We start from the raw sequence: 113,512 nt of genomic DNA, 5'->3' as shown, positions 1-113,512 counted from the left end.
GCCGCGACGAGACCGAGGGCGACCCACAGGCCCACGCCGACGAGCGCCATGGGAATTCCGAGTCCGATCGCGGCGCGCAGCAGGGTGCGGGCGGCGAAGACCCAGATGACGGCACCGGCCAGGATGGCGAAGCTGAGCAGTGTGGCGGTGGCCACCGCCTCCGAGCGCACCATCGGCAGGGTCAGCGACAGGAACGCGGTGGCGAGCGCCGCCAGGGCGTAGCCGCCGAAGGCTGCGAGCACCACGCGCCCGGCCACGGCTGCGCGGTAGCGCCAGCCTTGTCGCGCGCGGACCCTGTCCAGGGAAGCGGAACCATCAACCACGGGCAGCACCTTCGAGACGCGCGCGGGGCACACCCGCAAGATCAGGCAAGAGCGGCAGTCCCGGCCGTGCCAAACCTGCCGGCCGACCCCCGGATGTCGCGAGGATTTGCTCCGCTATAGCGATCCTCGTCTTGAGCCTGCAAACGCTATGTTATGGAATCATTCCAATTCGACATTCAAACGCTGCAAGAGGCGCGACATCCTCAAAGGCCCGGGATGGAACGGCGTCGGAAATCGTGTTGACGGACCGCAGGTCGCGCCCTGTGCCCCCGGAACGCGGGTTAGGATAAGGTGGCGATCAGCGCCCGCTTTCCGCGAACACCGCCCGAGAACAAGACACCCGATCGTGACCGCAAGCTCAACACGTCCCCCGATCCGCTTTCGCGGCCGTTCCTTCATGGCCCTGGTGCTCGCCCCGGTGCTGCCCGTCTCCGAGTGGCTTGCCGAACTCGACGCGCTGGCCCGGCGCTCGCCCGCCTTCTTCGTCGGGCGCCCGGTCATCCTCGACGTGGCCGGACTCGGGCTCGAACGGGAAACCCTCGTCGCCCTGGTGGCCGATCTCGCCGCCCGCGACGTCGCCGTGATGGGCATCGAGGGAGCCGATCCGGGCCAGCTCGGCGCCGGCCTGCCGCCGCCCCCGGCCGGGGGGCGTCCGGTCGACGCGGTTCCCACCCCGGAGGCGACGCCGGACGCCGAGGCGGACGCGCCGGTGATGCCGTCGGCGCCGGCGCCGTTCCGCTCGCTCATCCTCGATGCCCCGGTGCGCTCCGGCCAGACCATCCTGCACCTGGAGGGCGACATCACCGTGATGGGCTCGGTGGCCTCGGGCGCCGAGGTGATCGCCGGCGGCTCGCTCCACGTCTACGGCGCCCTGCGCGGTCGGGCGATCGCCGGGGCGGCGGGCAACCCGGACGCCCGCATCACCTGCCGCAAGTTCGAACCGGAACTCATCGCCATCGACGGCTTGTATCGCACGGCCGATGATCTCGGCCCGGTCCAGCGCGGCCTGCCGGCCCAGGTCCGGCTCGAGGGCGACGCGATCAAGGTGGCGGGCCTGGAATAGCCGCGGCGAGGCGGCGCAGCGGGGCGGGCCGTGCGGGCTTGTTCCACACGGATAACGGGCGGCGATCGCACGCGCGCCTCTTCTGGATTGCGGAGCAAGGAACGGGAAGCGTGCCGGCGCGGCGCGTCGTAGGCGAGAGCAGGATCAAGTCGGAAGGACCTCCGCCGTGCCCCGCTCCGTCCCTCACACCCTGTCCGCGCCCGAGTGGGCGATGCTGCTCGCCCTGTCGGTGCTCTGGGGTGGATCGTTCTTCTTCACCGGTGTCGCGCTCCAGGCGCTGCCGCCCTTCACCCTCGTCGTCCTTCGGGTCGGCGTGGCGGCCCTCGTCCTCAACCTCGCCCTGCCGCTCACGGGATCGCGCCTGCCCCGCACGCGCGCGGTCTGGACAGCGTTCGCCGGCATGGGGCTCTTGAACAACGTCCTGCCGTTCTGCCTGATCGTCTGGGGACAGACACACATCGCCTCCGGGCTTGCCGCCATCCTGAATGCGACGACGCCGCTCTTCGCCGTTGCGGTGGCCCACCTGTCGACCTCGGACGAACGGATGACGGGCAATCGGCTCGCGGGCGTTCTCGTCGGCCTGGGCGGGGTTGCGGTCATGATTGGGCCTGCCCTGCTGACCGCTCTCGGGACGAACGTCCTGGCGCAGATCGCGGTTCTGGCCGCAGCCCTCTCCTACGCGGTGGCGGGCGTCTTCGGGCGCCGATTCAAGCGGATGGGCGTCCCGCCGGTCGCAACGGCGGCGGGGCAGGTCACGGCATCGACGCTCCTGCTGCTCCCCATCGCCCTCGTGGTGGATCGGCCGTGGACGCTGGCGATGCCGGGTCTGCCGGTCTGGGGCGCCGTGCTGGGCATCGCCACCCTGTCCACCGCCCTGGCCTACGTGCTCTATTTCCGCATCCTTGCGACGGCGGGGGCGACGAACCTGCTGCTCGTCACGTTCCTGATTCCGGTCTCGGCCATCCTGCTCGGCACCCTGGTGCTGGGCGAGCGCCTGGATTTCCGGCACTACCTCGGCATGGCCCTCATCGGCTGCGGCCTTGCGGCCATCGATGGTCGCCTGTTGCGACGTGATCGCCTGTCGCGATTTGGTCGACCGCAGCCAAGCAAGCCTTCCGATCCTCCCGGGGTCGATCTGGGGCGAGACATCTGAACGGTCCGTTGGGCACGGGCGCGGATCGGCTGCGATCGCCGTTCCTACCGGCCGGTCCAGTTCGGCGGCCGCTTGGCCAGGAAGGCCTCCATGCCCTCGCGAAAATCGGCGCTGGTGTAGCAGAGGCGGATGAGGTCGTCGCCGGGACGCTCGGCCCCCGTCGCATCCTCGCCCTGGAGGCGCCGCAGGCCCTCCTTGGTCGCCCGCAGGGTGAGCGGCGCGTGGCCGGCCATCAGGGTCGCGAGGTCCGTGGACCGCGCCGCCAGCGCGTCGGCATCGGCCACCACTTCACCGACGAGCCCGATGGCCAGCGCCTCCTCGGCGCCGACGAGGCGGGCGGTGAAGATCATGTCCTTGACCCGGGCCGGGCCGATCAGGGCCGAGAGCCGGCGCAGGTTGCCGAGCGAGAGGCAATTGCCGAGGGTGCGGGCGATGGGAAAGCCGAGCTTGGCGTCGCGGGTGGCGATGCGCAGGTCGCAGGCGGCGGCGATGGCTGCGCCGCCGCCGGTGCAGGCGCCGGCGATCGCCGCGATGGTCGGCACCGCCAGCCGCTCCAGCGCGCCCATCACCCGGTCCATGAAGCGCTCGTAGTCGATCGCGTCCTGGGCGGTCTCGAAGCTCCGGAACTGGGCGATGTCGGTGCCCGCCGCGAAGGCCTTGGCCCCCGCGCCCGTGATGATCAGCGCCTTGATGCCGGTATCGGCCTCGATCCGGGCGCAGTGATCGATCAGCCCCTGGTACATGCCGAAGGTGAGGGCATTGCGCGCCTGCGGCCGGTTCAGCGTCAGGCGGGCGATGCCGCCCTCGGCCGTGAAGAGGAGTTCGTCGGTGCTGGTCATGCCGGATACCTGGACGGGGGCTGGACGGAGGACTGGCGGGCGAGAGGCGTGGAAGCGTCCCACACCCTCTCGCCCGGAGCGCTCGGTCCGGGCAAGCGGCCGGCTTCGAATCAGCGTCCTCAGAACACGGGCGGCACGAACATCGCGGCCGGAACCGGGTGGCGGATGTAGTCCTCGCGGCGCTCGCGATCCGGCAGGTGCACGGGCGGATGCTCGACGTCGCCGTAGGGAATCTGCGCCAGGAGGTGGCTGATGCAGTTGAGACGGGCGCGCTTCTTGTCGACGGCCTCGACCACCCACCACGGCGCTTCCGGGATGTGGGTCCGGGCCAGCATGTCCTCCTTGGCCTTGGTGTAATCCTCCCACCGGCGGCGGGACTGCACGTCCATCGGGGACAGCTTCCACTGCTTCAGCGGATCGTGGATGCGCATGTTGAAGCGGAATTCCTGCTCCTCGTCGGTGATCGAGAACCAGTATTTCAGCACCACGATCCCCGAGCGGGTCAGCATGCGCTCGAATTCGGGCACCGAGCGGAAGAACTCCTCCACCTCGTCGGGGGAGCAGAAGCCCATCACGCGCTCGACGCCAGCGCGGTTGTACCAGGAGCGGTCGAACAGCACGATCTCGCCGGCGGCCGGCAGGTGCGAGACGTAGCGCTGGAAGTACCATTGCGTGCGCTCGCGCTCGCTCGGGGCGGGCAGCGCCGCGACCCGGCAGACGCGCGGGTTCAACCGCTGGGTGATGCGCTTGATGACGCCGCCCTTGCCGGCGGAATCGCGGCCCTCGAAGATCACGACGACGCGCAGCTTGTGGGCCTGGACCCAGTCCTGCAGCCGCACCAGCTCGTGCTGCAGCCGGAACAGCTCGCGGAAGTAGACCTTGCGGTCGAGGCCGGGCGGACGGGCTGGCTGCCCGAGTTCGTCGGCCAGTCGCTCCAGGCGCTCGTCCTCCATCTCGAGTTCGAGTTCCTCGTCGAAATCGTCCGCCACCTCGCGGCGGATCGCCTCGACCTCCGCTGCCCGCTGCGCGCTGTCCATGCCCGACCCCAGACCCTGCCGTGGAAACCGAGGGGCTTAGATCACGGTTGTATGACAGGCCGGATACGGGCTGGCGACCCGGAGGGAACGTCCGCCGGCCCCTGCGTGTTGATGGTCAAGCTGCGCCGTTCCTGCCCGGCGCCCCACATCGCAAGAGGGTCACACCATGAGCCTGATCGGACGCATCGTCACCAAGCTCCTCGGCAACGAGGACCGTCCCGTGGTCCGCGACGACCGCAACTACGATTCCGGCACGCCCCTCGGCCGCCTCGTGACCAAGATCCTCCGGAAGTGAAGCCGGCAAGCCGGGCGGCTCAGGCCGCCCGGCGCTTGGACTTCTTGTCGCGACCCGGCTTTTCGCGGCCCTGCCCGGGCGCGCGCTGACCGGCGCGGGTCCGGTCGAGCACGAATTTCGCGTAATCGTCCATGTCCCCGGCAAACGGCTTGACCGTGTTGTCGGCCGCCAGCCACAGGCGATCCGCCACCAGCTCCATCAGCGAGCGATCGTGGGTGATGAGGATGACCGCCCCGCCGTAATCGTTCAGCGCGTCGAGGAGCGCCCTCCGGCTGTCGATATCGAGGTGGTTGGTCGGCTCGTCCAGAATGAGCAGGTGCGGCGCCTGCATGGCCACGAGGTTGAGGAGCAGGCGCGCCCGTTCTCCTCCCGAGAGCGCGTCCACCGTCGTCTCCTGCTTGTCGAAGCCGAGCCCGAAGCTCGCGAGCTTGGCGCGCCTCCCCGATTCGCTGTCGTCGGGACGCTCGCGCCGGATGATGGCGAGCGGGGTGTCCTTCGGGTCGAGGGCCTCGATCTGGTGCTGGTGGAACCAGCCGACCTGCACCCGCCCTTCCCGCACCATCCGCCCGTCCCGCACCTGGAGCGCGCCCGCCGCCATCTTGGCGAAGGTCGACTTGCCGGCGCCGTTGACCCCGAGCAGCCCGATGCGGTCGTCGACGTCGAGGGTCAGGTTGAGGTCGCGCAGGACCGGCGCATCGTCGCCATACCCGATGGTGGCGTCGGTCAGGTGCATCAGCGGCGGCGCCAGGGGGCGCTTCGGCGAAGGCAGGTGGAACGGCGCCACGTGCTCCTCGATGGTGGTGGCGATCGGCTCCAGCTTGGCGAGGCGCTTGACGCGGGACTGCGCCTGCGCGGCCTTCGAGGCCTTGGCCTTGAAGCGGTCGATGAAGCTCTGCAGATGGGCGCGCTCGGCTTCCTGCTTCTGCTTGGTCGAGGCCTGGAGACGGGCCTTCTCGGCCCGGCGCTTCTCGAAATCGTCGTAGCCGCCGGTGTAGAGTTCGAGCTTGCCTCCGGCCACGTGCAGGATCGCATCGACCGAATTGTTGAGCAGCTCGCGGTCGTGGCTGATGATCAGGGCCGAGTGCGGATAGCGCTTGAGCCGGGCTTCCAGCCAGAGGGCGCCCTCGAGATCGAGGTAGTTGGTCGGTTCGTCGAGGAGCAGCATGTCCGGCTCGGCGAACAGCGCCGCAGCGAGGGCCACGCGCATGCGCCAGCCGCCGGAGAACTCCGCCATCGGACGGGTCAGGTCCTCCACCGAGAAGCCGAGGCCGGCCAGGATCTCGCCGGCCCGGGCCGGGGCCCGGTCGGCATCGATCTCGATGAGGCGGGCATAGATCTCGCCCAGGCGTTCCGGCTCGGCGGTCTCGAGTTCGGTGTTCAGCGCATCGCGCTCCACGTCGGCCGCCAGGATCGTGTCGATCAGGCTGACCGGGGTCGCGGGGTGTTCCTGGTCGACGGAGGCGACGCGGGCGGTCTTCGGCAGCAGGATGGCGCCGCCGTCGGGCTGCAGCTCGCCCAGGATGATCTTGAACAGGGTCGATTTGCCGACGCCGTTGCGACCGACGAGCCCGACCTTCGAGCCGGGCGGCACCGCCACGCTGGCACGGTCGAAGAAGCGTCGGCCCCAGGCGCTGAAGGTGAGGTCTTCGATCTGGATCATTGCGGGGGGGCTCGCCGGGGGCGCGGGCACCGAATGAACCCTGACGCGATGCCTTCGCTCTATCGCAGCGCACCATGGAGCGCGAGGGGGGCGGCACGCATCCGACCCCCTCGTGCGACGCGCATTACTGGGCCGCGACCACCGACGCCTTCACCAGGGGCGCGACCGGCACGGTCTTGCGCCAGAAGGTCCCGGTGCGGCCGGTCTGGTACCCGGTCTCGTACAGGCTGCGCATGTAGCCGGTGTCGAAGCCGCGCGCCGTCGAGGTGTTGGGCGCCGATTCATCGATATAGGCGAGGTTGAAGCCGATGCCGTTGCCGCGGGTGAAGGCGTAGGTCGAGGCCAGGGTGGCGCGGCTGCGGGCGCGGCTGGCGGTGGTGAACGAACGCTCGACGATGGAGAGCGTGTTGTTCTGGGCGAGATCGAATTCCGGCTCCAGGCGCCCGTTGATGATGACGTAGATGTCCGACTTGGCGCCCGCCTTGAAGCGGGCGTCGCGCAGCAGGAACGATTGCGGCAGGGTGAACACCGGCGTCACCACCGAGCCGTCGACATGCATCTCCTGGAAGGTGCGCTGCGCCGCCTGGACGTCGATGAGCTGGGGCGGGAACACGGCCGGGATGCTGGCCGAGGCGGTGAGCACGTCCGTGAACAGGTCGAGGGCGGCCGGGCCGCCGCTGGCCGCGATGGCGCCCATGTTCCAGATCACGGCGCGCTGGGCGTCGAGATTCGTCGTCACCACGAGGAGGCGCCGGCCCTTGGCGTGCTGCGCGGCGATGGCCGTGAGCAGGTCCGGCGTGACGTAGCGGCGCACGAGGTCGCGCAGGCGCCCGTCCCCGAACAGGCCGGAGCCGAACAGCACGTTGGCGAAGCTCGGCGACTGCACCAGGGTCGAGGCGATGCCGCTGGTGTAGATGTCCTTCAGAATGGCGTCGTATTCCGGCCCGACGAACGCGAAGGGCGCGATCAGCGCGCCCGTGGAGACGCCGGAGACCAGGGAGAACTCGGGACGCTTGCCGGATTCGGTCCAGCCGTTCAGCAGGCCGGCCCCGTAGGCCCCGTCGCCGCCGCCGCCCGAGAGCGCCAGGTACGCGAACGGAACCCGGCTGTTCTCGGGCCGCGCCGACATCTCGGTGAAGGTCTTTTCCGAGGCATCCGCGTAGGCGCGGACATTCGGATCGAGCCCCGGCAGCACGGCGGCGGCGGCCTCATCGGCCGTATAGGGAATGCGCGGCGTGGAGCCACAGGCTGCGAGCTGTCCGGCCAGGAGCAGGGCAAAGCCCGCCCGAGCCCATCGGAGACGACGCATGTTCGAGATGTCCACTGCCAGAATTCCGGAGGCCCAACCCCGGGGTAATCCTAGCACGGGAAAAGCAGCTTGGCAGTTGTCGTCTTGCGGCCAAGCCTCGCGACAGATGCGGGGTGTGGCATTCGCGCAGCAATCCGAGCGCGTCCGCCGACATTCGCCACGCGCGGGTGCGGAAAACCGCGATCCCGGCGCGCGGCGATGTCAAATGAACTTCCAAGGGGCGAAGCCGTTGGAGCACCGTACGGCAGCGGTTGTCCGCCGCCGGGGTGATCCGACGTCCCTATTACCATCGTGAAGCCTGCCCACGCCGACTGATCGCCCCGCGCGGGTCAGCCGTGTCGCCCGCATGCCGTCGACGGTCGTGACGAGGTCGGCGCGGGCGGGAAGGCCCCACGTGTCAGCGGGACGAGGACGAGGCGAGAGACGATGGAACGAGACGACGCGTGGCACCTCACGAGCGACCTTAGGGTCGAGGGCGGCAAGGGCGATCCCTTCGCCGCCGCGATCCGTGCCACCCGTATGGCGATGATCGTCACCAACCCGCGCCTCGACGACAACCCGATCGTCTTCGTCAACGACGCCTTCCTGCGTCTCTCGGGCTATGAGCGCTCCGAGATCATGGGGCAGAACTGCCGTTTCCTGCAGGGACAGGACACCGACCCGAACGCCATCGGGCAGATCCGGGCCGCGGTCGATGCCCGGCGCGACATCGCCATCGACATCCTGAACTACCGCAAGGACGGCAGCCCGTTCTGGAACGCGCTGTACATGAGCCCGGTGATCACCGAAGGCGGGGACCTGCATTTCTTCTTCGCCTCGCAGCTCGACGTCACCGACCGGGTCGACGCGCAGATGCGGACGCAGAACGAGAAGGAGCATTTCGAGCGCGAGGTCGCGCGGCGGACGCGGGAACTGTCCGATGCCCTGGCGGCCAAGACCATGCTGGTCCACGAGGTCGACCACCGGGTGAAGAACAACCTGCAGATGGTGGCCTCACTCCTCACCATGCAGACCCGCAGTATCACCGATCCGACGGCCCGCGACGCGATGAAGTCGATGCTCACGCGCGTCGAGGCGTTGGGCACGGTGCACAAGCGCCTGTACCAGTCGCGCGACGTGGAGCGCTTCGACGTCGCGGAATTCACCCGGGAACTCGCCACGGACCTCGTGCGCGGCTCGGGCCATGCCGGCATCACCCTGCACCTGGACCTGGAGCCCGTGGAGGTTCCGGTCGAGAAGGCGCCGCCCGTCGCCCTGATGATGAACGAACTCATCACCAATGCGCTCAAGCATGCCTTCCCGGGCGACCGGCCGGGTCGCCTCTCGATCCGAGTCCATCCCGACGGTCGCTTCTTCGGCATCCGGATCGTCGATGACGGCATCGGCATGCCCCCGGACGTCGTGGGGGCGCGCTCCTTCGGGAAGCGCCTGGTGGAGAGCCTGGCGCGCCAGTTGAATGCCAGCCTGACCTGGCAGCCGGGCCATCCCGGGACCCTGATCGAGATCCGCCTGCCCCGCGAAACGCCGGGCGCAAAGGACAGCACGTGAGCGAGCCCCTGCGGGTCCTGATCGCGGAAGACGAAGCGCTCATCCTGATGCAGCTGGAGTTTCTCGTGGAAGATGCCGGCCACATCGTGGTCGGCACCGCCGCGACCTCCGACGAGGCGATCCGGGTCGCCCGGGAGACGCGGCCGGACCTCGTCTTCGTCGATCTCCAGTTGCGGGGCGGTTCGTCCGGCATCGACATCGTCCGGGCCCTGCGCAACGAAGACGCGATGGTCCTGATCTTCGTCACGGCCAACGCCCAGCACATCCCGGATCATTTCGAGGGTGCGGCCGGCGCCATCCCGAAGCCCTTCACCGAAGCCGCGATCTTCGACACGATCGCGTATTTCAGCGAATGCGTGCGCAGCCCGCCGCCCCGCGCCCCGCAACCCCTCGGCCTCTCCCTCGCACCGGCCTATCTGGCGAGCCTCGGCGGCGCGTGAGCGACATCTGACGTTCCGACCCCGCACCGAAGGTGCGGGAGGAGTGCCTTGGGGACTCCAGCCCTTCACCGCGAACCTTATTACCCTCAATGGCGCCGGATTTTTCCCCTCGTTCGGTCATACGGCGCCGTTTCATCAAGTCTGAAAGCAGACCGTCCGACCGTCTGCACGGGGCCGGCAGCAGACGGTCCCAGGCGTTCAGAGTTTGCCCACCCGTTCGCCCCCGCGGCCGGCGGGCGGGTGGCCGAATGTCCGCACGCCGGTCACATCGCTTCAGCGGTAGCCGGCCGCCTGGAGCTCGAACAATTCGGCGTAGCGGCCGCCGAGGGCCTGTAGCTCGGCGTGGCTTCCCGATTCGATGACCGTTCCGCCATTGAGGACGAGGATGCGGTCGGCCATGCGGACGGTGGAGAAGCGGTGCGAGATCAGCACCGCCGTGCGCCCATGGCTCAGTTCGCGAAAGCGCTGGAACACCTCGAACTCGGCCCGGGCATCGAGGGCGGCCGTGGGCTCGTCGAGGATCAGGATCTCGGCCTCACGCATATAGGCGCGGGCGATGGCGATCTTCTGCCACTCGCCTCCCGAGAGGTCGACGCCCTCGGCGAAGCGCTTGCCCAGGGGCTGGTCGTACTGGAGCGGCAGCCGCCCGATGACCCCGTCGGCCAGGCTGCGGCCGGCGGCCCGGGTGACCCGCTCGTCATCATCGCGCGCATCGATGCGGCCCACCGCGACGTTCTCGCGGGCGGTGAAGCTGAAGCGCACGAAGTCCTGGAAGATGACCCCGATCCGGCTGCGCAGGTCGTCGAGATCGTAGGCGGAGAGGGGCAGGCCGTCGAGGAGCACGCGGCCTTCCGTCGGGTCGTAGAGCCGGGTGAGCAGCTTCACGATGGTGGTCTTGCCGGCGCCGTTCTCGCCCACCAGGGCCAGCACCTCGCCGGCCGCGAGATGGAAGCTCAGGTTGCGCACCGCCCAGGTTTCGGTGCCGGGATAGCGGAAGCCGACCGCCTCGAAGACGATTCCGCTCCGGATCGGGCGCGGCAGGGGCGCGGGGATCGCGGGCGAGCGGATCGCCGGCACCACCCCGAAGAACGAGAAGAGGTCGTCGAGGTACTGCGCCTGCGCGGCGATCTGCGAGAAGCCCAGCAGCAGGCCCTCGATCAGGCTGCGCAGGCGCTGAAACGAGCCGGCCAGGAAGGCGAGATCGCCGATCGAGAACTGTCCCGCGGCCGTGCGCCACACGATGGTGGCGTAGGCGAGATAGTAGGCCAGCGTCCCCAGGGCGGCGAAGGCCCCGCCCCAGCCGGCCCGGCGCAGGGCCAGGGCGCGGTTGTCGGCCACGAGCTTGGTGGCGAGTCCCCGGTAGCGCTCGGCGATGTAGCCGTTCAGGCCGAACAGCTTCACCTCCTTGGCGGATTCGACGCTGGCCCCGAGGAAGCGCAGGTAGTCGATCTCGCGCCGCTCCGGCGTGCGCGTCCAGGCCAGGCGGTAGCCCTCGCGGTTGAAGTAGGTCTCGTTGAGGAAGGCCGGCACCAGGGCAACCACGAGCAGCAGGATCAGCCAGGGCGCGAAGGCCACGAGGCCGAGGGCGAAGGCCACCAGGGTGATGAGATCCTGGCCCTGGCCGAAGAGCTGGAACAGAAGGTTCGAGCGGCTCGTGACCTGACGGCGCGCCCGCTCCAGCTGGTCCTGCTGCGTGCTGTCCTCGAACTGCTCGAGGTCGAGATCGGCGGCGTGGCGCATCAGCTTCAGGGTCGCGGCATTGCCGTAGAGGTCGGCCACCAGCCCGTCGACGAGGGTGCTGGCCCGCCCCAGGAGGTCGGCCAGGATGGCGAGCCCGAACTCCGCCGCTACCAGAAGGGCGAGGTGCCGGAGGGCCGGATCGGCCAGCCAGGCTTCCGGGCCGAGGCCGCCCGGGTGGGGCCGGGCATGCTCGGCCACGATCGCGTCGAGGATGAGCTTGGCAAGGTAGAGCATGGCGACGGGCAGGCTCGCCCGCGCGAGGCGAAGGCCGAGGCTCGCCATGAGCAGGCGGGGACTGGCGGCGTAGACCAGGCGGAACAGGGCTGGCACGTGGCGCAGGGCGCCGAGGCGCGCGGTCCACGCGGAGGGAAGAGCAAGACGTTCGAGCATCGAGCGGGACCATGACCGGGACCGGTGCCCCCGTCGATCCCGTTCGCGTCGCGTCCAGGCCGCGTCCGTGTCGCAGCCGGAGGCCCTAAGCTCTTGAGGACAGAGGGTTCGACGGCGAGACGTGGCTTTGCGCCCTATGGTAGTCGTCACCGAATGTTCACCAAGGCGAGGCCGCCCACGATGCTCAGCGGTTCAGCGATCCTGCGGGTCGGCATCCTGATCGTGGTGGCGGCTGTCCTTGCCGGGATCATCCAGTTTCTCCGGCCGCATGGGGACGGCGCGACCGAAACGGCGACCGAGCCTTCGGCCGAGACGCGGACCGTGACTCCTCCGCCCTCCGTCGGGAAGGCCGGAACCCAGGCGGTGGTCCCGCCGGCGGTGACGCGGCCGGTAAGCCCTGTCGTGCCGGCACCCGCGCCGCAGGCATCGCCCTTGCCCGCCGCGCCATTACCACCAGCCCCGACCACGGCGCCGATGGCCGCCCCGGCTCCCACTCCAACCGCCGACGCGCGGATGCCTGCCTCGCCGCCTGCCTTTCCACCTTCCTCGCCGCCCGCCTCACCCGCGCCCGGCCGCAGCAACGGGGACCCTGCCCGCCCGGCGTCGCCGATCACCGGCGAGCAGGCCATCGACAACGCCGCCGAAACGGCGGGACCGCGCGGTGTGGCGGTGATCGACCTCAATACGGGCAGCGTCTCGGAGCTGAACGCCCTCAGGGGCGGTGGCATGATCGGACGCGCGATCGCGCAGAAGCGCCCCTATGCCTCCGTTGGCGAGCTGCTGTCGAAGCGCGTCCTCAGCCGCGCGGTGTACGAGCGGATCAAGGATCAGGTCACGGTGCGCTGAAACCCGTTTCGGGTAGCGCACCGCGCGGCGCCTGCCTACAATGCCAGCCCAGGAAGCCGGAAAGCCGCTTCGATCACCAGGGACGAGCCATGTTTGCGCAAGCCGGGGGCGTTACCTTTCGCGAGGATCTCGGCGTCGAGGAGACCACCGAGACCGACAACATCGTCCGCTGGGACGGCGAAAAGCTCTATGTCGAGCACGACATCTATCACAACGGTCAGCTCGTCCACCGCAAGTACCGCAAGAACGTCAGCGAGGCGGTCGCCCGGGCGCTTCAGGCGCTGATCAACCGGACGCAGCAATAGGCCGGGCGGCGAACCTGCGACGCGCCTCGGTGCGTCCGCATCCGCCCCCCTACTTGCCGATCCAGTCGTGCTCGGCGACGACGGCTTCCACCGGGCGCGTCCAGGTGCCGGGCTGGTCGGAAGACCCCGTGCCGAGCGCGCACTGGACCATGACGCTGTCGCTCCAGCGCCCGTACTTGTAGCCCACCGCCGGCAGCAGCCCGACGCGGACGAAGCCGCAGGCCTCGTGGAGGCGCAGGGACGCCTCGTTCTGCGCGTCGATGTAGCCGATCATCTGGCGGTATCCGCCCGCCGCGCAGGCCTCGATCAGCGCCGGCAGCAGGCGCCGGCCGATCCCGGCGTTCAAGTGCTCGTGGTGGACATAGATCGAGTGCTTCAGGGTGTAGCGGTAGGCCGGGCGCTTGCGGAACGGAACCGCGTAGGCGTAGCCGGCCACGATCCCGTCGCGGTCGGCCACGAGGTGCGGCAGGCGCTTCTTGCGCATGGCCTTCCGGCGCTTCTTCAGGTCGTCCGGGTGGAGCGGGTCCGCCTCGAAATCCCCGACATCGCCGACGCCGCGCCGGATGTGATGGGCGTAGATGTCCACCATGTCGGGCACGTCGGCATCCGACGAGGGCCGGATGACGAGGTCGGGATCGCTCTCGGCCGCGCCCGCCATCAGCGGCTCTCGCGCATGACGCGGGGCTCTCGCATGACGTAGGTGTGGAACCGGATCGTCCCATCCGGATCGACGTCGCGGAACACGCCCTGGATCTCGGCCTCGAAGCCCGGGAACAGGTTCGCGGAGCGCTCGAACATCTTGAAGTAGTCCAGCATGGGTTTGGCCCGCTCGTCCAATCGCTCGCCCGGCAGCACCGTGCCGATGCCCGGCGGGTAGACCAGAAGCAAGGTCGTCGCCACACGACCCTCCGCCTCCGCGATCGGAACGTAATCGACGTTGTTGCGGGTGAGCTGCTGGACCGCCTCCTTCGGCGTCATCACCATCTCGGGCAGGTGGCCCGGCTCGAACTGCTTGCGCTGAAGCGTGCTGGTGCCGTGCTCGCGGTGGAAGGCGTGGAAGTCGGCGCAGAGGTCGCGCAGGCGCACGCCCTTGTAGCGGTTGGGCCGCCGCCGCACGAACTCGGGCATCGCCTCCTCGAGGGGCACGTTGTCGTCGTGCAGGCGCTTGAAGGCGACCAGCCCCGAGATCAGCGTGCCGGCCTTGGAGGATTCGACACCCGGCGTCAGCAGGAAGAGCAGCGAGTTGAGGTCGTTCTTCTCCGGCACGATGCGGTTTTCCCGCAGGTACTGGGCAACGATCGGCGCCGGCACCCCATGCTCGGCATATTCCCCGGTGTGCCGGTTGAAGCCCGGCGTCAGCACGGTGAGCTTGTTGGGGTCGGTCATCGCGTAGTCGGGCGCCACGTGGGTGAAGCCGTGCCAGTCGGCGCCCGGCGTCAGCTCCCAATATTTCACGTTGCTGGCGAGCTCGTCCGTCGAGAGACTTTCCCAAGGCACCCGGCCGTCCGGTCCCTTGACCGTGTCCGGCACGAAGGGGTCGAAGAACCAGCGCTTGAGCGGATCGCCCTCCTTCTCCTCGAACTCGCGGCGGATGGCGCGCACCTTCTTGCGCCACTCGATGCCGAGCCGGATGGTATCGTCCCACAGGACGACGCCGGAGCGGCCCTTCATCATCTGCGCGCCGACATCGAGGGAGGCGAACAGGGGATAGAACGGCGAGGTCGAGGCGTGGACCAGGAAGGTCTCGTTGAAGCGCCGGTGTTCGATCCGCCGGGTCTGGCCGCGGATGTGGCTGTCCTTGGTGTGGATCTGCGAGGCCTGGGAGAAGCTCGCCAGCTGCTTGTGGGTCGACTGGGTGGCGATGATGCCGGGCGAGGTCTCGTCGAGGCCCTTCAGGCCCATGGCGAAGCGTCCGGCGAAGAGCGGGTGGAACTTCATGAAGCCCGCCCAGGCCTCGTCGAAGAGGATGTAGTCGCAGAGATGCCCGATCTTATCGAGGATCATCTGCGCGTTGTAGATCGTGCCGTCGTAGGTGCATTGCTCGACCACGGCCACGCGGAACGGCCGCTCGCGTCGCCAGGCCTCCGGGTCGGTGATCAGCGGGTTGTCGCGGATCTTTTCGCGGATGCGCGTCTCGTCCAGGGCTTCGTGGTACATCGGGCCGATCAGCCCGTAGGCGTTGCGGTCGGTCTCCAGGAAGACCGGGATCGCGCCGCCGAGGAACAGGGCGCCGTGATGCGCGGCCTTGTGGTTGTTGCGGTCGAACAGCACGAGGTCGCCCTCCGCCACCAGGGCCGAGAGCACGATCTTGTTGGAGGCCGAGGTGCCGTTGAGGACGAAGTAGGTCTTCTCGGCCCCGAAGATGACGGCCGCCTCCTTCTGCGCCTTCAGGGCCGGCCCCTCGTGGACGAGGAGGTCGCCGAGATCGAGCACCGAGTTGTCGAGGTCGTCGCGAAACACCGCCTCGCCGAGATGCTCGACGAAGATGCGCCCGATCGGCGAGCGGTTGTAGAAGATGCCGCCGTTGTGGCCGGGGCAGGTCCAGAGCTGGTTGCCCTGCTCGGCGTAGTCGACCAGCGCGCCGAAGAACGGCGTCTTCAGGGTCTCGGCATATTGCTTGACCCGGCTCACCAGGCCGCGGGCGATGTAGTCCGGGGTTTCCTCGGCGAGGAAGATGTAGCCGTCGATGAAGTCCAGCACCTCGACCGGAATGTCCTCCAGGCGCTTGCGGCGGACCATGATCACGATGGGCATTTCCAGCCCGCGCTTGCGCATGAGGTTGATGAGGGCGGCCGCCTTGCCGTCGAGGCCGCGCTTGCCCCAATCCACCACCATGCAGCCGATGGCCGAATCGGTCTGGACCGCGATGGCCGCGTCCTCGACGCGGCGCGCCCGTACCACCTCGAAGCCGAGCTTTTCGACCGAACCGATGATCTGCTGGACGCGCACACCCTCGAGGTCGTCCGGATCGAAGTTCGGCGCGCACATCAGGACGGTGAAGCGGCGAAAGAAGTCCATGCGGGGAAAGGCTCCAGAAGGCTGTTGGCGCACCGTTCGCGACGGGACGTGACGCTTCGATGACGATCCTGCGGCGGCGGCGGTGTTTTCAGGCTCCGGGCCGTGCGACAGAAAGCCGGCTTACGATCCGGCACGCCGTTTGACGAGCCCGAGGCGGCGGATCATGCCGTAGACGGCCAGCGCCGCGAGGCCGCAGAGGACCAGGGCGACGAGCGAGCCGTTCTCGAAATCGCCGAGGAACAGCCCCTTGGTGTTCATGCCGAACACGCCCGTCACCAGGGTCGGCGGCAGGAACAAGGCGGTGAGGATCGACAGGGTGAAGAGCTGGCGGTTGGTCTCGGCGGCCGTGCGGCCGGCGATCTCGTCCTGCAGCAGGCGGCTGCGTTCGGACAGGACCAGCATGTCGCGGTGGAGCGAATCGAGCCGCTGGACCACGCGGGCGGCCATGCTCACCACCGCCACCGGCAGGGCGTCGTCGGCCTCCTCGGTCTCGGATTCGAGGCGGTGGAACACCGCGCTGAGGCCCGCGAGCTGGCGATGCTGGCGCACGGCCTGCCGGCGGATCGGCGCCAGCGGTTTCGGGTCGTCGGGCTGGTCCTCGTCGAGCATCCGGTCCTCGGTGGCGTCGAGGTCGTCGGAGAAGCGCCGGGCGCAGGCATCGAGGGCGGCGGCGACGCTGGTGACGAACAGCTCCAGCAGCCCCGCCGGAGCCGGAACGCGGCGCCCGGCCAGCACCGCATCGCGGGCGGCCTCGGCGGCGGCGGTGGCATGCCGGCGCCCGCTGACCAGCAGGCGTTCGCCCAGCACACAATGCAGACGCCCGGCCGGCTCGTCCGCGGTGCGGCTACCGAATTCGCGCTCCCGGTCCGCGATCACGAGGCCGAGATCGCTGCCCTCGATGACCACGCGCTGGTGACCGTCGCGGGCGAAGGTGGCGGCGGCGAGCGCCGGCGGCCCGAAGCGCCCGCCGGCGATAAGCCCGTCGAGGCGCGCATCGACGAGGTCGAGATGCAGCCAGAGGAAGCCGTCGGCGACGGGCTCGGGCAGGCCGCCGCCGGTCTCCAGAAGCCGCCCGCAGCCCTCGGCGTCGAACACCATGGCGAAGAGCAGGCACGGCAGGTCGGTGACGTCGGTGAGAAGGCGCGGCATCGCGGGCAGCCCCGTTGCCGGCAAACCGCCGCCGGTCGCAGCTGGATCGCAGGCGCGGGCGACACTGTCATGACAGCCCGTTCTTCAGGGATGCCTTGAGATCTGGGGCGTTCCACCCCCCGCCGATCGTCCAGGATCATCGGACACCGTCACGCCTCACGGGCGAGTTTGGAGGCTCGGCGCCCGATCGCACAGCGCGATCCTGAACCGTCAGCGAACCTCGCGTCTTGCCAATTACCCATCCGCGAAGTAAGGAATTTTCCTTACAACCGGTGGAGGCTATGATGGCGATCCTGGTTCGCGAGCGGAGCAAGATCACCACGAAGGGTCAGACGACGGTACCCAAGGCCGTGCGTCGGGCACTTGGCGTGAGCTATGGCGGCGAGATCGCCTACGTCGTCGACGAGTTCGGTCGCGTGAGCCTGCTCAAGGCGGAGGAGGAGACGGACCCGGTGATCGAGGGATTCCTGGCGTTCCTCGCGCAGGACATGGTCCGCAACCCGGCGAACATCGCGGCTTTCCCCGCTGGCCTCGCGGAACGCATGACGGCGCTCACGGACGGGATGAACGTCGATCTCAATGAAGATATCGACGGAGCCGTGACGCTCTGAGCCATGATGACCGATGGCTGGACGATCTTCGCCCATCCACTGTTCCTCGATCAGCTCGAGAGGGCGACGGCGGCTGTCGAAGCAGCCAAGGCGGCCGATCCGAAAGGCTATCAGGCCACGGCGCAGGCGAAGCTCCTCGCCATGATCGCGAAATTGATCTTCGAGACGATTCCATCCGATCCGACACGGCAGGAATATCGCCAGGGCGACACACTCGGGCGGTCCCGAAAGCATTGGTTTCGGGCCAAGTTCGGCAACGGCCGATTCCGCCTGTTCTTCCGTTATGACAGCAAGGCAAAGGTCGTCATTTATGCCTGGGTGAACGATGAGAACACGTTGCGGACCTACGGCTCGAAGACCGACGCGTATCTTGTGTTCAAGGGAATGCTCGCCAAAGGCAACCCTCCCGACGACTGGCAAACGTTGCTGGCGTCGGCATCGACAAAGGCAGTTATCGAGCGCCTCGAAAAGGCCAAGCCGAAGAAGCGTGCGCGGCCTCGTCCGGATTGAACGACGACCACCGTTATTTTCCGCAGCGGAATCCATCGCCGGGACCGGACTGCGAGCCTCGCTCCACGAGGACGAGCGCAACACGCTCTGCGTCCAGAGACGAAGGGGCGACGGCATCCGATCGCCCCGCGATCAGCTCTCGGTGGATGCCCCGACTTCGCCCGCGACAAACGCCGCGGCATCGGGCTTGCTCTGCGCCGTCAAAACAGCGGGGCGGCATGGTCGAGAAGCTTTTTCACGCGGGCGCGAGCCTGGCTCTGCTGCTCGCCGTCGCGGTGCTGTTCTCCACCAACCGCCGGGCGATCTCGCCCCGGGTGGTGCTCTCGGCCCTGGCGCTGCAGGTGGCGCTGGGCGCGCTGGTGCTGTTCGTGCCGGCCGGCCGGGCCGGCCTCGCGGCGGCGGCGGGCTTCGTCCAGACCGTTCTGAATTACGGCGACCGGGGCACCGCCTTCCTGTTCGGCGGCCTCGTCGAACCGCGGATGTTCGAGCTGTTCGGTGGCAGCGGCTTCATCCTCGCCCTGCGCATCCTGCCGCAGATCCTCTACGTCTCGGCGCTGATCGCGGTGCTCTATCATTTCGGGGTGATGCAGGCGGCCGCGCGCGGGATCGGCGCCGTGCTGCGGCGGCTGATCGGAACCTCGCCGATCGAGACCTTCTCGGCGGTGATCACCATCGCCATCGGCCAGAGCGAGATCGCCATCGCGCTGCGGCCGTTCCTGATGGCGCTGACCTCGGCCGAGCTGTTCGCCGTGATGTCGAGCGGGGCCGCCTCCACGGCGGGCACGATCCTGGCCGGCTACGCGGCCCTCGGCGTTCCGATGGACTATCTGCTGGCGGCGAGCGTCATGGCGATCCCGGGGGGCCTGCTCTACGCCAAGATCCTGGTTCCGACGACGGAGCCCACGCGGGTGACGACCACGCGGGTCACCTTCGGCGAGACGCGGGCGGTCAACGTGATCGAGGCGGCGGCCGACGGCACCCAGAAGGGGCTGGCCGTGGCGGTCTCGGTGGGGGCGATGCTGATCGCGTTCACGGGGCTGATCGCCCTGCTGAACGGCTTCATGGGCTGGACGGGGGGCCTGCTCGGCTATCCCGCCTTGAGCCTGGAGGGCCTTCTCGGCGCGGTGTTCGCGCCGCTGGCCTGGTTGATGGGCGTGCCGTGGGATCAGGCCGGCCTCGTCGGCGGGGCGCTGGGCCAGAAGATCGCCTTCAACGAGTTCCTGGCCTACGCGCAGCTCTCGCCGGTGCTCAAGGGCGGTACCCTCGATCCGCGCACGGCCGCGATCCTGTGCTTCGCGCTGTGCGGCTTCGCCAACCTGACCTCGGTGGCGATCCAGCTCGCGAGCCTGGCCAGCCTCGCGCCGGAGCGCAGAGCGGAAATCGCTCGCTTCGGCCTGCGCGCGATCCTGGCCGGCACCCTGTCCAACCTGACGAGCGCGACGCTCGCCGGGTTGTTCATCGGGGCCTGACGGCTGTGCCGGCCGGGATGCTTGCGCGGAGGTTCATGCGGCGACGAGTTTCGCCGCCTTGACCTTTGCGGGACCGGCCTTGGCGACGGCCGTGAGCGGCAGCTCGATATCGATGTCGAGGGTCGACATGTCCTGGCCGCGGTCGAGGCGGATCTGGACCTTGTCGCTGTTGACCTCGACGTGCTTGGCGATGACCGCGAGGATTTCCTCGCGCAGCACCATCACGAGATCGGAGCCGCCGACCCCCGCCCGTTCATGGGCGAGGATGAGTTGCAGGCGGTCGCGGGCGACCGGCGCCGAGCCGCGCCGGTTGAACATGTTGAGGAGGCTCATGCTGCCCTCCGGGTGAAGAGTTTGTCGAGGAAGGACTTCTTGTCGGTGGGGACCGACATCGGGACCGCATCGCCGTTGAGGCGGCGCACGGCGTCGGTGTAGGCGCGGGCCGGGGCGCAGAGCGGGTTGTTCAGGGTCACCGGGCAGCCGACATTGGAGGCGCGCAGCACTTCCATGCTCTCCGGGATGATGGCCAGCAGCGGGATCGAGAGAATCTCGAGCACGTCCTCGATCTTGAGCATGTCGCCGCGATCGGCCCGGGCAGGGTCGTAGCGGGTGAGGATCAGGTGCTTCTCCATGGTCTCGCCGCGCTCGGCCTTGAGGGTCTTGGAGTCGAGCAGGCCGATGATCCGGTCGGAATCGCGCACCGAGGAAACCTCGGGGTTGGTCACCACCACGGCGACGTCGGCGTGGCGCATGGCCAGCGTGGCGCCGCGCTCGATGCCGGCCGGGGAGTCGCAGATCACCCAGTCGAACTTTTCGCGCAGCTCGTCCATGACGCGGGCGACGCCCTCGTCGGTGAGCGCATCCTTGTCGCGGGTCTGCGAGGCGGGGAGGAGGTGGAGCTTCTCCAGCCGCTTGTCGCGGATGAGCGCCTGGTTGAGCTTGGCGTCGCCGTTGACCACGTTGATGAGGTCGTAGACGACCCGGCGCTCGGCGCCCATCACGAGATCGAGGTTGCGCAGGCCGACGTCGAAATCGACCACCGCCACGCTCTTGCCGGCCTGCGCGAGCGCCGCGCCGAGGGCCGCCGTCGTCGTCGTCTTGCCGACGCCGCCCTTGCCTGATGTCACGACCAGAACTTTGGCCATATGAGCTGTCTCCCTCAATCCAAGGATGCGAATTTGATGGCGCCGCCATCGAGCCAGATTTGCACGGGCTTGCCGCGCAGGTGGTTGCCCATCACCTCGGCCGTGCGGACGAGGCGGTCGATGCCGAGAAGCTCGGGCTCGAACTTGCGGCAGCAGATGCGGGCGCGGGGGTTGCGGGCGGCACCGGCGATGGCCCGGCCGCGCAGCGCGCCGTAGACATGGATGGAGCCGCCGGCGAGGATCTCCGCGCCGGAAGAAACCGACCCCATCACGGTGACGTCGCCGGTGGGGTGGACGATGGATTGCCCGGACCGGACCGAACCCTCGATGGTGAGGGAGGTCGTGGCCGGCTCCGGGGGTGCCTCGGGCACCTCCGGCTCGGCCTGGACCGGAACCTCGATCGAGCTCAGGGGCCGCCCCTGGACCAGAAGCGGCGGGCGCCCCGGTCCGAGGAGGGAGACCTGCGTTCCCTCGATGCCGAGGATGCGGATCTGCCGGCTGCCGAGTTCGGCCAGCAGGGTGTCGAGGTCCGACGCGGCGGGCTCCAGAGCCGCCACGTCGAGGATCAGGGCGCGCCCGTCGAACAGCGTCGGCGAGCGTTTCAGCGCCTCGTCCAGATCGGCGAACCAATCCGGAAGCGGAGTTTCCGGAGCCAGCACCAAGGACTTGAAGGCACGGCCACGAAGCTGAACGGGTCTGCGGGGAGGGCTTGTGTCAGTCACGGGCTCTCGCGATTCCTTACCAGACCATTGATGCCCGGTATGGTTACCGCTTCGTTAACAACCCGTGCTCAAAGGATTAAAGGCGCGCATTTTCCTCTGATCCGATGATCCAGGGATGGGAGGATGGGCCGGGCGCCCCCGAGTCCGGCGCAGAGTTCGGCCCCGCCTCGCCCCGATCCCCTCCCCGCACCCCGGAAACGGATCGGCCCCGGGCGGGGCGCGCGACGGGCTGCCCCTGTCGCACGCCCCATCCGGGGCCGGGTCGATTCGACGATGGCGCGGCTTGCGCAGCGCCGGCCCTTTGCGCGGCGCCGGCCCTCACCGCGTGGTGGGCAGGAGCCAGTTCGGCAGCCACATGGCGATGCCGGGCACGAGGCAGAGGATCAGGATCGCCACCGCCATCAGGATCACGAAGGGCAGCGTGCCCCAGATGATGTCCTTGAGCGGGATGTCGGGGGCGATGTTCTTGATGACGAAGATGTTGAGGCCCACCGGCGGGTGGATCAGGCCCATCTCCATGGTGATGGTCATCACGACGCCGAACCAGACGAGGTCGAATCCGGCCGCCTTGAGCGGCGGCAGGATGATCGGTGCCGTCATCAGGATGATCGAGACCGGCGGCAGGAAGAAGCCGAGCAGGATCACGAGGCCGAGGATCGTCACCAGCAGCACCCAGGGCGAGAGCTGCATCGCCACGATCGCGCTCGCGGCCGATTGCGAGATGTGCAGGTAGCTCATCACGTAGGCGTAGAGGAGCGACATGCCGATGATGAGCATCAGCATGGTGGATTCCCGCAGGGTCGCGGCGAGGATCGGGTTGACGTCCCGGGGGCGCCAGACACCGTAGATGATGGCGATCAGGCCGAGCGCCAGCAGGCCGCCGAGGCCGGCGGTCTCGGAGGGCGTGGCGTAGCCGCCGTAGAGCGCCACCATCACGCCGGTGAGCAGGATCACGAAGGGCAGCACCCGCGGCAGCGTCGAGAACCGCTGGCGCATGCTGTATGTGTCCTCCGCCAGAATGGCCGAGGGGGTTCCGTGGCGCTCGTAGGCGTCCTTGGCGGCGGCATATTCCGCGCGGAAGCGATAAACCGACCAGGTGGCGAACAGGGCGACCAGCAGCAGGCCCGGACCGATGCCGGCGAGGAACAGGCGCCCGAGCGACTGCTCGGCGGCCACCGCGTAGAGGATCATGGTGATGGAGGGCGGCAGCAGGATGCCGAGCGTGCCGCCCGCCGCGATGATGCCGGCGGCGAAGCCCGGCGAGTAGCCGCGCTTGCGCATCTCGGGGATGCCCGCCGAACCGATGGCCGAGCAGGTGGCGGGCGAGGACCCCGCCATCGCGGCGAAGAGCGCGCAGGCGAAGACGTTGGCGATGCCGAGCCCCCCGGGGATGCGGTGCATCCAGGCATGCATGGCGGAATAGAGATCCTGGCCCGCCCGGCTCCGTCCGATGGCGGCGCCCTTCAGGATGAAGAGCGGGATCGACAGCAGGGTGATGGAGGCCATCTCCTCGTAGACGTTCTGCGCCACCGTATCGAGGGAGGCGCCGGGCATGAAGACATACATGAAGGCCAGGGCGACGAAGCCCAGGGCGAAGGCGATGGGGATGCCGGCGAGCATCGCGCTCAGCGTCGCGCCCGCATACAGGAAGCCGATGGCGGCGACGCTCATGGGTGGGAGCCCGTCTTGAGGGAGGAGTTGTTCAGGGAAGAGTTGTTCAGGGAAGGTTTGTTGAGATCGGCGCCGAGGCCGACTTTCGGGTTGGCCCAGCCGGCCGCGCGCGGCCCGTAGGTCAGCGCCTCGATGATCTGCAGCAGGAATTGCAGGCCGAGGAAGCTCATGCCCAAAGCCATCAGCGCGTAGGGAATCCACAGGGGCGGCCCCCAGGAGGATTGCGAGACCTGACCGTCGACCCAGGCCTCGTGCAGCAGGCTCCAGCTCTTCCAGGCGAAGAAGGTGACGAACACGATGCTGATGAGGTCGGCCACCAGCAGGCGGACCCGGTTCACGCGCGGCGAGAGCAGCCCGCTCAAGGCCTCGATCGCCACGTGGCCGCGCTTGGCCTGGACGGCCGCGGCCGAGAAGAAGGTGGCCCCCACGATGAGGAACACCGCCATCTCGTCCTGCCAGTCGGTGGGCTCCTGCAGGGCGTAACGCACCACCACGCTGTAGCTGAGCACGAGGCAGGCGCAGACCAGGGCGATGCCGCCGAGCAGCATGATCACCCGGTTGATCGCCTTCATGCCCCGGTCGAGATGCCCGAGCAGGCCGGGAATCCGGGGCTCGGGGGCGACCGCCGCGGTTTCGGAAGCGGCCGAGGCCGCGTCGAAGGCGTGGCTCACGACACCTGCTCCGCCAGCTTGAGGAGCTCGGCGCAGTTCGCCGACTTGCCCGCGAAGTCCTTCCAGGCCGTCTCGCGGGCGATGTCGCGCCACTGGCCGAGCGTCTTCTCGTCGAGGTTCTGCACCTTGGCTCCGGCCTTGCCGAAGATCTCCTCGACCTTGGTGTCGTCCGCCTTGGCACCGGCCTGCCCGAAGGGCTCGAGTTCCTCGCCGATCGCCATGACGAGGTCCTGCTGGTCCTTGGGCAGGCGCTCGAACGCGATTTTCGACATCATGAGCGGCTCGAGCATGAACCAGTAGGAGCGCTCGCGGCCCGAGGTCAGGGCCTTCGACAGTTCCTCGAGGCGGAACGAGATCAGGCTGGTGGACGAGGTGATGACCGCATCGCAGGCGCCGGTCTGCATGGCGGCGTAGGATTCGCTGGAGGGGATCGACAGGGTCGCGGCGCCGGCCTGCTTCATCATCAGGTCCATCTCGCGCGATCCGCCGCGGACCTTGAGGCCCTTGGCGTCCGCCGGGGTGTAGAGCGGGCGTTCGCGGCTGGCGACGCCGCCCGATTGCCAGACCCAGGAGACGAGGAGGATGCCCTTGGAATCGAGGATCTCGGTGATCTTCCGGCCGACCGGCGCCTTCTTCCAGGCGATGGCCTGCTCGTAGGAGCTCACCAGCGCCGGCATCAGGCCGATATTCATCTCCGCCACTTCGCCGCCGGCATAGGGCGACGGGTAGAGCGACAGGTCGAGCGCGCCCTTCCGCATGGCGCCGAACTGGGCGTTGGTCTTCATCAGGGACGAGCCCGGATAGACCTGCACCTCGATGGCGCCCTTGGAGCGCTCGGCCAGCAGGGCGGCGAACTTCCGCGACAGACGATCGCGGAAATCGCCCTCATCGATGGTGCCGCCGGGAAACTGGTGCGAGAGCTTCAGGGTGGTGGTGGCAGCCCGGGCGCGGGAGCCGAGCGAGAGGATGGCGGGGGCGGCGAGGCCGCCGGCGACGAGGGCACGGCGCGTCAACATCATGGCGAGTCTCTCCCTGGGCAGGCCTCCGGCCGCCTCCTTTTTGCAGCGCAGCATTTATACTGCGCCGCCACTTCTTTATACATGAAACGACGTCTTGTATATTTTGTCAACGCAGATGAATAATGGAGCGCGCCTGATTGTTGTGAGTGGGCAGGATGAAAACCGGGCTGGGATCTCCGCGCATGAACCAATCGCGTCGCCTCAGGCACACCATCGAAACCGAGATCGTGGATGGGCGCCTGTCCATCGGGGCACGCCTCGACGAGACGGAGCTGGCGGAGCGCTTCGGGGTGTCGCGCACGCCGATCCGCGAGGCCTTGCTGCAACTGGCGATGACCGGCCTCGTGGAGATCAAGCCTCGGCGGGGCGCCATCGTCAGCGCCCCGGATCCGCAGCTCCTCATCGCCATGTTCGAAACCATGGCGGAGATCGAGGCCTCGTGCGGCCGCCTCGCCGCGCGGCGTCTGGTGCCGGACGACGAGGCGGCCCTGAAGGCCGCCCTGGCGGCCTGCGGCGTCTCGGCGGCGGCCGGCGATCCCGAGACGTATTATGCCGAGAACTACGTCTTCCACACGGTGGTCTACCGGGCCTGCCGGAACGGCTTTCTCGAGGAGCAGGCGCGCCAGCTGCACCGGCGGCTCGCACCCTTCCGACGCCTCCAGCTCCGCGCCCGCAACCGCCTCGGGCAATCGCTCGCCGAGCACGAAGCCATCGTCGCCGCGATCGTATCGGGTGACGAGGCCGCGGCGTCCGACCGGTTGCGCGCCCACGTCATCGTGCAGGGGGACCGCTTCTCCGACCTCGTGGCCGGCCTGCGCTCGATCAACGCCGCGGCCTGACCGGCGCCGGGCTTTACGCAAGTCCTTGTCGCGGCACGCAACTCTGATCCCACAGGTTGAATCCGAAAAGATTCCGGAAAGCCATTCTTAAGGGCGTCATTCTAACCGTGTGGTGACACTGACAGACCTGCCGCTATTCGGACCCTTGCCATGCGCCCCTCCCTCAAGAAGACGCTGATCGGACTCTTCGGTCTGCTGACGGTCATCACGACGGGCCAAGGGCTCGTCTCGCTGGCAAAGCTCGACACCATCGGCGACCGCATCACAGTGCTGTCCGACAACGTTCTACCCTCGGTTGATTCCGCGCACACGATGAATGCTTTGGTGATGCGCATCCGCCTTTGGCAGTTCCGCTACGTCCTGGCCGAGACCGCCGAGGAGCGCGGCAACAGCGTCACCCAGGCCGCCGGTCTGGCCAAGGAGTTGGAGGCGAAGCGGGCCGCCTACCAGGCCCTGGTGAGTTCCCCCGAGGAGGGGGCGCTGTACGCGGACGTCACCGGCAAGCTCGCGTTGATGAGCCAGGATTGGAGCCGGCTCCAGGGTATGGACCCGGCCCGGCGCGACGAGATCCTGACGCTGTTTCGCGGTGCCATGAACGCCGACTATCTCGCGACCTCGGGCGCCTTGCGCAAGCTGGTCACCTTCAACGACCAGGTCGGTGGAGCCGCCAAGGCGGCCGCGCGTGCCGAGCAGACCAGCGCGATGCGGGTCACCCAGATCATGCTCGGGCTGTCGGCCCTGATGGCGCTGGCCGCCATGGGCTACACCCTCCTGGGGGTGACCCGCCCGCTCGGCGCGATGACGGCGGCCATGCGGCGCGTCGCGGATGGCGACGCCGAAACCGAGATTCCCAGCGTCGGCCGCCGCGACGAGATCGGCGCCATGGCCGACACCCTTGACACCTTCCGGGCGAATCTCGTCCGCAGCCGGGTTCTGGAGGAGGAAACCCGCCTCGCCCGGGCGGGCGCCGAAGCCCAGCGCAAGGCGGCGATGCGTGAGATGGCCGACGGGTTCGAGGGCGCCGTCGGCGGGATCCTCGGCCGGGTGACGGCGGCGGCGAGCCAGCTGCGCGGGACGGCCCAGAGCATGGCCGGCACCGCCTCCGCGACGGCGCAGCAATCCACCACGGTGGCGGCGGCGGCCGAACAGGCGGCGGCCAATGTCGGCATGGTGGCGGCGGCGGCCGAGGAGCTCGGGGCCTCCGTGCAGGAGATCGGGCGTCAGGTCGACGGCTCGACCCAGCTCGCCCAGCGGGCGGTGGACGAGGCCGCCGAGACCGCGACGCAGGTTCAGGAACTGAGCGCCGCGGCCGCGCGGATCGGCGACGTGGTGGCGATGATCGCGAGCATCGCGGGCCAGACCAACCTGCTGGCGCTGAATGCCACCATCGAGGCGGCCCGCGCCGGTGAGGCGGGTCGCGGCTTCGCCGTGGTCGCCGCGGAGGTGAAGGAACTCGCCAACCAGACCGCGCGGGCCACCGAGGAGATCAGCGGGCAGATCGGCCGGATCCAGGGTTCGACCGGTCAGGCCGTCTCCGCGATCGAGGGCATCAGCAGCCGCATCCGCGAGATCAGCACCGTGGCGACCTCGATCGCGGCGGCGGTCGAGGAGCAGGGCGCGGCGACGCAGGAGATCGTGCGCAACGTGGGCGAGGCAGCCACCGGCACCGGCGAGGTCACCACGAACATCACCGGGGTCGCCGGAGCGGCCGAGGAAACCGGCGCAGCCGCGTCCCAGGTCCTGGCGTCGGCCTCCGAACTCTCACACGAATCCGAGCATCTGGCGCAGGAACTGGCCCGCTTCCTCGGGACGGTCCGGGCGGCCTGACCGGCGCCCGGCTCAGGCCGTTGTGCCGGAGGCGTCCTGGCCAGAGGTTCCGAAATTCTCGGCGATCACCGGCGTCCGGGCCCGGATATGGGCGCGCATCAGCGGAGCCAGCGCCTCGCCGTCCCGGGCGCGGAGCAGCGCGATCATCTGCTCGTGCTCGCGGACGGATTGCGCCCATTGCTCCGGCGTCTGGTGCACGGCGTAGCGCGAGCGCTGGATGCGGCCCGACAGGCTGTCGTAGATGCCCCCCAGGGTGGCATTGCGGCTCGCCCGCATGATGCCCTCGTGGATCGCCCGGTTCAGGGCGAAGTAGACGCCCTCCTCGCCGGCCTTCCAGGCCGTCACCATGGCGTCGTGGTCGCGGGAGATGCCGTCGATCTCCACATCGGTGATGATGCGGCAGGCAAGATCGGCGGCGGTTGCCTCGAGGCCGGCGATGACCTCGATCATTTCCTCGATCTCGGATTGCGACAAGCTGGCGACCCGGGCGCCGCGATTCGGCAGCAGTTCCAGCAGGCCCTCGGTGGCGAGGATCTTGATGGCTTCGCGCAGGGGCGTGCGGGAGATGCCGAAGCGCTCGGTCAACTCGCTCTCGTTGATCCGGGCGCGCGGTTCGAGCTCGCCCGAACAGATCAGGTCGCGCATGCGGTCGACCACCTCATCGTGAAGGTAGCGCCGGTTGATGCCGAGGCCCGTCTCGATCTTGTTCATGGGTCCACGACGTCTGGAAGAGAAATGAAGAATACGTCTTCGTGGTAATCCCTCGTCTGAGACCTGTCGAGAGAGTGCGGAATTATACCCCCGGTCCCCGCCCCGGCGTCAGCGGATTTCTTCGTGCCAGGTCCGGCCGTCGCGCTCGATCAGCGCGATGGCGGCGGTCGGCCCCCAGCTGCCGGCCGGATAGGGCCGCGGCGGCTCGGGCCGGTCGGCCCAGGCCTTGAGCAGCGAATCGGCCCAGGCCCAGGCCACCTCGACCTCGTCCCGGCGCATGAACAGGGTGGCGTTGCCGCGCACCACATCCATGAGCAGGCGCTCGTAGGCATCGGGGTAACGCTGCTTGAAGGTCTCCTCGAAGGAGATGTCGAGGTTGGTCGGGCGCAGACGCATGCCGCCCGGCCCCGGGTCCTTGGTCATGACTTCGAGCTTGATCCCCTCCTCCGGTTGGAGCCGGATGACGAGGCGGTTGGGCTCGCGCCCGAAGGCTTCCTCCGGGAAGATCGAGAACGGCGAGGCGCGGAACTGCACCACGATTTCGGAGAGCTTCTGCGGCAGACGCTTGCCGGTGCGCAGGTAGAACGGCACCCCGGCCCAGCGCCAGGACTGCACCTCGAGCTTGAGAGCCACGAAGGTCTCGGTGCGACTGTCGGTGTCGCCGCCGAGGTCGGTGCGGTATCCGTCCACCGGCTTACCCGCGACGGCACCGGCGGCATACTGGCCCCGCACCGTCACGGTCTGCACGTCGTGCGGGGTGATCGGCTTCAGGGCCCGCAGCACCTTCAGCTTCTCGTCGCGGACGGAATTGGCGTCGAGGGAGAGCGGGCTCTCCATCGCCATCAGGCAGAGGAGTTGCAGCATATGGTTCTGCACCATATCCCGCAGCGCGCCCGAAGTGTCGTAATATCCGGCCCGGCCCTCGACGCCGACGGTCTCGCCCACCGTGATCTGGACGTGGTCGATGACGTCCGCCGTCCACAGGCGCTCGAAGATGGTGTTGGCGAAGCGCAGGGCGAGTAGGTTCTGCACCGTCTCCTTGCCGAGGTAGTGGTCGATGCGGAAGATCTGCTCCTCAGGAAACACCTTTCCGACCGCGTCGTTGATGGCGCGCGCCGATTTCAGGTCCTTGCCGATCGGCTTCTCCAGCACGACGCGGGACTTCTCCCCGATCAGGCCGTGCTGGGCGAGGTTCTGGCAGATCGAGCCGTAGAGGTCGGGCGAGGTGGCGAGATAGTAGGGCCGCACCTGATCCGGACGCTCGGCGAGCTTGGCGGCGAGATCTTCCCAGCCCTCGTCCCCGGCCCCGTCCACCGCCACGTAGTCGAGATGGTCGAGGAAGGCCGCGATCGTGTCCTCGGCGAGATCGGCGGCGGGGACGAAGCGCTTGATCGCATCGCGCGCCCGCTCGCGGAACGCCTCGGTGCTCATCTCCGAGCGCGACGCCCCGATGATCCGGCTCGTGCCCGGGATCTGCCCATCCTTGAAGCGGTAGTACAGGGCCGGCAGCAGCTTACGCGTCGTCAGGTCGCCGGTGGCGCCGAAGACGACACAGTCGAAGGAGGCGACGGGGATGATGGTGGCCAAGGGCGGCTCCCGTTCGGTTTACAAGTCGGCCCGCAGCACGTCGGCTCGCAGGAGGATCGTCACGCGGTTGCCCTGCACGGACAAGGCGCGAAGAATCGCACCCGCTGTGTCGGCTTCCCGGCGCCGCTATGCAAGGCGTCCGCCACCTGCGTGGCGTGCAGAACGGAGATGGTTCGGGCGAGCGTCGGTCGCGGCGATCAGGACCCGGCGAAGCGCTGGAACGCGGCGGCGTGGTCGGGGTGCCAGCGCGAGAGCGCCGGACGGTTCTCGATGATGTCCCCGGCGGCCCAGGCGATGCGCTTGGCGTCCTGCGCCCGGGTCGTCTCGTTGTCGGGGCAGAGAATGTAGAAATCGCCCTGCGCCAGGCCGGCCATCAGGACATCCATCGTCTCCTCCGGCGTCCAGGCCCCCTCGGGCTTCTCGGTGACGCCCCGCGCCCGGGTCAGGCCGGTATAGACGAACCCCGGGATCAGCAGATGGGCGCTGACCCGGGCGCCCTCCCGTCCACGCAGGTCGTGGGCCAGCGCCTCCGTGACGACCTTCACCCCCGCCTTCGACACGTTGTAGGGCGTGTTGCCCGGCGGTGTGGTGATGCCCTGCTTCGAGCCGGTGACCACGATGGCCCCGGGCGCGCCACCGGCGATCATCCCGGGCGCGAAGGCCTGGATACCGTTGAGGACGCCCCACAGATTGGTGTCGAGGATGCGCCGCCAGGTCTCCGCGTCCGAGAACAGCGTCCCGCCGGCCTCGATTCCCGCATTCAGCATGACGACGGCCGGTGCGCCGCCGGTGGTGGCGGCGTCGCGAAGGGCAGCGACGTCTTCGGGACGGGCGACATCGGTCGGCATGGCGTGGACCGGGGCTTGGACCGCGGTGTCCCGCGCCACGGCGGCGACCGCCACCTGCGCGGCGTCCAGGGCGGAACCGGGCAGGTCGGCCAGCCAGACCGCCAGGCCCTCGGCGGCGAATCGCTTGGCCGCCGCCAGCCCGATCCCGCTGGCTGCGCCGGTGACGATGGCGGTTCGCCCCGCCTGAAATGCCGGATGCCTGCTCATGCTGTCTCCTGTCGGACGGAAGTCTGCGGGGCACGCCCTGTGTGGAGGTGCCGTTGCACGCGTCAGGTAGGGCACCCTGTGGAGGCCGGCAGCCGGGCACAGGAGATTGGTAACCCTCTATGCGCATGGTTGGGGAGACTTCACACGCGAGAGACCCGCGATGCGTTCGCGCTACAGTGCCGTTCTCCTCCGCCTACCGGCGCGGTCCGTCCGCCCACCCGCTCGATCAATCCGCCTGCGCGCGGGCCTGTCGCAGATGGCGCTCGTCCTGGCCCTCGGCGGCACGGCCTGGGCGCAGGACGCCCGCATGCCGGCCAAGGCCCCGTCGGAGCCTCCCGCCAGGGTGACGACGGAGCTTCCGAAGGTCGAGACCCTGTCGGCCACCGCGCCGGTGACGCCCGCCGTCCAGGCCATCGTGCCGAATGCGGCCGACGCGGCGCCGGCCCCGGTTAAGAAGTCGCGGGAATTGCCGCCCCTGGTGGTGGCGCGGGTCTCCACCGACCCGGTCCCGACCCTCAGCCCCGCCACCTTCCTCGATACCCTGCGCATGGCCGACCGCTACCAGGCCATGGTCGATGCCGGCGGATGGACGGCGCTGCCCGCCGATCTCGTGGTGAAGCCCGGTGCCAGCAATCCGGCGATCCCCGCCCTGCGCAAGCATCTGGTCCTGGTCGGCGATCTCCCCGCCGAGACAGCGATGAGCGATCAGCTCGACGCGCCCCTGGTGGCGGCGGTCAAGTCCTTCCAGGCCCGCCACGGATTGCCCGAGACCGGCCTGATCGGGCGCCAGACGGTGGCGGCGCTCAACGTGCCGGCGGCCACGCGCCAGCGCCAGCTCGCCGCCTCCGCGGCCCGGCAGATCGGCTCGAACTTCCCCTACGGCGACCGCTACGTCGTGGTGAACATTCCCTCGGCGACCGTGGAGGCGGTCGATCACGGCATGGTGGTGCGCCGCTACGTGGCGGTGGTCGGCAAGCCCGACAAGGCGACGCCCCGCATCGAGGCGCGCATCACCGACGTGAACCTCAATCCGACCTGGACGCTGCCGGTCTCCATCATCAAGAAGGAGATCATTCCGAAGATGCGGAAAGACCCGGGCTATCTCGCCCGCGAGCGCATCCGCATCCTCGGCCCCGGCGGCGTCGAGGTCGATCCGACCGCCATCGACTGGTCGACTGAAAAGGCGGCCAACTACACCCTGCGTCAGGATTCCGGCCTGGAGAACTCCCTGGGACAGGTCCGCATCGACATGCCGAACAAGCAGGCGGTCTATATGCATGACACGCCGTCGAAATCGCTGTTCGCCCGCGAGGTCCGGTTTCACTCGCATGGCTGCGTGCGCGTCGCCCAGGTGAAGGAGCTGGCCGGCTGGCTCCTCGAAGGCACGCCCGGCCCCAACGGCCAGGGCTCGACCTGGGGTCCGATCGAGATCGAAACCAGCATCGCCACCAATGAGCGCCTGGACATCAAGCTGCCGAAGCAGATCCCGGTGACCTTCGTGTATCTCACCGGCTACGCGACGCCGGACGGCCGTGCCCATTTTCGCGATGACATCTACGGCATCGACAGCCCGGCGGTGCCGATGCCGGATGTGGCGGCGACGGGCACGATCGCTCCGCCGGCCAAGGCCAAATCGACGGATATCAAGTCAACGGATATTAAGTCGACCGTTGCCAAACCGACCATCGCCCAGCCGACAGTCGCCAAATCGAGCGCGGCCAAATCGAGCGCGGCCAAATCGAGCGCTGCCAAGCCGGCCCGGTCCGCTCCGGTCACCGAGACGGCCGCGACGAACGATCCGGTTCCGCCGCGTTCGATCCCGAGTCGCGCCGCGCTTCCGCCTGTGGATTGATCGGCTGTCGGCCCACGCGGCGATCCGGGGCTCCGAAACCCGGAAATGAGCGGAGGGTCCGTCCGATCCACTCGGGCGGACGGGCGACGGACGGGGAGCCACAACCTTGACAACGCCGAGCAACTCCTACGAATGTTACGTTATAACATTCCTAAAGGAGCTGTGTTCATGCTGCACCCCGATCTACGCCTGCCCGTGACCGTGCTGTCGGGCTTTCTTGGCGCGGGCAAGACCACCCTGCTCAACCACGTCCTGAACAATCGGGAGCAGCGGCGCGTCGCCGTGATCGTCAACGACATGAGCGAGGTGAACATCGATGCCGACCTGGTGCGGGGTGGCGAGGCCAACCTGTCGCGGACGGACGAACGCCTGGTGGAAATGACCAATGGCTGCATCTGCTGCACCCTGCGGGATGATCTGCTGGCGGAGGTCCGGCGCCTCGCCGAGGCCGGGCGCTTCGACTATCTCCTGATCGAGGGCACCGGCATCGCCGAACCGCTGCCTGTCGCCTCGACCTTCTCATTCCGGGATGAGGAGGGGCGGGCGCTCTCCGACGTGGCCCGCCTCGACACCATGGTGACGGTGGTGGACGCGGTGAACCTGCTCAAGGATTACGGCTCGGCGGACTTCCTGAGCCATCGCGGCGAGACCGCGGGCGAAGGGGACACACGAACCCTGGTCGACCTCCTGGTGGAGCAGATCGAGTTCGCCGACGTCGTGGTCATCAACAAGGCAACGGATGTCTCACCCGAAGCGCTCGCCCTGGTGCGCTCCGTGGTGCGGGGCCTCAACGGCGACGCGCGGATCGTCGAGGCCTCCCACGGCCGCATCCCCCTATCGACGGTCCTGGACACGGGCCTCTTCGACGAGGACAAGGCCCAGGAACACCCGCTCTGGTTCAAGGAGCTCTACGGCGCCGCGGAGCATGTGCCGGAGACGGAAGAATACGGGATCGGCACGTTCGTGTACCGGGCGCGGCGCCCGTTCGACCCGACGCGATTCAACGCCTTCGTCGACGCGACCTGGCCGGGCCTGATCCGCGCCAAGGGGCATTTCTGGCTCGCCTCCCGGCCGGACTGGGTCGGCGAGTTCTCCCTGGCGGGAGCCGTGGCCCGGGTCAGCGCCATGGGCTTCTGGTGGCACGCGATTCCGCGGAGCCGGTGGCCGGAGGAATCGGAGTTCCGCAGCCGTCTCGACGCGGTCTGGAGCGAGACCTGGGGAGATCGGCGACAGGAGCTGGTCTTCATCGGCACGGGCATGGACGAGGCGGCCATCCGGGCCGCCCTTGATGCCTGCCTGATCGACACCGGGCCGGACCGGGGCACCTTCGATGCCGCCCCCTATCGCGCGCTGCCCGATCCGTTCCCGCCCTGGCAGCGCGCGGCCTGACCTCCGTCCCGCCGATCATCGCGACCGGCGGGGCCTGGCGCGGGGCCAACGAAGGCGACGTTCAGTCCGGTCACCCGCGATCGGGTCACCGGACCCGTCGACGGTCAGGAATCGAGGCCGCCATCCTCGTCGATATCGACCAGGAACACGATGTCGGCGTCGTCTTCCTCATCGCCGTCCTCGTCCTCGTCGTCGTTCGACGCCTGGGCGTGGTGGGCATCCGGCTCGAAGGGCTCGTCCTCCTCGGAATCGTCCTCCGCGAGGGCGTCCTCGAAGATTTCGGTCTCCTCCTCGGTGGCGGGGCGGATCTTGAGCGGAGAGGTGCCGTTCCACAGCACCTTGCCGTCGCTCTTCATGGTCTGGATGTCGTCCTTGAAGCCATCGCAGGTGAAGAGGTCGTTGGCGACCTCCTCGGAGCCATTGATGACCGCGATGGCCACGCCATCGATCTCGAGAGTGAACATCGCGAATCCTTCCTGTCTGCGGCCGGGGCCGCCGTCCGTGTAGGGGCGAACGCGGCGCAGGCCAAGGGCTGGTTTCCCGACGGCAGCCGCGACTCAGGCTCCGCCGCTGGCCCGGGCGATGGCGCGCTTGACCACGCCCTGGACGTCGGGGTTCGACAGGAACAGGTCGTGGTTGATCAGCCCGCCGCCATAGTCGGAGGCATCGGCCACGCGCACGCCCAGCGCCTCCAGGCGCTCGCGATCCGCCGCCCCGGCCCGGACCACGCCGCCCGCGATGGCACCCGAGAGTTCCAGGGCGCGATCGTTGGTCGAGGAGATCACCGTGATCTTGTGCACGTCCGGCCCCATCCGCTCGACCGCGCTGGTGAACAGGTCGATGTCGATGTCGGGCGCAGCGAGCACCACCGCGCCGATGCGGGCCATGGCGGCCTCGCCGGCCTCGGCCCGCAGCATGCGCAGGGTCTCGAGGGTCAGCAACGTGCCCATGGAATGGGCGACGATGTTGATGCGCCCGCCGGATGACGAGTTCGCGAGCGCCTTCAGGAGGTCTTCGAACCCGTCGCGCGACCACAGGGCGCTTTCGCGGTCGTAGCCGTAATCGAAGGTGGCCGCGGCCGAGGGCCAGGTGAACAGCGCCGAGGCGCCGCGGAAGCGGATGCCGTCCGAGAGCTTGGCGGCGCTGACCGCTGCCGACTGGAAGCTCTCGCGGTAGCCGTGGACGTAGATCAGGACGTCGCGTCCGAGGGCGGCCTGGGCGAAGGCCGCGGCCGCGCCCGGACCCGTCTCCACCTGCGGCACGGCGGTCACGGCCCAGTCACCGGTGACCACCGAGGAGACCTTGCCGATCAGCGAGCGGTCGGGCGCCGAGAGTCGCACTTCGGCGAAGCTGAGGCCGCGCCCGCGCTCGGAGCTGAAATAGGGGCTCTTCGGGGGCGAGCCGACCGGCTTGCGCGTGGTGGCCACGAGGAGGATGGGGCTGACGTCGAGGGCCGACTGGCGCTCGGGCACCCCGCCGCCCACCGCGTCGCTGACGAGACCGTCGGCCACGCAGCCCGCCAGCCCCGGCGTGAGGCCGGCCACCCCCGAGAGGGCGGCGAACCGCAGGAGCGCGCGACGGGTGGGAGCGTGGGGGCGGATCTCGGATCGAATCATGTCGTGCAAGGCAGCCCTGAACGTGGCGGCCCCGGGGCGGGCCTGACGTGGAGCTATCCTGTCGACGAGGATCGTGACCATGGCGGGGCGTGAGCGTGGCCGTGGCGATGTGGATTGCGGGCACAGGCAGTCCTGTGTCCACGATCCCACAGGGCTCGGACCTGTCTCGGACCCGGCTGGGATCACGACGGTTTGCGGGGGAAGCGCTCCCGCGCAGGCTCGCCCCCCTCGACGAAACCCGGCGGGACCGGCAAAGAAGCAGCCATGGCCGTCTCATCCGCACCCGCCCTCGACATCGATGCCCTGCGCGAGCGGCTGCTCGGGGGAGACCGCGCCGCCCTGGCGCGGGCCATCACCTTGGCGGAGTCGAAGCGGGCCGATCACCGGGCGGCGGCACGGGCGCTCATCGATGCGGTGCTGCCGCACACCGGAACCGCGATCCGCGTCGGCATCACGGGCGTGCCCGGGGTGGGCAAGTCGACCACCATCGACGCGCTGGGCGCCAATCTGACGGCGGCGGGGCACAGGGTGGCGGTGCTGGCGGTCGACCCCTCCTCCACCCGCACCGGCGGCTCGATCCTCGGGGACAAGACCCGGATGGCGCGCCTCGCCCTCGATCCGAACGCCTTCATCCGGCCCTCCCCCTCCTCCGGCACGCTCGGCGGCGTCGCGGCCAAGACCCGCGAGACCATGCTGCTGTGCGAGGCGGCGGGCTTCGATGTGATCCTGGTCGAGACGGTGGGCGTCGGCCAGTCCGAGACGGCGGTGGCCGACCTGACGGACTTCTTCCTCGTGCTGATGCTGCCCGGAGCCGGCGACGAACTGCAGGGCATCAAGAAGGGCATTCTCGAGCTGGCCGACATGATCGCGGTCAACAAGGCGGATGACGGCGAGGGCGAGCGCCGGGCCAGCGCCGCCGCCTCCGAGTACCGCGCGGCCCTGCACATCCTCTCGGCCCCGAGTTCGACCTGGACGCCCCCCGTGGTCACGATCTCGGGTCTGAACAACAAGGGCCTCGACGGCCTGTGGGAGCGGATCGTCGACCACCGCAACAAGCTCACGGCCACCGGCGAGATCGTCCAGAAGCGCCGTGCCCAGGACGTGAAGTGGATGTGGGCCCTCGTCCATGAGCGCCTGCACCAGCGCCTCGTCGGCTCGGCCGAGGTGCGGCGCCAGACGGCGGAGGCCGAAGGCGCGGTGGGACGCGGGGAATCCTCGCCCGCCGCCGGGGCCGAGGCCATCGCCACCCTGATCGGCCTGTAGGGGCCAGTGCCCGGCGGCCTGCTGATCACCGGCTTCGGCCCGTTTCCTGGCGTGCCTCGCAACCCGAGCGCGGCGCTCGCCCGCCGCGTCGGCGCCCTCGCGCGTGCCAAGGTCGGTGGCGAACCCGTGCGGGTCCTGATCCTGCCCACAACCTACGCGGCGCTCCCCGCGATGCTGGAGCCGGCCCTGGCCGAGGCTCCGGCCGCGATTCTGCTGTTCGGGGTCGCGTCCCGCGCCAAGCGGGTCCGGGTCGAGGTGCAGGGCCGCAACCGCACCAGCCGGCTGTTCCCCGATGCCTCGGGGCGGATCGCGGCGCGACCGACGCTGGAACCCGGCGGCCCGGCCGCCCGGCGCTCGCCGGCGGCGGCGCCCGCCCTGGCGATTTTGCGCCGGAGCGGGATCGCCGCGATCCCGTCGCGGGATGCCGGGCGCTATCTCTGCAACGCCACCTATTTCCGCGCCCTCCGGGAGGGGCCTCCGGCGCTGTTCCTGCACATCCCGCTGCCGCCCAGGATCAGGCGGCCGGCCAAGGCCGTTCGCAGGCTACGCCAAGCCCCCGGGGAGACCCTCGCCCAAGCCTGCGCGGAGGTGGCGCGCCGTCTCGTCCTGCGCGCCCGCGCCCGCCGCTGACTTGCGGCTGGCTTGCGGCTGCCTTGCGGCTGGCTTGCCGCTGACTTGCCCCCGCGCAGATCGCGGGGCCTTGGTTTGTCGGTGGTGGTTTGCCGGCGCCGGAAGATTTTCATCTCACCGCATGGGTCCCGTTGGCGCCGTCGGGCGTTCTGTGAAGGTCGGATGCGGGTACCCCGGCCTCGGATACGACTGCCTCGGACGGGCCGCCCGCATCATCCGCGTTGAGGAGAGAGAGAATGGTCGATACGGATCGCATCGTCGGCGCCGCCAAGGAAGTCGGCGGCAAGGTTCAGGGCGCTGCGGGAGACCTCGCCGGCTCCTCGCGCCACTCGGCCGAGGGCCGCTACCGCGAGGCGGAGGGCCGCGCCCAGGACATCTACGGTCAGGCCAAGGACACCCTGCGGGATGTCGCCGACAACGTCTCGGATTATGCCGGCGACGCCTATGAGCGTGGCGGCTCCTACCTGCGCGATGGCGGCCGCGTCGTCAGTCACCGCGTCGAGGAGAACCCCTTCGTCGCCCTCGTGATCGCGGGCGCCGTGGGTTACGGCCTCGCCCTGCTCCTGCACAGCCGCCGCTGATCGCAGGATCGTCACGGCCTCCGTTCCGCCCTCCATCGAGGCAGGGTGGAACGGAGGGTCATGGAACGGAGAGGTGCCGCGCTACTGCGCGGTCCAGCCACCGTCCATCGCCATGTTGGCGCCCGTGATCTGGCTCGCCGCGTCCGAGGCCAGGAACACCGCCAGGGCGGCGACTTGATCGATGGTGACGAAGGCTTTCGTGGGCTGCGCCTTGAGCAGCACCTCGTTGATGACCTCGTCCTCCGTCATCCCGCGCGCCTTCATGGTGTCGGGAATCTGGCTCTCCACCAGGGGTGTCCAGACGTAGCCCGGCGAGATGCAGTTCACCGTGATGCCGTGGGTGGCGAGTTCGAGCGCCGCCGTCTTCGTCAGGCCGACGAGGCCGTGCTTGGCCGCCACGTAGGCCGACTTGTACGGCGAGGCCACCATGGAATGTGCCGAGGCGGTGTTGATGATCCGGCCCCAGCCACGCTGCTTCATGCCCGGAATGGCCGCCCGCATGGTGTAGAAGGCCGAGGACAGGTTGAGGCTGATGATCTGCTCCCACTTCTCCGGCGGAAACTCCTCGATCGGCGCGACGTGCTGGACGCCGGCATTGTTCACGAGCACGTCCACCGAGCCGAAGCTGTCCGCGCCCAGCCGGATCAGCCCCTCGATCTCGCCGGGCTTGGTCAGGTCCGCCGGCGAATAGACCGCCTTCACGCCGAACTCGGCCTCGATCCCGGCCCGCTCCTTCTCGATGTCCTCCGGCTTGCCGAAGCCGTTGATGACGACGTTGGCGCCCTCCTTGGCGAAGGCACGGGCATAGGCGAGGCCGATGCCGCTGGTGGAGCCTGTGACGACGGCGGTCTTGGATGTCAGGATCATGAAAACCTCCTTGAACGCTCTACCGAGGCGGATGCCGGTTCGGCGAGCGCGGGCGAACGAAGCCCGGGACCCATGGTCCGGCGAGCCGGAGCACGGGTCGAGACGTCCGGGCGATCAGGCGAGATAATCGTGCAGCACCTGCCCATAGGGCAATGTGAAGTCGACCACCATGTGTCGGCCTCCGACGATGCGGCGCACGGGCAGGTCGGCCACCCGGCAATTGACGTGCGGGATGAGGTGGAGCCGCGCCTCGCCCTCCCAGGCGCCATGGACGGTGATGTCCTCCAGGCGGTAGCCGACGAGCTGCGCGACCTTGGTCCCGCCGTCGACGTCGGGCAGGAGCTTGAGGTTGACGTTGAGCTTGCCGAGGCCCGCCTTCACCGCGCCGAGATCGTTCCCGAGGCTCCGGTGCTTGTAGGTCATGGTGCCCATCGCCACCCGTTCGTCGTCGTAATGAAGCGTGCCCGTGAGCGTATCCTTGGTGAGCTTGAGGCGCGGCACGCCCCACTTCTTCGGGAAGCCCCAGATCTCACGCCCCGCCGTGATCGGCGGTTCGTCGTCGAGATACATCTGGATCGAGAAGTTGCAGGCCTCGCCCTTGTAGGTGGCCAGCGCGCCCGAGCCGCTCTCCTCGTAATCGCCGAACCCCGAGGAATCCGGCATCTTCATCCACTCGTAGTACACGAGGTTGTCCGGATGCGGCTCCAGCGGCTCGGGCAGGGCCCGGCGCAGGGCGTCCGCATCGGTCTCGTAGGTCACGATCAGGTATTCGCGCCGGAGAAAGCGATACGGCCCGCGCGGATAGCTCGGGCTGAAAGCCGGCATCGAGGGGACCTGAAGAATGTCGTCGCGGGTCACGGGGTCATCTCCCTATGTAGGATGGGATCCCCTGGGCACGCGGGGATCCCTCGGGACGGTGCGGTGGGCTCAATCCCGCGCGTCGCGGGTGAGGTCGAACACGGAGACGCCGCTGGCGTCGTGGGGCCGGTCGCGCCAGGTCGGACTGCGCAGGGAGCGCCGCATGTCGCCGACACCGGCGGCCCAATGCTCCAGCATGGTGGTGCGCGAGAACTCGTAATCCTTCGAGTTTCCCTCGTAGGCCTTGCGACGGTAGATCAGCTGCATGATCGTGACGGCGTTGTCGCGACTGATCCGCCGCAGGAACTCGACGTCGGGATCGCCCTGCCATTCGGGCGGCAGCTTGGCCAGCAGATTGCGGGTCGCGGCCTTGGCCTTGCGGATCTCGATGGTCACGTCGGTGTTGAGCCGGGTCCGGCTGGAGAAGCGGATGTCCTTCTCGCGCTCGGCCGCCTCGATCAGCGTGCGGGGCATGGCTCCGCGCGCGGAGAACAGATCGACCTGGAACACCAGCAGGTCGCGCTGGCTCTCCTCGTCGAGGACGTATTGCAGCGGTGTGTTCGAGACGATGCCGCCGTCCCAGTAGGGCTCGCCGTCGATGGTGACCGGCGGGAATCCCGGGGGCAAGGCCCCGGAGGCCATGATGTGCTCGGGGGTGATGCGGTCGCACCGGTTGTCGAAATAGGCGAAGTTGCCGGTGCGCACGTTGACGGCGCCGACGCTGAGCCGGGTTCGGCCTTCGTTGATCAGATCGAAATCCACGAACCGCTCCAGCGTCGCCCTGAGCGGCCCCGTCTCGTAGTAGCTCAGGGCCTCCGGCGCGCCGGCGGGATAGAGGGTGGCGGGAGGGACGCGGGGGCTGAAGAAACCGGGCACGCCGAAGGTGGCGATCCAGCCCGCGCTCGCCTCGTTGAACGCCGCCCGGGCCTTCTCGCCCGGGAACCAGGGAACCCCGGTCACCGCCGAGGAAACGAGTTCCCAGAAGGCCCTCATCCGCTCGACGCGGCGCTCGGGCGGGTTGCCCGCGATGAGAGCCGCGTTGATGGCGCCGATGGAGATACCCGCGATCCAATCCAGGGTGCGGCCGTCGGCGGCCAGCGCCTCGTAGATCCCGGCCTGATAGGAACCGAGCGCTCCGCCGCCCTGAAGTACGAGGACGTTGGATTCTCCGCTGGGAAATGCCGTCACGACCAGGGCCCTCTCAATCCTCCGAAGCGGGTGTCGCCTCGGCGGGTCTCCCGAGCCGACCCGCCGCCCGCGACCCAACCGATGGTTGCGCGATCCGGGTGATGCCACCATGACGCAGGGCCACCGTGATCGCCATCCAGGGGCGGGACGAACCGCGCTCATTGTCAGCCGAGGTGGGACCGAGGCCCCTCGCAGGACGCACCGATGGTTGACAGGCGGGGCTGCTTCGCCAACACCCCCCGCCCAGTCGCGGCTTTTGCCGCACGCCCTCCGCCGCGATCGTCCCTGACCCGGCCGCCCCGCGCGCGAGGGCGACGAACAAGGATCCCTGACCCATGTCGGTGACGCGCTCCTATCTCGATTTCGAGAAGCCGGTGGCCGAACTCGAATCCAAGTTGGAGGAGCTGAAGACCATGGCGGCGCGCGACGGCGCGGTCTCGATCAGCGAGGAGGTCGGACGCCTGGAGGCCAAGGCCGCCGCCGCCCTGTCCGACATCTATGCCGGGCTGACGCCCTGGCAGAAGACGCAGGTCGCCCGGCATCCGCAGCGGCCGCACTTCATCGATTACTGCGCCGGCCTGATCACGGATTTCACGCCCCTGGCGGGCGACCGGGCCTTCGGTGAGGACCAGGCCATCGTCGGCGGATTCGGGCGCTTTCGCGGGCGTCCGGTCTGCGTCCTGGGCCAGGAGAAGGGCTCCACCACCGAGACCCGCCTGCGGCACAATTTCGGCATGGCCAAACCGGAGGGCTACCGCAAGGCCGTGCGCCTGATGCAGCTCGCCGACCGTTTCGGCCTGCCCGTCCTCGCCTTCGTCGACACGGCCGGCGCCTTTCCGGGCATCGAGGCCGAGGAGCGCGGACAGGCCGAGGCCATCGCCCGCTCGACGGAAGCCTGCCTCGCGCTCGGCGTGCCGAACATCGCCGTCATCATCGGAGAGGGGGGATCGGGCGGGGCCATCGCGCTGGCCACCGCCAATCGGGTCCTCATGCTCGAGCATGCCATCTACGGCGTGATCTCGCCGGAGGGCGCCGCCTCGATCCTGTGGCGCGATCAGGGCCGCGCCGCCGACGCCGCGACCGCCATGAAGATCACTGCGCAGGACCTGCTGCGCCTTGGAATCATCGACGGCATCATCCCCGAGGCCACCGGCGGGGCGCATCGCGGGCGGGAGGCCGCCATCGAGGCCGCCGGTTCCGCCATCGTGGCGGCCCTGACCGAGTTCCAGGGCCTGAGCCCCGACGAAATCCGCGACCGCCGAGCCGCCAAGTTCCTCGACATCGGGCGAAAGCTCTGAGGCACAGCAGACAGATGCGACACCCTGCCGCATCCGAGCCTTGGAACCAATCGGACTTCCTCCTCCAAGCGCCGGCCTGATTTTCGCCACACCTGTGCCGACCGGCGAGGCCGGGAAAGCCCTGCGGAATCAAGCCGGCTGGTGGCCCTGAACCCATCTGCGGGGAAGCCCGGCTCCAATTGCGGCAAGATCGGGGAGATCAAGCGATCGTGACCGCAATCCACATGCGGCCGGGCCGGCCCGCCGCGTCGCCTTGCGGTAACAACCGGGTAAGTTTAACGACGCTAAGGGGTTGGGGAGTGGCATTCCAGGGGTGAGCCCCCGGAACGCGTGACTGAGGATAGGTTCCCCATGGCTATGCGCCCGCTCGTGGCCGCCGGTTTCGCTTTGCTCGCCCTGTCGCTCGGCGCCTGCCAGGACGGTTCGACGGGCGGCGGCGTTCCGCTTCGGGCCCTCGCCCCGGTGTCTCCCAAGACCGTTGCGCTCATGACCCAGAAGGGCATGTCGCAGAACGATCCGATCCTGATCCGCGCCTTCAAGAAGGAAGCGGAGATGGAGGTGTGGAAGCGGGCCTCCAACGGCCAGTACGCGCTGCTCAAGACCTTTCCGATCTGCCGCTGGTCGGGCCAGCTCGGTCCGAAGACCAAGCAAGGCGACCGACAGGCCCCCGAGGGGTTCTACACCGTGACGCCGGGTCAGATGAACCCGAACTCGTCCTATTACCTCTCGTTCGATACCGGCTATCCGAACGCCTACGACCGGGCCAATGGGCGCACCGGCAACTACATCATGGTCCACGGCACCTGCTCGTCGGCCGGCTGTTTTGCCATGACCGACGAGTCGATGGGTGAACTCTACGCCCTCGCGCGCGACTCCTTCGCGGGTGGACAGCGCGCGTTCCAATTTCAGTCCTATCCCTTCCGGATGACGGCGGCGAACATCGCCAAATTCCGCAATGACCCGAACGCGCCGTTCTGGAAGAACCTCAAGGAGGGCTCGGATTATTTCGAGGCTCTGCGCGAGGAGCCGCGCGTGGGCCTCTGCGGCACCAAGTATGTCTTCGGCGGGGCCGATGCGGCGGCCGGCTCCTGCGCACCCAAGGTCGATCCGATGGTCGCCGAGAAGCGCGAGCGCGACAACCGCGAGGTCGCCGACCTCATCGCGAAGGGCACGCCGGCCACCCGCCTCGTCTATGACGACGGCAGCCAGAACCCGGTGTTCCGCAGCCAGCAGACCCCCGCCAACACCCTGACCTTCGCGAGCCTCGGCAAGCCCGAGCCGGAATTGCCGATCGACCCGAAGGAATATGCCCAGCATCGGCTCGGCGACGTCAGCCGCCCCGAGAGCCTGGCGGCCGGCGAGCGCGAGATCGAGGTCGACGCCAAGGGCCGCCCGGTGATGATGGCGACCGCCGCCGCGATTCCGAGCCAGGCCGCCGCCACGATTCCAACCAAAGCCGCCGCGGCGAACCTGTCCAGGAAGGGCGCCGGTCCGGCGGCAAAGCCCGAGCCCGTGGTGGCCGAGCCCGCCAAGCCCGCCCGCGTGATGGTGGCGGATGCGGACGGCGACCCGGCGGCCTACAAGAAGGTGCTCGGGAACCTGTTCAGCAACGGCACACCGGCGACCCCGGCGACCGATGCCGCCACCGTGCCGGCCGTCGCCCCGACGCCTGAGGTCGGCGCGGCCAAGTCCGCACCGAAGCACGCGCCGGCGAAGGCCGCCCATGCCGCGCTGACCCCGACCAAGATGGGCAAACCCACGGACGACAAGGCGGCGAAACCGGCCTCGAAGGTGATCTCGTCCATCGGTGCCTCGCCGAAGACCACGGGGTCCACCACGCCCAAGAACTGACGCGGCCGAGCCCGGATCCTTCCGGCTCAGCGCGTGCCGAGGAGCATCGCTCCGAAGCCGAGGAAGATCCCACCGGTGATGCGGTCGAAGGCACGCCGCAGCGCCGGACGGATCAGCGACGCGGCGAGCCGCCGGCCGCCCAGGGCATAGACCCCGTACCAGAACAGTTCCGCCCCCGCGAAGGTGACGACGAGGATCGCGAATTGCGGCGCTTGCGGTCGCGACGGATCGACGAATTGCGGCAGGAAGCGCTGGCGAAGAGCAGGAGCTTGGGATTGCTCAGACCGATGAGCAGTCCGTCACGATAGAGCCGCCTCAAGTTCACCGATGCCGGCGCACCCGCGGCGCCGGGCATTTCCAACGCCCCGTCGTGGCCGCGCCAAGCCCGGATGCCGAGGATGACCAGATAGGCGACGCCGGCGTAGCGCAAGCCATCGAACAGCACGGGCGAGGCGAGGAGAACCGCACTCAATCCGGCGGCGGAGGCGACGAGCACCAGGATGACGGCGCTGAGGCAGCCCGCCATGGCGGCGACGCTGCGACGGAGACCGACGCGGACGCTGCGAGCCAGAATATGGAGCATGTTCGGGCCGGGCGTGCCGGACAGGAGAAAGACGGCGCTAAGGAACAGCCACCAGGTCTGAAAGGTCACGGCCGGGCACTCCTGATCGCGTACGCTCCGACACCGACGATCGCTCCCGTCCTATCAGGCCTTCGCACGGCATGACGCCCCCACCGACACGCGGGGCAGCCCAGCGTGCAACGAAAAAAGGGCCCCGCGAGGGACCCTTCTCTCCATCGATCAGAGCGATCGATTACATGCGGCGCATCATCCGGCGATCCATACGACGGTGCATCATGCGACGCTCCATATCGCGGCGCATCATCCGACGCTCCATGCGACGGTGCATCATGCGACGCTCCATCCGGCGCTCCATGCGCATCTGCACCGTGGACACGGTCTCGGGGGCGGTCACGCCGATCGGGGCGCCGGGAGCGGCAGAGGCGGAGGTGGCGAGGCTGGCACCGCCGAGCGAGGCGAGCACGGCGAAAGCAAGGGTCAGTTTCCTCACGTGAAGACTCCCATTCTTTTGTGTCCGAGCGCGGCACCCGGTTTGTTCCCGAGGCCACAGGGCCTGGGAAAATCTGTCGCGCACCGGAGTACGCGGCGGACCCCGTTCCGGTCCGCCGCTATCCCAACCCGCAAGTCAGAGATTCGTTTCCTCGAAAGCCCGGACCCATTCAGCACAAATTCCCGAGCGCACGATGTCGTCGAGGGTAAATTCCACCACAGGCACCGGCATCATCCGGCTCTTGATGAGGTGGATGACGGTCCGGAGGCCGGACGTCTCGCGCAGGTCCGTCTGGGACACGTCGCCGTTGATGATCACCTGGCAATCGTCGCCGATGCGGGTGAGGAACATCTTGATCTCGGCCGTAGTGGTGTTCTGTGCCTCGTCGAGGATCACGAGGCAGTTCTTGAAAGTGCGTCCGCGCATCACCTCGAAGGGCACCACTTCGATGTCGCCGGTCTTGACCGCGATCTCGAAGGCGGCCTCGCCCATGCGCTCCTTCATGGTCTCGGTGAGGGGCGCGACCCAGGGGGCGATCTTCTCTTCCAGGGTCCCGGGAAAGAAGCCCAGCGAGCGGCCGGAGGGTACGTTCGGGCGGGTGATGATGACCTTGGCGATGCGGCGCTGGCGGAGCTGGTCCGCGGCGCGGGTGCCGGCGATGTAGGTCTTGCCGGTGCCGGCGGGCCCGAGGACGATGACTTGCTTGTGGAGGGCGAGGGCGTCGAGATACTGCGCCTGCCGGTCGGTGAGTGGTTGGATCGGACTGAGATTACGTTCTTCGTCGAAACGGGTCTTGTGTAGACGGACCGGACGGTCCTCAACGAGTTCAAGTCGTGTACGGCGTCTTTTCATCGATCAACACTCCAACCGGACTTGCCAACCTGGATTCAATCTGAGCCTGACTTGCTGAACTTGCTTCGCGTCATCTTACAACCGATCCCGTTCCGGCGATCCTTTCTGCTTCGCCCGCTTCACAGCCAATCCGGATCTTGCCCGTGAGTTCCGGCAAGGACCATCGTGCCTGTGGATGCCCGTCGCGACCCGGCGGGCCGCGGACCGTTGCGTTGCACGCACCATGCCGCGACGGGCGCGACAGGGGCGTGACAACCACTATTCTTGGCAATGATGTAAAAAGTCTGCGCTGATCCTGGCGCGCCGGGTGCAATGCAGCAACGACGTCGATTGCGTCGGCCCTGTGTCGGCAAAGACGCAGTTTCGGCCCTCATCGGTCGCGCCCCCCGGCGCTTCGCCGGGGCCTCGGGGATCAGGCCGCCTGGATGAAGCTGTCCAGCACCATCTTGCGGCCGGCCTTGTCGAAATCCACCGTGAGCTTGTTGCCGTCCACACCCGCGACAGTGCCGGGACCGAACTTGGTGTGGAACACCCGCATGTCGACCGAGAAGGCCGACGGCGCTCCGGTCGACGTTGCGATCAGTTCGCCCTCGATCTGGCGTGGTCCGCCACGCGCAGCGGTAGCGCGGTTGCCGACGCCGAAGCCGTTGGGGTTCGCCTTGGCGTTCTGCGCCGTGTTGGCCTGCGCCCGCTGCCAGCCCGGCGTGCCATAGGACGAGCCGAACGGAGTCGGGTTGCGATCGAAGCGCGACGCGCCGGCCGAGAAGTGTGCGGGTGCGTCGAGCACATCGACGCTGTCCTCGGGAAGCTCGTCGATGAAGCGGCTCGGGACGGTGGAGGACCACAGGCCGTGGATGCGCCGGTTGACCGCGAAGGACAGCTTGGCGCGCTTGCGGGCCCGGGTGAGGCCCACATGGGCGAGGCGGCGCTCCTCTTCCAGTCCGGCGCGGCCGCTCTCGTCCAGCGCGCGCTGGTTCGGGAACAGGCCGTCTTCCCAGCCGGGCAGGAACACGGTGTCGAATTCCAGGCCCTTGGCGGCGTGGAGCGTCATCAGCGAGACGCGGTCGGCCCCCTCCTGCTCGCTCGCCTCCATCACCAGGGAGACGTGCTCGAGGAAGGCCGCGAGATCGGGGAACTCCTCCATGGAGCGCACGAACTCCTTGAGGTTTTCCAGGCGTCCGGCCGCGTCGGCGGACTTATCCTTCTGCCACATCTCGGTGTAGCCGGATTCCTCCAGGATGGTCTGCGCCACCTCGGAATGCGGCTGCGTACCCACCAGGCGCGACCACCGTGAGAAGCTCTCGACCAGGGCCCGCACGCCGGAGCGGGCGCGGGGCTTCAGCTCGTCGGTCTCGACCACGAGACGGGCCGCCTGAAGCAGCGGCACCCGCTCGGCGCGGGCATAGGCGTGGAGCGCCTGCAGGGTGGCGTCGCCAAGTCCCCGCTTCGGAGTGTTGAAGATGCGCTCGAAGGCGAGGTCGTCGGCCGGGTTGGCGGTGACGCGCAGATAGGCCAGCGCATCGCGGATCTCGGCCCGCTCGTAGAAGCGGGGCCCGCCGATGACCCGGTAGGGCAGCCCGAGCTGGACGAAGCGGTCCTCGATCTCGCGCATCTGCGCCGAGACGCGCACCAGCACGGCGATCTCCGACAGCGGATGCTGCTTGGCCTGAAGGCTCTCGATCGCTTCCGCGAGTTGGCGCGCCTCCTCCTCCGAATCCCAGGCGCCGGAGACCGTCACCTTCTCGCCGGCGACATCCTCGGTGCGCAGGGTCTTGCCCAGGCGCCCCTCGTTCTTGGCGATGAGGCCGGAGGCGGCGCTGAGGATGTGGCCGGTGGAGCGGTAGTTGCGCTCCAGGCGCACCACCACGGCACCGGGGAAGTCGTGTTCGAAGCGCAGGATGTTGTCGACCTCGGCCCCGCGCCAGCCATAGATCGACTGGTCGTCGTCGCCCACGCAGGCGACGTTGCGGTGGCCCTGGGCCAGCAGGCGCAGCCACAGGTACTGAGCGACGTTGGTGTCCTGGTACTCGTCCACCAGGATGTAGCGGAAACGGCTCTGGTAGTTTTCCAGGACGTCGGGGTTCTCGCGCCAGAGCTTGAGGCAGAGCAGCAGCAGGTCGCCGAAATCGGCGGCGTTCAGGGTCAGAAGCCGGGCCTGGTAGGCCGAATAGAGCGTGCCGCCCTTGCCGAAGGCGAAGGCCTGGGCCTCGCCCGGGGGCACCTGCTCGGGCAGGAGGCCGCGATTCTTCCAGCCGTCGATGGCCGAGGACAGGGCGCGTGCAGGCCAGCGCTTCTCGTCGATGTTCTGGTCGACGATGACCTGCTTCATCAGGCGGAGCTGGTCGTCCATGCCCAGGATCGTGAAGTCCGAGCGCAGGCCGACCAGCTCGGCGTGTCGGCGCAGGATCTTGGTGCCGATGGAATGGAAGGTGCCGAGCCAGGGCATGCCCTCGCCGGCCGGGCCGATGAGCCCGCCGATGCGGTGCTTCATCTCGCGGGCGGCCTTGTTGGTGAAGGTCACCGAGAGGATGTCGAAGGGCCGCGCCTTGCCCGTGGCGATGAGGTGGGCGATGCGCGTCGTCAGCACCCGGGTCTTGCCGGTACCGGCGCCGGCGAGCACCAGGACCGGGCCATCCGTGGCCTCGACGGCGCGGCGCTGCTCGGTGTTCAGCCCTTCGAGATAAGGGCTCGCCTGCGGCCGCAGGGAGGCCATGGCACGGGCGGCGATGGAGGTCGGGGCGGCGTCGGAGGCGGAAGCGCCGGCCGCGTCGAGAGGCTTCGTCATCGCGCATCCCTGGACCAAAACGCGAACGGCGTCGAGAGTGATGCCAGTCCCCTCCCGGTCTTCGGGGGTCGGCCGACCGGTCGGTCCCGGTGCCGTTCGGAACGTGCGGCAGGATGCCGAGATTCGGGAAGCCGCCTTTCCATCGACGCGTGGTCTCACCAGATCAGGACGAAACCCCACCGAACAAGGACGTTCCGATGCTCAGCCCCCGCCTGTTTTTCGTCACCGGCCTCGCGCTCCTGACGGCCGGCCCGGCCCTGGCGCAATCCTCGCGCGCCATCGACAGCCTCAACGCCACCAACGACCGGCTCTCCGACCGCAGCCAGCTGCGCGGCATCGAGCAGCGCCAACAATTCGACACCAACCAGACGCGGATGCAGATCCAGCGCAGCGACCTGTTCCGGCCGAGCGCACCCGCGGCACCGATCGTGGTTCCGGGCCGGCGCTGAGCTGCGGCCGGGCCGGGATCGGCGGGACTGACGTAGGCCTCGTGTCGGGCGGAGCGACTTTGACCGCGCCAGGGCTCTGGCGCGCGTCGGCCTCGCCTGTGCTATGTCCGCGAACGGAGCAGGGGCGAGCCCCCGGGTGACGAGGCGGAACAAACACGGTGCGTGACATCCTGACCGCGCTGGCGGGCGCCGTCATCCTGCTCCTCGTTGCGGCCCTCGCCGTCCCACCCTTCGTGGCCTGGGAAAGCTATCGCGCCACCCTCGACCGCACGATCAGCCGTTCGCTGGGCGTGACGGCGCAGACGGAGGGCCGGATCGGCGTCCGCCTCCTTCCCTCGCCTAGGCTGAAGCTCGATCGCCTCCGGCTCGGCGCCGCCGCCGGATCGGCGCCGAAGCTCGATCACCCGCTCCTCGATCTCCAGGGCGTCAGGGCCGAACTTGCACTGGCACCTCTGCTGAAGGGCGAGATCCGCTTCACCGAGACCCGGATCGGCCGGGCCGAGGTCAAGCTGCCGGTCACCGACGGTGAGGCCATAGTACTGCCGGCCCGCGGCTTGGCGGAGGCTCTTCGGCGCGACCTCGCCATCGAGGATCTGACGATCCGGCAATTCGTCCTGACAACCCAGGTGCCGGCGACGGGGCGGACCGAGCAGTTCTATGCCGAAGCCCTGCAGATCTCGGCCCCGGCGCTGGTCGGCCCCTGGCGCGCAGAGGGAACCAGCCGCGGCGTGCCCTTCCGGCTCTCGACGGGCGAGATCGGGTCCGACGGCGTCAGCGTGAAGATCGCCGGCGGTGGCGATACGCGGCCGCGCTTCGAAGCCGATGCCCGTCTCAGCCTTGCGCCCGCCGGAACGGGCGCGTCCGGTCGGCGCTTGGCGACCGTGGTCGCGGAAGGCAGCGCCCGTATCGTCGTCGGGCCACCGGTCCAGGCGGCAGGCGCCTATCTGCCGTTCTCTCTCGGGGGCAAGTTCACCGGGCGCGGCCTCACAGCCCGGTTCACCGATGTCGCCCTGGAGATCGATCCCGGCGGACAGGCCCTGCGCCTCGGCGGCACGGGGCAGCTCGACCTGAAGCAATGGCGCGCCGGCCTCGCCCTCTCGACCCGGCGCCTCGACCTGGATGCCTTCCTGACCTCGGCGGCCGGACAGGCGCTGATCGCGCGCGGCGTTCCGGCGATCGGCGGCCGGAACGGCCTCGGCCTGCCCGTGATGGTCGATCTGGACCTCGCGGTGGAGAGCTTGGCCCTCGGCCTCGACGAATGGTCGCGGCTCGCCGCCAGCGGCACCCTCGACCGGACCGGCGGGGTCGTCCTGCGTCGGCTCGACGTGACCGCGCCGGGTGCGGCGGTGCTCGGGGCCAGCGGCGAGATCGACACCGAAGCGGGCCTGCGCTTCACTGGACGGTTGTCCGTCGACGCCCCGGCCTCCGACGGCTTCGGCCGCTACCTGCGCCGTCTCGGGTTCGAGGGTCCGGCCGTGGCCGTGATGGATGGCCGACCGGTGCAGTTGGCTACCGATCTGTCGGTGGACGCCTTGACGGTGTCGCTGCGCAACCTGCGGCTCGGCCTCGGCGAGGCGCGCGTCACCGGGAATGCCCGCTACGCGGCAGCCGACGGCGCTCATCGGGGGCGGTTCGATGCGCAACTGGTCGCGCAGGGCCTCGACATCGCTACCCTGCCGGTTCTCGGAGGCACGCTGGCCGACCTGCGGGGCCACGATGTCGGGCTCACCCTCCTGGCCCGCGACGTCCGCTACGGCCCGTCCGGCGCGCATTCGGGTGGCGGCACCATCGCGGCCAGCCTCCAGTCGGACGGCCCGAGCCTCGTGGTCGACAGCCTCGACATCAGCGATCTGGCAGGCGCCAACGCCAAGCTGTCGGGACGCATCGATCCGGACGGCACGGGCCGGATCGCCGGGCGGGTCTCGGCAGCGGTGGCCGCCCCCCTGTTCGCGCTCCTCGACCGGGTCTGGCTGGCGGAAGCCCAGCGAATCCCGGCCTTCCTGCGCGCCGGAGCCCTCGACCTTGCCGTCAGCCTCGAACGGGATGCCGGCACGGCCGATACCCTCCGGGTCGCCGCCAAGGGCGAGGCCGCCGGCGGCCCCCTCGACCTCGACCTCCGGAGCCGTTCCGGCCGCATCGACAGCCTGGACCTCACCCTCGCGACGGCGGATGCGGGAACCTGGCTCGGACGCCGCGACATCCCGGCCCTGCGGCGCCCCGGCCGCCTTCGCCTCGTCGGTACGCCCGGCCCCGCCGAAGCCGATGGCAGACCGTCCGGGCTCGCCCTGCGGGTCAGCGCGTCCGTCGCCGACGTCACGATCGCGACGGTGCAGCCCGTCCTGCTGGACGGCCGCCAGAGCCTGCCCAGCGCCGGCGAACTGCACCTCAGCCTGCCGGACGTGGGGCCGTTCCTGACCCTCGCCGGCAGCGCCGTGCCGATTCCGGGCCCGCTTCCGGCCGAGTTCGGTTTGCGCCTGTCCCGGGCGGGGCCGGATGCACGGGTGGGCCTCGTCGGCCGAGTCGACGGCGCGCCCGTGTCGGCCGACCTCACGCGCACGCCGGAGGGCGAAATCCACGGCAGCGCCAGCCTCGCGCGCCTGTCGCTGCCGCTCCTGGCCGCCGCCACGGTCCTGCCGCCCGAACCGTCCAAGGCCGCGGCCTCCGATCCGGCCAGCGCGCGCTTCGCGCCGGTTTCGGCCGCGCAAGCCCCCATCTTCCTTGCCCTCCGGGTCGATACCCTCGATCTCGGACGCGGACTGGTCGCGACCGGCGCAGCCCTGGGTGTCAGCCTCGACGGGGAAACCCTGACCCTCCGCGACCTCGACGCGACCCTCGCGAAAGGTCGGGTCGCCGGCAGCGCGACCGTGACGCGTCACGGCGGCGGGGCGGCCGTTTCGGGCGAAGGCACGCTCACCGATGCGGCGATCTCCACCCTTGCCGGTGGCGGCCCCGTGGCGGGTCGCGTCACGGCGCAACTGCGCTTCGGGGCCTCCGGTACCAGCCTCACCGGCCTGATGAACAATCTCGGCGGCAGCGGAGAGATCACTTTGGCGGGCCTCAGTCTGCCGGGTGCCGATCCGGCGGGACTCCAGCGGGCGGTGACGCGAGTGCTCGGGGAAGACGATCCCCTTCGCGAGGGGCGGCTCCAGGCCCTCGTGGTGGAAGAACTCGGCGCAGGCCCGCTGACGGTGCCGGGGCCGGTCTCCAGCCCGGCAAGCCTCGTCGGCGGAACCCTGCGGGCCAGTCCCCTCACCCTGGAGCTGGGTGTCGCCAAGTGGAGCGGCACCTGGGGCTTCGACCTGCGAACCGCACGTCTCGACGCACGTGGGACGCTCAGCGCAGGACAGGCGCCGAAGGGCTGGACCGGAGCGAACCCGGCGATCCAGCTCGGTTTCAGCGGGCCGATCCGTGCCCCCGAGCGCAGCATCGATGCCGGGCCGGCGACGAACGGCCTCGCGGCCCTGGTGCTCCAGCGCGAACTCGAGAAGATCGAGATCTTCGAGGCCGACCAGAGCGAGCGCCAGCGCCGCCGCGCCCGCATCGAGATGGACAAGGCTCGCGCGGCGGCCCTGAAGGCAGCCGCCGATAAGAGTGCGGCCGAGGAGGCCGCCCGTCAGGCACGGGACGCGCAGGATCGCGAGGCCGAAGCTGCCCGGGAAGCTGCCCGCGAGGCCGCCCGCGAGGCCGCGCGGCGCCTGCGCCCGGAGGCGGAGGCACCGCAGCCCGAGGCGACGCCTCAGCCCTAGAGTTTGTCAGGGATCAGCGGAAACCGGTGATCCCGACCAGACAAACGAAAACGAAGGGCTCGCGAGTCTGGCTGGTTCAGAATGAACCCGACAGACTCGCGAAACCCGGCTCAGGCCTTACCGACGGCCCGGAGGGCAAAGGCCTGGATCAAGCCGACCTCTTCGAGGCGGTCGAAGCGTCCGGCCGCGCCGCCGTGGCCCGCCTCCATGTTGATGCGCAGCAGGATCGGGCCGCCGCCGGTCATGGTCGCTCGCAGGCGCGCGACCCATTTGGCCGGCTCCCAATAGGTCACCCGTGGGTCGGTCAGCCCGCCAAGCGCCAGGATGGCCGGGTACGGCTTCGCCGCGACGTTGTCGTAGGGCGAGTAGGACAGGATCGTCTCGAACGCCGTCAGGCTCTCGCGTGGATTGCCCCATTCGGGCCATTCAGGCGGCGTCAGCGGCAGTTCGCCGTCGAGCATGGTGTTGAGAACATCGACGAAGGGCACGTCTGCGACGATGGCGGCGAAGAGTTCCGGCGCAAGGTTGGCCACCGCCCCCATCAGCATGCCGCCGGCCGAGCCGCCATGGGCCACGATGCGGCCCTCGGCCGTGTAGTTCGCCTCGATCAGCGTCCGGGCGCAGGCGACGAAGTCCGAAAACGTGTTGGGCTTCTTCTCGCGCTTGCCGTCGAGATACCAGCGCCAGCCCTTCTCGGTCCCGCCGCGCACGTGGGCGATGGCGTAGACGAACCCGCGATCGACCAGCGACAGGAGGTTGGTGCGGAAAGCCGCCGGCATCAGCGTGCCGTAGGAGCCGTAGCCATAGAGCAGCAGCGGCGCCGAGCCGTCGAGGGGACAGTCACGGCGGTGTAGCAGCGAGATCGGCACCGTCTCGCCGTCCGGCGCCGTGGCGAAGAGACGGCGGGTGACGTAATCCTCCGGCTTGTGCCCGCTCGGCACGGTCTGCCGCTTCCGCAACTGCCGCGCCCGGGTCACGCAGTCGTAATCGTAGGTCTCGGCCGGCGTCGTCATCGACGAGTAGGTGAAGCGGATCACCGCCGTCTCGAACTCGTGGCCGGGCTGGAGACCCAGCGAATAGGCTTCCTCGGCGAAGGTCACCACGTGCTCGCTGCCCTGCGTGTCCCGCACGACGATCCGAGGGCGTGCATTCTCGATCTCGAGACGGACCAGATGGTCGGCGATCACGTGCTGATGGCGGATCATCACGCCGGGTCGATGGGCGATGACGTCGGTCCAGTTCTCGCGCGCAGGCGCTTCCAGGCGGGCGGTCACGATCTTGAAGTCCTCGGCACCCTCCGCGTTGGTGAGGATGAAGAGGTGATTGGCCCAGTTCTCGACCGAATAGATCAACAGGGGCTGGCGCGGCTGCACCACCATCAGGGTTCCGTCGGGCACCCGCCGGTCCAGCAGATGGACCTCCGAGGTCTCGTGATCGCTGGCGGTGACCGTCAGAAAATCGCCCGACTGCGTCTCCTCGATATGCACGAAGAAACCGGAATCCGGCTCCTCGTAGACGAGGGTGTCGGCCTCCTGCCCGGTGCCGATCCGGTGGCGCATGACCCGGGCGGGGCGATGGTTCTCGTCGACGGCGACGTAGAAGAACGCCTGGTTGTCGGCCGTCCAGACGACCTCACCGGTGGTCGCCTCGATGCGGTCGGGCAAATCCGCTCCGGTCTCGAGCGTGCGAACCCGGATGGTATGCAGTTCCGATCCCTTGGTGTCGGCGCTCCAGGCCAACAACGCGTGATCCTCGGAGTGGACCGCCGAGGCGATCTCGAAGAAGGCGAGTCCCTCCCCCTCCCGATCCCCATCGAGGAGGATCACTTCCCCCTCCTCCGGCCCGCCATCCGCCGCCGTCTCAGCCCCCTGACCCGGCATGACGACGACGGTGCGCGGGCGCCGGCACACCAGCGGATGCTGGCCGCCCTCACGATGCCGGGTGTAATAGGCATAGGGCCCGTCCGGCTCGGGCACGCTGCTGTCATCCTCGCGGATGCGCGCCCGCATTTCGGCGACGAGCGTCCGGCGCAGGTCCGCGCTCTCGGCTAGAGCCGCTTCCGAGTAGGTGTTTTCAGCCGCCAGATACTCCCGAATACTATCAGGCAAAGCGGCAGGATCTTTCAGGACGTCGCGCCAGTTCTCAGCCTTCAGCCAAGCGTAATCGTCGCTCAGCACACGACCATGAACCTCGTAGCTGTGCGGCCTCACATCCGCGATCGGAGCAACGGAGGGCGTGAAAATCGATACGGACTGGGACGCCATCGCGAAAATCCTGTCACAGGTGCGTGAGAAGGGGCCGTCTCGGTCCCTTCGTCCTGCCATGTGGCCCGGACGAGGCCGACAGGCAAGCAGCCCGGAGACAGGCTCACCCTCTGCCGGATCGGCACGGACAAGATTGCCAAATCGACCCGCCAAGTGGCCCGAGACCATCCCTCAATGGTTTCGATGTCAAATTCTGGTGATCAGAGATTGTTGAAATATTGTTCTAAGGTGTTGCTTAAGATTACCGAAGACGCGCATTGCCGTCTTGCGACCTGATCAGGAATAGCATATCCAGAAATCGTGGCGGGCGAAGTTGCTGCGCATTCTATAGCGCATGCGGGACAGATAGCGATGCGGTGGAACCGATCCGCAGAGCCTATGGGCGTGGACGCGCAAGCGTTCGAACTCCCTGTAACCCTTTCAAACGCATCGCATTAGGAGAATTCTTCCGATCATGAGCGACATCGAACATTCTGCGGATTATGTCGAGCTGACCGTCGACATTGTTTCAGCTTATGTGAGCAACAACCCGGTGCCTTCCGGTGAGCTGGCGCAGTTGATCACGCAGACCCACAGCGCTCTGAAGCAGATTGCCACCGGTCAGATCGAGGCGAAGGCCTCGTCTGCACCGCTTCAGCCGGCAATCTCCGTGAAAAAATCCATCACGGCAGACCATATCATCTGCCTGGAAGATGGGAGGACCTTCAAGTCGCTGAAGCGTCATCTGCGCGCGAAGTACGACATGAGCCCGGAGCAATACCGCGCCAAATGGGGCCTGCCGTCCGATTATCCGATGGTTGCTCCGAATTACGCCAAGGCGCGCTCCGACCTGGCGAAGGCGATCGGCCTTGGCCAGACCCGGAACGGGAATTACGACGAAGCCGCCTGAACAGGCCGCGACCGGCCTCCGGTCGATGCGATCGCTACCGCGGCGGGGGTGTCGACCCCCGTCTCGGGGACCGATCCCAGGATTGTCTGGTCCGGGCGCCGACGATGCGCCGAACCGGAATCGTTTTTCTGGAAAACGCGTCAAGACTTGATCTAGGCTTTTTTTCCCTTACTATCGACGACATGGCGCTTGCCCGCCACCGTTCTGAGTAATGGAACAAATCATGAACAAATCTCGCACGACCCCGCCTCTCGCCATCACGACCCCGTCGACCGACCGCGGCACCGGACGTGATCCGTCCGCTCATCCCGAGGGGACGGCGATCGGCCCGGAGGCCAAGCGTCTGCTCGCGGCTTTGGCACCGGAAGGCGCCTATGCGCTTCCCGATTCCACCGACGCCGAGGGCTGGATCGTTCGAGAGGGAGGCAGAGGGATTTCGGTCGGAGGCGGCCGGTTCCGCCAGGGCGCCGGGGCCGAACTGCTGGCTCGGGATCTCGCGGAACGCGGCACGGGCCGGCGTGCCCGGCTGACGATCAGTCCGGCCGGACGCGCCCGCTTGCGGCGCGAGAGCGCGGGCGCCCATCCGCCCTATCTCGCCCAGCATCTCGAACTCGTGGGACGGGGTCCCGGGCCAGACCGACCCGTCCGGGACGCCACGGAAAGTCCTCTCGCCTGGATGGCACGCCGACGCGACCGCGACGGTACGCCTCTCATCGACGCGACCTGCTTCGAGGCGGGCGAACGCCTGCGCCGCGATCTCGCGGGGGCGGCGCTCATGCCCCGGATGGGACAGGACTGGAGTGGCGTGAAGGTCGATGGTTCGGGTCCGCGCGATCCGGCCGCCGGGTCCGACGCGATGCTGGCTGCGCGCCAGCGCGTGCGTGCAGCCCTCGGTGCCGTCGGTAACGACCTGTCCGGATTGCTGATCGACCTCTGCGGCTTCCTGAAGGGGCTGGAGCGGATCGAGGCGGAGCGGCGATGGCCGGCACGCTCGGCCAAGGTTGTCGCTCGTATCGCCCTGGCACGGCTGGCCGAGCATTATGGCCTGGAGCGCGAGGCCGTGGGGCCGAACCGCAGCCGCCTGCGCCAGTGGCGTGAGCCGGTCGCAGGCTTGAACTGAGGCGGTGCGCCTTGCCTCAGGCTGCCGTGAGACGGACCGCATCCCGGTGGATGCGCTCCGCCATGGCGCGAACGCCGTTGGAGCGCTTCGAGGTAAGATGGGCACCGAGGCCGATCTCCTTGAAGACCTGGAAGACGTCGACCTTTGCGATGTCTTCCGGCGTCTTGCCGTCATGAAGCGCCATCACCAGGGCGATCAGTCCCTTGGTGATGACCGAGTCGCTGGTTCCCCTCAGATGGAGGCGGGGCGGCTCCTGCGAGCGATCGATGTGCGACTCGACCCAGACCTGACTTTCGCAGCCGTGGACCCGATTGTCCTCGGTCAGCATGTCCTCGGGAAACGGCGGCAGGGCACGCCCCAGTTCGATCAGATACTCGTAACGGTCCGGACCCTCATCCAGGATTCCGAAATTGTCGACGATGGTCTCGATGGGTGGAAGCATGGTCCGGGTGGGCTCGCCTGGGTCGGATGTCTTCTGCGTCGGGTGTCTTCTGCGTCGGGTGTCTTCCGCATATAGTCCCTGCGCGCGCCAATGCGATCCTCAGGACGGCTGAGCCAGCACCTCCGGCAATTGCAGTTCCAGGGGCTCGGCGGCGGTGCCGACGCCCCGCACGGCGATCTCGGCCTGCGACGCATAGGCGGCGATCAGGCGCGGACCGAGGTTCGGCACCTCGAGCTTCCCCGGCGCGGCGCCCTCGCCCGCACCGGACACGATGTTCAGCCGCACCGGACCGCCGGCCGCCGCATCGATCTGGATCGCGATGGCACAGGCGACGGATTCAGCCGTGGTGTCGAGGCACTCGGACACCACTTCGGCCACGATCATGCCGAGGGCATTGGCGGTGCGCGGCTCGACGAGACTGGTCCCGCGTCCGCCGACGGTGACACCGATCCGCCCGGCCCGGCGCAATTGCCCGAGGCCGGAGGCGAGGCGGTGCAGGTAGTCGCGCAGGTCGATGGAGGCGATGTGCGGCGCTTCGTGCAGGTGCTGCTGCACCAGCGCGATGGCGCGCACCCGTTGCCCGAGTGCCTCGAAACTGCCCCGGCACGGAGCCGGCGCGGCACGCCCGTAGAGACCGATCAGGCTGACCATCACTTGGAGGTTGTTGCGGACGCGGTGGTAGACCTCGGCCAGCAAGGCCTCCTTCTCCACCAGGGCGCGCTCGGAATCCTCCTCGGCGTGCTTGCGATCGGTGATATCGAAGCAGGTGCCCAGGAATCCGACGAAATCGCCGTTCTCCCGCAAGGGCTTGGCCGTATCGAGAAGCCACCGGTACGCCCCGTCGTGACGCCGGAGACGGAATTCGGCCGTGAAAGGCTCCTGCGCCTCGAACGCCTTCGCCACGAGGGCGGCGTGACGCTCAAGGTCGTCGGGATGGAGACCGCGGCGCCAGCCGTGGCCGAGTTCCTCGTCCGGCGACCGGCCGGTGAAGGCCAGCCAGGATTCGTTGTGATGAACGGCGGCGCCGTGATGATCGGCACGCCACATCATCAGGGGCACGAAATCCGCGAAACGGCGGAATTCGCCGCACCCCATTACGCTCACCGATGCCGCCTCGGTCGACGGTGTGTCCGCGGCCATGATACTTTGATCCACCCGTTCCTGGTACCGACCCCGCCATGGCCAGTGCCGGTCAACGTGCCGGGCATGGGCCCGTTCCGATCCTACGTTGTGACGAACGCCGTCATCCCCAGGGACCTGTGCCGATCGCCGGGAGGCCTGCGTTCAGAGCATGCTGGGAAGGATACGGTCGGGGGGCCGGTGCCCGTCCATGAAGGTCTTGATGTTGATGATGACCTTCTCGCCCATATCGACGCGGCTCTCGTGCGTCGCCGAACCCATATGCGGCAGGAGCACGACCTTACCGGCGCGGGCGAGCTTGACGAGGCGGGGGCTGACCGCAGGCTCCTGCTCGAACACGTCGAGCCCGGCGCCGGAGATATCGCCGGCCTCGAGCAGGCGCGCGAGGGCGTTCTCGTCGATGACCTCGCCGCGGGCGGTGTTCACCACCACGGCCTCGGGCTTCAGCAGCTTGAGGCGGCGGGCCGAGAGCAGGTGGTAGGTCGCGGGGGTATGCGGGCAGTTGACCGACACGATGTCGACGCGGGCCAGCATCTGGTCGAGGGATTCCCAGTAGGTCGCGTCGAGGTCGCGCTCGATCTGGGCCGGAACCCGGCGGCGGTTGTGATAGTGGATCTGCAGGCCGAACGCCTTGGCCCGGCGGGCCAGGGCCTGGCCGATCCGACCCATTCCGACGATGCCGAGGCGCTTGCCGGTGATTCGGCGACCCAGCATCCAGGTCGGCGACCAGCCGGTGGTCCAGGCGTCGTCCGGAATGATCCGGGCGCCCTCGGTGACGCGGCGGGCGACCGCAAGGATGAGCGCCATGGTCATGTCGGCGGTGTCCTCGGTGAGGACGCCGGGGGTGTTGGTGACGGTGATGCCACGCTCCAGGGCGGCGGCCACGTCGATGTGATCGACACCGTTGCCGAAATTGGCGATCAGCCGCAGGTTCGGGCCGGCCTGGGCGAGGAGGCCCGAATCGATCTCGTCGGTGACGGTGGGCACGAGCACGTCGGCTTCGCGCAGGGCCGCCACAAGGGCGTCGGGCGCCAGGGCGGCATCGTCGGTGTTGAGCCGGATCTCGAAGAGCTCGCGCATGCGCGTCTCCACGGCCTCGGGCAGACGCCGCGTGACGACCACGAGCGGCTTGCGCTTCAACGACGACATGCACCCTCCCCGCGCACGGTGTCGCTCGGCGTCCACGCCCGATCCCGCCGAAACCCGGCCCGAGATCCGACGCGGCGGACGACGCCGCAAGCTTACCGCGCGTTAACCACGCACCGGTCAAGACATTCGAGACGACGGGCCGGCAGCCCACAAGGCTGTGGCGACCCCAGGGGTCTTGCGACCCTGTGGGCCTCTCTACCAGAGAGGCGGCGGAACACAATGCACGCCGGGGCCCGCCGCCACCCTGGGGCGACGCCCGCCCCGGACAGCGTGAAGGATCACCGGACGATGCGCGCGGCTGCCCTGCTCCCGACCCTTTCCACCGCCTTGCCGGCCCTGTTGCTCGCCACCCTCCTGTCCACCGGCCCCGTCGCGGCGGCCCCGGCGGCGGGCGCCGGCCCCGACGTCGCGCTCGGGCCGGTGACCAAGCTGCCGCTGCCGCGCTACGCCAGCCTGAAGACCGACCGGGTCAACCTGCGCGAGGGACCCTCGAAGGACCACCGCACCCTCTGGGTGTTCCAGCGGGCGGGGCTGCCGATCGAGATCGTGGCGGAGTTCGAGACCTGGCGTCGCATCCGCGACTCCGAGGGCACCGAGGGCTGGGTGCTGCACTCGCTGCTGTCCGGGCGGCGCACCTCCGTGGTCACCGCCGGAAAGGGCGCGGACAAGACCCCGGACAAGGCCGCCGTGCCGCTCTACGCCAAGGCCGATGCCGCCTCCGGCGAGGAAGCCCGCCTCCAGGCCGGCGTGATCGGCAACGTCAAATCCTGCAGCGGGACCTGGTGCCGCATCGTCGTGGCCCTGCCGTCGAAGCGGGGCGACGTCGACGGCTACATCCGCCAGGACCGGCTCTGGGGCGTCTATCCCAACGAGAAGGTCGATTAGGCGATCGGCCCGTCAAGATTTTTGCCTCTCGGCACTGCTGTCAGTCAGAAGTTGTGCCGGTCAGGATTGCCGCATGAAGGTGTCGGGGGTCCCGGTTCCGTCGGTGACGAAGCGGATGTCGCGGGGCTCGCGTCGGGGGGTGTCGACGGAGAGGAACACCATCGGGTGCTCCAGGATCTCGGGCACCGAATGCACCACCCCGCGCTTGAAGAACACCAGCGTGCCGGGGCCGACCGTGACCGGGGCCTCGTCGCCGAATGCCATCCGGCAGCGGCCGGACAGGACGTAGAGGTACTCGTCGCAGGAGGCATGACTGTGGGGCGGCGTCGGGTGGTAGACCCGGAACACCCGGGCGCTCGCGGCCGGATCGTCGGTGAAGCGATGATCCGCCACCATGGTGTCCGAGGTCTCGGGCAGGCGCGCCGCATAGGCCGCCACGTCGAAGACGCCATGCGCCGTGAGGCTTGTCAGGTCCGCCGGCAGGCTTGTCAGGTCCGCCGGCAGGCTTGCCGGGTGGTCCGCATTCTCCGCGAGGGTGTCGGTCCGCATCACTCGGGTGCCCCATTCGGTCCTGATGGCGCGGGTTTTCGCGCGCGATGCGCCATCCTAGCGGAAAAAGCGCTGCCCGGGAGCCCGGACAATGGACCGGGGCCGGAACCGGTTCGCAAGTCCGGATCGCAAGTCCGGTTCGCACGACCGGATCGGCTTGGCGAATCCGGCTTGGCCAATCCGGCTTGCCCAGTCCGGCTTGCCACGGCGGCGGGTCCCTGGGCATCGTCCACCCCGTGCGGCGCCCCGGGCGCAAGGCCGCAGGCCGGCGGGGGAGCGGGTTTGGCAGGCGGAGCGGACGGAGCGGCCCATGTCGGTAGGTGAACCGGACCTCCTGTCGGCCGACGACGCGATCGATCTCCGCCGCAACGTCGAGGGCGGGCGCGGCACGGTGATCGACGTGACCCGGGCGGAGCGCTCTCGCCTGATGCCGCCGGCCTTCCTGGCAGGCGCCGTCACACCGGACCTGCTGCGGCTCTATCACGCCCAGCACGTGGTGCTCGGGACGGCGGTCTACGCGCTGCCCGACGCCGAGATCGTCGGCGAGGGCATGATCCTCACCGAGGGCCGGTTCAACCTCAGCCTCGACCTGCAGACGGACCTCGACTACCTCAACCGCCACCACCGGGGCACGCGCGCCCGGCAGGCCGAGGCCAGGCGCGTCCAAGCCCCCGGCCGGTCGGTGCTGCTCGCCGGCCCCGGTCATCTCGGCTACGGCCACTGGCTCGTCGATTTCCTGCCGAAGCTCCACCTGCTGCGGGCAGCCGGCTACCGGGTCGAGCGCCTGAGCTTCCTGCTGCCCGACGACACGCCCGGCTTCGCCCGGGCCTGGCTGGCGCTCCTCGGCATCGGCGAGAGCCAGTGCCGGTTCTACGACCGGACCCGCGACCGCGTGGCCTGCGACGAACTCCTGGTGCCCTCGACGCTGCGGTTCGGCACGCGGGTGTCGCCTCTGTTCGCCGAGGCCGCCGCCGGCCTGCGCCGGGCCGCCCTCGGGCGGGGGCGCGGCTCGCGCACCCGGACGAAGCTGTTCGTGGCGCGCTCGGCCAACGCCCTCACCCACAGCCCCCGGCAGCTGGTGCAGCGGCAGCTGTTCGAAGACCTGGCCGTGGCCCGCGGCTTCACCCGCGTGACACCGGAGCGCCTCGGCCTGCGCGAGCAGGTCGCCCTGTTCCAGTCGGCCGAAATCCTGGTCGGCGAGTACGGCTCGGGCCTGCACGGCTCGATCTTCGCGGAGCCGGGCAGCCTCGTCCTGGCCGCCCGCGACAATCAGGCCGACCTCGGCTTCCTGCAATCGGGCCTCGACGCCGTGATGGGCCATCAGACCGGCTACCTGATCGGCGCCCCCGACCCGGAGGGCGGGGGCGGGTTCTCGGTCGATCCCGCCGACCTCGCCCTGGCCTTCGACTGGCTGAGCTGGCCGCGGGATCGGTGACGGGGGTTTCGGGCCGGCTCAGCGACGCTCCTCGCGCATGTGGGCGACGCCGAGGGCCCTCGGCTCCAGGCTCCGGCCGTCCTGGCGCAGGCAGATCCAGATCATGACCGCGAGGGTGGCCAGGTAGGGCGTCATCAGGAGGAGGTATTGCGGCAGGGCGAGGCCGGCGGCGGCGATGCGGGGGATCAGCGCCTCGATGCCGCCGAACAGGAGTGCGCCCCCGAGCGCCCGCCAGGGCTGCCAGCGGGCGAAGATCACGAGGGCGACGGCGATCCAGCCGCGCCCGCCCGTCATGCCCTCGACCCAGATCTTGGCGACACCGACCGCGAGATAGCCGCCCGCGAGCCCGACCAGTGCCGAGCCGAGGGCGATGGCCCCGTACCGGGTCAGGGCGACGCCGATGCCGGCGGCATCGGCCGCGTCGGGGCCGTCGCCGACGGCCCGCAGCCGCAGCCCGAACATCGTGCGGTTGAGGACATAGGCGACGAGGGCGACGAGGGGCACCGTGGCGAAGACCAGGGGATCGTGCTGGAACAGGATCGGCCCCAGCACCGGAATCTCGGCGAGCGACCCCAGAGGAACGTTGTGCAGGCCCGCCACGGGCCGGCTGGTCCAGCCCGCCCGCGTGGCGATCACGCCGGTCATGCCCTGCGCCAGGAAGACCAGGGCGAGGCCACCGATGACCTGGTTGACCCGCAGCGTCACCACGAGGAGCGCATAGACCAGCGAGAGCAGAGCCGCCGCGAGCGCCGCCACGATCAGCGCGAGGAGCGGATAGTCGCCGACCCCGAGCAGAACGCCGATGCCGCTCATGGCGCCGATGAGCAGGAAGCCTTCGGCCCCCAGGGAGAGCACGCCGGCCTTCTCGGTGATGATGAGGCCGAGCGCGGCGAGCGCGTAGGGCAGCGCGAAGATTGGCACGTTGGCCAGCCAGTTGACGAGGAAGTCAAACATCGGGACGCCTTCCCGGCACCCATCGCACCCGGTGCCGCAAGAAAAAATCGGAGGCGGCGACGCCGATGACGATCACCGCCTGGATGAGTTGCACCATCGCGCTGGGGATGCCGTAGAACACCTGCAGGCTCTGTCCGACCACGTAGAGCACGCCGACCAGCACCGCGGTGACGAAGGTGGCGAGCGGATTGTTGCGGGCCAGGAACGCGATGAGGATGCCGGAGAAGCCGTAGCCGTTGAAGAACGACTGGGTCAGCCGGTACTCGACGCCCGCGCAGATGCTGAAGCCGGCCAGGCCCGCCAGCGCCCCCGACAGCAGGGCGGCGGCCAGCATCACCCGCGTCATCGGCAGGCCCTGACCCTCGCCCAGGCGCGGATTGGCTTCGGCCACGCGGGAGAGGAACCCGAAGCGGCTGACGTTCAGCAGCCACCAGCACAGCAGGGTGAGGAGACCCGCCAGCGGCAGCGCCCAGGTCAGGTCACCCCAGCCGAGACTGCCGAGACGCTCGGCGAGGTCGTATTGCTTGGAATTCGGGAAGCTGCTCACCGGGTCCTGCCAGGGCCCGTACAGCAGCTGCAGCAGCCCGTTGAACGCGACGTAGTTCAACAGCAGCGTCGAGATGACCTCGTTCAGCCCGATGCGGATCTTGAGGACGGCCGGGATCAGGACCCAGGCTGCCCCGGCCAGCGCCGCCGCCAGCATCATCAGGCCGAGCCGCGCGGGCGCCGGACCGACATCGTGGATCGCGATGGCGGTCGCCGCCATCGCGCCCAGGATCATCTGACCCTCGATGCCGATGTTCCAGAACCGCACGCGGAAGGCGACGGCCGCCGCGAGCCCGACGATGGCGAGGGGGCCCGCCTGGACCAGCACCGCCGCCAGGCTGGACCGGCTGGTCACCATCGAGACGACGAATTCCTGGAAGAGATCCGAGAGGCCGACGCCGGAGACGACCAGGATGGCGGTCGCGAGCCCGATCCCGACGACGAGGCCGCAGGCGAGCACGACGCCCTGATACCAGCCGGAGACGTGCTGCCGGATCTCGACCGTGACGCGGCCGCGCCCCGCCAGCTTGGCCGCGGGCAATTCGGGCACCGGCACCGGCAGCTCGGGGGCGGGGGACAGGAGGGGAATGGGAAGGGTTTCAGGCATGGTGCACCATGGCGACGCCGATGGCCTGCCGGTCGGCGGGCGCGTCGAACTCGCCCACGATCCGGCCCCGGCTCATGACGCCGATCCGGTCCGACATCAGCATCACCTCGTCGAGATCCTCACTGATCAGGAGCACGCCCGCGCCCGCGTCGCGGGCCTCGCGCAGGCGGCGGTGGATATCGGCCGTCGCCCGCACGTCGAGCCCGCGGGCCGGAGAGTGGGCGAGGACGAAGCGGGGCCGGCCGGCGAATTCGCGGGCGATGACGAGCTTCTGCGCATTGCCGCCCGAGAGCAGGCTGGCCTTCTGGCGCGGGCTGCGCGCGCCCCGGATGTCGAAGGCCGCGATGGCGGCTTCCGTGCCGGCGCGGATCGCGGCGCGATCGACCCGGAGCCAGCCGCCGAAGCGCCCGGAGGTCAGCCCGCCCACCGCGTAGTTCTCGGCGACCGAGAGGTCGCCGGCCAGGCCGTAGACCTGACGGTCCGCCGGGATCGCGGCCAGACCCCGCGCCCGGCGCAGCTTGGGACCGGTGCCGGTGACGTCGTCGCCCGCGAGCGCGATGCGCCCGGCCCCGGCGCGGCGCACCCCCATGAGGATCTCGGCGAGTTCGGTCTGCCCGTTCCCGCCGACGCCCGCGATGCCGTAGATCTCCCCCGCGCGGATCGTGAGGTTCAGGCCGTGCAGGGTCTGCAGCCCGTCCGACCGGGTGCCCGCGAGGTCTTCGACCGCGAGCACCGGGCCTTCGATCCGGGTGGCCGGGCAATGGACGGGGTTCGCGGTGGCGCCGACCACCAGGGTGGTGAGTTCGGCCGCCGTGAGGCTCGCCGGATCGGCGCTGGCGACGATGCGGCCGCCGCGCATCACGGTGACGCGGTCGGCATGGCGCTGCACCTCGCCGAGCTTGTGGGTGACGAGGATGACGGCCGCACCCTGGCGCGCCAGGGCCTGCATGGTGGTGAGCAGCGCCTCCGCCTCGCGGTCGGTGAGCACGGCGGTGGGCTCGTCGAGAATGAGGATACCGGCGCCGGCCACCAGCACCTTGAGGATTTCCACGCGCTGCTGCTCGGCCACCGACAGGCTTCCGACCGGCCGCCGGAGATCGACGGCGAAGCCCACCGCCTCGCTCTGCGCGCGGATGGCCGCCTCGACCTCGGCGAGGCCGGTGCCGTAGCGGGGCGCCCCCTGCGCCAGTAGGATGTTCTCGACGGCGTTGAAGGCTTTGACGAGCTTGTAATGCTGGTGGACCATGCCGATGCCGAGGTGCCGGGCCGCGACCGGCCCGCTCAGCTCGACCTCGCGGCCCCGCACGCGGATGCGGCCCTGGTCGGGCCGATAGAGGCCCGCCGCCACGTTCATGAGGGTGGATTTGCCGGCGCCGTTCTCGCCCAGCAGGGCGTGAACCTCGCCGGTTTCCACCGCGAAGTCGGCCTTGGCGAGCGCCTGAAAGCCGTCGAAGGTCTTCGAGACGCCGAGAAGTTCGAGGGCCATGCCCATCGCTGCACCGTCCATGGGGTTGATCGCTTCGTCGGACACGGGATGGCGGCCGGGTGCGAAGCCCGGCCGCCGAACGGTCATTTCTGGATGATCACGCCCTTCACGTACCAGTCCATCTTCCAGAGGTCCGCGTCGCTCAGGACCTGTCCGGCCGGGACCCGCAGCTTGCCGTCGCGATCCTCGAGGGGGCCGGCATAGATCTGCTTGCCCTCGATGATCGCCTTGCGCTCGGCCAGGATCTCCTTGACCGCCGCCGGGGGCACGGCCGCCCCGCAGCAGGCGATATCGGTGCCACCCTTGGCCATGCTGAGTAAGGCGCCGTTGGGCGCCGGCACCCACGTGCCGGCCATGATCTTCTTGATCTCGGGGAGCAGGGCCTTGTCCCAGGTCCAGACCGAGGAGCAGATGGTCGCCTTGGGGGCGAATTCCCGCATGTCGCGGTGGTGGCCGGTGCCGTAGATGCCGCGCTCCTGCGCGACGATCTGGGTGGCGGGCGTGTCCACGTGCTGGCCGAGCACGTCGACACCCTGGTCGACCAGGGCCTCGGCCGCGGCGCGCTCCTTCACCGGGTCGTTCCAGATGCCGGTATAGACCACGTTGAGCGTGGCGTTCGGGTTCATCTTGCGGGCGCCGAGTTCGTATGCGCTGATCGTCCAGTTCACGACGCCGAAGGGATTGGCCGCGACGAAGCCGAGCTTGCCGGTCTTGGACACGGCGCCGGCGGCCATGCCGCACAGATACTGGCTCTCGTAGGTGCGCCCGTAGACCGATTCGAGGTTCGGCCCGTTGGTGGTGCCCGACAGGTTGAGGAAGGCGACGTCGGGATACTTCTCGGACAATTCCTTGAAGGTGTCGGAATAGCCGAAGGCGGTGCCGATGATGATGTTGTAGCCGCGCTTGATGAAGAGCTCGACCACCGGACGGATCGCCGTGGCGTTCTCCTTCACCCCGTCCACGGCCGGGATCTTCATGTCCAGCGCCGCTTCCATCTTCACGCGGGCCTCGTCGGCGGCCTGCGACCAGCCACCGTCGTTCTTCTGCCCGAAGATCACCATGGCGATCTTGGGTTCGGCCTTCAGCTTGAAGGGCGCCGCGACGGCCGGCGCGAGCGGGAGCAGGAGTGCCAGCGCCACCGCGACGGCTTTGAAGAAGGGTCGTGTCATGTCGTGGAAACCTCCAGGAGAAACGCCGCCGGATGGGGGCGCAGAGAGCGGTGAGGGGTGGTGGGTGGACGGGGCGGGGCGCCGGCTGGCGTCACGACGCCGGCGTGACGCGGACGGTGTCGACGGAGGCGCGGCGCGCCATCTCAGGCTGCCCGCGCGACCCTGCCGAAGGTCGTCTGCTTGACGAACTTCGCGCGCAGGTGGGCGCCCGAGGTGACGGGCGCATATTTCGCGGGCCTGCCGGGTCCCTGGCAGGTCGGCAGGCAGGCCACCTCGGCGTCGTAGTTCGGCTGGTGGAAGAACACGATCGACAGACGATCGACGTTCTCCTCCGTATCGAATCTCGGGTTGACCACCCGATGGACCGTCGATGACCAGATGTCGTTGGTCCATTGCTGCATCAGGTCGCCGATGTTCACGATGAAGGTGCCTGGAATCACCGGCACATCGACCCATGCGCCGAGCTTGTTCTTCACCTGCAGGCTCCTGTCGCCGATCTCCTTGCGCAGGATCGTCATGCTGCCGTAATCGGAATGGGCGCCGGCGCGGAGCTGATCGAGCAGCGGGGCGTTGGTCTGGGCCGGGTAGCGCAGGGCGCGCATCATCGAGATGCTCTTGTCGATGCTCGGATCGAAGTGGGTCTCGTCGAGCTTCAGCCCGAGGGCGAAGATCCGCATCAGGTCACGCGCCAGGCGGTCGACCGCGCGGAAATACGCCGTCCACACCGTCCGCAACTCCGCCGGTTCATTCGGCCAGATGTTCGGGGCGAAGTGCGGCCCGGCGGCGGCGCCGAACGCATAGGCATCGTCGGGCGGCACGTCGACCGGGCCGATCGAGAGCGATTCCTTGATGTCCGGCGGCGTCGGCGCGTCGAGGCTGAAGGAGAGGCCCTCCCCGCCCACGGCGCTGTAGCCCCGGACCTGATCGGGGGCCGGCCGTTCGACGGCGAGCTTCTCGGCATGGGGACGCTCGAAGAACGCCTTCGAGACCGCGTAGGTCGTCTCGATCAGCGATTCCGGGATGCCGTGGCCCGAAACCACCAGGAAACCGATATCCCGGCACGCCTGATCGACCTCGGCGGCGACGGCGGCTTTGCCCTCCGGCGTCCCCGCACGGTAGGGCGTCAGATCGATCACGGGAACCTGCAGAAGCGTCATGGCGAGGTCCTTAGTTTGACCATATGGTCAGAAACCGTAAGGCAAACCCCATGCCAGCACAGGTTGCGCACCTACGGCAGGCGGCAACGCCAGGCCTGCGTGATCATCGCGGCGTCGCTGACGAGGCCGAGATGCGTGGCGACGATGCGCAGGGCGGACGCCTCCAGGGCGGCGTCGGTGCCGGCGACGAGGTCGGCCGCCACGACGACGTGGTAGCCGAGGTTCGAAGCGTCGAAGGCCGAGTTGAGGATGCAGCAATCCGCCAGGCATCCGTCGAACACGATGGTGCGCGTGCCGAGGTTGCGGAGCAGAAAATCCAGGTCGGTCGGATGGAAGGCCGAGAGACGTTTCTTGCCTTCGACGATCAGATCCCGGTCCTCGACCTCGGTGACGAAGTCGTTCCAGCGTGTTCCCTCGATCGCATGCTCGTCGGCGTTGGGGATGTCTCCGACATGCAGCGGGAAGACCAGGCGCCAAGCGGCCTTCAGGCCGTTGACATCGTCGACGCCGCCTGCGCGAAGCCTGCTGCGCACGTGGATGACGCGGATGCCGGCCGCCCGCGCGGTCCGGTGAAACGCGTCGACCGCCGGTACGATGGCCCGGGCGCGGGGCGCCGGGCACGGGCAGGCCGGGTCGTCATCGAGATGACCGCGATGCAGGTCGATGGAGACGACCACGGTCGTTGCCGGATCGAAGAAGGGCGCGAAGGCCGCGCCGAGTTCCTGCGGCCGACCATCGATATAGCTTCGCATCGCGAGCGCGACTCCCACCGGCCCCACACCCATGCGGACGAGGCCCCCTGGGTCATCACTATCGGTGCCGCGCCGATCTTGCGACGATCAAGCTGCAACTGAATTAATCAGACTTGCTCTTTTCTTTTTCAGTAAGTCCATCGGACGAGCAGATCGGCCGATCTTGGGCAGGCGGCTCGTTGCGTGTGGCCTCCGGCAGCGAACGAGCGATCCACGCCCCCTCGGCCTGGCGAACAGGAGGACGCCGCGTGCGGCGCACGGACGTTCGCCGGCTTTTGATCGGCGGCCCTCCCGGAACGAAGCGTTAGGAATCTCAGCGGAAAAGCCTGCGCGCCTGAAGACTTCGTAAGTCCCATCGCGGTCATGAGGATAGACCGCGAAACTCCCGGAAAGTCTGGTTTCGCGGCCCCTGCACGTTTGCGATCGTCCGGTCGCGCGCGTTTTCGGACTTGGAGAAACACCATGCGTTGTGGCCGTCTCGGAGGATCGCGCGTCGCGACCCTCGTCGTCATCCTCGGCGCGGGTCCGTCCCTCGCGGCCGAGCGGCAGCCCTTCGAGATGGTGAAGGGCTGGGAGATCGAGCGCACGATCGGCGACACCAGCCCGCATGCCTGCCTGATGAGCCACACCTACCAGGACAAGGACGACGGCAACGCCGTCAACGGCATCATCTTCGCCCTGGGTGAGACGGAAGCGGCGCTGGGCCTCGTCTATGAGAACTGGACGTGGGACAAGCAGGAGAGCGTGAAGGTGCCGTTCTTCCTCGACAAGACCCGCTACGACGCCAAGGCGCGCTGGGTCGGCGACGGGCAATCCCTCACCGCCACCTTCCCGACGAGCATCGTCCCCAGGCTGATGGCGGCCCAGACCATCATCCTGAAGTTCGACAACGGCAACGCCGATTTCGAGATCGGCGGATTTGCGGAGGGCTACGAGTCCCTCCGGCGCTGCAACGCCGCCAAGGCCGAGATCGCGAAGGCTGAGACTCCCAAGGCCGAGGCTCCCAAGATTGAGGCTCCCAAGATTGAAGCTCCCAAGGGCGGAGCCGCCGTGGCCGCGGCCCCCATGGCAGCCCCGCCGGCCCCTGCCCCGGCCCCCGCAGCCCCCGCACCGGCAGCCCTCGCGTCGGCCGGGCGCTATGAGATCACCACCATCGGCGAAGGCGCCGATTTCACCGGCTGCATGGCGCTGAACGAGCCTGCGGGCCTCGCCCTTGTGGCGGTCGGGCCGAGCCTCGGCCTCATCGCCACCTCGGCGAAGTTCCCCTTCCCGAAGGGCAGTGCCGTCACGGGCGCCTGGACGGTGGATGGGGCCGGGGCTACCGACTTCGCCGCCAAGATCGACACCGCTCGGACCGTCTCGATCGATGTCCCCAACACCGTCGAAGCGGTGACGCGGCTCACCACCGGCAAGAGCCTCGTGATCCAGGCGAACGGCATCGCGGTGCCCTTCGCCCTCGGCCCGATGCAGCAGGCCTTCACCGACCTGTCGACCTGCATGGGGACCAAGAAGGCGCCGTAACGCGAGGCCGCGTCGGCGGGGCGGCCCATCCGGCCCCCTCTCCTGAAAGGCAAAGCCGCCCGCAGGCGCCAGTTTGCACGCCGAACAGTCTTGTAAGGCTCACCGTCATCCCGGGGCCGCGCAGCGGAACCCGGGACCCAGAAACACAGGTGATGCAAAGCTTTGAACGATCGGCGGCACAAAACATAACGCCGTCGGCGGCTCTGGATTGCACGCCGATGGCGCCCCCCTTCGGGGCCGGGCTCGCCTTCGGCGCCCCGGAATGACGGCGTGTCCCCCTCTACGATCGCGCCTCTTTTCCAAGAGGCCTGCCGTCCGACAGACGGGACCTGTGCGTGCGTGAAGCCGCGTGGTTCGATCGGGCGGGTACGAGGAGCGGTTCGCTGCGCCCACCGAGACCCAGCACCGGAGGCCGATCTGCGCTCAGCCGTTCCAGAATAAAGTCCGAAATTAGGACTTTATGTTTGACAGCGCGACGCTCCTGGGGTATCAAGAGCCTACGCTCCAGAAGTGTGAATGACGGGGAGGCGGCGGTGGCAAAGCTCGAGCCGATCGTCGCGTCGATCCGGGATGCCGTCGCGGCGGCCATGCGGGACACCGCGCGTCCCGTCACCGCCATCGCGGCCGAGACGGGCGTGCGGGTCACCACCATCCGGACCTGGAACAAGCGCTACGGCTGGCGCCCGACCGCGGCGACGGCCTCCACGGCCTTCACGCCCGAGCGGTGGAAGCCGGAACGGCGGGCGGCGGTGGCGCGGCTCTACCGCGAGGATTGGATCGACATCGGCGACCTCGCGCTGGCGCTCGGCACGGCCCGGCACCGGGCCGAGGCCCTGTTCGCGCAATGCGGCCTGGAGGGGCGCCGGCCCGGCGAGGTCGGGCGTGCCCTGGGGCGGGAGGCCGATCCCCGCCGGATGCGGGCGGCGCTCCGCGCCCAGATCGCCCGGCAGATCCTGCTCTTCGATGCCGCGCTGAACGGGGTGGCGGGCCCGCAGGCCTCCGCTGGCGACCGGGCCTTCGACAGCGCTCGCGTGCTGCGGGACCTCGGCGGCCTGAAGCGCCTGCTCGACGAGACCATCGACGACACGGCGGGAGGAAGCGATGGAGCAGGCTCCGGCGACGACGAGGCGGCCGCCCGCGACGGGCCGGACGGCGATCTGCCCGCCCTGCGCGCGGAGATCGCGCGGCGCGCTGCGGCGCTCTGCGGCGAGCGGGCGGATGCCGGCCCTGCTGGAGAGCCTGCCGCCGCCCCTGATCCGGGCGCTGGCGACGGACTGGCTGCTGACGGCGCGGGATGACCAGCTGCCGCCCTGCCCCGGCCTCGATCATTGGACCACCTGGGCGGTGATCGGCGGCCGCGGGGCGGGCAAGACCCGCACCGGTGCCGAGTGGGTCCGGGCCCTGGCGCTCGGCGACCCGGCCTTCACCCGGCGGCCGGTGGGGCGCATCGCCCTGATCGGCGAGACCTTCGCGGATGTGCGCGACGTGATGGTGGACGGGCCCTCCGGCCTCCTCGGCCTCACCGGTCGGCGGCCGCGCTGGTCGCCCTCGCGCCGACGCCTCGAATGGGACAACGGCGCGGTCGGCCTCGTCTTCTCGGCCGAGGAGCCGGATTCCCTGCGCGGGCCGCAATTCGGGGCGGCCTGGTCCGACGAGATCGCCAAGTGGCGCTACGCTGTAGGGGCTGTAATAATTTACCGCAGAAGATGGGGTAAACCGCCGCAATTTCGGAAATAGCTTACCGCAATCAAAGCAAACACCATAGATCTCCGCGATAAATCTACCGCAATTTTGCGCACCCCCAAAGGAATGCGGCTCACCGCGGACCATGCCGGCTTCGTTGAAACCGCCGCGAAAACCTATGTCGAAGACCTTGGAGCTGCTCGTTCCAGTGCGCTGGGATCAAATCACCAAGCGGCGCAGGTTATCACTCATGAGGGCTTCCACTGCCGAGAGCGGCATGTCCCAGAGATCCGCGAGAATCGGAATGACGAGTTCGCAGTCCCAGGGCGTGAGAGGTTTGCCGCGTGATTGCCCGAATGGCCCGTCTGTTTCAGGCAAGACACGGTCGCGAGGCATGCCGGCAGCAAGGAGGCGCCCCTTCTTGGAATTCAACATTGCGGGACCGACGCTGAACCAGCATCCGAGACCCGATGCCCGGACCATTTCGTCCGGTGTTCCACCGAACCAGTGCATGACCGGCGTCCCGATGGGGCCGGCCTGCTCGATCTCGTCGAGGACTGCTTGGACCGCCATTCTTGAATGAAGGCTGATGACCCGCCCCCCCTGGTCGCAGCAGGCCTTGAAGATGGTCCGCAACACATTTCGCTGGGTTGCGAACGTTCCCCAGTGCTGCGGGGAGCCGTCAAGGCCGACCTCGCCAACGTAGCGTGTGCGCAACAAGGCAGCGCAAACCAGCCCAACCTCTGCATGCCTCTCCCCAACGAGCTCGGGGTGCAGCCCGACCGCCACCCGGATGCGCCGATTCGATCCAACGAAGCGCAAATTGCCTTCGAAGGCTCTCGGTGTGGTCGTGACGGCAAGGACGTACATGCCCCTCTTCGCCACCTCTGCGACCACCTTCGCCGGCTCCGGGTAGAGATCGAGATGGCAGTGGAAATCAATCACAGAAGGCCCGCGGCGAGCATGAAGGCCTTGATCTCAAGTAAGCCCCGGATGGCGACCTGACGGCAAGCCTCCGCCTCGGGGACGGTCGACGCCGGAATGGCCGACCCAATCCAGCGGCGGGCGCCGCGGCGGTCCAATGTGTCGATGGCGCCAAGGCACTGCATAACATCGTCGTACCGGCTGAAGGCCAGGTCCGTGAACGCGCCACCCAGACCTGGATGCCTGTAAGGGGGCATCGTCGTATCCGCAGCCAGCGTCCCGCCATGCCTTAGGAACGCGGACCGACGTACCAGGCACGGGAGGCACTGGCCGCAATGCCCGTTGATGCGGCCGCCGCGGCCGCAACTCATTGAGCTTGGCGCCAGACGCGAGATCAGCGCTTGGTCGGAACATTCCAGCATCATCTCGCCCTTGGTCTTGTGCCGATAGGGATTGACCAGCCTCACCCTTAACCCAAGCCCGTCGATGACGGCCTGCAGGCCGGCGAGGAACCGGGGATGGGTGGTGCGTGTGCTCAGGCTCCCCGAACGCAGGTGCGTCAGTGGGACGTTGAGGCTGATGAAGCCGTTCTCGGGGACGACGAGATCGACGACCTCCCCTGCTAGGTACCTATCCAGCGTGGTGGCAGCGAGGACGCCAAACGCCAGAAAGGCGAGCGAGCGGGGACGTTGCGAGATCTCGGGTGCAGTGTGCCTCACGCGCGCGTTGTGGTTCAGAGATAGGACATGCTGGCGGGCTCCGACGGCTTCGGCGAAATCCGCTTGCTTGCGGCAGTCGCCCTTGACGCGATTGCTGACGAAGATCGGCCTCTCGCCGCTGGCGGCCAAGTCGATGGCCCCGATGAGGCTGTCGAGGCCACCGGAGAGCAGCGACACGCACGTCTCCGGCCGGTTGCCGACGGTGTGGGCGGGCGGGCGCGGCTGCACGCCATCCGGCAGGAAGGCCAGGGACCACACGTCCCCGGTGAGGAAGCCCAGCGTATCCCTCACCGTCGGCAACATCGCCATCCAGCGCGCTGGGTCCGTGACCGAGACCGTGAGTTCGATTTGCCTGGTCCAACCATCCTCACTTACGGCGGCGCGGTTGACGTACCTATCGGCACCGATGACGGCGAGCGCTACCGCCGCCAGGTCCCATGCCGCCGCGACGGGCGACCGGCCCAGCGCCTTGTGGGTCTCCCGGATGAGTCCCGTCCCGACGCTGCCGTCGAGACCGGCGGGGGCACCCTCGAAAAGAGCGAGACGCGCGTTGACGCGTAGGCCTGCGGACCCGACGCGGTTGGGTAGGACAGCGACCCTCATTCCATCCATCCTTCGTAGACGTCGAAGACCAGGGAGGTGACCTCCTTCGCAATGGCAGCAGCGTTGCTGCGGTCGACGTTGCGTCCTGCCGCCGTCAACTGCCCGTACTGCTCGCGGAAGCTCTCGCGCACGAAGTCGCGGATCTCATAGCGGCGGTCGTTGAAGACCTTGGCGTCGCCGAAAGCCCCACGCTGAAGGCCAGCCCCCAAGTCGAGCATGATGTCCTCGAACACGTGGTAGGCCACAGTTCGAAGCCAGACCTCCTGCGTGTGCTCGACCGGCATCGCGAGTGGGTCGGTACCGGGATTTTCAGCCAGTACCTCACTGAGCGCCTCATTGACCGCCTCACGGCCCGCGGCGTCGTCCAGCGTCGTATCGTTCCGGCAGATCACATCGACGAGGGCGTCGATGACGTCGTCCATGGGAGCCCCGGCGACGGTGGCGGGGTCGAAGCCGAGGTCCTGCTGCGTGACACTGCCGTCTGCAAGTCCGCTCAAGACATCGTAGGCGCGTCCGGCCGAAGTCGCCGCTTGTCCCATCCGCGCGGAGGCGGTGCGCCCGCCGCGGTAGCCCTTGCCGACGTAGCTGCCGAGCCCGGCCCTCAGCCTTTCCTTGTCGCCTGACGAAACGTATGCGCCGACTCCGCGCCGCGCCTCTTGGAAGCGCTTAGGCACCGCCGTACCTGGCGGTGGCGGCACCGAAGGCTGCGAAAGCAGGGGCGGCGTCCCCGGTACCGGAAGAGATGGCGCCTGTGGGCTCGGGCCACCGCTGGGCGCGACCGAACCAGATGGGACGGCTGATGGGGGCACGCCGGGCGGCGTGTCGAGCCAAGGAGGGACTAGGCCGACACCCTTCCCCGGTCCCGTGCTCGATTTCGAGGTTCCCATCAGACCTTCACCTTCCTAGGTGCCAAGATCCTTTTCATCTGGTCTGGCATGTCGCTGCGGCCGCGCCATTCGGTGACCACTTCGCCTCCCCAGGTCGTGTCGCGGATGCGCGGCACTATGGGCGGTCGGAGCGCGGCGCTGTCGAGGTTCGATAGGAAGACGACGAGGCGCTTGGCGGCATCGAGGTCGGCTTCCGCCACCATCGCGAGGCCCCATAGAATGTCGGGGGTCCCCCACTCGGCCTCCGAGGCCGCCCGTTCCATGAGCTTGCCCACGAGGAACGACTTCTCGTCCGGGATGAGCCTCGTGAAGCGAGCGCGTAAATCTGCCGTTGGCTTCAGCCTCAGCGAGACTGCCTCCGCCAGGATGTCCTGCGCCTCTTTCGAAACCCGATCGTCTGCCGAAATGATGGGGAGGCTCTCACGGCCGACATGGATAGCGCCGCGGAGGTCCACTCCGGACAACGGCGGGTCGAGCTTGAGCCAGTCCATCACGAAAGTGCGATCTGCCGACCATGCGTCCTTGTCCTCGGGTAGATCGCCGCCACCCCGCACGACGCGCTCCGCCATGCGCAGGTTCTCCGACTTACCATCGACCGCCTGCGTGACCGATTGAACGAGGAACTCGAATGAGGCAGGCGCCGCGCAGCGCTCAAACAGCAAAATCTTAGCCAGTACGGCGCCGTCGACCGGGATGCTCTGCGCCGCCGCCAACTTTCGCCGAATGGAAAGCGTGTTGAGGAACCGCTTGATAAGGCGAGGGTTGCCCGCGATCTTGCGAGACGTGGCCATCTGCTTAGCGAGACGATCCGCTAAGGCGAATTCCGACTTCAGGGTAGTGGAGCACCCCTCAATTTGCTCGGCGACGAACGCGGCATCGACCGAAAGCCCTTTCCAGCTCGCCGCCAGCCTATCGTTCACAGCCTCCCTGACTCGACGCTTCGGATCGGCGTCGAGTTCGGCGTTCTCGGTTAATAGGAGGAGAAGGTAAGCGCGGACCTCGTTGATGCCGAGCGGCGGAACGCGAAGCGGAACCTGGATGAGTTTATCAAAATAGCTGACGACCAGGTCATCGTCGAGGCGCGCTTCCTTGAAGTGGATGCGAACCGCCTCTTTGATCATCTTGTCGTCGGCCGCGATGACGAATGCGGTCCTGTCCATGAACAGGAATAGCCTCATGGCTTCGAGCGTACCGATGACCGTCGACGGCAAACATCGGTCGAGGTCGTCGACGAACACCACAAGCGTGACGTCGAGCTCCTCCAATGCCTTCTTGAAGTGCTCGCGGAAGGCATGGATCGCCTGAGGGGGCGTCTCGGGAGCCTTCTTGGGCTTGATCAGGGCCTTGGCTTCGTCCTTGTGCTCCTTGGCGAAATCCTTGGCCTCGCCGAGATCCTGCTTGGATATTTCTCCATCTGTGAGATGCTCCCAGAGGCTCTCCAATCCCTTGGTGAATGCGCCGAAGGGAACACCGCCCGAAGCGTAGGTCGCTGCCGCCTCCGCACCGTACCTTGCCACTCTGAAGAAATCGATCCGCGATCCAAGTTCCTTGATGCGGCCTACGACATCCTTATTGCCTTCGGCGTGCTTAAGGAGCGTCCGCGCAATCTCCTCCATCAACGCCGCCTTAGCGTCGTCGTGCCCCTGGTAGAGCCAGGCGTTAAAAGTAAGGAATACGAGTTTCTTCGACGACCTACCTTCGAGGTCGGAGGCGATCAACTTGACCATAGAGGACTTGCCAACGCCCCAGCCGCCCGAGATGCCGATGCTAAGCGGTTTCCCTCCAGCGTCGAGGATCATCTGCCCCGCGAGGTTGGCCATGACCCGGAAATTTAGAAAATCCTGGTCGGTCTCGACGTCTGACCACATAACGCTCTGCCAATCTTGAGTTGCAGATGATTATGGAAAGTTCCGTCAAGACGAGCAAGCGCCCGTAGCTGTTTACCCCCCGCTTGTTCACCTAATTGGGCCAGGACACTCGGCTTTTGCCACCGAATTCAGGTAGCTAAACGTAGGGTATCCGGAACTCCGCCAGGGAAGATTACATCAGCGCTTTTATTTGCTACGATATTATGAGGCATGACAAGCTAGGAACGGACCGCTGCTCTTGCCAAATCTTTGCATATGGAAATCGAATTTTCTAAGTCTCTGAGTATTGGAACGTTGCTTCTCAGACGAATTATCTCCCTGGGAGCAAAATAGCGATTTTAAGCTATAGCCCAACAAGTGCCCAGACATGCGTTTTGCACCGGCCTAGGCTATGATAGGCAAGGACAGAGCCTTTAATCAGCGCAGCGCAATACCGGCAAGACGCTACATCTGAGTAGAATTAGGTAGACGGCGTTCAGGCGGCACTTCGCCGGGCGCAACTTAAGATGCTGGAGCCATACGTCAAAGCCTGATCAATAGCCATCAGGCACCTCCGATTAACCTGACTTCTTATGATTATCTTGCGTCAGCATATGGCAATTACGCGATGATTGGGGAACTGTCTGCTGTCGCCCACGGCCGGGACGGGTACGAACCGTACAAGACCTTCGGCTGCTCGGACGTGCGTCGCCCTTGTTTGAATATCCTAGTATGAATGGAGCTCTGGCGTAAAACAACCTCCCGTCTGGGCAGGCGATGGACGGCTGTACCCCAGATTTTTCCAGGGCACGAACGATGGCACTCGCCGATGTTCCGCGCGACCGAGCCATTTCGGCCGCTGAGATATAGGCGGCTTCGAAACGTGCCCATTCGCGACGCGGTACGACGCGACGCCTTCTGTTTCTGAACCCCGCCGGCACGACCGACACTGTTAAATGGCCGGAACGCACGAGGGTATCCGCCGCCGAACGGCTACCGAGTTCGCCGACGATATCTCTCCAGGGCATGAGATCGTGGTCGAGGCAATTATGCAGCGCGAGGACGTCTGCCGTGTCGACCAGCACCGCCGACAATCCCTCGCCCCCGCTTAGCCTGCCTGTAGGAATGAGAGCACCATCCAAAATCGCGGCGATGATTTCGCCCGTCGAGGACATCGCTGAGCGAACGGCCGACGGGAGCGGCGCGGAACCGGCGTGAGGACGAACCATGGTCCGCAAGCCTCCCATGACCATCTCGCGCAGGCGTAGGATGTCAGCCTTCCGGAACCGGTCCTCCCTGGCACCCGTGGCCTGTCCGTCCAATGCCTTGGGCAGGCAACCGGCCTTCACGATTGAGGCGAACGCAGCCGGAGGCAGCCCGAGGATTTTGCGGGCGTCTCGGCCCCAAACAGTTGCCGCGGCCAAGTCGGCTGCACTTTCGACCTCGGAGCTGGAAAATAGTGGTAATTGGCCTGCGACATGGCGCGGCCGTGCACCCGCGGACCAAAGCAGCCGGCCGGCAAGTGGCTTTTCAACCGCCAAGCGCTCGGCTGCCTGTGCGAGGGTGTAGATGTTTTGGCGCCGAACGGCGGAGCCGAGGATCGACTGCCCCTGCGGGATCGGAAGGTTTGCGAGCGCATGTTCTCGGACGAGCCCACGGATCTCGTCGAAGGCCGGATCGATCTCCTCGGAGGACAGCATCGTGTAGAGACGGCCATATACGGCGTTCGGGAGCAGGTGGTCTCGCACGGCGGGCGCGTTCCGGACCAAATCATCTAGGTGGGCGAGGAACGACGCAACGCCACCGGCGAACGGTCCAAAGCCGAATGAAAGCAAGTCGGCCTTGTCCACCCGGCAGATCTCACGTTGGCCCCAGCGACGCCCGTCGGCAGCCGCTCCAACAACTTCGAGAATCTCCACTGCACGAGAGATCGGAAGTTGGTCGAGCAAGTCCAGCGGGCGGGAGGGTGAAAGGCCTAAACGTCCCAGGATATAATCCTCGCCAGCCGTCCGCGTCCGCGGCGTGACCTCGGCGGGAAAGCCCTGAGTGGTGCGTGCAGCCCGGACGGCCTCGATCCCTCCGGAAACCAACACTCCCCCATGGATATGGCATCGACGCAGGGGGAGCACGTCCCACCATGTTCGGTGCCAAACGGTTCCCGCCGAGCCTCCTTCCGAAAGGTCCTCCCGCAGGCAATCGACGCAGACGCGCGGACGCAGGCACGACCAGTGGTTCCGGTCGAGCACGCGACCGCGCAGCGAGACCTGTCCGTCAGCTAAGACGAACGTAGCGGCACTGACCTCGCTCAGCACCTGCCCTGCGAGGACTGCGACGGTCTCGACAAGCTTCCCGTCGAGCAATGCTCGATGACTCAGGCCGAGCTCCCCCGCAAAGGCCATCCGCGACGTAGCGCTGAGGCGATCGGCCATCCGCCCGAACAAGGCGTAGGCCGGCTCCCCGGATCGAAAGGGCACCCGCAGCGGCAAACGGGCGATGTGGATGTCCTTGCCCAAGCAATCTCACTCCGCTCATTTTGCGAACGATGGTTCCCGCGTCTGGCCCTTCCCTCGCCCGCTCATCTTCGGCTGCGCGACCGCTGCCTGGAGGATCTCCGCTTGAGGAACCGTAGGGACCGGCAAGGATGTAGGAGGTGTACAAAGCCTGCTCGCCACCTCGGGCATCTTCATCAAGAACGGATTTTCTCTATCGCCGAGACGCTTCCAGCGCTCGTAGGTTACCGATAGTGCCTCACTGATGTCGGGGTCGCCGGCCATGAATGCCATCTCAGCCGCGTCCTTCAGGAGACGACGGACCATCTGACCGTAGAAGCCGCCTGTCGCCAGTTGGAAACGTGGAGCCATTTCGGCCAGTCCGCTTTTCCGGCCAAAATGGATACCCGACAGCTCCTCGTCGTATTTATCTAGGAACGCTGCGAGTTCGTCCTTATCCGTGGGCCATGCGAACGGCTGCATTGCAAGTTTCCGCCCGCGGCCTTCGAATTGCTCCCAACGGTGGAAGAAACTCATTACTGAAGGTTCGCCGGCGATGATCCATTGGAAAGGCGCCTTGTTAATTTGTGTCTTAATATTCTCCGACGCGATTTTCTCTTTGTCCTCGTTCCGGCTTTGGTTTACCCTGACGAAGCTGTTCACAACATGCTGGAACTCGTCAATTTTGATGACCTTCAGCCCCCTCGCAATCCCGATCTTCGTGAAGCGATCAAGCAGCATGGGCTCCGAATCCCGTGCCGGGACGGCATAGCCGAGCACCTTTTCGAGCAGCCTGGCAGCAAGCGCCTTTGTGTGGCCTGGCGATGGTGCATCGATTGAGATCACCGGAAGCGGGTCAACGAGCGGCCCATAATCCTGTGTGAACTCCGATGCGAGGAGGTTACGCTCAAGCAGCCAGCTCTTGCCGGATCCGGACCGTCCCCCCACTACAAGACACGACCCCTCCCCCCGCCGGGCACGCCGCCGAAGCCATTCTAGTTCCCTCACGCCTTGATCAAAGTTCGTGGTGGGAACGTGGATGTGTCCAACCGCAACCATGAAAGCATCGAGCTCGGCTGCCTTACCGGCTTCGTTCCAGTCGATTTTCTGATCCGTCATGGAGCCCCTCACGCATACTTTGTCGAGCGCACGGCCACCGAAGCCGTGGCGATGGGCGAAGATTGAAGGACCGCCGTCGGCTTCTTAGGCGCCATCGTCGCTGCCGGCGGGACACCGGCTTGTTCCTCCGCAAGCCTGGCCGCCTTTCGGACCTGGGCCTCCTCCTTAGCCGCCCGCTCGGCGAACTTAGCCTCACCCTTAGTGAGCTTCTCGCCGGCGAGGTCGTTTTCTCGTGCGACCCGCATCAGCTCCTTACGAGCCTCGAACATAGTCTCGCGCCGCAGGCGCTCGCCCTCCGGAGTGCGTTCACGGCCGCGATTGCGGACACGCTCCCACATGTCGAGGTCAATGCCTTGAACGAGATCCTTGTCGTCGATCTCCGCCACGTGACGGATAACCTTCGTCTCTGTCTCCGTCTCCGTCTCTTCGATCACCTCCACCGTAAGCAGGTTCAGGGGGTCAATCATGACAGGGAACTTCCTCCCAGTTCCATATTTACGATGTAACCCGGCAAGCTCATCTGAATGCCAGAACAACCCGAGGTACTCGATGCCACTATCCTTGACTGGCTTGTGGAGGACCTTCCTTGTTAAAACCTCGATATCCTTCACGTCGGGTGGTATGCCGACGCCGAATTGAGCGAGCTCGTCCCAGACCTCGGCCGGCGTCCGCCAAAAGAGGCCCCTGTGGGGGCGGTGGTGATGGATGCCAGCCACCCACTTGTCGAACATGTTCTCGATCACAGGGAATGTAAGCGTGGCGTTACCCTCGGAGTCGTAGTCACCTCTATCGACGGTACTTGAAAAGGTTCTTCCCGGCTGCGCCGCGAAGTCCTGTTGTACTTCGCGGAAGAATCGCTCAACTCGTCCGCGCTCCCACGGGCGGTGGCGTCCCATATGCCTCACTTCAAAATTCAACGAGGCGGCGGCAACCTTCAGACTCAGACTGTGGAAGTCTTTGCCGTTGTCGACATGCACAACCTTGGGAAGGCCGAAGCATGGGTTGGCGACCGTAAGCTCTCCCAATTGCACGTCCGCCTTCTGTGACAGCATATTGCGGAGACAGCGCATCACTGAGACATAAGACGGTGGATCGAGTGAGAGAGACCGACCTACCACGCAGCGGGAGGCCTGGCATATTGCGACCGTGACCCAGACACGTCCGGCAATCCCCTTCTTCAGCTCGGGAGCATCATCCTCCGACTCAAGCGGGATGCCGGTCCGCTCCCGAACAGCGATGATGTCGAGGAGGGCATGGTCAATCTCCACGATTTCCATCAACTTCTTAGGCGACTTTCGCCTACGCTTCGGCGAAAACCTCTCTCGCGCGACTTTGGCGCCCTCTCGCAGATAGCATTTCTCAGCTTCATCGAATTCCTGGTCGATGATGCGGTAAAGCTGGGCCACAGTCGGCGCTACGTCGTTCGTGCCGAACTTTTTATTGTGCGCATCGATTAGGTCGAGCACGTGAGTATGAAGAGTGGGCACGCTGCAGGTGCTGTCCCGGACTAAGTAAAAGTCTCGCACGCAATCAAAAACGATCTTCATGACGGCAGGGACGTGCCTAGTCGGCTTACGACCTTTTAGATGGTCGAGTCGGACGAGCGCCGAGGGCTTCTTGCCAGACCTTTCCCAGCGTCGGAACCAGTCACGTAGGGTGGACCCTCCTGGGTTGTGCTCATCTCTGACACCCCAGCGACGGAGCACCATAGCGACGATCCGGGCGGCTTGGTCGTATTTTCTATCGGACCTTCCGAAGAGCCGTCGGCCCTTACGGTTGCCGGCCTTGAGCCTCAAGTCGGCAAGGCGGTCGAGAGCCCTGCAATACTGCCATCGACGGATCGCTTCGTCCTGCTGAGGATCAGGGAGTTCGTTTAGGTCATAGCGGATCCGCTCACGGACACCTTTCGGAAGGCCCGGATGGATCTGAGGCGGTATCTTAAAAGCGCGCTTGAAGAAGGCGTTTTGCAGTTCAGCCGCGCCGACCGTCCTAGTTTCGCCATCCACTGAGCTGCGAAATACGTAGCCCGCATCCTCGCGTGCCATGAACACGTAAGAGACGCCGTAGAGTTCGACGCGAACGTTCAGTTGCAAGTTTGGGAAGGGTATTTTCATGGACGAACCTCCCTACATTCGGATCGGGTGCCGCGTCGCGCGGCGGCCAGGAGCATGGCAATGGCGCGATGTGGCCGAGCTACGTGCCGTTCGGTCCAGACGACGAAGGGTATGCCGCGTGCCGCTAAATTCGCTTTGATGAGACGGTGACGTGTTCTGATCTTCGGCCGGCGGGCAATGTCGGCCGGCTTTATTTCAAGCAACACCCTTCCGTAGACGGTAATAACGCTGAAGTCGGCCGTGTACCGACGTATCCGCTCTCCATCGAACCATCGCTCGGCAGGCGGCTGCTCTAGGTAGGCTAGTATCTCACGCCTTTCTTCGAGTAACGCGGCGGCGTTCCGTTCGCCCAGCGACTCGAACTCGATCATTCGCCCGTTCTTTGAGGAAGGGAAAAGGCCGCGAACACCAACTCCCGACGGCGTCACCAACCTGCGTCCGCGGCGGGGACCGAGCAAAGACGCGATAGAGATGCGTCGCCTCGGGCTTTCCGGCTTATCAGTGCTGCTGAGATGCGGGTGTTCCATTGATTAACCCGCCTGCTGATAGCAATGAGGGCAAGAGTGGGAAGCACTCGGAGCCTGGGATATGACCGTAGGCTCACGCTGCTGGACAGCGAATGGGGTGCTGACGAGCAGCCTTCGCATATTGTAGGCAGCGAGCGTCTCTTCGTGGGATAGCCGAAGCATGGCCGGCGCGACATCATGGGATCTGAGAACCAAACCGGCCGCATCGAAGCTCACAACCGAGTAATCCTTCTCATCGAACCGAAGCGTTGCGTTCACGGGAATTAGTACAATTGGATGCATCGGCCATTCGGTCCTGACGGTAGAGTAAAGGGGCCCAACCCGCTCACCACCACGGCGATGGCAGGACAATCGAACGTGTACCGAGGATTAATCCAAAAGAGTTTAGATCTGGTGCGCTAAGCCGCTCGATAAGGGCATCAGGCGCTTACCCCCGGCGCTGGTTGGGCTCAGTGCTAACAAATAGCTTCCTTAAAAAGCAGCTCTCCTAAACATATGGTGCGGTCAAGGCAGGAAATCGCCGCTCAGACTTCATGATTTGGATTTCCTGAGAGAATTTGATTAAGTATTTAAATCTACTATCCCTTACAATATACAACCGGCAGCACGACAGGTATCTATGTAGCCTCAAGGACATCGACATCCTCGCTAGACTTTTCCGGAGACTGATTATTGAGACGCGGTATGCGTGAATGATATTTTTTCAGTTTATAAATTACGGAATTTCTAGTCTATCGGCCATTGGAATTGCAATCCAGGACTCTTTCAGTTGTCTTAATCGCAGGTAGCGTCCGTTCCGCTTTTGAGCATGCCGATAGTGTCGGCCATACACCTTCGCCGAGCAGTACTTCCAACGAAGGCAGGGCAATCCTTGGACGCGAGGGTCCAGGCGTCGAGGAACCGAGCAAAATGAGGTCGAACTAGCCCCTCCTTTGCTAAGTAGGATATCAGGTCGGAGACGGCGCGGTCATGGGCCTCTGCGCTAATACGGCCGGTGAGATAGCTCCAGCGGAAGTACAGTACGACCAGGTTCAGGGTGTCGGTTTCGCAATAGTTGCGGACACGCCCAATTTCGCCGGCCTCCACCAACTCGGCCACGCGGGAACCGTGCTCACCGAGTTTTCCTGGCAGCCCGATAACGGCCGCCCCTTCGTCCAGCGTGAGCTTGGACGACGCGCCGAAGTCGGCCATGGACTGCATAACGTCGGCATGCCAATCGACGGCGTACCGATAACCGTAGCCGGCCCAGCGAGTGCCCCTACGGTACCAGGCGGGCGTGGCGATGCCGTGGCGCATGGAACGCAGGAGGAGCGTCGGGATGTCGAATCCCTGGCCGTTCCACGTCACGACCCTGAAACGACCAGCCTCGAAATGTTTCCAGAATGCGCGGAGCAAGCGCTCCTCGCTCCAGCCCGCCTCACCACCGCTGCGGCAGGAGCGAATATGGAATTCCTCGGTGCCATTAGATGGATCCCGATGGATACCGGCTTCGACAACGCTGATCGCCACGATCTTGTGCCACGCGGTCTTGGGGAATTTCTCTCCCCAATCGGCGGGCAGCAGCTCGGTGTCGACGACGGTTTCGATGTCGAGCGCCAGCAAGGCGTCATGCGGGGCGGCGTTGTCGCCGGGACGAGACTTAGGGCCGCAATCGCCGTTGTACCGCGGCTGCCCCCTCCGCTCGGGTACCCCCTGGTCGAACAACGTGGGACCGTCGGCGGAAAGTCGTAGGGACATCCCCTGCCTACTTCCCCCGGGGCTCCTGCCAACGCTCGCGATGCCTGCTGATGTCATGTGACGGCCTCCCGACGATACAGCTGATGCTTGTGACTTCGTTCCCGGGACGGTTCATCGCTCCGGCGGCAGGTGCTCCGTCCTTCGGCGGAGGGACACCTTGGAGGAGGCCGGCGCACCGTGGACGTCCCGGCTGGGCGGCCCGGCGAAGAGGGACCTGACCTGCGCGTTCTCAAGGTGGCCGTCGCGGAAGAGGGCCCTTGCGATGCGCTCCAGGGCGTTCCGCTCCGTCCGCATGAGGTCGAGCGCGCGTTCGTAGGCGGCGTTCAGCCGGTCCTGCACCGGGCGCAGCAGCCACGGCATGCGGCCGAGATCGATCTCGCCGTCGGATCCGAGGCTCACGAGGGGAAACTCGGCGGAAAAGCCGAGGCGAGCTTCCATCTGCACGGCGCAACGCGTCGCTTCGGCCAGGTCGCTAACCGCGCCGGCGGATACCTCGCCGAGCATCACTTCCTCGGCGGCCCTTCCCGCGAGGGCGATGACCAGGTAGCCGAGGAAATCGGCCTCGGTCTGGCTGAACGATGCCGCGTCGAGGCTGATCGTCGACAGCCCACCGGTGGCCTGGACGGATAGGATGATCTCGTCCTGCGCACCGCGCGCGATGGCCGCGACGGCATGCCCTCCCTCGTGGATAGACGCGCGCAGGCGCATCGCCTCGCCGAGGATGGGCGTGGCATCGGCAGCGGCGAGATCCGCTGCGGTCAGCGCCGAGCCCGGACGTCGCCGGGCGAGCCCACGGGCCCGCCGGACGAGCGCCTCGACATCGGCACCAGTCGATCCCCTGAGCCGAGCAGCGAAAGGACGAAGGTCGAAATCTTTCAGGTCCCCGCCGAGGTAGTGACGGAGGATGCCCTGAAGGTCCTCGGTGCCCGGCAGGTCGATCCGAATATGCCGGTCCAGCCGGCCGGCGCGCAGGATCGCGGGGTCGATGCGGCCCGGGTGGTTCGTGGCGCCGATGACGACGACCCCCTCCCGTGAGGCGGCCCCATCCAGGTGCTCAAGCAGCGCATTGACGACCTGGCTGCTGTAATCCCGATGATGTTCCGCGAAAGAATTCCTATCGCCGAAACTGTCGATCTCGTCGATAAGGGCGATGCAGGGAGTCCGGCGCGCCTTTTCGAAGTAGGCGCGCATCGCACCCAAGGTATGCCCGAGATGACCGTCCCGCTCCGCCTGCCACTGCCCCAGCGACCCGGCGAGCAAGGGCAGTCCGGTGCTCCTTGCAAGCGCCAGTGCGAATTGCGTTTTGCCGCATCCCGGCGGCCCGATGAGTAGCACGGCCGTCTCGCAGTCCTTGAACCTGATCTTATGATTTCTCCACAGCCGCAGGTCCTCGACAAGGGCTAGGCCGAACGCTTTGGCTTCGCCGAGCCCATGCATGTCCTCCAACCGCTGGCCCTCGCCGACGTTCGAGCGCCCGGAGCGTACCAGGGCCTCCAGCCGGTCCATCGCGCCGCCGGCCCCGCGGTTCGCGTGAACGGACAGGCGCAGGTCCGTCAGGTCGCAGGACGACGCCAGTACGCCGTCGAAGGTCCTGTCCGGGACCTGTCCGGTCACGGTCTCGACGACGAGGGCGAGGGCGGAAGGGTCGAGGGGACGGATGGCGATCCGATACTCCGTCGCGCGCACGAGGTCCCTCGGCAGGGTCCGCGCCGGATCCGTCGCGATGCCAATGACCGCCTGGCCGGACTGGATGGCCTCCCCGACGCCCTCGTTGCCCTTGTCAGGCCGATGAGCGCTCGCGGAACCGTCGCGCGCGAAGACGAGCGCCTCGCGGCGCTCCGGCCCGCCGTAGTCGGATCGCGACGTATCGCCGTTGCGGACCGAGCACGCCGCCCCGAGGGCGCAGATCCTGACGGCCTGCTCGATGGGCATGGTCCAGTCGCCGGAGGGGACGGCGATGGTGACGACCGGAGCGCTGCGCCGGAGCGCGCGCAGCAGCCCGTCCTCTGCATCAATGGCGCGCGCCAGCATCACGGCGGCGGCGACGAGGTCCGCATGGGGAGATTGTGGCGCAAAGGCCTCCTGGCGGCTCGGCACACCCAGCGTCTCGTCGAGATCGTCCTCGATGGGCATGGGCATGATTTCCCGCCCGTGGGTGGCGTCCCTCCGAAGCAGGTCGATGAAGGTGCGGGCGAGGCCGTCTGTCATGGTGCCGCTCACTGTGACCTCCTGCATGCGAGCCCCGTTCGGCGGGGCGCCGTGTCGTCACGTCTCCGCGCCTCTCAGTCGACGCGGGCCCCAGACGAGCCGGACCCGTGCATGGCGGCGTGGAACGCGGGGGCCGCTCTCCACCGCCGAGCGAGTTGGGTCGGGGCCGGGTCGGACGGGTCGAGCCGGCCGAGGGTTTCCAGCGCGTGGGCGATGATGACGCCCGCGGTCGCGTCGCCCCCGAATGCCCGCACGACGAGGTTCCCCAGGATCACGTCCGTCAGCCGGGTCCGCGAGGCGCGGCCGTGGAGATGGTCTATGGCGACGGCAGCGGCCGCGGCTGCGTCCCCGGTTCGCGCCGCCTTCCAGCGCCGCTCGTGGAGGATCTCGATGGTGGCGACCAGCTTGGCCAGACGCAGGACCTCGGCGGGCGAGATCCGCGCGGGGTCCTGGGTGCGCCAGAGCGTCAGGGGACAGGTGGTCTTCCGCCTCCGCACACGTGGTGAGCCGTGGCCTTGGCGGCAGATGGTCCCGTGGGGATCAACCGTGGTTTCAGGGGTTTTCATGGGGCCTCGCTCAGGTTGAAGGGGCCCGGCACTGGACCGAGCCGGGACGGGGATGCGCTTCGGGAAGGGTGCGCCGAGCTTCGACGGCTGGCTGCTTAGGCGACGATGACCCAAGCCGGATCGAAGTCCGACCCTCGGGGGTCGCCGCGGGGGTTGGCCACGACGCGCGTGCGCCCGAGCCTGTAGTCGGCCCGGGACGGTGCGTTCCCATGGACCCACAGGCACGGTGCGCCCCATTCCTGCATCACCGCTTCGAGATCGGAAGCGAGCGAGGCCGCTACCCAGCTATCGCAGAGCCAACCGGACCAGTCCTCGGGCAGCGAGCGGCGGGAGGGGGCATGGCAGGTTAGCACCACTGCCCTGTCGCCCGGCCTCACCCCTTCGACGAGGGCCTTCGGCGGCGCTGGATATCCCAAGGCCTGATAGGCAATGGTCGAAAGGGCATCCTCGACGTAGGCGCGCGAGCGTGCGTGGACGGCGAGTGCGTCGAGCGGCGACCAGGGTCGGCCTTGTCGCAGGAGGATGCGGTCGCAGTCGGGGGCGGCATGCTTCGCGCCGACGCGGGCGAGCCGACCGTGGAACGCGCCTTCCAGGGACCAGTTCGTCCACAGGGTTGCGCCGATCACGTGCACGCCGCGTCCGTCCGGACCCTCCAGCCGGATGGTCTCATCGGAGAGCAGCCGGATACCCAGCTCCCGGGCACGGTGACGTCCCCTTGCGAGGGCCTCGACTAGCGGCGTCCCCGACCAGTATTCGAGGTTTCCGGGCACCATGACGACGGGGCGGTTCCCTTGCCGCCCGCCGAGGGCCGCCGCTAGCCAGTGCAGCGACGCGTCCAGGCCGGCGGCGATGCCGCCGGGCACGAGGAGCGCATCGAACTCTGGCAGTGGGTCAGGCAGGACGAACCCGGGATCCAGGTCGATCCTAATGTCCGACAGGACCCACAACCTCATGCCGAGAGGATGCTCGACCTTGCCGGTCGCGTCGGGGAAGGCCGCAGCCTCGTGCGACCTTGATCCCGCGCTACCCCAGGATCTGGGAAGGCGTCGGGACGGGGAAGGGCTCCGCCTCTGCGACGGCACGCCCCGTGCGGGCGCGGGGACGTCTTGGTCAAGTTTGCCCAAGCGGTTCATTGAGGACGCCCCTCCAGTTCACGGTCCCTGACGCGGACGACGGCTTCGACGGCACGGCGGAGGCGGCGGACCGACCCACCCCGCCAACGGTGGCGGAGGGCCCGCAATTCTGTGGCATCGGGCGGCGGCAGGAACGCGGGGTCGAGGCCGCGTTCCCGCGCGATGTCGCCGAGCAAGGCGACGGACAGCGCCTCAACGTGCTCCGGACCGGGCGCGGGAAACGCCACGATGCGAAGCCGGTCTAGCAAGGGGCCCGGGAGTTTTCCCGTTTCGTTGGCCGTGCAGATGACCGAGGTCCAGGAGAGGTCGAGGTCGGTCTGCAGACATGGGTCGGGGAAGCGGCGGGCGTTCTCGGGTTCGAGTGTCTGGAGCATCGAATCCCAGATGCGGCCGTACTCGGCCCGGGTCGGGGCCTTGTCGATCTCATCGACCAGCACGAGGGGGTTTGCTTGAGAGTAGCGGGCGCACGCCATGAAGGCCCGGCACGGCTCCGCGCTCCACCATCGGCGTTCGGTGCCCCCGAAGGATGCCCCGCCATCGTTGGAGGCGTCCACGCGGTAGACCCCGACCCCGAGCTCCTCGCCGAGCCGACGGACGAAGCGCGACTTCCCCGACCCGGGCGGGCCTTCCAGGACCAGCGGAGGGATGCGGACGAATTCCTTCCCGACAAGTTCGCCGAGGATCGCGTCGACCGCCCGCGTGGCATGGCAGAACTCGCTGAGCAGGCGCTCGCGAACCTCGGGCAGGAACGGCGTCGGAACGAGGCGAAGGGCCTTGCCGATGGCATGCTCGAAGCCGCGCACGACCTCTCGGCCCTTACCAGCCCCCGTGGCGGGGCTCGCTGGACAGACGAGGACATGGCCGGGACAAACGGCGACATCGCCACCCTCGGTCTCCTTGGGAACGTCGGCGACGGGTCTCGGTGGCTGCGGCAGCTTCTTGCGGGCGGCGCCCTTGCCGGCCTTGTCCGCGGCATGCCGCTCCAATGGTTGGACCGCCTGCTGGCCCACGGCCCGCGCATGGGCAGCCAGGGTGTCGTCGGCCATGAAGTCGAGGGTCTGGCCCACGCTGATGGCCGACAAGCCGACCGCCAGCGTCCGCGCTTCGGCCTTGAGGTTCTGGAACGCCTGGCCGAGCGCAGCCCGCCACGCGGCCACGGCCGTGTCCACGACTTGCGGCCCCATCTCGGCGGGGGGGAATGGATCCGGCAGCCCGAGGTCGGTGAAGGTAACCCTATGGTCGTCCTGCGCGGTCGCCGTGACCAACGCCAGCTGGTGCAGCGCGGCGGCGACCTCCTCCAATCGCTCCAGGTCATTCCACACGGCCGCCGCCGACCGCGATGCGAGCGGCTGGACGAGGGCCGATCCGCCGAGCAAGAGGGATGCACCGACGATGTCGCGCATGTCAGGGTCGTTTGTCCTCGCGCAATACGTGTCCAGGGCCGCCAGGCCGCCCGAGAGAACCTTCCCCGGCTCGGTGGAGCCCGTCCCGAGGCGGGAGCGCCGAACGATGTCCCCGCACCGGGACAGCAGCCTGGAGCTGCGCGGCGCGGCGTCATGGATGAAGGAGACGGTGTAAGGGTTGGCGAGCCATGTCGCGACAAGGGCACCGAGCTCGGCATCGATGGCCCTCGCATCGGTAGCGAGCTCCCGCGGCAAGGCCCCGTACCGGACCGCCGGGTCGAGGCCTGCTCGGAGGACGCGGGGCAACCGCCTGAGAATGACCGCCCGTGCGGTCGGAGCCGGGATGTTCGACATCTGCCTCCAGGGGATCGGGATTGGTGCCGGGCGGCCGATATCGGACGCGTGTTCCAGCAGTGCCGCGCAGGCCGCAGGGTCGCGCGGCCAAGGCATCTCGCGGGCTTGTTCAGACCTCGACGACGAGGCCGGGGTCGAACGCTGCGTTCTCGCCGGGATACCCCTTCGGATTGCACAGCACGCGCGTCCCGCCGATCCGGAAATCCATGGACGTGTGGGTATGGCCGTGGACCCAGAGTGCCGGCTGAAACCTCTCGATGAGGGGGTCGAGCCGGGACGAGAAGCTGGGGTTCAGCGAGGCGCCGCGATATCGCGGCGCAATGCATCGGGCGCTCGGCGCGTGGTGGGTGACCACGACGCTAGGACAGGACCTGCCGTCGACGCCCACGGAACGTGCGAGCTCCCGTTCGAGATAGCGGCGGGAGCCGAGGTGGACGCCCAGCGCATCCTCGGGCCGGAACGGCCGCGGCTCGCCGCTCGTGGCGGTCGAGATCAGGCGGTGGTCGTTCATGCCCCGTCGTGCATCATCCATCGAAGCCGCGCGCCGATTGGGTCCGTCGAGTTCGTAATCGGTCCACAAGGTGCAGCCGGTGAAGGCCACACCTTCAACGACGGCAGTATCGTTCTCCAGGAAGTGGATGCCCGAATTTCTTGCGGCCCTGCGCCCCGAGGCGAGTTCCGCCTCAAAGCGGCGCCGGTAGAACTCATGGTTTCCTGCCACGAGGACGGCTTCCATGTGAGGACGGATCGCATCGCCGATCCAGGCGATGCTCTCGACGAGCCCTTCGCCGACGTCCCCGGCGATGACCGCGACGTTGGCGTCCGGGATCGCCGGGGGTAACCAGGGGCGGCCCACGTTGCGGTGAAGGTCGGAAAGGATCCAGATTCGCATGGTCGGGTGCCCTCGATCCGTGAGAAAGGGTTTCGGTACCCGCCGGGTCACGGGGCATGGCCCAGGCGCCCTTGGGGGGCAGCCGCTCGGGACCATTCCCAGAACGATCCGGGCGGCGACGCCGCTGCGATGACGAATGGGTGTGTGGAAGTCCCTGTGAGGGAACCATGATCCTGGGCCGCCGGCGCCTGAACCGCTGGGTTCCCTGGCTACGCTTCGACGGCGAAGGACATGGACGGACGGCGTTCGTGGCCGCCCCGAGGGGCGGTCCTACGACCGGCGAGATCCCGAACGGAGCTGCGCTCCCTGAGATCGGAGCCCCCTTGGATGGTGCCCTGTCAGTGTAGCCCGCTTCCGGCTTCGCGGCCGGCGGGTCGGCCGAGGGTGTAGGTGCGCGACAGCGTGCGGGCATACGAGACGCTGTCGGTCGCATAGAGCGCGGATGTTGAGACCCTCCGACCATCGACTATGTTGGGATGGCCGTAGACGCGGCCGGTCAGGATGCGCACCGGCGCCGCTTCCACCCTCCAGTCTTCAAGCCTAGGGCTGTCGTCGAGTTCAGACCGTGCGGGACCGGTTCCGTCGCGGATGGCATCCAGGGCATCTGCGAGATCGCGCAGGCGTTCTCCGGTGCGGCGCTCGTCCATCAACCGTACGATGCCGGTATCGACGCCGAGGGCGGCCGCGAGGCGGTCTGCGTCGATGGATGCCGCTTGCGGATCGGACGCCACGGCCCGGAGTGCCGCCAGGAGCCAAATTCCGGCGGACAGGGTCCTGGCGCTACGGCCACCTACGACCAGGTGGGATGCTTCCGAGTGGGTCAGTGGCGGCAGGGTCACCGGCAGGGTGCGCACGGGAACTTCCCCGGCGAGATCCGCGGCGAGGCGCGCCATCGTCCTCCCGAAAGCGGTTCCGGCGGGTCCGCCTCCCCCGCGGCTGCACCCGAGCAGCCAGGCCGGGGCGATGCCTCCGACCGCCGGGTCGAGGGGTACAGCTCCTTCCGTGGACAGCACATGGCAGGCCGCATGCTCGTCGAGCGGAGCGGGGCCGACCGTGAGGACGGCCGCATCGAGACTCTTGCGCAAGGTCGTGTCGGCAAGCCAGGCGACCGGCAGGTCGAGCACAGCGCAGCGTCCATCCTCCCGCGCCTTCGCGATCTCGGTGATGACCGGGGCCGTGCACCCGTGGGCGCTTCCAGCAGTTCGCTCGATCACCCGGACGGGATCGGCGGTCACGATCCGGGGTGGTAGGCCTGCCTCGGCCGGGAGCGTGAACCGGATCAGGCTCACGGGTTGTGCGAGCGCGGCATGCGCATCGGTAAGGACCAGGGCCGCATGGGCCGCCTCGATCCGTCCGAAAGTACCGAAGAATGCGCTGATCAATTGAACCCTCCGCAAGCATGCGGACGCGCTCGCCGTCACGGGATATCCGTGATGGCGCGGCGTCGAACGATCAATCTTGAGAAAGCGAATAATACAACGAAACCGACCAAAATAGCAATAGACTTACGTATTCGGCAAGTCACTATTGAATCTATGGTTAACGGTGCATCCAACAAGTGCATCAATGCCTTTCCCTGACTTCGCGTTTGAGGAAGGAACGCGAAGGCCGGTGTCTCGCCCGGCCTGCGTCACGGGACCCGGGGTCGGTCTCACAGACGAGATCCCCTGCCGGGCAGAGTGAGGGCTCCGGTCACATCGACAGCCAGTCCTCCTCGTCCCGGATGGTGGCTGCCATGGACCTGGCGTGACCGAGGATGACTTCCTCGTCCGCCAAGTCGAAATCGCTGTCGAGGACCAGGGGGACCGGAAGCCTTTCCCAGTCGACGCCGATGTCGGCACCGACGTGGACGGCAGCCTTGGGCGAGGCCATGCTCCTGGAACGCTCCCTCGCCATCCGCGACTTGGTCCTGGGCAGGCCCCTTCGGGCGTCCCGGGGATGCGTCCGGCGCGTGGCGTCCGACCCTTGGGAGGGAAGGCGGGCGGAAGGGGTTTTGCGGCGAGCTTTCATGTCAACCTCCGGTTCAGGCGGGGCGGGAAGAGGCGCAACCCGCGGAATGGCGGGACGCTGCGGACATCGGTGCCGGAAGGGGTTGCCGGCTCTCCCTGAGCGTACGCCCGGCACCGCGGCGCGCGATGCGCCGCGACGGATCGAACAGGCGACGCCGGTTCGGGTTCTGGTCGCTCACGTCTGCGGTCCGTTCATCCAGATCCACGGCGAGGTCGAGCAGGTCGGACCGGAGCTCGATCTCGGCGGCCGTCGCGCCGGAGGTCATGGCCTGGACTACGCGCGCACGGTCGATCCGGGTGGCGTAGGGGTCGTCCGCCGCGATGCGCAGCGTGGCGGCGAAGCCGATTGCCCGCCAGTGCAGGGTGCCGCAGGTACAGCCGGCCCGAAGGCTGGCGGCATCCGCACGCCGCAACGTTCCGATCCGGATGGGCAGGGCGCGGGAGGCTTCCGGAAGCGCCCGGTTGCAAGAAGCGAGCATCCAGGGCGGAGACAAGGCATCCGTGGCCTGGGCGGCCTTCGAGGCCATGGCGCGCCGGGCTCCATCATGGGCCAGCGGCTCGGGGCCGAAGGAGACGACGGCCAGATCGAGCCGGCTCCGGATGGAGATGTCGCCGAGTAGCGCGAGGGGAAGCGCCAGCATCAGGTGGCTCTGGCTGGCGGCAGCCTCGTCCAGGTACGCGGGGACGGCATCGGCGATGTTGTGCCCGCCGGCGAGGATGCCGGAGCCAGGCATCCCCTCTCGATTGAGGGCACTATTGGCAAGTAGGGCGGCGTGGCAGGCCGAGCTGTCGTCGGCAAAGAACCCGATGTTCATCACGGAAACTCCGCAATCGGTTGGTGCCTCTCGGGCACATGCAAATAGTACCTTGGGAGAAGATCTGAATTCAAGAAAAATCTCTAGTCACTAGAGATTTGCGTCGAGCCAGGGTTAAGCAGTCCCTGGCCGCCTCGATGGGCGGTCCGATAAGCGAAGCGACTACGAGGGAGGCAGGTCAGAGGGAGCGTAACCCGCTGCATGATCCCGGTGTCACGATGGCGCCCGTACCGATAGCTGTCGTACCGAGGTCTGCCGCATCAGATCAGGATGCCGTTCCGGCATGAGGCGAGTTCTAACGCCGCTGAGACGGAGCGGCGACGCAGCCAGGCACGGACGAGCGGGACGAACCCGAGTACAACCTTCGACACAGAACAGAATTCCGCTCGGGCGATGCCATGGGGGAGGCGCAGGCTTCCCGTAGGCCTGGGCGGGATCGAACGGGAGACACCATGCGCCGCCTCGCCCCCCTTCTGCTTGCCTCAGTCCTGCTGCCGGCTCCCGCCCATGCCGAGCAGGACCTGCTGCTCGGTGCCGACATGGGCTCGGCCGCGATGACCCGAGCCGAGATGACCCGGACGGAAGTCGAGGCGATGATCGCCAGGGCCAACGGCAAGCCCATCGACCTGTCCGATAGGGCGCTCGCAGGCCTCGACCTCTCCGGCCTCAATCTTACGGGTGCGAACCTGCGCACCGCTCGCCTCAACAAGGCAAACCTGCGCGGCGCCGACCTGACCGGGGCGAACCTGGAACAGGCCTGGTTCATCAAGGCGGACCTCTCTGGCGCCAAGCTCGTCGGCGCGAAGATGTTCGGCATCACCGCCCGCGACGCGAACCTCAGCGAAGCCGACCTCAGCCGGTCCACGCCCATCGGCGACTTCAAGGGCGCCAACATGAGCGGGGCGACGCTCGTCGACCTTAAGGGCGGCGCCGATATCAAGAACCAGTCCATGGGCCTGATGCGCGCGGTGTTCGTCTCGGTGAACCTCAGGGGCGCCAACCTGAAGGGAGCGGACCTCGGGCGCTCGCGCCTAGAATACGCGGACCTCACGGACGCGGACCTGACCGACGTGGTACTGATGGGCTCGGACCTGTCAGGCGCCAACCTCACTGGAGCCACGGTCGCGGGCGCGGACTTCAAGAACGTGGATGTCAGCGGTGCGCGACTCGTGTCCCTCAAGGGTCAGGAGAGCGTGAAGGGCTGGACGGCACGCGTAAACGCAGACCGCGCGATCACGCAGGCTCCCGACTGACCCTGCCACCTGGGCGCCCGCGGAGCGGTGGATGCCCTCCAACCCCTTCGACAGGATCCTCGGAGCTTTCGTATTCTTTCCACGGGACCGGGGACACGGGGCGTAGCATCGAATGGAGAAACACTTTTCGCAGGGCGAGCTTGAGGCTCTCGCGGATGCCCTCGGCGATACCGGGGATGGGCTGACGGGCGGGGAGATCGAGCATCTCCTGCAAACCTGCGGCATCCCGGACCCGTCACCGGTACTCGCGAAGCGGCACCGACTCTACAATGCCTTCGGTGCGAGCCAGAACGCCCGACGCGAAAGGCTCGCAATCCTCGCCTTCATCCGAAAGGCGATGAAGCCAGGGCGTTACTTGCGCCAGCCTGAACGTTTCGAGCCTCTCCGCACAAGGCTGAACGCGGCGCTGGCCTTCTCGGCGCTGGCGGTCGACGAGAGTGGGAGCCTGGTCCCGTCCACGGAGGCGAAAACCCTCCCGGAAGCCCGCCGACGTGCCAATGAGCTCCGCGCGGACCTCCAATCGCGCGGCACCCATCCCGACGTCCTGGTGTTCTGCCGTGAGGAACTCCTGGCCGACAACTACTTTCATGCCGTGCTCGAAGCGGTAAAGAGCGTTGCAGCCAAGCTACGGGCGAGAACCGGCCTGACCGACGACGGCAGCACGCTCGTCGAACGGGCGCTGGGCGGCAGTCCGCCACTGCTGGCCGTCAACGCGTTGTCCTCCGAGAGCGAGCGTTCGGAGCAGAAGGGGTTCGCGAACCTCGTCAAGGGCGTCTTCGGGATGTTCAGGAACCCGACGGCCCATGCTCCCAAGGTTCACTGGGCCATGGCGAAGTCGGATGCCGAGGACCTCCTGACCCTCGTTTCGTTGATCCATCGCCGGCTGGATGGGGCAACGAACCCGCCGCGGGTCTAAAGCCCGCATCGGGTGGAGTGCATGTCGATCCCGGGTCAGAGGTCCTCGGACACGCCGGGCTCATGGTCGGCCAGAACCTCAATGACACGGCAGTGGCTGATGCGTCCCCGTTCGCATTGATCGACGGTGGCCTGCACCGCCTCCCGGAGGGCGGACAGGCGGGCGAGACGGTCATCGATGTCGGCAAGGTGGCGACGGGTGATGGCCTCGACCTCGGCGCACGGAAGATCCGGTTGGTCCGCGAGATCAAGCAGCGTACGGATGGCATCTACCTCGAAACCCAGAGCCCGGGCATTCCGGATGAACTTGAGGCGCCGGACCGTGGCGTCGTCGTAGCTGCGCCTGTTCGTGTCTGTTCGCGCGGCAGCCGGTAGCAGCCCGTTGCTTTCGTAATAGCGGATGGTCGGAATCTTCACGCCGGTCTTTTCGGAAAGCGCGCCGATGGCGAACGACTTCATTTCCCGCCCTCTCCTCTAGCCACTGGAGAAAATACGGCAATCCTGCTCGGTGGGGAACCCAGGCCATCGTCAATCCACGAGCGTCCGCGGGACGAAGCGCTTCGCGCTGCGCCCTCTCGACACGAACGGGGTGAAGCCCACCTGGCTGAATGGCAGCCCGCGCGCTTGCGGGATCAAGCCGCGTAGGACCCCTATGTCTTGGCATGTACGAACAGCATCGAATGGTTCATAAGGCGCCCATGAGCGCAGGTTCCCCGACCAGGGCCTATGAGGCGATGCGCGGCTGGTGGGTGACCACCGTCCGCGCGCTGTCGCTCGTACTCGTCCTGGCGCTCCTCGCTCCCGACGCCATCCACTCTGCCGAGCCGTACGGCGCCTCCGCTTCCGAACTCTCCGTTTCGGCGGCCCCGGACGGCACGTCCCCGGGCCGTCCGGATGGCTGTCCGGCCTGCCACGCGAGCTGCGGCTGCCACCAGGCCATCAGTCCCGATGGACCGTTCCGGGCTCCCGCCGCGGAAAAGGGGCGCCTCTCCTACGCGCCGCTGGACGTCGTGGTCGTGTCCGTCTCGCCGGACCGTTTGCCAAGGCCTCCCCGCGCCTGAGGTGACCTCGCCACCTCCGTGGCGCGGGTCAGCCGGCCATCTAATCAGGTGCCGGCTCCCTCATCGAGCGTGATCAGTATGGGACCGTCAGAAGCCGCGCGTGCGGCCGAACGGCATCCCAGGCAAGACGGCCTTTTCTCCCATGCGAACATTTCTGTCCTTGGCCTTCCTGGCCATCGGCATCGCCATCGGCGGTGCCTTCCCAGAGGTTTCTGAGGTCGTGCGAGGCGCCCTTGCGACCGCCGGCCTGTCGCCGACCCCCAAAGCCCCGCAAACGAACGCCGCGAGCGAGACGGCGTCGGAGGGCGTCGAGACCAAGCCCGGCGAGGACGACCATGGGCAGGTCGCCGGCAAGCCGCGGCACGCCAAGGGCGAGACCAAGCCCAATGCCGGTGCCCGGAAACATGCCGAGGGCGAGGCGCACGGCCACGACGAGGAGGGCGAGGACAGGATCAAGATGACGGCCGAGCAGGCCGCCGAACAGGACATCAGGCTTGCCAAGGTCGAGGGCGGCACGCTCTCGCGCCACCTCCTGGTGCCCGGCACCATTGCCCAGGACGCCGACCGGATCACCCGGGTGCCGGCTCGGGTCGCCGGGACCGTGGCGGAGATGCGCAAGCGCCTCGGCGAGGACGTCGCCAAGGGCGAGATCGTCGCCGTCCTCGACAGCCGCGAGGTCGCGGATGCCAAAAGCGACTTCCTCACGGCGACGGTTAAGGCGGACCTGGAAAAGACCAACTTCGACAGGCAGCAGGCCCTCTGGGACAAGAGGATCTCGGCGGAATCGGCCTTCCTGAACGCGAAGGCCGCCTACTCCGAGGCGACCTTGCGCGTCGACCTCTCCCGCCAGAAGCTGTCGGCCCTCGGACTGAACGCGACCGAGGTCGCCGCCGCGGCCAAGAAGGACGAGACCACCCCGAATTCATCGTCCTTGCGCCGCTTCGAGCTCAGGTCTCCCCTCGCCGGGCGGATCGTGGAGCGTAAGGTCGACGTCGGCACGAAGGTCGGCAGCGAGGGCGACCCAGCCGACGTCTATACCGTGGCCGACCTCTCCTCACTGTGGATCGAGCTCCCCGTCCCCACCACCGAGCTGTCCAAGGTCCGCGAGGGCGCCAGGGTGACCATCGTCGGCGGCCAGGATGCTCCCCGCCCCGAGGGCAAGGTCGTCTTCGTCAGCCCGATCCTCAACCCGGAGACGCGTTCGGCCCGGGTCATCGTCGCCCTGCCGAACAAGGACATGTCCTGGCGCCCGGGCACCTTCGTCACGACCGAGATCGAGATCGCCCAGGACAAGGTCGCGGTGCGGCTGCCGAAGTCCGCCATCCAGACCATCGGCGGCGAGAAGGTGGTGTTCGTGCGGACCGAGGAGGGCTTCTCGAAGCGGGAGGTGACCCTCGGCAAGGCGGACGACGATGCCTACGAGGTCCTCGCAGGCCTGGAGCCCGGCGACGAGGTCGCGGTGGCCAACTCCTTCGTCCTGAAGGCCGAGCTCGGCAAGGCCGAAGCCGACCACGACCACTGAGGGCGGCCGCCATGATCTCGAAGATCCTCGACTTCTCCGTCCATCAGCGTTGGCTCGTGGTGCTCCTGTCGCTGCTCGCGGCCGGGTTCGGCGTGTTCTCGCTGACGAAGCTTCCCATCGACGCGGTGCCGGACATCACCAACAACCAGGTGCAGATCAACACCACGGCGCCCTCGCTCTCGCCGAACGACATCGAGCGCATCATCACGTACCAGGTCGAGACCGCGCTCGCAGGCATCAAGGGCCTGGAATACACCCGCTCGCTATCCCGGAACGGGTTCTCCCAGGTCACCGCCGTCTTCTCCGAGGCGACGAACATCTACTTCGCCCGCCAGCAGGTCGCCGAGCGTCTTCAGGAGGCTGAGGCGGCGATGCCGTCCGGGGTCGAGCCGCGCATGGGGCCGATCTCGACCGGCCTGGGCGAGATCTACATGTGGTCGGTGCACTACGCGAAACCTGCTGAGCGCAAGGTCTCGAAGCCCGGTAAACCCGGTTGGCAGCCGGACGGCAGCTACCTCACACCCGAGGGCCAGAGGCTCTCGACGGAGCTCGAACGCACGGCCTACCTGCGCACGGTCCAGGACTGGATCATCCGCCCACAGGTGAGGACCGTCCCGGGCGTGGCCGGCGTCGACGGCATCGGCGGCTTCGAGAAGCAGTACCACGTCCAGCCCGATCCGATGAGGCTGACGGCCCTCGACCTGTCCTTCGCCGACATCGGCCGGGCGCTGGAGGCCAACAACGCCAACCAGGGCGCGCGCTACCTGGAAGACAACGGCGAGGGCTACGTCGTGCGCGCCGCCGGCCGCTTGGAGAGCATGGAGGACATCGGCTCCGTCGTCGTGACCACGCGCGGCGGCGTGCCGGTCCGCATCTCCGACGTCGCCGAGGTACGGATCGGGCGCGATCTGCGCACCGGGTCGGGCAGCGAGGACGGGCAGGAGGTCGTCATCGGCACCGCCCTGATGCTCATCGGCGAGAACAGCCGCACCGTCGCCGCCGCGGTCGACGCGCGCATGACCGGCATCCGGCGCACGCTCCCGCCCGGCGTCGAGGTCCAGACGGTCCTCAACCGCACGGTCCTGGTCGAGGCCACCATCCGGACGGTCGCCAAGAACCTGGCCGAGGGCGCCGCCCTCGTCGTGGTGATCCTGTTCCTGCTGCTCGGCAACATCCGCGCGGCCATCGTCACGGCCCTCGTCATCCCGGTGGCGATGCTGATGACCATGACCGGCATGGTCCAGGGGCGCATCAGCGCCAACCTGATGAGCCTTGGGGCCCTCGATTTCGGCCTCATCGTCGACGGGGCGGTCATCATCACCGAGAACGCCCTTCGCCACCTCGCCGAACGCCAAGGGGAACTCGGGCGAAAGCTCGACCTGGAGGAGCGCCTCGCCACCGTGCGGGTCTCGGCCGAGGAGATGATCAAGCCCTCCCTCTACGGGCAGGCCATCATCATCCTCGTCTACGTGCCGCTCCTCACCTTCACCGGGGTCGAGGGCAAGATGTTCGAGCCAATGGCACTCACCGTCATCATCGCCCTGGTCGCGGCCTTCGTCCTGTCGCTCACCTTCGTCCCGGCGATGATCTCCATCGTCATCACCGGCAAGGTCACCGAGACCGACAACCTTTTCGTCCGGGCGATCAAGGCCGCCTACCGCCCTGTCCTCGGGGCCGCCCTGCGCGTGCCCATGCTGTTCGTCGCGGTCGCCCTGGTGCTGCTCGTCGGAGCCGGCGTCCTGTTCAGGGGTCTGGGGCAAGAGTTCATCCCGCAGCTCGACGAGAAAAGCATCGCGTTGAACGCCCAGCGCATCCCGTCGACGTCCCTGTCGCAATCGCAGGCCATGCAGCTAAAGGTCGAGCAGGCCATCGGCCGGTTCCCCCAGGTCGCCTACGTCTTCTCGAAGACCGGCACCGCCGAGGTCGCCTCGGACCCGATGCCGCCGAGCTCGTCGGACACCTTCGTCATCCTGAAGCCGCAAGCCGAATGGCCGGACCCGGACCTGTCCAAGGCCGAGTTGCAGGAGAGCATCGAGAAGGCCCTCGGGGCGCTCGCGGGCAACGTCTACGAGTTCTCCCAGCCCATCCAGCTTCGCTTCAACGAGCTATTGGCCGGCACCCGCGGCGACCTCGCCGTGAAGGTCTTCGGCGATGATCTGGGCGCGATGACCGCGGCCGCGAACCAGATCGCCGCCATCCTGCGCGGGGTCGAGGGCGCCGACGACGTCAAGGTCGAGCAGACGGCCGGTCTGCCGTTTCTGGAGATCGGGATCAACAAGGCCGAGGCGGCCCGCCTGGGACTGAGCACGTCCGCGATCCAGGACGTCATCGGGGCGGCCATCGGGGGCCGCGAGGCGGGCGTCGTCTTCGAGGGCGACCGACGCTTCCCCATCGTCGTGCGCCTCAACGACAAGGTGCGCGAGGACCGCGAGGCCCTGGAGAACATCCCGGTGCCGTTGCCTCCCGGACCAAACGGGCGCGCCGCGTCGGTGCTCCTGAAGCAGGTCGCGAGCTTCTCGGTGACGGAGGGCCCGAACCAGATCTCGCGCGAGAACGGCCGGCGCCGCGTCGTGGTCACCGCCAACGTGCGGGGCCGTGACATCGGCTCGCTCGTGGCCGAGGCGCAGGACAAGGTGGCCTCTGGGGTGTCGCTCCCGGCCGGCTACTACGTGACCTGGGGCGGACAGTTCGAGAACCTGGCTTCCGCCCGCCAGCGCCTGATGGTGGTCGTACCGGTCTGCTTCTTCCTGATCTTCCTGCTGCTGTTCTCGGCCCTGAACTCGGCCCGGGACGCGCTCCTGGTGTTCAGCGCGGTTCCCTTGGCACTGACCGGGGGCATCGCCGCCCTGTGGCTGCGTGGCATGCCGTTCTCGGTGCCCGCGGCCGTCGGCTTCATCGCCCTGTCCGGGGTGGCGGTGCTCAACGGCCTGGTGATGCTGACCTACATCAAGCAGCTCATCGCCGAGGGACGGCCAAGGCGCGAGGCCATCATGGAGGGCGCCATGACCCGGCTCCGTCCTGTGGCGATGACCGCGCTGGTGGCATCCCTCGGGTTCGTACCGATGGCGCTGGCGACCGAGACCGGGGCAGAGATCCAGCGTCCCCTTGCGACGGTGGTCATCGGCGGGCTCATCTCGGCGACCCTGCTGACCCTCGTCGTCCTGCCGGCTCTCTACGCTAGGTTTGCCGATGCGGTCGCTCCCGAGAGGAAGGATCGGCCCATGCCGGTCCAACCGCATCTCCGCGCCGCCGAGTAGGAGGGTCGGCATGAGCAAGAAGGTCGCCCGAACCATCGCCGACTGGGGCGGCGGCGGCCCACGTCGCCGACGCCGCGTCAGGCCCCACGTCCGTCGCGCGGCCGGCCGGGCGTTCGCCCTGGCCCTCATCGCCATCCCGGCCTGCGTCTACCTTCTGTACTGCCTCTGCAACATCGGCGGGAGGACGCACTTCCACCTGATGCCGACGGGGCCGATCCATCCTCAGGACGGATCCCCGTGGGGAGACAAAGCCTCGATGATGCGGCAGTCGGCGACGGACCCGCAGCCGCACTGACCGATGACGTCGCGCAGCTCATGCGCCAACCGGGTCAGGTCGGCCAGCTTGCGCTCGACCTGCGCCAGGTGGGCGCGGGCGATGGTGTCGACCTCGGCGCAGGACCGGTCGCGGTCGTCGGCCATGGCGAGAAGCTCCCGGATCTGGTCGACCGTGAAGCCGAGGTCCCGTCCCCGCCGGATGAAGCTCAGGCGGCGCAGGTGCTCCGGACCGTAGAGACGGTAGTTGCCCGCCGACCTTTCCGGCGCCGGCAGGAGCTTCACCTTCTCGTACCACCGGATCGTCTCGACGCGGGTGTTCGTCGCCGCGGCCAAGTCGCCGATGGTCATGGGGGGTGCGTGCGCCATGGCCTTGACCCTGTAGTTGCTACAGGGTGCATGTAGGGCCTCAGACCCTTCGGCGCGAGGCCCGGGTCGACGGAGCTTGCCATGTCAGGGCCAGGAACATCGGGAGCGGTCCCCGCAGGCGCCGCGCTGCGCTACCGCGTGAAGGGCATGGATTGCCCGAGCTGCGCGACCAAGATCGAAACAGCGGTAACCCGCATGCCCGGCGTCCGCGACGTCCGCGTGAACTACACGGCCCAGGTCCTCGACCTCGTGCTCGACGAGGGCTCGACACCCAGGGCGGACCTGGAGAACCGGATCACGGGGCTCGGCTATGGCGTCGGGTCCCTGCCGACCGCGGCCGACCTCGCCCGCTCACAGGCAACGGGCATCGCGGCCTCGGCCATCGTCGAGGAGGAGGCGGAGTCCCCCGCCTGGCGCAGCCGCAAGGGGCTTTTGGCGCTGGGCATCGCCGTCCTGTTCGCAAGCGGATTTCTCCTGCAGACGGTTCGGCCCGGGCTGGCCGGGGAATACGCCTACTGGCCCGGCGCGCTCCTGGGTCTCGCCTTCTACGGACGCCGCGCCATCGCCGCCGCCCGCAACGGCTCGCCCTTCTCCATCGAGATGCTGATGTCGGTCGCCACCATCGGGGCGCTCGCCATCCATGCCGCCGAGGAAGCGGCGGTGGTGGTCCTCCTCTTCACCGTTGGCGAGATGCTCGAAGGCTTTGCGGCGGGCCGGTCCCGGGCCGGCATCAAGGCCCTCGTGGGCCTGGTGCCGAAGACGGCGCGCCTGGTCGAGGGGGACGGCGCCGTGCGTGAGGTGGCGGCCGCCTCCCTGGTGATCGGCCAAACCGTGCTGGTGCGCCCGGGTGACCGCGTCCCTGCGGACGGCGAGGTCACGGACGGCACGTCGAGCCTTGACGAGTCCCCGATCACGGGGGAATCGGTGCCCCGGCCAAAGGAGGTCGGGGACGCCGTCTATGCCGGCAGCGTCAATGCGGACGGGGCCCTGCAGGTCAGGGTCACCCGGATGCCGTCGGACAACACCGTCGCCCGCATTCTGCACATGGTGGAGGAGGCGCAGGCTTCGAAGTCGCCGACCGCCCGGTTCATCGACCGCTTCAGCGCCGTCTACACCCCGGTCGCCTTCGCGGTCGCCGCGCTGGCGGCGCTTGGCCCGCCGCTGCTGCTCGGCGCCGACTGGGGCACCTGGATCTATCGCGGACTGGCGTTGCTCCTCATCGCCTGCCCCTGCGCCCTCGTGCTCTCGACCCCGGCCGCCATCGCCTCGGGTCTTGCCGCCGGAGCGCGGCGGGGACTGCTGGTGAAGGGCGGCGCCGCCCTGGAGACCATCGGACGGGTGCGTACCGTCGCGTTCGACAAGACGGGGACGCTCACGGCAGGGCGTCCAAGGGTCACCGACGTCCTCCCATTTGCCCCGGACATGACGGATCGCACCCTGCTCGGGCTCGCGGCGACGGTGGAGGCCGGATCGAGCCACCCCATCGCTCGTGCGATCCTCGAACGTACGGAGGCCGACGCCATCCCCCTGCGCCCCGTACGCGATGCCCGTGCGGTTCCCGGCAAGGCCGTCCAGGCCACGGTCGCCGGTCGCACGGTCGCGGTGGCATCCCCGCGCCACGCCGCGACGCTGGCCAGCCTCTCGCCGGAAGCGGAAGCGACGGTGCAGGCCCTTGAGGAAGCCGGCAAGACCGCCGTCGTCGTGGTTCGGGACGGAGAGGCGCTCGGCGTCGTGGCGGTCCGGGACGAGCCCAGACAGGATGCGGCCGCCGGCGTCGCGGCCCTGCGCCGGCTTGGGGTCGAATGCGTGATGCTGACCGGCGACAACCGGCGCACCGGCGAGGCCATCGCCAAGGGCCTGGGACTATCGGTCCGGGCCGACCTGCTGCCGGCCGACAAGCTCGCCGAGATCGGCGCGTTGAAGGAGGTCGGCCCGGTCGCTATGGTCGGCGACGGCATCAACGACGCCCCCGCGCTCGCCTCCGCCAGCGTCGGCATTGCCATGGGCGGCGGCACAGACGCGGCACTGGAGACGGCTGACGCGGCCATCCTCAACGACCGGGTATCGGACGTGGCCGCCCTCGTGGCGCTGTCCCGGGCGACGCTCGGCAACATCCACCAAAACGTGGCCATCTCGCTGGGGCTCAAGGCCGTGTTCCTGGTGACGACGCTCGCAGGCATCACTGGGCTATGGCCGGCCATCCTGGCGGATACCGGGGCGACCGTCCTGGTGACGGCCAACGCCCTTCGCCTGCTCCGGGCTTGAGCCGATGCGTCTCATACGGGAAAGGGCCGGGTTCGGCGCCCTCGTCGTAATCGCTGTGACCGCGGCGGGCACCGACCTGTGGACCAAGGCGCTGGCGGTCGACAGGCTTTCCGACGAAACCGTGCACGCGGTACTGCCGATGCTCGACCTCAGGCTCGCGTTCAATCATGGCATCAGCTTCAGCCTGCTTCCGGCGCATGACGCGACGTCCTTGGTCGTCCTTCTTGCGCTTCAGGGAATGCTGACGGCCTACGTTGCCCGGTTGGCATTCCGCGCGACCGGAGCGTCGGAAGGAGTTGGTTTCGCCATCATGACCGGCGGTGCACTGGGAAACCTCATCGACCGATGGGTGGACGGCCGCGTCACGGACTTCCTCGACCTGCACCCGGCGGAGGTGCATTGGTTCACCTTCAACATGGCCGATATCTGGATCAGCCTCGGGGCCGCCTTGATAGCTTGGGAGGCAGTCGGCAAGCCGGGCGGGCCGAGACCACCAGCGCCGCTTGATCGGGCCGCCCTACGGGTCCCTTAACGGCGTCATTTCGGTCGTGCCCGTAATGGTCGAACGGCCTGGCCGCAGGCATGGACGATGCGGTCCTGCTAATTGAACGAATGCTGGGATGCGTCCGTCCCTTCAGTCAGGCGGAGGATGCGTTTAGGAAGAACGGCGCATGGGGTCCTATGCCTCGATGCCGGCCTCGCCCGCGACATGGTCGGGCTTCTCGACTTGACCGCGTCGCTGAAGCTGGAGGGCCACGACCCAGCACAGGACCGCCCAGGCCGACCCCACGCACCAGCCTGCCAGCACGTCGGTCGCGTAGTGGACCCCGACATAGACCCGGCTCAGCCCGACGACGACCGTGAGGAAGACGGCCAGCCCCATGAAGTACGCCTTCAGGCGAGCGCCCGCCGCCACGCGCGTCATGAGGGCGCCGAGTGTCAGGTAAGTCACGGCGGAGAGCATGGCGTGGCTGCTAGGGAAGCTGGCGGTGAACACCTGGATGCCGCCGGGGATCTCGGGTCGGGGCCGGTTGAAGAGGAGTTTCAGCCCGAAGCTGATGACCGTCCCGCCCAGGATCGATCCCACCACCAGGACCGCGGCCCCCTGCTTGCGGATCAGGAGCAGGTACCCTGCCACAGCCGCGATGAGGAAGCAGAGGACCACCATGCTGCCCAGGGAGGTCACGTCCCGGGCCATCTCGTGCAGCCAATCCGGTCCAATCGGACCAGCCGCGCCGGGTGGACGGAAGAAGTGGGCGACGCGGGTGTCGAACCCCATCGTGCCGCCCTCCATGACCTTGTCGGCCAGGAGACCAAACCCGAGGATGAGGGCGGCGACGCAAAACAGCGTCACGGGCAGACCGATCTCCCGCTTGCCGAGGCGCGCCATGATACCGGCACGGGCGGACGGAGAGGACTGGTTCATGCGCCCGAACTCCTGGATCGGTCCCTTGACGGTTGCTGGCTCGGGACACTCACCGCCTCATGCGGCAGAGCCGAAGAACCCGTTCGGATCCTCGCCCGTTCCCCCGCGGTGAGCGGCGAGCCAAGGAGAACCCGCACCTTTGTTGCCCGCAATGGTCGCATCCACGCCGAGATCCCTGTGGAGGAGGGCCTGAAACGTCGGATATCGACCCCGAGGCCTAGTGGTCGAAACCTGACGCTTGATACCGTCCGCTTCCGACCCAACTACGCCGTAAGAGCAAGCCAACGTATCTCTCGAAAGCAGACGTTGCAGTCGATCTCGCCGTGCGAGGGCATGATCTCGGATCTCCGCCTTTCAGAGTGGTGACGCCGCCGCATCATTCCTCTGACTGCTCCTGGGTGACGGCCGTATGCCGTGGTTGAGGACGAGTCGGCGGTCACGCTGACGTCACCAATCTTTTTCGTGTGTCAGTGGAATAGACGCGCCCGTTCGGCATCTCTCCCGATGCGGTCATGGTCGACCGCGGGAGACCTCACTCATGCACACCATGCTGATCCGCGCTGCCTTTGCGGCCTTCGCCTTCTCCGCCGCCGCCGCCCAGGCCGCTGCGCCTGCGATGACGGCCGAGACTGCCAAGGGGCCGGCGCTCGTCGATGCCAAGAGCATGACCCTCTACACCTTCGACAAGGACATGGGCGGCAAGTCGATGTGCAACGGCCCCTGCGCCGCCAACTGGCCGGCCCTGATGGCCGCCTCCGGCTCGGCTGCTAGTGGCGACTGGACGATGGTGACGCGGGACGACGGCACGATGCAGTGGGCCTACAAGGGCAAGCCGCTCTACACCTTCGCCAAGGATACGAAGCCCGGCGACATCACCGGCGACGGATTCCTCAACGGTGCATGGCACATCGCCAAGCCCTGATCGGTAAAGCCTCGTGGACGAGATCGCCGCCCTCATCGAACCGCAGATCCCAGCGTTGCGGCGCTACGCAGTCGCACTGTTGCGGGACCGCGAAGCGGCGGATGACCTCGTCCAGGACACGTTGGAGCGGGCGTTGTCCGGCTGGTCCGGACGTCGCCGCGACGGCGACCTGCGAGCCTGGCTGTTCACGATCGAGCGCAACCTGTTCCTCGGCACTGTTCGACGCCGGGGCCGGCGCGGCATCGATGTCGGCGCTGAGGCTTTGGAGCAGGTGCCCGATCCGGGTGCCGACCCCGAGGCCGTTATGGGGGCACGCGACGTGCTCACCGGACTCGACGCCCTGCCCGAGGAGCAGCGCTCAGTGCTACTGCTCGTCGCGGTCGAGGATCTGTCTTATGCGGAAGCGGCGCAGGTGCTCGGAGTACCGCTGGGCACGGTGATGTCGCGGTTAAGCCGAGCCCGGGAGCGGATGCGAAGTTTTCTGGAAACGGGCCGAACCGGCTTGTTGAGGAGGGTGAAATGAGCGGGGATCCACGCCCGGTCGGCGAGGACGACCTGCACGGCCTGATCGACGGTCGTCTCGAACCGGAGCGGCAGGCACTGGTCGAGGCATGGCTCAGGGGAAACCCCGCGCGGGCGGCCGAGGTCTCGGCGGATCGCGCCCTGCGCGAGCGCTTGCGTGCCCGCCTCGCGCCGATCGCCGAGGAGGCGATCCCGGCGCGGCTCCGGGTGGCCAACATCCGCTCGCGACATCGCCCGATAACCGGGCGCTGGCTTCCGGTCGCGGCTGCGGCCGTGCTCTGCCTCGCGGTTGGCGGTGCCGCCGGCTGGTTCGGCCATGCCGCGCGGCAGGTACCCACGGTCACGCTCGCGCGAACCGAGCCGGCGACCGACGACGCGGTGGCGGCCTTCCGCACCTACGTGGTCGAGGCGGTGCATCCAGTGGAGGTGCGCGCCGATGAGAAGCCACACCTCGTGACGTGGCTCTCGAAGCGCCTCGGCCGGGCGGTGACCACCCCCGACCTCACGGCCTACGGCTTCCGCCTGATGGGGGGCCGGCTGCTGCCGGCGGGTTCCGAATCCGCCGCGATGCTGATGTACGATGACGATCACGGCACCCGGCTGACGCTCTACAGCCGCGTAGGCGATGCGGATGGCCGCACGGTGTTCCGCTTCGCCCGCGAGGGCGACGTCGCCGCCTTCTCCTGGGTCGATGGCGGCATGTCCTACGTCGTCACCGGTCGCACCGACGAAGCGCGGCTTTTGACCGTCGCGCAGGCGGTTGACGCGCAGGTCCGTGGATTGCCGGTTCCGCCGCGGCAACCATGACCCTCGACCAACTCCGCATCTTCGTGGCGGTGGCCGAGCGGCAGCACGTAACCCGGGCTGCCGAGGCGCTGAACCTCGTGCAGTCGGCGGTCAGCACGGCGATCGCCAATATCGAGGGACGACACGCGACCAAGCTGTTCCATCGGGTCGGCCGCGGGATCGAGCTGACCGAGGCGGGACGCGTGTTCCTCGTCGAGGCCCGCGCGGTGCTCGCCCGGGCCGAGGCCGCCGAGCTGGTGCTCGCCGACCTCAGCGGCATGCGACGCGGGACGCTGGCCCTCTACGCCAGCCAGACCATCGCCAGCGACTGGCTGCCGCGCCACCTTGTCGCCTTCCGCCGGGCCTACCCTGAGATCGCCATCCGGCTGGCGGTGGGCAACACCACCGACGCTGCCGATGCGGTCCGCGCCGGGCAGGCCGAACTCGGCTTCGTCGAGGGGGCGCTGGACGACCCGACGCTCGCGAGCACCACCATTGCTCATGACCAGCTCGTCCTCGTGGTCGCCCCAGGCCATCCCTTCGCCGGAGCGACCGCCCTTGAACCCAAGGACCTCGCCGGGGCCGACTGGGTGCTGCGCGAGGGGGGATCGGGAACCCGCTCGGCCTTTGAGGCGGCGCTGGGTGCGGCCGGCCTCGCTGCGGCTCAACTCCAAGTCACACTCGAATTGCCCTCGAACGAGGCGGTCCGCGCCGCCGTCGAGGCCGGGGGCGGGGCCGCCGTGCTGTCCGAGACCGTGGTCGCCGCAGCGCTTCGAGCCGGGACCCTGGTACGGGCGGCGTTCGCCCTGCCGAGCCGGCCGTTCCGGGTACTGCGCCACAAGGAGCGCTACCGCAGCCGGGCCGCCGACGCGCTGCTCGATTTGATCGCAACGGCGGATGCCGAATGAGCGAGCCCGCGAAACCCGTTCCCCCCGACGACCCGCGGGTCAGGCTCGCCGAGGACCGCACGGTGCTGGCAGCCGAGCGCACCTTCGTGGCGTGGCTTCGCACCGGGCTCGCCTTCCTCGGCGTCGGCCTGGCCGCGCAGCGCTTCCTGCGAGAGGTGCTGGCGGTCTGGCCACTGAAGGTGCTGTCGCTCACGCTGATCGCCTGTGCGCTCGCCTCGTTCGCCGGCGCCGCATGGCGGGACCGAGCGATCCGGGCGCGACTCGCTCATGCCGAGATCCCGATGATGCCGCGCATCCTCACCGTCGGGGTTGCGGCCCTGCTCATCGCGATCTCGGGCCTCGCTGCCACCGCCCTGCTCTGGGCGTGACGGTCAGGCCACCGTTACCCGCACCCGGTGCCAGGCGGCGCTGAGGTAGCCCTTGTAGTTCCAGGTGTCGTCCGGCGCCGCAGGCTGGGTCTGGCCGGCGGAATCCCAGGCCCGTACCGCGAGTTCGTGCTCGCCGGTCGTCAGCTCGCGCTCGATCTCCCAGAACGTCCAGGCGTAGGGTGCGTCGGCGTCGCGGTCGATCCGGGCCTGCGCCCAGCTGCGACCGCCATCCGTCGAGACATCGACGCGGGCGACCGCGCGGTCACTGGCGATGGCGTAGCCGCGGATCGCGTGCCGGCCGGCCTTCAACGCCGCGCCGCGGGCGGGCTCGCAGATCGCGCTGTTGAGCGGCATCGCCTCGATGGTGATGCCGTGGGCGGGGTCCGCGGTCTCGGCGGTCACGTCGGGCGGAAACAGCTTGTAGTCGTCGGCCTGCATCGGGTTGTTGGAGGGGTGATCCTGCACCGTGATGCGGGCGAGCCATTTCGGGCTGCGGATGCCGGCAAAGCCCGGCACCACAACACGCAGCGGGTGACCGTGCTCGGGGGCGAGAAGCTCGCCGTTCATCGCGAAGGCGAGCAGCGTCTCGGGGGCGAGAGCCTTGGCGAGCGGGATCGAGGCGCCGAAGCGCGTGTCCGTATGGGCGATCCGGTCGTGGCTCTCGAAGGCGACGTGACGTGCGCCCCCCGCGTCGAGGCCGGCCGCGCGCAGCACCTCGGCGAGGCGCACGCCGGTCCATTCCGCGTTGCCGATGGCGCCGGGCGCCCACGGGTCGCCGGAGACCGGCGCCACCGCCAGCATGTCGGCCCGGCGGTTGCCGGCGCATTGCATCACCGCCGTGACGGTGACGGGCGCGAAGCGTTCCTTGAGATCGGCGAGCGAGAGGTCGAGCGACGTCGCGACCATCCCGTCGATAATCAGGCGGTAGCTGTCGGCGTCGAGGTCCGGGATGTCACCGTGGCTGCGGACGTAGAAGTCGGCCTGATCAGTCAGGAAGGCCGCGCGCAGGCGATCGAGCGGCGGCTCGGCGTTGTAGGGCGCCTTTCCGTGGACGATGAGGCGGTCCTTGCGCTGGAACAGGCCGAGCATGGGGTCTTTGTCCTGCGTTCGTGACGTGTCGACATCGGGAACGCGCCGGGAGCCGAGAAGGCACCCGGCGCGCGACGCCTCAGGGCTTCATGGTCGAGATGACCGCGTTCTTCGCCCGGTCCACCACGGCGACGCTAAGGTCGCGGTTGAGGACGTAGGCGTGGGCGTTGTCGGCCGAGAACGCGATCGCCTGGCGCGGCTCGTTCAGGCCGGTCACCGTGGCGACGACCTTGAGGGTGCCGGTGTCGATCACCGACAAGGAGTTGTCCTTGAGATTGCCCGAATAGACGAAGCGCCCGTCCGGGGTCAGCGCGGCGCCGTAGGGGTCCTTGCCCACCGCCACCTCGGACGTGACCTTACGGGCGGCGACATCGACCACGCCGATCGTGTTGCGGCCGCTGTTGGCGGCAAACAGCGTCTTACCGTCCTTGGTGATCGAGATGGCGCGCAGCTTGTCGAACCCGGCGATCTCGCCGGTGATCTTGTTGGTGGCGGTATCGACCAACGTGATCTTGTCGCCGAGGAAGTTCGTCACGAACACGGTCTTGCCGTCCGGCGACAACTTCACGCCCTGGCGCGGCTGCGCGAAGCCGGGGATCACAGCCTCGGCGAGCATGGTCCTGGTGTCGAACACGGTCAGCGTGCTCGCGGCCTCGTTATTGACGTAGAGCTTGGTCCCGTCGGCCGAGAGCACCGTGCCGAACGCGCCGGGGCCCGCGGCGAGAACGCCGGCTTCCTTGCCGGTGGCGGTCTCGTAGACCGTGATCCGGCCGGTGCCGCTGTCGGAGACGTAGAAGCGGGCGCCGTCCGGCGCGAACACGATGTTGCGCGGGGTCACGAAGCCGTCGAGGCGGCGCAGCACCGTGCCCTTGGCGACGTCGTAGACGATGACGGCGCTCTCTTCGCTGTTCGACACAGCGGCGACCGTACCGGCGGCGTTCAGCGCCAGCGCGTTGTTCTTGATCGCCCCGTCGAAACCGGCGGCGAACCCGGGCTGGCCCTGGGCGAGGAGCAAGGCGGCTCCGGCGACGAGGGCGCGCAGGCTGGTGCGGATATGGGTCATGAAGCGTGTCTCTCGGGCATGCGCGCTCGTTCGGCGGCCGGGGCCTGCCGTGAGGGCTGGTTCGAAATCGGAAATCCGTCGTGCAAGGCCGGGCCGGCCGTGCATCGCCCTGAGGAGACGCCGGAAGGCGCGGTCTATTCCCCGAGGCCGGCGAAAAAAGCGCGGCGGC

The 113,512-nt window shown here is 68.0% G+C and carries 99 protein-coding genes and 2 pseudogenes (1 of these 101 running past the window's edge); 40 read left to right on the top strand and 61 right to left on the bottom strand.

Translation table 11 applies throughout. From position 1 onward, the window contains the following. Positions 1-323: the 5' portion of an iron transporter gene (locus ACV7NL_RS06790; RefSeq protein WP_244476921.1), read on the bottom strand. The gene continues 16 nt to the left of window position 1, outside the view; 323 of the gene's 339 nt are visible here — the first part of the coding sequence; the start codon lies at positions 321-323; its stop codon lies beyond the left edge, outside the window. Positions 324-720: 397 nt separating this feature from the next. Between ACV7NL_RS06790 and minC (ACV7NL_RS06785) the strand changes: the two genes are divergently transcribed. Together minC (ACV7NL_RS06785) and ACV7NL_RS06780 are read left to right on the top strand one after the other, a co-directional pair. Beyond that, positions 721-1,386: a septum site-determining protein MinC gene (gene minC, locus ACV7NL_RS06785; protein WP_056178765.1), complete on the top strand. Its 666-nt coding sequence runs from the start codon at positions 721-723 to the stop codon at positions 1,384-1,386. Positions 1,387-1,597: 211 nt separating this feature from the next. Next, the gene (locus tag ACV7NL_RS06780; protein ID WP_463357067.1) at positions 1,598-2,539 is read left to right on the top strand and encodes a DMT family transporter; all 942 of its coding nucleotides are present in this window, start codon (positions 1,598-1,600) and stop codon (positions 2,537-2,539) included. Positions 2,540-2,583: 44 nt separating this feature from the next. Here ACV7NL_RS06780 and ACV7NL_RS06775 read toward each other — a convergent pair whose 3' ends face one another. After that, positions 2,584-3,378 (bottom strand): enoyl-CoA hydratase, encoded by a 795-nt coding sequence (locus ACV7NL_RS06775; RefSeq protein WP_056483614.1) that lies wholly within the window; start codon positions 3,376-3,378, stop codon positions 2,584-2,586. A 119-nt stretch (positions 3,379-3,497) separates the two neighbouring features. Then, a complete protein-coding gene (gene ppk2, locus ACV7NL_RS06770) occupies positions 3,498-4,415 on the bottom strand; it encodes a polyphosphate kinase 2 (RefSeq protein ID WP_463355239.1) in 918 nt (305 codons plus the stop codon). A 166-nt stretch (positions 4,416-4,581) separates the two neighbouring features. Between ppk2 and ACV7NL_RS06765 the strand changes: the two genes are divergently transcribed. Continuing rightward, entirely contained in the window at positions 4,582-4,710 is a 129-nt protein-coding gene (locus ACV7NL_RS06765) for a hypothetical protein (RefSeq protein WP_055945825.1), read from the top strand. Between the two features lie 19 nt (positions 4,711-4,729). Here the strand turns inward: ACV7NL_RS06765 and ACV7NL_RS06760 are convergent, their stop codons facing one another. Continuing rightward, positions 4,730-6,370, bottom strand: coding sequence for an ABC-F family ATP-binding cassette domain-containing protein (locus tag ACV7NL_RS06760; protein ID WP_056178753.1), 1,641 nt, complete (start codon positions 6,368-6,370; stop codon positions 4,730-4,732). 124 nt (positions 6,371-6,494) lie between these two features. Further along, on the bottom strand, positions 6,495-7,679 hold the full coding sequence (locus ACV7NL_RS06755; protein ID WP_056179936.1) for a patatin-like phospholipase family protein: 1,185 nt from the start codon (positions 7,677-7,679) through the stop codon (positions 6,495-6,497). Between the two features lie 426 nt (positions 7,680-8,105). On the opposite strand from ACV7NL_RS06755, the gene ACV7NL_RS06750 reads away from it, so the two are divergent. Both ACV7NL_RS06750 and ACV7NL_RS06745 read left to right on the top strand, forming a co-directional pair. Further along, positions 8,106-9,227 carry a histidine kinase dimerization/phosphoacceptor domain -containing protein gene (locus ACV7NL_RS06750; protein WP_056178750.1) on the top strand — a complete coding sequence of 374 codons (1,122 nt, stop codon included), beginning with the start codon at positions 8,106-8,108 and terminating at the stop codon, positions 9,225-9,227. After that, a complete protein-coding gene (locus tag ACV7NL_RS06745) occupies positions 9,224-9,667 on the top strand; it encodes a response regulator (RefSeq protein WP_463355238.1) in 444 nt (147 codons plus the stop codon). Before ACV7NL_RS06750 ends, ACV7NL_RS06745 begins: the two co-directional genes overlap by 4 nt. A gap of 273 nt (positions 9,668-9,940) precedes the next feature. On the opposite strand, the gene ACV7NL_RS06740 is transcribed toward ACV7NL_RS06745, so the two are convergent. Beyond that, on the bottom strand, positions 9,941-11,797 hold the full coding sequence (locus tag ACV7NL_RS06740) for an ABC transporter ATP-binding protein (RefSeq protein ID WP_463355237.1): 1,857 nt from the start codon (positions 11,795-11,797) through the stop codon (positions 9,941-9,943). Positions 11,798-11,977: 180 nt separating this feature from the next. On the opposite strand from ACV7NL_RS06740, the gene ACV7NL_RS06735 reads away from it, so the two are divergent. Further along, positions 11,978-12,643, top strand: coding sequence for a helix-hairpin-helix domain-containing protein (locus ACV7NL_RS06735; RefSeq protein ID WP_463355236.1), 666 nt, complete (start codon positions 11,978-11,980; stop codon positions 12,641-12,643). Positions 12,644-12,732: 89 nt separating this feature from the next. Next, positions 12,733-12,948: a hypothetical protein gene (locus ACV7NL_RS06730; RefSeq protein WP_056178740.1), complete on the top strand. Its 216-nt coding sequence runs from the start codon at positions 12,733-12,735 to the stop codon at positions 12,946-12,948. Between the two features lie 49 nt (positions 12,949-12,997). On the opposite strand, the gene ACV7NL_RS06725 is transcribed toward ACV7NL_RS06730, so the two are convergent. From ACV7NL_RS06725 to ACV7NL_RS06715, 3 genes are all read right to left on the bottom strand, one after another. Next, the gene (locus ACV7NL_RS06725; RefSeq protein WP_056483602.1) at positions 12,998-13,606 is read right to left on the bottom strand and encodes a GNAT family N-acetyltransferase; all 609 of its coding nucleotides are present in this window, start codon (positions 13,604-13,606) and stop codon (positions 12,998-13,000) included. Continuing rightward, positions 13,606-15,966 carry an Orn/Lys/Arg family decarboxylase gene (locus ACV7NL_RS06720; protein ID WP_056178734.1) on the bottom strand — a complete coding sequence of 787 codons (2,361 nt, stop codon included), beginning with the start codon at positions 15,964-15,966 and terminating at the stop codon, positions 13,606-13,608. The genes ACV7NL_RS06725 and ACV7NL_RS06720 overlap by 1 nt, the downstream gene beginning before the upstream one ends. 120 nt (positions 15,967-16,086) lie before the next feature. Further along, positions 16,087-17,115 carry a CorA family divalent cation transporter gene (locus tag ACV7NL_RS06715; RefSeq protein WP_463355235.1) on the bottom strand — a complete coding sequence of 343 codons (1,029 nt, stop codon included), beginning with the start codon at positions 17,113-17,115 and terminating at the stop codon, positions 16,087-16,089. 284 nt (positions 17,116-17,399) lie between these two features. On the opposite strand from ACV7NL_RS06715, the gene ACV7NL_RS06710 reads away from it, so the two are divergent. The 3 genes from ACV7NL_RS06710 (at position 17,400) to ACV7NL_RS06700 (ending at position 19,705) form a co-directional block, all read left to right on the top strand. Next, positions 17,400-17,726: a type II toxin-antitoxin system PrlF family antitoxin gene (locus ACV7NL_RS06710; protein WP_056179931.1), complete on the top strand. Its 327-nt coding sequence runs from the start codon at positions 17,400-17,402 to the stop codon at positions 17,724-17,726. A 6-nt stretch (positions 17,727-17,732) separates the two neighbouring features. Then, positions 17,733-18,236: a type II toxin-antitoxin system YhaV family toxin gene (locus ACV7NL_RS06705; protein ID WP_247636538.1), complete on the top strand. Its 504-nt coding sequence runs from the start codon at positions 17,733-17,735 to the stop codon at positions 18,234-18,236. 218 nt (positions 18,237-18,454) lie between these two features. After that, positions 18,455-19,705, top strand: coding sequence for a NupC/NupG family nucleoside CNT transporter (locus ACV7NL_RS06700; RefSeq protein WP_056178726.1), 1,251 nt, complete (start codon positions 18,455-18,457; stop codon positions 19,703-19,705). A gap of 33 nt (positions 19,706-19,738) precedes the next feature. On the opposite strand, the gene minE is transcribed toward ACV7NL_RS06700, so the two are convergent. The 6 genes from minE to dctP all read right to left on the bottom strand — a co-directional run bounded on the left by minE (position 19,739) and on the right by dctP (position 24,933). Further along, positions 19,739-20,038, bottom strand: a complete 300-nt coding sequence (gene minE, locus ACV7NL_RS06695; RefSeq protein WP_463355234.1) for a cell division topological specificity factor MinE — start codon at positions 20,036-20,038, stop codon at positions 19,739-19,741. Then, positions 20,035-20,850 (bottom strand): septum site-determining protein MinD, encoded by an 816-nt coding sequence (gene minD, locus ACV7NL_RS06690; RefSeq protein WP_056178720.1) that lies wholly within the window; start codon positions 20,848-20,850, stop codon positions 20,035-20,037. Before minD ends, minE begins: the two co-directional genes overlap by 4 nt. A 14-nt stretch (positions 20,851-20,864) precedes the next feature. After that, positions 20,865-21,572, bottom strand: a complete 708-nt coding sequence (minC, locus tag ACV7NL_RS06685; RefSeq protein WP_463355233.1) for a septum site-determining protein MinC — start codon at positions 21,570-21,572, stop codon at positions 20,865-20,867. 318 nt (positions 21,573-21,890) lie between these two features. Further along, positions 21,891-23,243: a TRAP transporter large permease gene (locus tag ACV7NL_RS06680; RefSeq protein WP_056483586.1), complete on the bottom strand. Its 1,353-nt coding sequence runs from the start codon at positions 23,241-23,243 to the stop codon at positions 21,891-21,893. Continuing rightward, positions 23,240-23,914, bottom strand: a complete 675-nt coding sequence (locus ACV7NL_RS06675) for a TRAP transporter small permease (RefSeq protein ID WP_463355232.1) — start codon at positions 23,912-23,914, stop codon at positions 23,240-23,242. The genes ACV7NL_RS06680 and ACV7NL_RS06675 overlap by 4 nt, the downstream gene beginning before the upstream one ends. Further along, on the bottom strand, positions 23,911-24,933 hold the full coding sequence (dctP, locus tag ACV7NL_RS06670) for a TRAP transporter substrate-binding protein DctP (protein WP_056483582.1): 1,023 nt from the start codon (positions 24,931-24,933) through the stop codon (positions 23,911-23,913). Before dctP ends, ACV7NL_RS06675 begins: the two co-directional genes overlap by 4 nt. Positions 24,934-25,115: 182 nt before the next feature. On the opposite strand from dctP, the gene ACV7NL_RS06665 reads away from it, so the two are divergent. Beyond that, positions 25,116-25,772 carry a GntR family transcriptional regulator gene (locus ACV7NL_RS06665; RefSeq protein WP_056178703.1) on the top strand — a complete coding sequence of 219 codons (657 nt, stop codon included), beginning with the start codon at positions 25,116-25,118 and terminating at the stop codon, positions 25,770-25,772. Between the two features lie 150 nt (positions 25,773-25,922). Continuing rightward, on the top strand, positions 25,923-27,599 hold the full coding sequence (locus ACV7NL_RS06660) for a methyl-accepting chemotaxis protein (RefSeq protein ID WP_463355231.1): 1,677 nt from the start codon (positions 25,923-25,925) through the stop codon (positions 27,597-27,599). A 12-nt stretch (positions 27,600-27,611) separates the two neighbouring features. Here the strand turns inward: ACV7NL_RS06660 and ACV7NL_RS06655 are convergent, their stop codons facing one another. From ACV7NL_RS06655 to ACV7NL_RS06645, 3 genes are all read right to left on the bottom strand, one after another. Then, positions 27,612-28,310: a GntR family transcriptional regulator gene (locus ACV7NL_RS06655; RefSeq protein ID WP_463355230.1), complete on the bottom strand. Its 699-nt coding sequence runs from the start codon at positions 28,308-28,310 to the stop codon at positions 27,612-27,614. Between the two features lie 108 nt (positions 28,311-28,418). Next, on the bottom strand, positions 28,419-29,897 hold the full coding sequence (gene zwf / locus ACV7NL_RS06650; RefSeq protein WP_463355229.1) for a glucose-6-phosphate dehydrogenase: 1,479 nt from the start codon (positions 29,895-29,897) through the stop codon (positions 28,419-28,421). Positions 29,898-30,094: 197 nt separating this feature from the next. Beyond that, positions 30,095-30,952, bottom strand: a complete 858-nt coding sequence (locus ACV7NL_RS06645) for an SDR family NAD(P)-dependent oxidoreductase (RefSeq protein WP_463355228.1) — start codon at positions 30,950-30,952, stop codon at positions 30,095-30,097. Between the two features lie 160 nt (positions 30,953-31,112). Between ACV7NL_RS06645 and ACV7NL_RS06640 the strand changes: the two genes are divergently transcribed. After that, complete coding sequence (locus tag ACV7NL_RS06640; RefSeq protein ID WP_463355227.1) at positions 31,113-32,804, top strand: L,D-transpeptidase family protein; 1,692 nt, start codon at positions 31,113-31,115, stop codon at positions 32,802-32,804. Between the two features lie 168 nt (positions 32,805-32,972). Beyond that, on the top strand, positions 32,973-34,193 hold the full coding sequence (gene zigA, locus ACV7NL_RS06635; RefSeq protein ID WP_056483574.1) for a zinc metallochaperone GTPase ZigA: 1,221 nt from the start codon (positions 32,973-32,975) through the stop codon (positions 34,191-34,193). Positions 34,194-34,297: 104 nt separating this feature from the next. Here zigA and ACV7NL_RS06630 read toward each other — a convergent pair whose 3' ends face one another. Together ACV7NL_RS06630 and ACV7NL_RS06625 are read right to left on the bottom strand one after the other, a co-directional pair. Then, positions 34,298-34,657 (bottom strand): hypothetical protein, encoded by a 360-nt coding sequence (locus ACV7NL_RS06630; RefSeq protein WP_056178680.1) that lies wholly within the window; start codon positions 34,655-34,657, stop codon positions 34,298-34,300. A gap of 93 nt (positions 34,658-34,750) precedes the next feature. Beyond that, the gene (locus ACV7NL_RS06625; RefSeq protein WP_200935857.1) at positions 34,751-35,809 is read right to left on the bottom strand and encodes an alpha/beta hydrolase; all 1,059 of its coding nucleotides are present in this window, start codon (positions 35,807-35,809) and stop codon (positions 34,751-34,753) included. Between the two features lie 264 nt (positions 35,810-36,073). Here ACV7NL_RS06625 and meaB point away from each other — a divergent pair, with 264 nt between their 5' ends. The 3 genes from meaB (at position 36,074) to ACV7NL_RS06610 (ending at position 38,283) form a co-directional block, all read left to right on the top strand. Next, positions 36,074-37,072 (top strand): methylmalonyl Co-A mutase-associated GTPase MeaB, encoded by a 999-nt coding sequence (meaB, locus tag ACV7NL_RS06620; RefSeq protein ID WP_463355226.1) that lies wholly within the window; start codon positions 36,074-36,076, stop codon positions 37,070-37,072. Between the two features lie 6 nt (positions 37,073-37,078). Beyond that, positions 37,079-37,702 carry a pyroglutamyl-peptidase I family protein gene (locus ACV7NL_RS06615; RefSeq protein WP_463355225.1) on the top strand — a complete coding sequence of 208 codons (624 nt, stop codon included), beginning with the start codon at positions 37,079-37,081 and terminating at the stop codon, positions 37,700-37,702. A gap of 236 nt (positions 37,703-37,938) precedes the next feature. Then, positions 37,939-38,283 carry a CsbD family protein gene (locus ACV7NL_RS06610; protein ID WP_056178674.1) on the top strand — a complete coding sequence of 115 codons (345 nt, stop codon included), beginning with the start codon at positions 37,939-37,941 and terminating at the stop codon, positions 38,281-38,283. Between the two features lie 81 nt (positions 38,284-38,364). On the opposite strand, the gene ACV7NL_RS06605 is transcribed toward ACV7NL_RS06610, so the two are convergent. The 3 genes from ACV7NL_RS06605 to ACV7NL_RS06595 form a co-directional block, all read right to left on the bottom strand. Further along, the gene (locus ACV7NL_RS06605; protein WP_056483572.1) at positions 38,365-39,150 is read right to left on the bottom strand and encodes a 3-hydroxybutyrate dehydrogenase; all 786 of its coding nucleotides are present in this window, start codon (positions 39,148-39,150) and stop codon (positions 38,365-38,367) included. A 114-nt stretch (positions 39,151-39,264) separates the two neighbouring features. Continuing rightward, on the bottom strand, positions 39,265-40,008 hold the full coding sequence (locus ACV7NL_RS06600; protein WP_056178667.1) for an acetoacetate decarboxylase: 744 nt from the start codon (positions 40,006-40,008) through the stop codon (positions 39,265-39,267). A gap of 69 nt (positions 40,009-40,077) precedes the next feature. Beyond that, entirely contained in the window at positions 40,078-41,196 is a 1,119-nt protein-coding gene (locus tag ACV7NL_RS06595; protein ID WP_244476918.1) for a patatin-like phospholipase family protein, read from the bottom strand. A gap of 335 nt (positions 41,197-41,531) precedes the next feature. On the opposite strand from ACV7NL_RS06595, the gene ACV7NL_RS06590 reads away from it, so the two are divergent. Together ACV7NL_RS06590 and ACV7NL_RS06585 are read left to right on the top strand one after the other, a co-directional pair. Next, positions 41,532-42,494, top strand: coding sequence for an acetyl-CoA carboxylase carboxyltransferase subunit alpha (locus ACV7NL_RS06590; protein WP_056178664.1), 963 nt, complete (start codon positions 41,532-41,534; stop codon positions 42,492-42,494). A 351-nt stretch (positions 42,495-42,845) separates the two neighbouring features. Beyond that, a complete protein-coding gene (locus tag ACV7NL_RS06585; RefSeq protein WP_463355224.1) occupies positions 42,846-44,345 on the top strand; it encodes a L,D-transpeptidase family protein in 1,500 nt (499 codons plus the stop codon). A gap of 26 nt (positions 44,346-44,371) precedes the next feature. Here the strand turns inward: ACV7NL_RS06585 and ACV7NL_RS06580 are convergent, their stop codons facing one another. The 5 genes and pseudogenes from ACV7NL_RS06580 to ACV7NL_RS06560 all read right to left on the bottom strand — a co-directional run bounded on the left by ACV7NL_RS06580 (position 44,372) and on the right by ACV7NL_RS06560 (position 49,055). Further along, entirely contained in the window at positions 44,372-44,542 is a 171-nt protein-coding gene (locus ACV7NL_RS06580) for a hypothetical protein (RefSeq protein ID WP_463357066.1), read from the bottom strand. A 65-nt stretch (positions 44,543-44,607) separates the two neighbouring features. Beyond that, positions 44,608-44,997, bottom strand: a pseudogene (locus tag ACV7NL_RS06575) (LysE family translocator); the annotation flags it as partial. A gap of 163 nt (positions 44,998-45,160) precedes the next feature. Next, entirely contained in the window at positions 45,161-45,418 is a 258-nt protein-coding gene (locus tag ACV7NL_RS06570; RefSeq protein WP_056178656.1) for a hypothetical protein, read from the bottom strand. Positions 45,419-45,553: 135 nt separating this feature from the next. Further along, complete coding sequence (locus ACV7NL_RS06565; protein WP_056178653.1) at positions 45,554-46,270, bottom strand: PhoH family protein; 717 nt, start codon at positions 46,268-46,270, stop codon at positions 45,554-45,556. Positions 46,271-46,682: 412 nt separating this feature from the next. Next, positions 46,683-49,055 (bottom strand): ATP-dependent helicase, encoded by a 2,373-nt coding sequence (locus tag ACV7NL_RS06560; RefSeq protein ID WP_247636927.1) that lies wholly within the window; start codon positions 49,053-49,055, stop codon positions 46,683-46,685. A gap of 197 nt (positions 49,056-49,252) precedes the next feature. On the opposite strand from ACV7NL_RS06560, the gene ACV7NL_RS06555 reads away from it, so the two are divergent. Together ACV7NL_RS06555 and ACV7NL_RS06550 are read left to right on the top strand one after the other, a co-directional pair. Next, positions 49,253-49,504 (top strand): hypothetical protein, encoded by a 252-nt coding sequence (locus ACV7NL_RS06555; protein ID WP_247636928.1) that lies wholly within the window; start codon positions 49,253-49,255, stop codon positions 49,502-49,504. 158 nt (positions 49,505-49,662) lie between these two features. Further along, entirely contained in the window at positions 49,663-53,250 is a 3,588-nt protein-coding gene (locus tag ACV7NL_RS06550; protein ID WP_463355223.1) for an AsmA family protein, read from the top strand. A 110-nt stretch (positions 53,251-53,360) separates the two neighbouring features. On the opposite strand, the gene ACV7NL_RS06545 is transcribed toward ACV7NL_RS06550, so the two are convergent. After that, on the bottom strand, positions 53,361-55,514 hold the full coding sequence (locus ACV7NL_RS06545; RefSeq protein ID WP_463355222.1) for a S9 family peptidase: 2,154 nt from the start codon (positions 55,512-55,514) through the stop codon (positions 53,361-53,363). 454 nt (positions 55,515-55,968) lie between these two features. On the opposite strand from ACV7NL_RS06545, the gene ACV7NL_RS06540 reads away from it, so the two are divergent. After that, complete coding sequence (locus ACV7NL_RS06540; RefSeq protein WP_056178636.1) at positions 55,969-56,403, top strand: Ros/MucR family transcriptional regulator; 435 nt, start codon at positions 55,969-55,971, stop codon at positions 56,401-56,403. A 223-nt stretch (positions 56,404-56,626) separates the two neighbouring features. Beyond that, the gene (locus ACV7NL_RS06535) at positions 56,627-57,523 is read left to right on the top strand and encodes a DUF6456 domain-containing protein (protein WP_463355221.1); all 897 of its coding nucleotides are present in this window, start codon (positions 56,627-56,629) and stop codon (positions 57,521-57,523) included. 16 nt (positions 57,524-57,539) lie between these two features. Here the strand turns inward: ACV7NL_RS06535 and ACV7NL_RS06530 are convergent, their stop codons facing one another. The 3 genes from ACV7NL_RS06530 to ACV7NL_RS06520 all read right to left on the bottom strand — a co-directional run bounded on the left by ACV7NL_RS06530 (position 57,540) and on the right by ACV7NL_RS06520 (position 60,254). Further along, complete coding sequence (locus tag ACV7NL_RS06530; RefSeq protein ID WP_056178633.1) at positions 57,540-57,965, bottom strand: SufE family protein; 426 nt, start codon at positions 57,963-57,965, stop codon at positions 57,540-57,542. A 99-nt stretch (positions 57,966-58,064) separates the two neighbouring features. Beyond that, positions 58,065-59,105, bottom strand: coding sequence for a sensor histidine kinase (locus tag ACV7NL_RS06525; protein WP_056178631.1), 1,041 nt, complete (start codon positions 59,103-59,105; stop codon positions 58,065-58,067). 144 nt (positions 59,106-59,249) lie between these two features. After that, positions 59,250-60,254, bottom strand: coding sequence for a 2-hydroxyacid dehydrogenase (locus tag ACV7NL_RS06520; RefSeq protein ID WP_056178628.1), 1,005 nt, complete (start codon positions 60,252-60,254; stop codon positions 59,250-59,252). Positions 60,255-60,542: 288 nt separating this feature from the next. Between ACV7NL_RS06520 and ACV7NL_RS06515 the strand changes: the two genes are divergently transcribed. Continuing rightward, positions 60,543-61,139 (top strand): SH3 domain-containing protein, encoded by a 597-nt coding sequence (locus ACV7NL_RS06515; protein WP_463355220.1) that lies wholly within the window; start codon positions 60,543-60,545, stop codon positions 61,137-61,139. A 60-nt stretch (positions 61,140-61,199) separates the two neighbouring features. Here the strand turns inward: ACV7NL_RS06515 and ACV7NL_RS06510 are convergent, their stop codons facing one another. After that, positions 61,200-61,688: a cupin domain-containing protein gene (locus ACV7NL_RS06510; RefSeq protein ID WP_463355219.1), complete on the bottom strand. Its 489-nt coding sequence runs from the start codon at positions 61,686-61,688 to the stop codon at positions 61,200-61,202. 310 nt (positions 61,689-61,998) lie between these two features. Here ACV7NL_RS06510 and ACV7NL_RS06505 point away from each other — a divergent pair, with 310 nt between their 5' ends. Continuing rightward, positions 61,999-63,123, top strand: coding sequence for a glycosyltransferase family 61 protein (locus ACV7NL_RS06505; RefSeq protein WP_463355218.1), 1,125 nt, complete (start codon positions 61,999-62,001; stop codon positions 63,121-63,123). Between the two features lie 18 nt (positions 63,124-63,141). Here the strand turns inward: ACV7NL_RS06505 and ACV7NL_RS06500 are convergent, their stop codons facing one another. From ACV7NL_RS06500 to ACV7NL_RS06475, 6 genes are all read right to left on the bottom strand, one after another. Continuing rightward, positions 63,142-64,077: an ABC transporter permease gene (locus ACV7NL_RS06500; protein WP_056178617.1), complete on the bottom strand. Its 936-nt coding sequence runs from the start codon at positions 64,075-64,077 to the stop codon at positions 63,142-63,144. Beyond that, entirely contained in the window at positions 64,070-65,230 is a 1,161-nt protein-coding gene (locus ACV7NL_RS06495; protein WP_463355217.1) for an ABC transporter permease, read from the bottom strand. Before ACV7NL_RS06495 ends, ACV7NL_RS06500 begins: the two co-directional genes overlap by 8 nt. Next, positions 65,223-66,803 carry an ABC transporter ATP-binding protein gene (locus ACV7NL_RS06490; RefSeq protein ID WP_463355216.1) on the bottom strand — a complete coding sequence of 527 codons (1,581 nt, stop codon included), beginning with the start codon at positions 66,801-66,803 and terminating at the stop codon, positions 65,223-65,225. The genes ACV7NL_RS06495 and ACV7NL_RS06490 overlap by 8 nt, the downstream gene beginning before the upstream one ends. Then, positions 66,800-67,885, bottom strand: a complete 1,086-nt coding sequence (locus ACV7NL_RS06485) for a BMP family ABC transporter substrate-binding protein (protein ID WP_463355215.1) — start codon at positions 67,883-67,885, stop codon at positions 66,800-66,802. Before ACV7NL_RS06485 ends, ACV7NL_RS06490 begins: the two co-directional genes overlap by 4 nt. 143 nt (positions 67,886-68,028) lie before the next feature. Then, positions 68,029-69,042, bottom strand: a complete 1,014-nt coding sequence (locus ACV7NL_RS06480; protein ID WP_247637459.1) for an isopenicillin N synthase family dioxygenase — start codon at positions 69,040-69,042, stop codon at positions 68,029-68,031. 71 nt (positions 69,043-69,113) lie between these two features. Next, positions 69,114-69,794 (bottom strand): cysteine hydrolase family protein, encoded by a 681-nt coding sequence (locus ACV7NL_RS06475; protein ID WP_056179906.1) that lies wholly within the window; start codon positions 69,792-69,794, stop codon positions 69,114-69,116. A 462-nt stretch (positions 69,795-70,256) separates the two neighbouring features. Here ACV7NL_RS06475 and ACV7NL_RS06470 point away from each other — a divergent pair, with 462 nt between their 5' ends. From ACV7NL_RS06470 to ACV7NL_RS06460, 3 genes and pseudogenes are all read left to right on the top strand, one after another. Continuing rightward, the gene (locus tag ACV7NL_RS06470; RefSeq protein ID WP_463355214.1) at positions 70,257-71,315 is read left to right on the top strand and encodes a hypothetical protein; all 1,059 of its coding nucleotides are present in this window, start codon (positions 70,257-70,259) and stop codon (positions 71,313-71,315) included. Positions 71,316-71,848: 533 nt separating this feature from the next. After that, positions 71,849-72,613 carry a hypothetical protein gene (locus tag ACV7NL_RS06465; protein ID WP_463355213.1) on the top strand — a complete coding sequence of 255 codons (765 nt, stop codon included), beginning with the start codon at positions 71,849-71,851 and terminating at the stop codon, positions 72,611-72,613. Further along, a pseudogene (locus ACV7NL_RS06460) lies at positions 72,534-72,992 on the top strand (terminase large subunit domain-containing protein); the annotation flags it as partial. The gene ACV7NL_RS06465 and the pseudogene ACV7NL_RS06460, both read left to right, overlap by 80 nt. Positions 72,993-73,217: 225 nt before the next feature. On the opposite strand, the gene qatD reads toward ACV7NL_RS06460, so the two are convergent. From qatD to ACV7NL_RS06375, 17 genes are all read right to left on the bottom strand, one after another. Beyond that, entirely contained in the window at positions 73,218-73,943 is a 726-nt protein-coding gene (qatD, locus tag ACV7NL_RS06455) for a Qat anti-phage system TatD family nuclease QatD (protein WP_056172938.1), read from the bottom strand. Next, on the bottom strand, positions 73,940-75,244 hold the full coding sequence (qatC, locus tag ACV7NL_RS06450; protein WP_056267033.1) for a Qat anti-phage system QueC-like protein QatC: 1,305 nt from the start codon (positions 75,242-75,244) through the stop codon (positions 73,940-73,942). Before qatC ends, qatD begins: the two co-directional genes overlap by 4 nt. Continuing rightward, positions 75,241-75,918, bottom strand: a complete 678-nt coding sequence (qatB, locus tag ACV7NL_RS06445) for a Qat anti-phage system associated protein QatB (RefSeq protein ID WP_156630152.1) — start codon at positions 75,916-75,918, stop codon at positions 75,241-75,243. Before qatB ends, qatC begins: the two co-directional genes overlap by 4 nt. 212 nt (positions 75,919-76,130) lie before the next feature. After that, a complete protein-coding gene (locus ACV7NL_RS06440) occupies positions 76,131-77,999 on the bottom strand; it encodes a KAP family P-loop NTPase fold protein (RefSeq protein WP_056172929.1) in 1,869 nt (622 codons plus the stop codon). Between the two features lie 557 nt (positions 78,000-78,556). Further along, entirely contained in the window at positions 78,557-80,491 is a 1,935-nt protein-coding gene (locus ACV7NL_RS06435; protein WP_156630150.1) for a TniQ family protein, read from the bottom strand. Positions 80,492-80,506: 15 nt separating this feature from the next. Then, positions 80,507-81,586 carry an ATP-binding protein gene (locus ACV7NL_RS06430; protein WP_156630148.1) on the bottom strand — a complete coding sequence of 360 codons (1,080 nt, stop codon included), beginning with the start codon at positions 81,584-81,586 and terminating at the stop codon, positions 80,507-80,509. Between the two features lie 8 nt (positions 81,587-81,594). Beyond that, positions 81,595-83,700 carry a DDE-type integrase/transposase/recombinase gene (locus tag ACV7NL_RS06425; protein WP_082483815.1) on the bottom strand — a complete coding sequence of 702 codons (2,106 nt, stop codon included), beginning with the start codon at positions 83,698-83,700 and terminating at the stop codon, positions 81,595-81,597. Beyond that, a complete protein-coding gene (locus ACV7NL_RS06420; protein ID WP_156630146.1) occupies positions 83,697-84,071 on the bottom strand; it encodes a hypothetical protein in 375 nt (124 codons plus the stop codon). The genes ACV7NL_RS06425 and ACV7NL_RS06420 overlap by 4 nt, the downstream gene beginning before the upstream one ends. Before the next feature lie 930 nt (positions 84,072-85,001). Further along, entirely contained in the window at positions 85,002-85,829 is an 828-nt protein-coding gene (locus ACV7NL_RS06415; RefSeq protein ID WP_244473812.1) for a 3'-5' exonuclease, read from the bottom strand. Between the two features lie 246 nt (positions 85,830-86,075). Next, complete coding sequence (locus tag ACV7NL_RS06410; RefSeq protein WP_162239588.1) at positions 86,076-88,097, bottom strand: AAA family ATPase; 2,022 nt, start codon at positions 88,095-88,097, stop codon at positions 86,076-86,078. Positions 88,098-88,246: 149 nt separating this feature from the next. Further along, entirely contained in the window at positions 88,247-88,738 is a 492-nt protein-coding gene (locus tag ACV7NL_RS06405; protein ID WP_162239587.1) for a hypothetical protein, read from the bottom strand. A 95-nt stretch (positions 88,739-88,833) separates the two neighbouring features. Further along, positions 88,834-89,691 (bottom strand): metallophosphoesterase family protein, encoded by an 858-nt coding sequence (locus tag ACV7NL_RS06400; protein WP_056172914.1) that lies wholly within the window; start codon positions 89,689-89,691, stop codon positions 88,834-88,836. 176 nt (positions 89,692-89,867) lie between these two features. Next, entirely contained in the window at positions 89,868-91,274 is a 1,407-nt protein-coding gene (locus ACV7NL_RS06395) for an AAA family ATPase (protein WP_244473811.1), read from the bottom strand. 463 nt (positions 91,275-91,737) lie between these two features. Further along, a complete protein-coding gene (locus ACV7NL_RS06390) occupies positions 91,738-92,520 on the bottom strand; it encodes a metallophosphoesterase (protein ID WP_056172911.1) in 783 nt (260 codons plus the stop codon). A gap of 338 nt (positions 92,521-92,858) precedes the next feature. After that, positions 92,859-93,902 carry a hypothetical protein gene (locus tag ACV7NL_RS06385; RefSeq protein WP_463355212.1) on the bottom strand — a complete coding sequence of 348 codons (1,044 nt, stop codon included), beginning with the start codon at positions 93,900-93,902 and terminating at the stop codon, positions 92,859-92,861. 310 nt (positions 93,903-94,212) lie between these two features. After that, positions 94,213-94,392, bottom strand: coding sequence for a hypothetical protein (locus tag ACV7NL_RS06380; RefSeq protein WP_156630143.1), 180 nt, complete (start codon positions 94,390-94,392; stop codon positions 94,213-94,215). A gap of 151 nt (positions 94,393-94,543) precedes the next feature. Beyond that, on the bottom strand, positions 94,544-95,344 hold the full coding sequence (locus ACV7NL_RS06375) for a hypothetical protein (RefSeq protein ID WP_056267031.1): 801 nt from the start codon (positions 95,342-95,344) through the stop codon (positions 94,544-94,546). Positions 95,345-95,796: 452 nt separating this feature from the next. Between ACV7NL_RS06375 and ACV7NL_RS06370 the strand changes: the two genes are divergently transcribed. Both ACV7NL_RS06370 and ACV7NL_RS06365 read left to right on the top strand, forming a co-directional pair. Continuing rightward, positions 95,797-96,597, top strand: a complete 801-nt coding sequence (locus ACV7NL_RS06370) for a pentapeptide repeat-containing protein (protein WP_056172900.1) — start codon at positions 95,797-95,799, stop codon at positions 96,595-96,597. A gap of 112 nt (positions 96,598-96,709) precedes the next feature. Beyond that, positions 96,710-97,513, top strand: coding sequence for a TIGR02391 family protein (locus ACV7NL_RS06365; RefSeq protein ID WP_056172897.1), 804 nt, complete (start codon positions 96,710-96,712; stop codon positions 97,511-97,513). A 35-nt stretch (positions 97,514-97,548) separates the two neighbouring features. Here ACV7NL_RS06365 and ACV7NL_RS06360 read toward each other — a convergent pair whose 3' ends face one another. Continuing rightward, on the bottom strand, positions 97,549-97,971 hold the full coding sequence (locus ACV7NL_RS06360) for a MerR family transcriptional regulator (protein ID WP_056172894.1): 423 nt from the start codon (positions 97,969-97,971) through the stop codon (positions 97,549-97,551). A gap of 239 nt (positions 97,972-98,210) precedes the next feature. Here ACV7NL_RS06360 and ACV7NL_RS06355 point away from each other — a divergent pair, with 239 nt between their 5' ends. From ACV7NL_RS06355 to ACV7NL_RS06345, 3 genes are all read left to right on the top strand, one after another. After that, on the top strand, positions 98,211-98,573 hold the full coding sequence (locus ACV7NL_RS06355) for a hypothetical protein (protein WP_463355211.1): 363 nt from the start codon (positions 98,211-98,213) through the stop codon (positions 98,571-98,573). Between the two features lie 142 nt (positions 98,574-98,715). Beyond that, positions 98,716-100,095: an efflux RND transporter periplasmic adaptor subunit gene (locus tag ACV7NL_RS06350; protein WP_056172891.1), complete on the top strand. Its 1,380-nt coding sequence runs from the start codon at positions 98,716-98,718 to the stop codon at positions 100,093-100,095. Between the two features lie 11 nt (positions 100,096-100,106). Next, positions 100,107-103,352, top strand: a complete 3,246-nt coding sequence (locus tag ACV7NL_RS06345; protein ID WP_056172889.1) for an efflux RND transporter permease subunit — start codon at positions 100,107-100,109, stop codon at positions 103,350-103,352. 222 nt (positions 103,353-103,574) lie between these two features. On the opposite strand, the gene ACV7NL_RS06340 is transcribed toward ACV7NL_RS06345, so the two are convergent. After that, on the bottom strand, positions 103,575-103,976 hold the full coding sequence (locus tag ACV7NL_RS06340) for a MerR family transcriptional regulator (protein ID WP_056172886.1): 402 nt from the start codon (positions 103,974-103,976) through the stop codon (positions 103,575-103,577). Positions 103,977-104,075: 99 nt separating this feature from the next. On the opposite strand from ACV7NL_RS06340, the gene ACV7NL_RS06335 reads away from it, so the two are divergent. Continuing rightward, positions 104,076-106,259 (top strand): heavy metal translocating P-type ATPase, encoded by a 2,184-nt coding sequence (locus tag ACV7NL_RS06335; RefSeq protein ID WP_056172884.1) that lies wholly within the window; start codon positions 104,076-104,078, stop codon positions 106,257-106,259. A 4-nt stretch (positions 106,260-106,263) separates the two neighbouring features. Further along, positions 106,264-106,791: a signal peptidase II gene (gene lspA, locus ACV7NL_RS06330; protein WP_018044290.1), complete on the top strand. Its 528-nt coding sequence runs from the start codon at positions 106,264-106,266 to the stop codon at positions 106,789-106,791. Between the two features lie 147 nt (positions 106,792-106,938). Here lspA and ACV7NL_RS06325 read toward each other — a convergent pair whose 3' ends face one another. Beyond that, entirely contained in the window at positions 106,939-107,685 is a 747-nt protein-coding gene (locus tag ACV7NL_RS06325) for a phosphatase PAP2 family protein (protein WP_018044291.1), read from the bottom strand. Positions 107,686-108,223: 538 nt separating this feature from the next. Between ACV7NL_RS06325 and ACV7NL_RS06320 the strand changes: the two genes are divergently transcribed. The 5 genes from ACV7NL_RS06320 to ACV7NL_RS06300 are packed head-to-tail and all read left to right on the top strand — an operon-like array spanning position 108,224 to position 111,191. Next, positions 108,224-108,607 carry a COG4315 family predicted lipoprotein gene (locus ACV7NL_RS06320; protein WP_018044292.1) on the top strand — a complete coding sequence of 128 codons (384 nt, stop codon included), beginning with the start codon at positions 108,224-108,226 and terminating at the stop codon, positions 108,605-108,607. A gap of 13 nt (positions 108,608-108,620) precedes the next feature. Continuing rightward, a complete protein-coding gene (locus ACV7NL_RS06315; RefSeq protein ID WP_018044293.1) occupies positions 108,621-109,130 on the top strand; it encodes an RNA polymerase sigma factor in 510 nt (169 codons plus the stop codon). After that, complete coding sequence (locus ACV7NL_RS06310; protein ID WP_018044294.1) at positions 109,127-109,936, top strand: anti-sigma factor family protein; 810 nt, start codon at positions 109,127-109,129, stop codon at positions 109,934-109,936. The genes ACV7NL_RS06315 and ACV7NL_RS06310 overlap by 4 nt, the downstream gene beginning before the upstream one ends. Further along, on the top strand, positions 109,933-110,823 hold the full coding sequence (locus ACV7NL_RS06305; protein WP_018044295.1) for a LysR family transcriptional regulator: 891 nt from the start codon (positions 109,933-109,935) through the stop codon (positions 110,821-110,823). The genes ACV7NL_RS06310 and ACV7NL_RS06305 overlap by 4 nt, the downstream gene beginning before the upstream one ends. After that, entirely contained in the window at positions 110,820-111,191 is a 372-nt protein-coding gene (locus tag ACV7NL_RS06300) for a YidH family protein (RefSeq protein ID WP_018044296.1), read from the top strand. The genes ACV7NL_RS06305 and ACV7NL_RS06300 overlap by 4 nt, the downstream gene beginning before the upstream one ends. 3 nt (positions 111,192-111,194) lie before the next feature. On the opposite strand, the gene ACV7NL_RS06295 is transcribed toward ACV7NL_RS06300, so the two are convergent. After that, on the bottom strand, positions 111,195-112,280 hold the full coding sequence (locus ACV7NL_RS06295; protein WP_018044297.1) for a sulfite oxidase: 1,086 nt from the start codon (positions 112,278-112,280) through the stop codon (positions 111,195-111,197). Positions 112,281-112,359: 79 nt separating this feature from the next. Continuing rightward, positions 112,360-113,343, bottom strand: a complete 984-nt coding sequence (locus ACV7NL_RS06290; RefSeq protein WP_018044298.1) for a beta-propeller fold lactonase family protein — start codon at positions 113,341-113,343, stop codon at positions 112,360-112,362. Positions 113,344-113,512 lie beyond the last annotated feature (169 nt).

The sequence above is a fragment of the Methylobacterium sp. Ger2507 genome (genome assembly GCF_055231875.1).
This window is presented reverse-complemented; position numbering and strand designations above follow the sequence as displayed.

Bases quoted from the DNA above. Each gene is read 5' to 3' on its own strand.
- minC (WP_056178765.1), top strand. From the start codon at position 721: ATGGCCCTGGTGCTCGCCCCGGTGCTGCCCGTCTCCGAGTGGCTTGCC.
- ACV7NL_RS06780 (WP_463357067.1), top strand. From the start codon at position 1,598: ATGCTGCTCGCCCTGTCGGTGCTCTGGGGTGGATCGTTCTTCTTCACC.
- ACV7NL_RS06775 (WP_056483614.1), bottom strand. From the start codon at position 3,378: ATGACCAGCACCGACGAACTCCTCTTCACGGCCGAGGGCGGCATCGCC.
- ppk2 (WP_463355239.1), bottom strand. From the start codon at position 4,415: ATGGACAGCGCGCAGCGGGCAGCGGAGGTCGAGGCGATCCGCCGCGAG.
- ACV7NL_RS06765 (WP_055945825.1), top strand. From the start codon at position 4,582: ATGAGCCTGATCGGACGCATCGTCACCAAGCTCCTCGGCAACGAGGAC.
- ACV7NL_RS06760 (WP_056178753.1), bottom strand. From the start codon at position 6,370: ATGATCCAGATCGAAGACCTCACCTTCAGCGCCTGGGGCCGACGCTTC.
- ACV7NL_RS06755 (WP_056179936.1), bottom strand. From the start codon at position 7,679: ATGCGTCGTCTCCGATGGGCTCGGGCGGGCTTTGCCCTGCTCCTGGCC.
- ACV7NL_RS06750 (WP_056178750.1), top strand. From the start codon at position 8,106: ATGGAACGAGACGACGCGTGGCACCTCACGAGCGACCTTAGGGTCGAG.
- ACV7NL_RS06740 (WP_463355237.1), bottom strand. From the start codon at position 11,797: ATGCTCGAACGTCTTGCTCTTCCCTCCGCGTGGACCGCGCGCCTCGGC.
- ACV7NL_RS06735 (WP_463355236.1), top strand. From the start codon at position 11,978: ATGCTCAGCGGTTCAGCGATCCTGCGGGTCGGCATCCTGATCGTGGTG.
- ACV7NL_RS06730 (WP_056178740.1), top strand. From the start codon at position 12,733: ATGTTTGCGCAAGCCGGGGGCGTTACCTTTCGCGAGGATCTCGGCGTC.
- ACV7NL_RS06725 (WP_056483602.1), bottom strand. From the start codon at position 13,606: ATGGCGGGCGCGGCCGAGAGCGATCCCGACCTCGTCATCCGGCCCTCG.
- ACV7NL_RS06720 (WP_056178734.1), bottom strand. From the start codon at position 15,966: ATGGACTTCTTTCGCCGCTTCACCGTCCTGATGTGCGCGCCGAACTTC.
- ACV7NL_RS06715 (WP_463355235.1), bottom strand. From the start codon at position 17,115: ATGCCGCGCCTTCTCACCGACGTCACCGACCTGCCGTGCCTGCTCTTC.
- ACV7NL_RS06710 (WP_056179931.1), top strand. From the start codon at position 17,400: ATGGCGATCCTGGTTCGCGAGCGGAGCAAGATCACCACGAAGGGTCAG.
- ACV7NL_RS06705 (WP_247636538.1), top strand. From the start codon at position 17,733: ATGACCGATGGCTGGACGATCTTCGCCCATCCACTGTTCCTCGATCAG.
- ACV7NL_RS06700 (WP_056178726.1), top strand. From the start codon at position 18,455: ATGGTCGAGAAGCTTTTTCACGCGGGCGCGAGCCTGGCTCTGCTGCTC.
- minE (WP_463355234.1), bottom strand. From the start codon at position 20,038: ATGAGCCTCCTCAACATGTTCAACCGGCGCGGCTCGGCGCCGGTCGCC.
- minD (WP_056178720.1), bottom strand. From the start codon at position 20,850: ATGGCCAAAGTTCTGGTCGTGACATCAGGCAAGGGCGGCGTCGGCAAG.
- ACV7NL_RS06680 (WP_056483586.1), bottom strand. From the start codon at position 23,243: ATGAGCGTCGCCGCCATCGGCTTCCTGTATGCGGGCGCGACGCTGAGC.
- dctP (WP_056483582.1), bottom strand. From the start codon at position 24,933: ATGATGTTGACGCGCCGTGCCCTCGTCGCCGGCGGCCTCGCCGCCCCC.
- ACV7NL_RS06665 (WP_056178703.1), top strand. From the start codon at position 25,116: ATGAACCAATCGCGTCGCCTCAGGCACACCATCGAAACCGAGATCGTG.
- ACV7NL_RS06660 (WP_463355231.1), top strand. From the start codon at position 25,923: ATGCGCCCCTCCCTCAAGAAGACGCTGATCGGACTCTTCGGTCTGCTG.
- ACV7NL_RS06655 (WP_463355230.1), bottom strand. From the start codon at position 28,310: ATGAACAAGATCGAGACGGGCCTCGGCATCAACCGGCGCTACCTTCAC.
- ACV7NL_RS06645 (WP_463355228.1), bottom strand. From the start codon at position 30,952: ATGAGCAGGCATCCGGCATTTCAGGCGGGGCGAACCGCCATCGTCACC.
- ACV7NL_RS06640 (WP_463355227.1), top strand. From the start codon at position 31,113: ATGCGTTCGCGCTACAGTGCCGTTCTCCTCCGCCTACCGGCGCGGTCC.
- zigA (WP_056483574.1), top strand. From the start codon at position 32,973: ATGCTGCACCCCGATCTACGCCTGCCCGTGACCGTGCTGTCGGGCTTT.
- ACV7NL_RS06630 (WP_056178680.1), bottom strand. From the start codon at position 34,657: ATGTTCACTCTCGAGATCGATGGCGTGGCCATCGCGGTCATCAATGGC.
- ACV7NL_RS06625 (WP_200935857.1), bottom strand. From the start codon at position 35,809: ATGATTCGATCCGAGATCCGCCCCCACGCTCCCACCCGTCGCGCGCTC.
- meaB (WP_463355226.1), top strand. From the start codon at position 36,074: ATGGCCGTCTCATCCGCACCCGCCCTCGACATCGATGCCCTGCGCGAG.
- ACV7NL_RS06610 (WP_056178674.1), top strand. From the start codon at position 37,939: ATGGTCGATACGGATCGCATCGTCGGCGCCGCCAAGGAAGTCGGCGGC.
- ACV7NL_RS06605 (WP_056483572.1), bottom strand. From the start codon at position 39,150: ATGATCCTGACATCCAAGACCGCCGTCGTCACAGGCTCCACCAGCGGC.
- ACV7NL_RS06590 (WP_056178664.1), top strand. From the start codon at position 41,532: ATGTCGGTGACGCGCTCCTATCTCGATTTCGAGAAGCCGGTGGCCGAA.
- ACV7NL_RS06585 (WP_463355224.1), top strand. From the start codon at position 42,846: ATGGCTATGCGCCCGCTCGTGGCCGCCGGTTTCGCTTTGCTCGCCCTG.
- ACV7NL_RS06565 (WP_056178653.1), bottom strand. From the start codon at position 46,270: ATGAAAAGACGCCGTACACGACTTGAACTCGTTGAGGACCGTCCGGTC.
- ACV7NL_RS06560 (WP_247636927.1), bottom strand. From the start codon at position 49,055: ATGACGAAGCCTCTCGACGCGGCCGGCGCTTCCGCCTCCGACGCCGCC.
- ACV7NL_RS06555 (WP_247636928.1), top strand. From the start codon at position 49,253: ATGCTCAGCCCCCGCCTGTTTTTCGTCACCGGCCTCGCGCTCCTGACG.
- ACV7NL_RS06545 (WP_463355222.1), bottom strand. From the start codon at position 55,514: ATGGCGTCCCAGTCCGTATCGATTTTCACGCCCTCCGTTGCTCCGATC.
- ACV7NL_RS06540 (WP_056178636.1), top strand. From the start codon at position 55,969: ATGAGCGACATCGAACATTCTGCGGATTATGTCGAGCTGACCGTCGAC.
- ACV7NL_RS06535 (WP_463355221.1), top strand. From the start codon at position 56,627: ATGAACAAATCTCGCACGACCCCGCCTCTCGCCATCACGACCCCGTCG.
- ACV7NL_RS06530 (WP_056178633.1), bottom strand. From the start codon at position 57,965: ATGCTTCCACCCATCGAGACCATCGTCGACAATTTCGGAATCCTGGAT.
- ACV7NL_RS06525 (WP_056178631.1), bottom strand. From the start codon at position 59,105: ATGGCCGCGGACACACCGTCGACCGAGGCGGCATCGGTGAGCGTAATG.
- ACV7NL_RS06520 (WP_056178628.1), bottom strand. From the start codon at position 60,254: ATGTCGTCGTTGAAGCGCAAGCCGCTCGTGGTCGTCACGCGGCGTCTG.
- ACV7NL_RS06515 (WP_463355220.1), top strand. From the start codon at position 60,543: ATGCGCGCGGCTGCCCTGCTCCCGACCCTTTCCACCGCCTTGCCGGCC.
- ACV7NL_RS06510 (WP_463355219.1), bottom strand. From the start codon at position 61,688: ATGCGGACCGACACCCTCGCGGAGAATGCGGACCACCCGGCAAGCCTG.
- ACV7NL_RS06505 (WP_463355218.1), top strand. From the start codon at position 61,999: ATGTCGGTAGGTGAACCGGACCTCCTGTCGGCCGACGACGCGATCGAT.
- ACV7NL_RS06500 (WP_056178617.1), bottom strand. From the start codon at position 64,077: ATGTTTGACTTCCTCGTCAACTGGCTGGCCAACGTGCCAATCTTCGCG.
- ACV7NL_RS06495 (WP_463355217.1), bottom strand. From the start codon at position 65,230: ATGCCTGAAACCCTTCCCATTCCCCTCCTGTCCCCCGCCCCCGAGCTG.
- ACV7NL_RS06490 (WP_463355216.1), bottom strand. From the start codon at position 66,803: ATGACCGTTCGGCGGCCGGGCTTCGCACCCGGCCGCCATCCCGTGTCC.
- ACV7NL_RS06485 (WP_463355215.1), bottom strand. From the start codon at position 67,885: ATGACACGACCCTTCTTCAAAGCCGTCGCGGTGGCGCTGGCACTCCTG.
- ACV7NL_RS06480 (WP_247637459.1), bottom strand. From the start codon at position 69,042: ATGACGCTTCTGCAGGTTCCCGTGATCGATCTGACGCCCTACCGTGCG.
- ACV7NL_RS06475 (WP_056179906.1), bottom strand. From the start codon at position 69,794: ATGCGAAGCTATATCGATGGTCGGCCGCAGGAACTCGGCGCGGCCTTC.
- ACV7NL_RS06470 (WP_463355214.1), top strand. From the start codon at position 70,257: ATGCGTTGTGGCCGTCTCGGAGGATCGCGCGTCGCGACCCTCGTCGTC.
- qatC (WP_056267033.1), bottom strand. From the start codon at position 75,244: ATGAGGGTCGCTGTCCTACCCAACCGCGTCGGGTCCGCAGGCCTACGC.
- ACV7NL_RS06440 (WP_056172929.1), bottom strand. From the start codon at position 77,999: ATGTGGTCAGACGTCGAGACCGACCAGGATTTTCTAAATTTCCGGGTC.
- ACV7NL_RS06430 (WP_156630148.1), bottom strand. From the start codon at position 81,586: ATGACGGATCAGAAAATCGACTGGAACGAAGCCGGTAAGGCAGCCGAG.
- ACV7NL_RS06425 (WP_082483815.1), bottom strand. From the start codon at position 83,700: ATGAAAATACCCTTCCCAAACTTGCAACTGAACGTTCGCGTCGAACTC.
- ACV7NL_RS06420 (WP_156630146.1), bottom strand. From the start codon at position 84,071: ATGATCGAGTTCGAGTCGCTGGGCGAACGGAACGCCGCCGCGTTACTC.
- ACV7NL_RS06410 (WP_162239588.1), bottom strand. From the start codon at position 88,097: ATGCCCATCGAGGACGATCTCGACGAGACGCTGGGTGTGCCGAGCCGC.
- ACV7NL_RS06405 (WP_162239587.1), bottom strand. From the start codon at position 88,738: ATGAAAACCCCTGAAACCACGGTTGATCCCCACGGGACCATCTGCCGC.
- ACV7NL_RS06400 (WP_056172914.1), bottom strand. From the start codon at position 89,691: ATGAGGTTGTGGGTCCTGTCGGACATTAGGATCGACCTGGATCCCGGG.
- ACV7NL_RS06395 (WP_244473811.1), bottom strand. From the start codon at position 91,274: ATGCGCGACATCGTCGGTGCATCCCTCTTGCTCGGCGGATCGGCCCTC.
- ACV7NL_RS06390 (WP_056172911.1), bottom strand. From the start codon at position 92,520: ATGCGAATCTGGATCCTTTCCGACCTTCACCGCAACGTGGGCCGCCCC.
- ACV7NL_RS06380 (WP_156630143.1), bottom strand. From the start codon at position 94,392: ATGGCCTCGCCCAAGGCTGCCGTCCACGTCGGTGCCGACATCGGCGTC.
- ACV7NL_RS06375 (WP_056267031.1), bottom strand. From the start codon at position 95,344: ATGAACATCGGGTTCTTTGCCGACGACAGCTCGGCCTGCCACGCCGCC.
- ACV7NL_RS06370 (WP_056172900.1), top strand. From the start codon at position 95,797: ATGCGCCGCCTCGCCCCCCTTCTGCTTGCCTCAGTCCTGCTGCCGGCT.
- ACV7NL_RS06365 (WP_056172897.1), top strand. From the start codon at position 96,710: ATGGAGAAACACTTTTCGCAGGGCGAGCTTGAGGCTCTCGCGGATGCC.
- ACV7NL_RS06360 (WP_056172894.1), bottom strand. From the start codon at position 97,971: ATGAAGTCGTTCGCCATCGGCGCGCTTTCCGAAAAGACCGGCGTGAAG.
- ACV7NL_RS06355 (WP_463355211.1), top strand. From the start codon at position 98,211: ATGAGCGCAGGTTCCCCGACCAGGGCCTATGAGGCGATGCGCGGCTGG.
- ACV7NL_RS06350 (WP_056172891.1), top strand. From the start codon at position 98,716: ATGCGAACATTTCTGTCCTTGGCCTTCCTGGCCATCGGCATCGCCATC.
- ACV7NL_RS06345 (WP_056172889.1), top strand. From the start codon at position 100,107: ATGATCTCGAAGATCCTCGACTTCTCCGTCCATCAGCGTTGGCTCGTG.
- ACV7NL_RS06340 (WP_056172886.1), bottom strand. From the start codon at position 103,976: ATGACCATCGGCGACTTGGCCGCGGCGACGAACACCCGCGTCGAGACG.
- ACV7NL_RS06335 (WP_056172884.1), top strand. From the start codon at position 104,076: ATGTCAGGGCCAGGAACATCGGGAGCGGTCCCCGCAGGCGCCGCGCTG.
- lspA (WP_018044290.1), top strand. From the start codon at position 106,264: ATGCGTCTCATACGGGAAAGGGCCGGGTTCGGCGCCCTCGTCGTAATC.
- ACV7NL_RS06325 (WP_018044291.1), bottom strand. From the start codon at position 107,685: ATGAACCAGTCCTCTCCGTCCGCCCGTGCCGGTATCATGGCGCGCCTC.
- ACV7NL_RS06320 (WP_018044292.1), top strand. From the start codon at position 108,224: ATGCACACCATGCTGATCCGCGCTGCCTTTGCGGCCTTCGCCTTCTCC.
- ACV7NL_RS06310 (WP_018044294.1), top strand. From the start codon at position 109,127: ATGAGCGGGGATCCACGCCCGGTCGGCGAGGACGACCTGCACGGCCTG.
- ACV7NL_RS06305 (WP_018044295.1), top strand. From the start codon at position 109,933: ATGACCCTCGACCAACTCCGCATCTTCGTGGCGGTGGCCGAGCGGCAG.
- ACV7NL_RS06300 (WP_018044296.1), top strand. From the start codon at position 110,820: ATGAGCGAGCCCGCGAAACCCGTTCCCCCCGACGACCCGCGGGTCAGG.
- ACV7NL_RS06295 (WP_018044297.1), bottom strand. From the start codon at position 112,280: ATGCTCGGCCTGTTCCAGCGCAAGGACCGCCTCATCGTCCACGGAAAG.
- ACV7NL_RS06290 (WP_018044298.1), bottom strand. From the start codon at position 113,343: ATGACCCATATCCGCACCAGCCTGCGCGCCCTCGTCGCCGGAGCCGCC.